Source organism: Streptomyces sp. NPDC015139, assembly GCF_043079785.1.
In the GTDB taxonomy this organism is placed as follows: Bacteria; Actinomycetota; Actinomycetes; order Streptomycetales; family Streptomycetaceae; genus Streptomyces; species Streptomyces albidocamelliae.
This window is the reverse complement of sequence record NZ_JBIBUW010000011.1, coordinates 1-115,343: the sequence shown is the minus strand read 5'-3', so window position 1 is coordinate 115,343 and position 115,343 is coordinate 1. Positions and strand designations below refer to the sequence as shown.

The 115,343-nt window shown below is 71.6% G+C and carries 95 protein-coding genes, 2 pseudogenes and 1 riboswitch (1 of these 98 running past the window's edge); of the genes and pseudogenes, 70 read left to right on the top strand and 27 right to left on the bottom strand.

Going from position 1 to position 115,343, the window contains the following annotated elements; genetic code table 11:
• From lepB to ACF08B_RS27630, 8 genes are all read left to right on the top strand, one after another.
• Positions 1-577, top strand: the 3' portion of a protein-coding gene (gene lepB, locus ACF08B_RS27665) for a signal peptidase I (RefSeq protein ID WP_392319879.1). The gene continues 206 nt to the left of window position 1, outside the view; only the last 577 of its 783 coding nucleotides appear in the window; the start codon falls outside the window, past its left edge; its stop codon occupies positions 575-577.
• Positions 567-1,088: an NUDIX hydrolase gene (locus tag ACF08B_RS27660; protein ID WP_392319878.1), complete on the top strand. Its 522-nt coding sequence runs from the start codon at positions 567-569 to the stop codon at positions 1,086-1,088. The genes lepB and ACF08B_RS27660 overlap by 11 nt, the downstream gene beginning before the upstream one ends.
• Positions 1,089-1,144: 56 nt before the next feature.
• Positions 1,145-1,453 (top strand): DUF2469 domain-containing protein, encoded by a 309-nt coding sequence (locus ACF08B_RS27655; protein WP_003965949.1) that lies wholly within the window; start codon positions 1,145-1,147, stop codon positions 1,451-1,453.
• Between the two features lie 88 nt (positions 1,454-1,541).
• Entirely contained in the window at positions 1,542-1,907 is a 366-nt protein-coding gene (locus tag ACF08B_RS27650; protein WP_392319877.1) for a YraN family protein, read from the top strand.
• 1 nt (position 1,908) lies between these two features.
• Positions 1,909-3,534, top strand: a complete 1,626-nt coding sequence (locus ACF08B_RS27645; RefSeq protein ID WP_392319876.1) for a YifB family Mg chelatase-like AAA ATPase — start codon at positions 1,909-1,911, stop codon at positions 3,532-3,534.
• Complete coding sequence (dprA, locus tag ACF08B_RS27640) at positions 3,531-4,691, top strand: DNA-processing protein DprA (RefSeq protein ID WP_392319875.1); 1,161 nt, start codon at positions 3,531-3,533, stop codon at positions 4,689-4,691. The genes ACF08B_RS27645 and dprA overlap by 4 nt, the downstream gene beginning before the upstream one ends.
• A gap of 322 nt (positions 4,692-5,013) precedes the next feature.
• Entirely contained in the window at positions 5,014-5,856 is an 843-nt protein-coding gene (whiG, locus tag ACF08B_RS27635) for an RNA polymerase sigma factor WhiG (protein WP_123436530.1), read from the top strand.
• A gap of 84 nt (positions 5,857-5,940) precedes the next feature.
• The gene (locus ACF08B_RS27630) at positions 5,941-6,498 is read left to right on the top strand and encodes a TetR/AcrR family transcriptional regulator (protein ID WP_392320037.1); all 558 of its coding nucleotides are present in this window, start codon (positions 5,941-5,943) and stop codon (positions 6,496-6,498) included.
• Between the two features lie 160 nt (positions 6,499-6,658).
• Here ACF08B_RS27630 and ACF08B_RS27625 read toward each other — a convergent pair.
• A pseudogene (locus tag ACF08B_RS27625) lies at positions 6,659-7,228 on the bottom strand (peptidoglycan DD-metalloendopeptidase family protein); the annotation flags it as partial.
• A gap of 287 nt (positions 7,229-7,515) precedes the next feature.
• Between ACF08B_RS27625 and rpsB the strand changes: the two are divergent.
• The 7 genes from rpsB (at position 7,516) to ACF08B_RS27590 (ending at position 14,057) form a co-directional block, all read left to right on the top strand.
• Positions 7,516-8,436, top strand: a complete 921-nt coding sequence (gene rpsB / locus ACF08B_RS27620) for a 30S ribosomal protein S2 (protein ID WP_392319874.1) — start codon at positions 7,516-7,518, stop codon at positions 8,434-8,436.
• A 151-nt stretch (positions 8,437-8,587) separates the two neighbouring features.
• Positions 8,588-9,424 carry a translation elongation factor Ts gene (gene tsf, locus ACF08B_RS27615; protein ID WP_093480668.1) on the top strand — a complete coding sequence of 279 codons (837 nt, stop codon included), beginning with the start codon at positions 8,588-8,590 and terminating at the stop codon, positions 9,422-9,424.
• 203 nt (positions 9,425-9,627) lie between these two features.
• Positions 9,628-10,386 (top strand): UMP kinase, encoded by a 759-nt coding sequence (gene pyrH / locus ACF08B_RS27610; protein WP_392319873.1) that lies wholly within the window; start codon positions 9,628-9,630, stop codon positions 10,384-10,386.
• 184 nt (positions 10,387-10,570) lie between these two features.
• Positions 10,571-11,128, top strand: a complete 558-nt coding sequence (gene frr / locus ACF08B_RS27605) for a ribosome recycling factor (protein ID WP_073890041.1) — start codon at positions 10,571-10,573, stop codon at positions 11,126-11,128.
• Entirely contained in the window at positions 11,128-12,261 is a 1,134-nt protein-coding gene (locus ACF08B_RS27600) for a phosphatidate cytidylyltransferase (RefSeq protein ID WP_392319872.1), read from the top strand. The genes frr and ACF08B_RS27600 overlap by 1 nt, the downstream gene beginning before the upstream one ends.
• 285 nt (positions 12,262-12,546) lie before the next feature.
• On the top strand, positions 12,547-13,779 hold the full coding sequence (locus tag ACF08B_RS27595) for a cytochrome P450 (protein ID WP_392319871.1): 1,233 nt from the start codon (positions 12,547-12,549) through the stop codon (positions 13,777-13,779).
• An 89-nt stretch (positions 13,780-13,868) separates the two neighbouring features.
• Positions 13,869-14,057, top strand: a complete 189-nt coding sequence (locus ACF08B_RS27590) for a hypothetical protein (protein ID WP_392319870.1) — start codon at positions 13,869-13,871, stop codon at positions 14,055-14,057.
• A 338-nt stretch (positions 14,058-14,395) separates the two neighbouring features.
• Here the strand turns inward: ACF08B_RS27590 and ACF08B_RS27585 are convergent, their stop codons facing one another.
• Complete coding sequence (locus tag ACF08B_RS27585) at positions 14,396-15,319, bottom strand: Ku protein (RefSeq protein ID WP_392319869.1); 924 nt, start codon at positions 15,317-15,319, stop codon at positions 14,396-14,398.
• 154 nt (positions 15,320-15,473) lie between these two features.
• Between ACF08B_RS27585 and rlmN the strand changes: the two genes are divergently transcribed.
• From rlmN to ACF08B_RS27565, 4 genes are all read left to right on the top strand, one after another.
• On the top strand, positions 15,474-16,580 hold the full coding sequence (gene rlmN / locus ACF08B_RS27580; protein WP_093697668.1) for a 23S rRNA (adenine(2503)-C(2))-methyltransferase RlmN: 1,107 nt from the start codon (positions 15,474-15,476) through the stop codon (positions 16,578-16,580).
• Between the two features lie 23 nt (positions 16,581-16,603).
• Positions 16,604-16,711, top strand: a riboswitch (TPP riboswitch).
• A gap of 82 nt (positions 16,712-16,793) precedes the next feature.
• Positions 16,794-17,867 (top strand): thiamine ABC transporter substrate binding subunit, encoded by a 1,074-nt coding sequence (locus tag ACF08B_RS27575; RefSeq protein ID WP_392319868.1) that lies wholly within the window; start codon positions 16,794-16,796, stop codon positions 17,865-17,867.
• Positions 17,868-17,905: 38 nt separating this feature from the next.
• Positions 17,906-19,507, top strand: coding sequence for an ABC transporter permease (locus ACF08B_RS27570; RefSeq protein WP_392320036.1), 1,602 nt, complete (start codon positions 17,906-17,908; stop codon positions 19,505-19,507).
• Positions 19,507-20,526, top strand: a complete 1,020-nt coding sequence (locus tag ACF08B_RS27565) for an ABC transporter ATP-binding protein (protein WP_392319867.1) — start codon at positions 19,507-19,509, stop codon at positions 20,524-20,526. Before ACF08B_RS27570 ends, ACF08B_RS27565 begins: the two co-directional genes overlap by 1 nt.
• Positions 20,527-20,636: 110 nt before the next feature.
• On the opposite strand, the gene ACF08B_RS27560 is transcribed toward ACF08B_RS27565, so the two are convergent.
• From ACF08B_RS27560 to ACF08B_RS27530, 7 genes are all read right to left on the bottom strand, one after another.
• Positions 20,637-21,326, bottom strand: coding sequence for an LAETG motif-containing sortase-dependent surface protein (locus ACF08B_RS27560; protein WP_392319866.1), 690 nt, complete (start codon positions 21,324-21,326; stop codon positions 20,637-20,639).
• 159 nt (positions 21,327-21,485) lie between these two features.
• On the bottom strand, positions 21,486-22,613 hold the full coding sequence (locus tag ACF08B_RS27555; protein WP_392319865.1) for an LOG family protein: 1,128 nt from the start codon (positions 22,611-22,613) through the stop codon (positions 21,486-21,488).
• A gap of 37 nt (positions 22,614-22,650) precedes the next feature.
• A complete protein-coding gene (locus ACF08B_RS27550; protein ID WP_093480665.1) occupies positions 22,651-23,058 on the bottom strand; it encodes a VOC family protein in 408 nt (135 codons plus the stop codon).
• A 113-nt stretch (positions 23,059-23,171) separates the two neighbouring features.
• The gene (locus tag ACF08B_RS27545; RefSeq protein WP_392319864.1) at positions 23,172-24,644 is read right to left on the bottom strand and encodes a hypothetical protein; all 1,473 of its coding nucleotides are present in this window, start codon (positions 24,642-24,644) and stop codon (positions 23,172-23,174) included.
• Positions 24,626-25,366: an ABC transporter ATP-binding protein gene (locus tag ACF08B_RS27540; RefSeq protein ID WP_093474300.1), complete on the bottom strand. Its 741-nt coding sequence runs from the start codon at positions 25,364-25,366 to the stop codon at positions 24,626-24,628. Before ACF08B_RS27540 ends, ACF08B_RS27545 begins: the two co-directional genes overlap by 19 nt.
• A gap of 199 nt (positions 25,367-25,565) precedes the next feature.
• Entirely contained in the window at positions 25,566-26,930 is a 1,365-nt protein-coding gene (locus tag ACF08B_RS27535) for an aspartate aminotransferase family protein (protein WP_392319863.1), read from the bottom strand.
• A gap of 2 nt (positions 26,931-26,932) precedes the next feature.
• Entirely contained in the window at positions 26,933-27,451 is a 519-nt protein-coding gene (locus tag ACF08B_RS27530) for an Lrp/AsnC family transcriptional regulator (protein WP_073890070.1), read from the bottom strand.
• Positions 27,452-27,656: 205 nt separating this feature from the next.
• Between ACF08B_RS27530 and ACF08B_RS27525 the strand changes: the two genes are divergently transcribed.
• The 3 genes from ACF08B_RS27525 to ACF08B_RS27515 all read left to right on the top strand — a co-directional run bounded on the left by ACF08B_RS27525 (position 27,657) and on the right by ACF08B_RS27515 (position 31,210).
• Entirely contained in the window at positions 27,657-29,096 is a 1,440-nt protein-coding gene (locus tag ACF08B_RS27525) for a gamma-aminobutyraldehyde dehydrogenase (protein ID WP_392319862.1), read from the top strand.
• 303 nt (positions 29,097-29,399) lie between these two features.
• Positions 29,400-30,593, top strand: coding sequence for a PotD/PotF family extracellular solute-binding protein (locus tag ACF08B_RS27520; RefSeq protein WP_392319861.1), 1,194 nt, complete (start codon positions 29,400-29,402; stop codon positions 30,591-30,593).
• Between the two features lie 89 nt (positions 30,594-30,682).
• Complete coding sequence (locus ACF08B_RS27515) at positions 30,683-31,210, top strand: hypothetical protein (RefSeq protein WP_392319860.1); 528 nt, start codon at positions 30,683-30,685, stop codon at positions 31,208-31,210.
• A 43-nt stretch (positions 31,211-31,253) separates the two neighbouring features.
• Here the strand turns inward: ACF08B_RS27515 and ACF08B_RS27510 are convergent, their stop codons facing one another.
• A complete protein-coding gene (locus tag ACF08B_RS27510) occupies positions 31,254-31,940 on the bottom strand; it encodes a glycerophosphodiester phosphodiesterase (protein ID WP_392319859.1) in 687 nt (228 codons plus the stop codon).
• Between the two features lie 34 nt (positions 31,941-31,974).
• Positions 31,975-33,141, bottom strand: coding sequence for an adenosine deaminase (locus tag ACF08B_RS27505; RefSeq protein ID WP_392320035.1), 1,167 nt, complete (start codon positions 33,139-33,141; stop codon positions 31,975-31,977).
• Between the two features lie 75 nt (positions 33,142-33,216).
• On the opposite strand from ACF08B_RS27505, the gene ACF08B_RS27500 reads away from it, so the two are divergent.
• Entirely contained in the window at positions 33,217-34,350 is a 1,134-nt protein-coding gene (locus tag ACF08B_RS27500; protein ID WP_392319858.1) for a DUF4190 domain-containing protein, read from the top strand.
• A 177-nt stretch (positions 34,351-34,527) separates the two neighbouring features.
• On the opposite strand, the gene ACF08B_RS27495 is transcribed toward ACF08B_RS27500, so the two are convergent.
• Complete coding sequence (locus ACF08B_RS27495) at positions 34,528-35,091, bottom strand: NADAR family protein (protein WP_392319857.1); 564 nt, start codon at positions 35,089-35,091, stop codon at positions 34,528-34,530.
• Positions 35,092-35,300: 209 nt separating this feature from the next.
• Between ACF08B_RS27495 and ACF08B_RS27490 the strand changes: the two genes are divergently transcribed.
• The 8 genes from ACF08B_RS27490 to ACF08B_RS27455 all read left to right on the top strand — a co-directional run bounded on the left by ACF08B_RS27490 (position 35,301) and on the right by ACF08B_RS27455 (position 45,036).
• Entirely contained in the window at positions 35,301-36,836 is a 1,536-nt protein-coding gene (locus tag ACF08B_RS27490) for a gamma-aminobutyraldehyde dehydrogenase (protein WP_392319856.1), read from the top strand.
• Between the two features lie 112 nt (positions 36,837-36,948).
• Positions 36,949-38,196, top strand: coding sequence for a spermidine/putrescine ABC transporter substrate-binding protein (locus ACF08B_RS27485; protein ID WP_392319855.1), 1,248 nt, complete (start codon positions 36,949-36,951; stop codon positions 38,194-38,196).
• Positions 38,193-39,359 carry an ABC transporter ATP-binding protein gene (locus ACF08B_RS27480; protein WP_093474289.1) on the top strand — a complete coding sequence of 389 codons (1,167 nt, stop codon included), beginning with the start codon at positions 38,193-38,195 and terminating at the stop codon, positions 39,357-39,359. Before ACF08B_RS27485 ends, ACF08B_RS27480 begins: the two co-directional genes overlap by 4 nt.
• Positions 39,360-39,361: 2 nt before the next feature.
• On the top strand, positions 39,362-40,291 hold the full coding sequence (locus ACF08B_RS27475) for an ABC transporter permease (protein WP_392319854.1): 930 nt from the start codon (positions 39,362-39,364) through the stop codon (positions 40,289-40,291).
• Positions 40,292-41,092, top strand: a complete 801-nt coding sequence (locus tag ACF08B_RS27470) for an ABC transporter permease (RefSeq protein ID WP_093474286.1) — start codon at positions 40,292-40,294, stop codon at positions 41,090-41,092.
• A 22-nt stretch (positions 41,093-41,114) separates the two neighbouring features.
• Positions 41,115-42,545 (top strand): NAD(P)/FAD-dependent oxidoreductase, encoded by a 1,431-nt coding sequence (locus ACF08B_RS27465; protein ID WP_392319853.1) that lies wholly within the window; start codon positions 41,115-41,117, stop codon positions 42,543-42,545.
• A 120-nt stretch (positions 42,546-42,665) separates the two neighbouring features.
• Entirely contained in the window at positions 42,666-43,124 is a 459-nt protein-coding gene (locus ACF08B_RS27460; RefSeq protein ID WP_392319852.1) for a hypothetical protein, read from the top strand.
• 85 nt (positions 43,125-43,209) lie between these two features.
• Positions 43,210-45,036: a chitinase gene (locus ACF08B_RS27455; protein WP_392319851.1), complete on the top strand. Its 1,827-nt coding sequence runs from the start codon at positions 43,210-43,212 to the stop codon at positions 45,034-45,036.
• A 52-nt stretch (positions 45,037-45,088) separates the two neighbouring features.
• Here ACF08B_RS27455 and ACF08B_RS27450 read toward each other — a convergent pair.
• Positions 45,089-45,574: pseudogene (locus tag ACF08B_RS27450) on the bottom strand (phosphatase PAP2 family protein); the annotation flags it as partial.
• Between the two features lie 487 nt (positions 45,575-46,061).
• Positions 46,062-47,396, bottom strand: a complete 1,335-nt coding sequence (gene gabT / locus ACF08B_RS27445; protein ID WP_073890100.1) for a 4-aminobutyrate--2-oxoglutarate transaminase — start codon at positions 47,394-47,396, stop codon at positions 46,062-46,064.
• A 292-nt stretch (positions 47,397-47,688) separates the two neighbouring features.
• On the opposite strand from gabT, the gene ACF08B_RS27440 reads away from it, so the two are divergent.
• From ACF08B_RS27440 to ACF08B_RS27395, 10 genes are all read left to right on the top strand, one after another.
• Positions 47,689-49,815, top strand: coding sequence for an ATP-binding protein (locus ACF08B_RS27440; protein WP_392319850.1), 2,127 nt, complete (start codon positions 47,689-47,691; stop codon positions 49,813-49,815).
• Positions 49,816-49,921: 106 nt separating this feature from the next.
• A complete protein-coding gene (locus ACF08B_RS27435) occupies positions 49,922-51,598 on the top strand; it encodes a PucR family transcriptional regulator (protein WP_392319849.1) in 1,677 nt (558 codons plus the stop codon).
• Positions 51,599-51,966: 368 nt separating this feature from the next.
• A complete protein-coding gene (locus ACF08B_RS27430) occupies positions 51,967-53,412 on the top strand; it encodes an aldehyde dehydrogenase family protein (protein ID WP_392319848.1) in 1,446 nt (481 codons plus the stop codon).
• A gap of 220 nt (positions 53,413-53,632) precedes the next feature.
• Complete coding sequence (locus tag ACF08B_RS27425; RefSeq protein ID WP_392319847.1) at positions 53,633-55,573, top strand: acyl-CoA dehydrogenase family protein; 1,941 nt, start codon at positions 53,633-53,635, stop codon at positions 55,571-55,573.
• A gap of 227 nt (positions 55,574-55,800) precedes the next feature.
• Positions 55,801-57,072 carry a 1-deoxy-D-xylulose-5-phosphate reductoisomerase gene (gene dxr / locus ACF08B_RS27420; RefSeq protein WP_392319846.1) on the top strand — a complete coding sequence of 424 codons (1,272 nt, stop codon included), beginning with the start codon at positions 55,801-55,803 and terminating at the stop codon, positions 57,070-57,072.
• Complete coding sequence (locus tag ACF08B_RS27415; RefSeq protein WP_392319845.1) at positions 57,069-58,373, top strand: M50 family metallopeptidase; 1,305 nt, start codon at positions 57,069-57,071, stop codon at positions 58,371-58,373. Before dxr ends, ACF08B_RS27415 begins: the two co-directional genes overlap by 4 nt.
• Before the next feature lie 170 nt (positions 58,374-58,543).
• Positions 58,544-59,701, top strand: a complete 1,158-nt coding sequence (gene ispG, locus ACF08B_RS27410; protein ID WP_093474271.1) for a flavodoxin-dependent (E)-4-hydroxy-3-methylbut-2-enyl-diphosphate synthase — start codon at positions 58,544-58,546, stop codon at positions 59,699-59,701.
• A gap of 263 nt (positions 59,702-59,964) precedes the next feature.
• Positions 59,965-60,813 carry a GNAT family N-acetyltransferase gene (locus ACF08B_RS27405; RefSeq protein ID WP_093474267.1) on the top strand — a complete coding sequence of 283 codons (849 nt, stop codon included), beginning with the start codon at positions 59,965-59,967 and terminating at the stop codon, positions 60,811-60,813.
• Between the two features lie 115 nt (positions 60,814-60,928).
• Positions 60,929-61,459, top strand: a complete 531-nt coding sequence (locus tag ACF08B_RS27400; protein WP_392319844.1) for a GNAT family N-acetyltransferase — start codon at positions 60,929-60,931, stop codon at positions 61,457-61,459.
• Positions 61,460-61,534: 75 nt separating this feature from the next.
• Positions 61,535-63,238, top strand: coding sequence for a proline--tRNA ligase (locus ACF08B_RS27395; protein WP_392319843.1), 1,704 nt, complete (start codon positions 61,535-61,537; stop codon positions 63,236-63,238).
• Positions 63,239-63,317: 79 nt separating this feature from the next.
• Here the strand turns inward: ACF08B_RS27395 and ACF08B_RS27390 are convergent, their stop codons facing one another.
• From ACF08B_RS27390 to ACF08B_RS27380, 3 genes are all read right to left on the bottom strand, one after another.
• Positions 63,318-64,226 (bottom strand): aminoglycoside phosphotransferase family protein, encoded by a 909-nt coding sequence (locus ACF08B_RS27390; RefSeq protein WP_392319842.1) that lies wholly within the window; start codon positions 64,224-64,226, stop codon positions 63,318-63,320.
• 63 nt (positions 64,227-64,289) lie between these two features.
• Complete coding sequence (locus tag ACF08B_RS27385; RefSeq protein ID WP_392319841.1) at positions 64,290-64,811, bottom strand: ferritin-like domain-containing protein; 522 nt, start codon at positions 64,809-64,811, stop codon at positions 64,290-64,292.
• Entirely contained in the window at positions 64,808-65,308 is a 501-nt protein-coding gene (locus ACF08B_RS27380; RefSeq protein ID WP_392319840.1) for a hypothetical protein, read from the bottom strand. The genes ACF08B_RS27385 and ACF08B_RS27380 overlap by 4 nt, the downstream gene beginning before the upstream one ends.
• Positions 65,309-65,512: 204 nt before the next feature.
• Here ACF08B_RS27380 and rimP point away from each other — a divergent pair, with 204 nt between their 5' ends.
• From rimP to ACF08B_RS27335, 9 genes are all read left to right on the top strand, one after another.
• On the top strand, positions 65,513-66,022 hold the full coding sequence (gene rimP / locus ACF08B_RS27375; RefSeq protein WP_073890125.1) for a ribosome maturation factor RimP: 510 nt from the start codon (positions 65,513-65,515) through the stop codon (positions 66,020-66,022).
• 2 nt (positions 66,023-66,024) lie between these two features.
• On the top strand, positions 66,025-67,038 hold the full coding sequence (gene nusA, locus ACF08B_RS27370) for a transcription termination factor NusA (RefSeq protein WP_093474259.1): 1,014 nt from the start codon (positions 66,025-66,027) through the stop codon (positions 67,036-67,038).
• 110 nt (positions 67,039-67,148) lie between these two features.
• The gene (locus ACF08B_RS27365) at positions 67,149-67,445 is read left to right on the top strand and encodes a YlxR family protein (RefSeq protein ID WP_392319839.1); all 297 of its coding nucleotides are present in this window, start codon (positions 67,149-67,151) and stop codon (positions 67,443-67,445) included.
• A 147-nt stretch (positions 67,446-67,592) separates the two neighbouring features.
• Positions 67,593-70,694, top strand: a complete 3,102-nt coding sequence (gene infB, locus ACF08B_RS27360) for a translation initiation factor IF-2 (protein WP_392319838.1) — start codon at positions 67,593-67,595, stop codon at positions 70,692-70,694.
• Between the two features lie 191 nt (positions 70,695-70,885).
• Positions 70,886-71,182 (top strand): DUF503 domain-containing protein, encoded by a 297-nt coding sequence (locus ACF08B_RS27355; RefSeq protein ID WP_093474255.1) that lies wholly within the window; start codon positions 70,886-70,888, stop codon positions 71,180-71,182.
• Between the two features lie 39 nt (positions 71,183-71,221).
• Positions 71,222-71,689, top strand: a complete 468-nt coding sequence (gene rbfA, locus ACF08B_RS27350) for a 30S ribosome-binding factor RbfA (RefSeq protein ID WP_073890134.1) — start codon at positions 71,222-71,224, stop codon at positions 71,687-71,689.
• Positions 71,686-72,591, top strand: coding sequence for a tRNA pseudouridine(55) synthase TruB (gene truB, locus ACF08B_RS27345; protein WP_392319837.1), 906 nt, complete (start codon positions 71,686-71,688; stop codon positions 72,589-72,591). The genes rbfA and truB overlap by 4 nt, the downstream gene beginning before the upstream one ends.
• A gap of 351 nt (positions 72,592-72,942) precedes the next feature.
• Entirely contained in the window at positions 72,943-76,587 is a 3,645-nt protein-coding gene (locus ACF08B_RS27340; RefSeq protein WP_392319836.1) for a trypsin-like peptidase domain-containing protein, read from the top strand.
• Positions 76,588-76,717: 130 nt separating this feature from the next.
• Positions 76,718-77,665: a bifunctional riboflavin kinase/FAD synthetase gene (locus ACF08B_RS27335; protein WP_073890140.1), complete on the top strand. Its 948-nt coding sequence runs from the start codon at positions 76,718-76,720 to the stop codon at positions 77,663-77,665.
• Positions 77,666-77,755: 90 nt separating this feature from the next.
• Here the strand turns inward: ACF08B_RS27335 and ACF08B_RS27330 are convergent, their stop codons facing one another.
• From ACF08B_RS27330 to eccE, 3 genes are all read right to left on the bottom strand, one after another.
• Entirely contained in the window at positions 77,756-81,013 is a 3,258-nt protein-coding gene (locus ACF08B_RS27330) for an SCO5717 family growth-regulating ATPase (protein WP_392319835.1), read from the bottom strand.
• 362 nt (positions 81,014-81,375) lie between these two features.
• Positions 81,376-82,140: a hypothetical protein gene (locus ACF08B_RS27325; protein ID WP_392319834.1), complete on the bottom strand. Its 765-nt coding sequence runs from the start codon at positions 82,138-82,140 to the stop codon at positions 81,376-81,378.
• Entirely contained in the window at positions 82,140-83,510 is a 1,371-nt protein-coding gene (gene eccE / locus ACF08B_RS27320) for a type VII secretion protein EccE (protein WP_392319833.1), read from the bottom strand. The genes ACF08B_RS27325 and eccE overlap by 1 nt, the downstream gene beginning before the upstream one ends.
• Positions 83,511-83,715: 205 nt before the next feature.
• On the opposite strand from eccE, the gene eccB reads away from it, so the two are divergent.
• The 11 genes from eccB to ACF08B_RS27265 all read left to right on the top strand — a co-directional run bounded on the left by eccB (position 83,716) and on the right by ACF08B_RS27265 (position 94,696).
• Positions 83,716-85,239 carry a type VII secretion protein EccB gene (eccB, locus tag ACF08B_RS27315; RefSeq protein WP_392319832.1) on the top strand — a complete coding sequence of 508 codons (1,524 nt, stop codon included), beginning with the start codon at positions 83,716-83,718 and terminating at the stop codon, positions 85,237-85,239.
• Positions 85,240-85,322: 83 nt separating this feature from the next.
• Positions 85,323-86,561 (top strand): type VII secretion-associated serine protease mycosin, encoded by a 1,239-nt coding sequence (gene mycP / locus ACF08B_RS27310; RefSeq protein WP_392320034.1) that lies wholly within the window; start codon positions 85,323-85,325, stop codon positions 86,559-86,561.
• On the top strand, positions 86,549-87,157 hold the full coding sequence (locus tag ACF08B_RS27305) for a hypothetical protein (protein WP_392319831.1): 609 nt from the start codon (positions 86,549-86,551) through the stop codon (positions 87,155-87,157). The genes mycP and ACF08B_RS27305 overlap by 13 nt, the downstream gene beginning before the upstream one ends.
• Entirely contained in the window at positions 87,151-88,410 is a 1,260-nt protein-coding gene (locus ACF08B_RS27300; protein ID WP_392319830.1) for a hypothetical protein, read from the top strand. The genes ACF08B_RS27305 and ACF08B_RS27300 overlap by 7 nt, the downstream gene beginning before the upstream one ends.
• The gene (locus ACF08B_RS27295; RefSeq protein ID WP_392319829.1) at positions 88,407-89,495 is read left to right on the top strand and encodes a hypothetical protein; all 1,089 of its coding nucleotides are present in this window, start codon (positions 88,407-88,409) and stop codon (positions 89,493-89,495) included. The genes ACF08B_RS27300 and ACF08B_RS27295 overlap by 4 nt, the downstream gene beginning before the upstream one ends.
• Before the next feature lie 437 nt (positions 89,496-89,932).
• The gene (locus ACF08B_RS27290) at positions 89,933-90,361 is read left to right on the top strand and encodes a hypothetical protein (RefSeq protein ID WP_093697694.1); all 429 of its coding nucleotides are present in this window, start codon (positions 89,933-89,935) and stop codon (positions 90,359-90,361) included.
• 2 nt (positions 90,362-90,363) lie between these two features.
• A complete protein-coding gene (locus ACF08B_RS27285; protein ID WP_392319828.1) occupies positions 90,364-92,166 on the top strand; it encodes a hypothetical protein in 1,803 nt (600 codons plus the stop codon).
• A 99-nt stretch (positions 92,167-92,265) separates the two neighbouring features.
• Positions 92,266-93,486, top strand: a complete 1,221-nt coding sequence (locus ACF08B_RS27280) for a S8 family serine peptidase (protein ID WP_392319827.1) — start codon at positions 92,266-92,268, stop codon at positions 93,484-93,486.
• Between the two features lie 132 nt (positions 93,487-93,618).
• A complete protein-coding gene (locus tag ACF08B_RS27275) occupies positions 93,619-93,969 on the top strand; it encodes a WXG100 family type VII secretion target (RefSeq protein WP_392319826.1) in 351 nt (116 codons plus the stop codon).
• Positions 93,970-94,043: 74 nt separating this feature from the next.
• Complete coding sequence (locus ACF08B_RS27270) at positions 94,044-94,343, top strand: WXG100 family type VII secretion target (RefSeq protein WP_073890159.1); 300 nt, start codon at positions 94,044-94,046, stop codon at positions 94,341-94,343.
• Between the two features lie 80 nt (positions 94,344-94,423).
• A complete protein-coding gene (locus ACF08B_RS27265; RefSeq protein ID WP_392319825.1) occupies positions 94,424-94,696 on the top strand; it encodes a hypothetical protein in 273 nt (90 codons plus the stop codon).
• A 16-nt stretch (positions 94,697-94,712) separates the two neighbouring features.
• Here ACF08B_RS27265 and ACF08B_RS27260 read toward each other — a convergent pair whose 3' ends face one another.
• From ACF08B_RS27260 to eccCa, 4 genes are all read right to left on the bottom strand, one after another.
• Positions 94,713-95,258, bottom strand: coding sequence for a hypothetical protein (locus ACF08B_RS27260; RefSeq protein WP_392319824.1), 546 nt, complete (start codon positions 95,256-95,258; stop codon positions 94,713-94,715).
• Positions 95,259-95,274: 16 nt separating this feature from the next.
• Positions 95,275-97,554, bottom strand: a complete 2,280-nt coding sequence (locus ACF08B_RS27255) for a hypothetical protein (protein WP_392319823.1) — start codon at positions 97,552-97,554, stop codon at positions 95,275-95,277.
• 28 nt (positions 97,555-97,582) lie between these two features.
• Positions 97,583-98,101, bottom strand: coding sequence for a hypothetical protein (locus tag ACF08B_RS27250; protein ID WP_392319822.1), 519 nt, complete (start codon positions 98,099-98,101; stop codon positions 97,583-97,585).
• 201 nt (positions 98,102-98,302) lie between these two features.
• Positions 98,303-102,277 (bottom strand): type VII secretion protein EccCa, encoded by a 3,975-nt coding sequence (gene eccCa / locus ACF08B_RS27245; protein ID WP_392319821.1) that lies wholly within the window; start codon positions 102,275-102,277, stop codon positions 98,303-98,305.
• A gap of 336 nt (positions 102,278-102,613) precedes the next feature.
• On the opposite strand from eccCa, the gene eccD reads away from it, so the two are divergent.
• Complete coding sequence (gene eccD / locus ACF08B_RS27240; RefSeq protein WP_392320033.1) at positions 102,614-104,122, top strand: type VII secretion integral membrane protein EccD; 1,509 nt, start codon at positions 102,614-102,616, stop codon at positions 104,120-104,122.
• 67 nt (positions 104,123-104,189) lie between these two features.
• Here eccD and ACF08B_RS27235 read toward each other — a convergent pair whose 3' ends face one another.
• Entirely contained in the window at positions 104,190-104,483 is a 294-nt protein-coding gene (locus ACF08B_RS27235; RefSeq protein WP_093474222.1) for a DUF397 domain-containing protein, read from the bottom strand.
• Positions 104,484-104,746: 263 nt separating this feature from the next.
• On the opposite strand from ACF08B_RS27235, the gene rpsO reads away from it, so the two are divergent.
• From rpsO to ACF08B_RS27210, 5 genes are all read left to right on the top strand, one after another.
• Positions 104,747-105,034, top strand: coding sequence for a 30S ribosomal protein S15 (gene rpsO, locus ACF08B_RS27230; RefSeq protein ID WP_033529274.1), 288 nt, complete (start codon positions 104,747-104,749; stop codon positions 105,032-105,034).
• A 342-nt stretch (positions 105,035-105,376) separates the two neighbouring features.
• A complete protein-coding gene (locus tag ACF08B_RS27225; RefSeq protein ID WP_392319820.1) occupies positions 105,377-107,596 on the top strand; it encodes a polyribonucleotide nucleotidyltransferase in 2,220 nt (739 codons plus the stop codon).
• Complete coding sequence (locus tag ACF08B_RS27220) at positions 107,593-108,972, top strand: M16 family metallopeptidase (protein WP_392319819.1); 1,380 nt, start codon at positions 107,593-107,595, stop codon at positions 108,970-108,972. The genes ACF08B_RS27225 and ACF08B_RS27220 overlap by 4 nt, the downstream gene beginning before the upstream one ends.
• A 26-nt stretch (positions 108,973-108,998) precedes the next feature.
• Positions 108,999-109,751 carry a 4-hydroxy-tetrahydrodipicolinate reductase gene (gene dapB, locus ACF08B_RS27215; protein ID WP_093474217.1) on the top strand — a complete coding sequence of 251 codons (753 nt, stop codon included), beginning with the start codon at positions 108,999-109,001 and terminating at the stop codon, positions 109,749-109,751.
• An 11-nt stretch (positions 109,752-109,762) separates the two neighbouring features.
• Positions 109,763-110,215, top strand: a complete 453-nt coding sequence (locus ACF08B_RS27210; RefSeq protein ID WP_392319818.1) for a hypothetical protein — start codon at positions 109,763-109,765, stop codon at positions 110,213-110,215.
• 70 nt (positions 110,216-110,285) lie between these two features.
• Here ACF08B_RS27210 and ACF08B_RS27205 read toward each other — a convergent pair whose 3' ends face one another.
• Positions 110,286-110,855, bottom strand: coding sequence for a hypothetical protein (locus ACF08B_RS27205; RefSeq protein ID WP_392319817.1), 570 nt, complete (start codon positions 110,853-110,855; stop codon positions 110,286-110,288).
• 90 nt (positions 110,856-110,945) lie between these two features.
• Positions 110,946-111,182, bottom strand: a complete 237-nt coding sequence (locus tag ACF08B_RS27200; RefSeq protein WP_392319816.1) for a hypothetical protein — start codon at positions 111,180-111,182, stop codon at positions 110,946-110,948.
• Between the two features lie 177 nt (positions 111,183-111,359).
• On the opposite strand from ACF08B_RS27200, the gene thyX reads away from it, so the two are divergent.
• The 3 genes from thyX (at position 111,360) to ACF08B_RS27185 (ending at position 115,065) form a co-directional block, all read left to right on the top strand.
• Positions 111,360-112,106 carry an FAD-dependent thymidylate synthase gene (thyX, locus tag ACF08B_RS27195; protein ID WP_392319815.1) on the top strand — a complete coding sequence of 249 codons (747 nt, stop codon included), beginning with the start codon at positions 111,360-111,362 and terminating at the stop codon, positions 112,104-112,106.
• A 210-nt stretch (positions 112,107-112,316) separates the two neighbouring features.
• The gene (gene dapA / locus ACF08B_RS27190; protein ID WP_073890185.1) at positions 112,317-113,216 is read left to right on the top strand and encodes a 4-hydroxy-tetrahydrodipicolinate synthase; all 900 of its coding nucleotides are present in this window, start codon (positions 112,317-112,319) and stop codon (positions 113,214-113,216) included.
• Positions 113,217-113,379: 163 nt separating this feature from the next.
• The gene (locus tag ACF08B_RS27185; protein WP_392319814.1) at positions 113,380-115,065 is read left to right on the top strand and encodes a ribonuclease J; all 1,686 of its coding nucleotides are present in this window, start codon (positions 113,380-113,382) and stop codon (positions 115,063-115,065) included.
• The last annotated feature ends 278 nt before the right edge of the window (positions 115,066-115,343 follow it).

Genomic DNA, 115,343 nt, shown 5'->3' with positions numbered 1-115,343 from the left:
CGGTGACCGGGTGCTCGCCCAGCGGGTCGACGGCGACGAGGTGCGGCGCGGTGACGTCGTCGTCTTCGAGGACAAGAGCTGGGTCACCAACGCGAAGGTGGTCAAGCGTGTCGTCGCCGTCGGCGGTGACACCGTCTCCTGCTGCACCGACGGCAAGCTGACCGTCAACGGCAAGCAGATAGACGAGCCCTACCTCCCCGAGGGCAGCCTGGCCGAGATCAAGAACATCCCGACCGTCACCGTCCCGAAGGGCCGGCTCTTCCTCCTCGGCGACGAGCGCCAGGGCTCCCTGGACTCCAGCGCCCACCTCACCGACACCGCCAAGGGAACCGTCTCCCGCGACGCCGTCTCCGCCCGCGTGGAAGCCGTCGTGTGGCCCTGGAAGGGTTCCCTGAAGAGCCCCACCGGCTTCGAGTCGCTCGGCGCCCTCTCCCGGCCCGGTCCGCTGCGCACCATCGAGCTGATGATCGTCGCCGGAGCCGTCCTGGTCCTCGGCGGCGGCGCGTACGGCCCGATCGCCAAGCGCCTGGGCCGCTCCCGCGCCCGCACCGGCCCGGAGCCCGCCGGTGCCCGCTGAGACCACGCCGGCGGCCGACTCCCGCGAGGGAGGGCTGCGCAAGGTCGCCCGGGTGGTCCTCCTCGACCCCGCGGACCGCATCCTGCTGCTGCACGGTCACGAGCCGGACGATCCGGCCGACGACTGGTGGTTCACCCCCGGCGGCGGTCTGGAGGGCACCGAGACGCGCGAGGAGGCCGCGCTGCGGGAACTCGCCGAGGAGACCGGCATCACCGATGTCGAACTCGGTCCCGTGCTGTGGCGCAGGCGGTGCTCCTTCCCCTTCGCGGGACGACGCTGGGACCAGGACGAGTGGTACTACCTGGCCCGTACGACCCAGACGGTCGGCGTGGCGACGGGGCTGACGGAGCTGGAGCGGCGCAGCGTCGCCGGAGCGCGCTGGTGGACGTGTCGGGAACTGACCCGGGCACATGAGACGGTGTATCCGACCAGACTCGCCGGGCTGCTGCAGCGGCTGCTCGACGAAGGTCCCCCGGCCAGGCCCGTGACCCTCGACACGGAAATCGTCTGAGGGCTCCCGGGACTGGCGCACAATGGGGGGATCGCACGGCTGAAGGGGAACATGCCATGAGCGCCGAGGACCTCGAGAAGTACGAGACCGAGATGGAGCTGAAGCTCTACCGGGAGTACCGAGACGTCGTCGGTCTGTTCAAATACGTGATCGAGACCGAGCGGCGCTTCTACCTCACCAACGACTACGAGATGCAGGTGCACTCGGTTCAGGGTGAGGTGTTCTTCGAGGTGTCCATGGCCGACGCCTGGGTCTGGGACATGTACCGGCCGGCACGCTTCGTCAAGCAGGTCCGCGTCCTCACGTTCAAGGACGTGAACATCGAGGAGCTGAACAAGAGCGACCTGGAGCTTCCGGGCGGGTGACGGGGTTTTCCACAACCGCTGAGCCGTCCACCAAGATCAACACGGGTGGGCCCGCTGCGTGACCGTTGGTGCCGGAGGTGGTGCCGACATGAGCAGGGCACGCAGTGCACTCGGCAAATACGGCGAGGACCTGGCCGCGCGGCGGCTGGTCCGGGCCGGGATGACGGTCCTGGAGCGCAACTGGCGCTCGGGCAGGTCCGGCGAGATCGACATCGTGGCGCGGGACGGCGAAGCGCTCGTCATCTGCGAGGTGAAGACCCGCAGGAGCGGTTCCTACGAGCATCCGATGGCCGCGGTCACCCCCCGGAAGGCCGAACGGCTCCGGGGCCTGGCCGAACGCTGGATCCACGCCCACGGCGGAGCACCGCCGGGCGGCGTCCGCATCGACCTGATCGGCGTGCTCCTGCCCCGCCGGGGCGCCCCGCTCGTCGAGCACGCCCGGGGGGTGGCCTGAGATGGGATTCGCCCGTACGTGCTCGGTGGCCCTGGTCGGAGTCGAAGGGGTCGTCGTCGAGGTCCAGGCCGACCTCGAACCCGGCGTCGCCGCCTTCACCCTGGTCGGCCTGCCGGACAAGAGCCTGACGGAGAGCCGCGACCGGGTCCGGGCGGCGGTGGTGAACTCGGGCGGCGAGTGGCCGCAGAAGAAGCTCACCGTCGGACTCAGCCCGGCGTCGGTGCCCAAGGCCGGTTCCGGCTTCGACCTGGCCGTCGCCTGCGCCGTGCTCGGCGCCGCCGAACGGATCGATCCCCGCGTCCTCGCCGACATCGTCATGATCGGCGAACTGGGCCTGGACGGCCGCGTGCGACCGGTCCGGGGCATCCTGCCGGCCGTCCTCGCCGCGGCCGACGCGGGCTACGAGCAGGTCGTCGTGCCGGAGTGCGCCGCCGCCGAGGCCTCGCTGGTCCCCGGTGTGTCGGTGCTGGGGGTGCGCAGCCTGCGCCAGCTGATCGCCGTGCTGACCGACGAGCCCGTCCCCGAGGAGCAGCCCGACGAGCAGGGGCGGCCCGACCCCCTCCTGGCCGGACTGCGCGTGCCCGGCACCGGCGCCGCCACCGGTATGCACAGCCTCGGCGCCGCACAGCACGACCACGATCACGACCTGGCCGACGTCGTGGGCCAGACCTCCGCCCGCACGGCGGTGGAGGTCGCCGCCGCCGGCGGACACCACCTGTTCCTGGAAGGCCCGCCCGGTGCGGGCAAGACCATGCTCGCCGAGCGCCTGCCCGCCGTGCTTCCCCGGCTCACCAGGGAGGAGTCGCTGGAGGTCACCGCCGTGCACTCGGTGGCCGGACTGCTGCCGCCGGGCAAGCCCCTCATCGACGTCGCCCCCTACTGCGCGCCGCACCACTCGGCGACGATGCAGTCCCTCGTCGGCGGCGGACCCGGCATCGCGCGCCCCGGGGCCGTCTCCCTCGCCCATCGCGGCGTGCTCTTCCTGGACGAGGCGCCCGAGTTCCACGGCCAGACCCTCGACGCCCTGCGGCAGCCCCTGGAGTCGGGACACGTGGTGATCGCCCGCAGCGCCGGCGTGGTCCGCTTCCCGGCGCGCTTCCTCATGGTGCTGGCCGCCAACCCGTGCCCGTGCGGACGCTTCTCGCAGCGCGACTCGCTGTGCGAGTGCCCGCCGTCGGCGATCCGCCGCTACCAGTCCAGGCTGTCCGGCCCGCTGCTGGACCGGGTGGACCTGCGGGTGGAAGTGGATCCCGTCAGCCGCGCCCAGCTCACCGTGCCCGGCGCCCGGGGCGAAGCCACCGCGACCGTCGCCGCCCGGGTGCGCCAGGCCCGTGAGCGGGCTGCCGCCCGCCTCGCCACAACCCCCTGGCGCACCAACAGCGAGGTCCCCGGCCGGGAGCTGCGCGGCCGGTACCAGGCCGTCACCGGCGCCATGGACGAGGCGGAACGCAGCCTGGAGCGGGGCGTGCTCACCGCCCGGGGGATCGACCGGGTGCTGCGTGTCGCCTGGACGGTCGCCGACCTCGTCGGACACGAACGCCCGGACGCCACCGACGTGGCGCTCGCCCTGCAACTGCGCACCGGCGTGCCCCGAGGGGTGCCGATGGCCATCGGGGCGCTGACGTGACCGCGGAAGAGGAATCCGACGGCGAGCGGCTCGGCAGGGTGTTCCTCGGCCGGGTGGCCGAGCCGGGGGACGAGACCGTCGGGCGGTGGGTGCGCGAGTTCGGCGTGCGGGCGGTGGTGCGGCGGCTCCGCAGGGGCGAGGAACCGCTGCCCGGGATGAGCGCGACACGCTGGGCCGGGCTTGTCGCGCGGGCCGGGCGGGCCGAGCCGGAGCGGGATCTCGCGAGGGCCCGGGCCGCCGGGGCGCGGTTCGTGTGCCCCGGGGACGCCGAATGGCCCGGGCAGCTCGACGACCTCGCGGACGCGCGGCCCGTCGGGCTGTGGGTGCGCGGCCGGGCCGGCCTGCGGATGTGGGCGCTCAGATCCGTCGCCGTGGTGGGGGCCCGGGCCTGCACCGAGTACGGCACCCATGCGGCGGCCACGTTCGCCGCGGGGCTGGCCGAGCGGGGGTGGGTCGTCGTGTCCGGCGGCGCCTACGGCATCGACGGTGCCGCCCACCGCGGCGCCCTCGCCGCCCGCGGAGCCACCGTCGCCGTCCTCGCCTGCGGTGTCGACCGGTCCTACCCCCGCGGCCACGCCGCGCTGATCGACAGGATCGCGGAACAGGGACTCGTCGTCGGCGAGTTGCCGCCGGGCGACCACCCGACACCGAGCCGGTTCATCCTCCGCAACCGGGTCATCGCCGCGCTGACCAGGGGAACCGTCGTCGTCGAGGCCGCCTGCCGCAGCGGGTCACTGGCCACCGCGCGGGCCGCCCAGCGGCTCGGCCGCTTCACCATGGGCGTGCCCGGCCCGGTCACCAGCGCCCTCTCGGCCGGTGTGCACGAACTGCTGCGCGGTGAGGCCGCCCTGGTCACCGACGCGGCGGAAGTGGTGGAACTCGTCGGCGACATGGGAGAGCTGGCACCGCCGCGGCGCGGCCCGGTGCTGCCGCGCGACCTGCTGGAACCGGCCGCCCGGGCCGTCCTCGCCGCCCTGCCCGGCGGCCGGGCGGCCCCCACCGACGAGATCGCGCACGGCGCGCGGACCACCAGGGACGAGGCGATCGCGAGACTGTACGAACTCCGAGCACTTGGCTACGTCGAACGACACGGCGATGGCTGGAAGTTGACACGCCAGGCGATGATCTCGCTCCGGGACGGTCACCGACCGTGTTGACCGACCAGGTTCGGCCGTCCGGGGGAATCCCCGACGCCCTTGCGTATGCGCGGAGTTGGCGACTCCGGCCGGTCACGCAGAGCGATCCCGGCGGCGGGGTCACGGGGACGGCCGAGGAGCCCCGCGCACGAGTGGTGCCCTGGTGTTCGCACACCGCGACACCTCAGTCACGCTACGCTCACGAAGGCGTCGACACAGACTGCGCCAACTCGACATCAGACCGACAGCTCACCCAGGCAGCCCACTTCACCCGAACGAACCCGTACCGGCCCACTTCTCGGCACTTCACGGCACTTCACGGCAGAACGGCACAAGGCGACGAATGCCCCAGCACACCTCCGGGTCCGACCGGGCGGCGATCCCCCCAGCCGCCCGCGACGGTGGCAGCGTGCGGCCGCCCGCTCCCTCGACGCTCGACGAACTGTGGCGGTCGTACAAGGCGACGGGGGACGACCGGCTGCGTGAGCAGCTGATCCTGCACTACTCGCCGCTGGTCAAGTACGTGGCCGGCCGGGTGAGTGTGGGGCTGCCGCCCAACGTGGAGCAGGCGGACTTCGTGTCCTCCGGCGTGTTCGGGCTGATCGACGCGATCGAGAAGTTCGACATCGACCGGGAGATCAAGTTCGAGACGTACGCGATCACCCGGATCCGCGGCGCGATGATCGACGAGCTGCGGGCGCTGGACTGGATCCCCCGTTCGGTCCGGCAGAAGGCGCGCAACGTCGAGCGTGCCTACGCCACCCTGGAGGCCCGGCTGCGCCGCACCCCGTCCGAGGGTGAGGTCGCCGACGAGCTGGGCATGGAGGTCGACGAACTCCACGCTGTTTTCAGCCAGTTGTCGCTGGCCAACGTGGTCGCCCTGGAGGAGCTGCTGCATGTCGGCGGCGAGGGCGGGGACCGGCTCAGCCTGATGGACACCCTCGAGGACACCGCCGCCGACAACCCGGTGGAGGTGGCCGAGGACCGGGAGCTGCGGCGGTTCCTCGCGCGGGCGATCAACACACTGCCCGAGCGGGAGAAGACCGTCGTCACGCTGTACTACTACGAGGGACTCACCCTCGCCGAGATCGGCAATGTGCTCGGCGTCACCGAGAGCCGGGTCAGCCAGATCCACACCAAGTCGGTGCTCCAGCTGCGGGCGAAGCTCGCGAGCTTCGGGCGCTGACTCGTCCCGGCCACGCTGCGTCGGCTCCCGTTGTCCCGGGCGCGTCCGTAAAGTGGTGCCGTGCCAAGGATTCGAGCGGCCTCCGTGGCCGAGCACCGGTCGATGCAGCGAGCCGCCCTGCTGGACGCGGCTCGGTCCCTGCTGTCCGAGGGCGGGACGGAGGCGCTGACCTTTCCCGCGCTGGCCGAGCGGACGGGGCTGGCGCGGTCGTCCGTCTACGAGTACTTCCGGTCGCGCGCGGCCGTGGTCGAGGAGCTGTGCGAGGCCGACTTCCCGCTGTGGGCGGCGGAGGTGGCCTCCGCCATGGAGCGGGTGGACTCGCCCGAGGGCAAGGTCGAGGCGTATGTTCGGCAGCAGCTGGCGCTGGTCGGGGACCGGCGCCACCGGGCGGTCGTCGCGATCTCCGCGAGCGAGCTGGACGCGGGGGCCCGCGAGAAGATCCGGGCGGCCCACGGCGGCCTGGTCGCGATGATCGTCGAGGCGCTCGGGGAGATGGGCCACGCGCAGCCCCGGCTGGCGGCGATGCTGCTCCAGGGCGTCGTGGACGCGGCGGTCCGCCGCATCGAACTCGGCGCGGCCGAGGACCCCACCGCCATCACCGACGCCGCCGTGGCCATGGCCCTGCGGGGCGTACGGGGCTGAGCGGCCGGGCGGCGACGGATTCCGCCGGCCGGCGCCGACCTGGTGCCGCCGCGCCCCCGTGCCGACCGCCGCCCCGAGTCGGTCCTGTGGCGGGCCGTGGGCGGCGGTCGGCACGGTTCCCCGCGCCACCAAAGACACTGCCGCGCCAGGGCCGGAGACCCGGCGGTGGCTGACCCGGCGGTACCGGGAGCAGCCTCGACGGCCCCCTCGCCAGCAGCCAGGGCGGCAGCAGGGAGAGCGGGTCCAGGTAGGTCTCGCCCCGCAGCAGGCCCCAGTGCACGCAGGTCGCCGGTCCGCAGTGCGAACCTCCCGCCTGGACCGCCCCCACCACCCCGCCCGCCACCACCTCGTCCCCCTTCCGCACCGCCGCGGTCACCGGCTCGTACGTGGTGCGGAGATCCGTTCCGGTCAGCTCCACGGCAACCACGCCCCGCCCGGCCACCCGGCCCGCGAAGGACACCCGGCCCGCCGCGACCGCGCGCACCGCCGAACCGGCCGGCGCCGCCAGGTCGACGCCGCGGTGGCCCGCGCCGTACACCGTCGCCGGGGGCTCCCATCCCCGCAGCACCGAGGGGCGCACGCCCACCGGCCAGGCCCGGCCCACGGCCGGCACCGGGTCCGCGGGGGCGGAAGACGGCCCCGGCACCGGGGGATCCGCCCGGGCCGAAGGGGCGAGGGCGCCCACGGCCGGGCTCAGCAGCACAACCGCCCCCATCAGGACCCATCGCATCACTCGTCGCATGCGGCCAACCGTCCCGCACGGCGCCGATCATGTCCGGAGCCTGTGGAGAACCCCCCCGCTTGTGGAGAGCGGCGTCACCCGGCGCCTTCCCGGTCCCGTACACTTCTTCTGGCGATCCGGGTCACCGGGTCGACTTCGCACGCCCCGGTACGGCACCCGGCAAGGGTTCGTACCAAGCGCCTCTCGGTCCTTCGCGGCACGGCGCATCGCGGGCGTCAGGCGCGGCCGCCGTCCGGCGGACGCGGCACAACCGAGAAATTCAAGGAGATACGGCCATGGCCGTCGTCACGATGCGGGAGCTGCTGGAGAGCGGCGTCCACTTCGGTCACCAGACCCGTCGCTGGAACCCGAAGATGAAGCGCTTCATCTTCACCGAGCGCAACGGCATCTACATCATCGACCTGCTCCAGTCGCTGTCGTACATCGACCGCGCCTACGAGTTCGTCAAGGAGACCGTCGCCCACGGCGGCACGGTCATGTTCGTCGGCACGAAGAAGCAGGCGCAGGAGGCCATCGCGGAGCAGGCCACCCGCGTCGGCATGCCCTTCGTCAACCAGCGCTGGCTGGGCGGCATGCTCACCAACTTCTCGACCGTCTACAAGCGTCTGCAGCGCCTCAAGGAGCTCGAGCAGATCGACTTCGAGGACGTCGCGGCCTCCGGTCTGACCAAGAAGGAGCTTCTCGTGCTCTCGCGCGAGAAGGCCAAGCTGGAGAAGACCCTCGGCGGTATCCGCGAGATGTCCAAGGTTCCCAGCGCCGTCTGGATCGTGGACACCAAGAAGGAGCACATCGCGGTCGGTGAGGCCCGGAAGCTCAACATCCCGGTCGTCGCGATCCTCGACACCAACTGCGACCCCGACGAGGTCGACTACAAGATCCCGGGCAACGACGACGCGATCCGCTCCGTCACCCTGCTCACCCGCGTGATCGCCGACGCCGTCGCCGAGGGTCTCATCTCCCGCTCCCGCGTCGCCACCGGCGACAAGGGCGAGAAGGCCGCCGCCGCCGAGCCGCTGGCCGAGTGGGAGCGCGACCTGCTCGAGGGCGAGAAGAAGGACGAGGCTCCGGCCGCCGAGGCTGCTCCGGCCGCTGAGGCTGCTCCGGCCGCCGAGGCCACCGAGGCCACCGAGGCTGCCCCCGCCGCCGAGGCCGCTCCGGCCGAGGGCGAGAAGGCCGCCGAGGGCGAGCAGGCCTGACGTCAGCGTTGACGGCGGGGGCGGCGACATGAAGTCCGCCCCCGCTGTTCACCCGTAGGTCGGCACCGGGTACGGGATCCGCGGCTACATGTGGATCCCCGACCGTGCGGATCTGAAGATCTCCCAGACTTCGAGAAAGACTCACAGACTCATGGCGAACTACACCGCCGCCGACGTCAAGAAGCTCCGTGAGCTCACGGGCGCCGGCATGATGGACTGCAAGAAGGCGCTGGACGAGGCCGAGGGCAACGTCGACAAGGCCGTCGAGGCGCTGCGTATCAAGGGCCAGAAGGGCGTCGCCAAGCGCGAGGGCCGCTCCGCCGAGAACGGCGCCGTGGTCTCCATCATCGCCGACGACAACTCCTCCGGCGTCCTCGTCGAGCTGAAGTGCGAGACGGACTTCGTCGCCAAGGGCGAGAAGTTCCAGGCCGTGGCCCAGGCCATCGCCGAGCACGTCGCCAAGACGAACCCGGCCGACCTCGAGGCCCTGCTCGCCTCCGAGATCGAGGCCGGCAAGACCGTCCAGGCGTTCGTGGACGAGGCCAACGCCAACCTCGGCGAGAAGATCGTCCTGGACCGCTTCGCGCAGTTCTCCGACGGCTACGTCCTGGCCTACATGCACCGCACCATGCCCGACCTGCCGCCGCAGATCGGTGTCCTGGTCGAGCTCGACAAGCCGAACGCCGAGGTCGCCAAGGGCATCGCCCAGCACATCGCCGCCTTCGCGCCGAAGTACCTCTCCAAGGAGGACGTGCCGGCCGAGGTCGTCGAGACCGAGCGCCGCGTCGCCGAGGAGACCACCCGCGCCGAGGGCAAGCCCGAGGCCGCGATCGCCAAGATCGTCGAGGGTCGTGTCAACGGCTTCTTCAAGGACGCCACGCTGCTCGGCCAGCCGTACGCGCTCGACAACAAGAAGTCGGTCCAGAAGGTTCTGGACGAGGCCGGTGTCACCCTGAAGCGCTTCTCGCGCATCAAGGTCGGCATCTGAGTCCGTACCGCGATCGACGCGCGACCCACGGAGAAATCCCGATAGGGTCGACAGCAGTCGTCCGCGCACACCGCCACACCCGGGCGTGCGGCGGACGGCAGCAGATCTGACGAGGAGGCCATTGCCGCGCATGGGAGCGAAAAGCGAACCCATCGGCAATGGCCTTCTTCGTATGTGCAACACGTGAAAGAGGCGGGATCTCCATGACCACCAAGCCCCAGAAGAGCGACGACGGCAAAGTACGCGGCCGGTTTCTGCTGAAGCTGTCCGGAGAGGCCTTCTCCGGTGGCGGGGGCCTGGGCGTCGACCCCGACGTGGTGCACAAGATCGCCCGCGAGATCGCCGCCGTCGTCCGCGACGGAGCGGAGGTCGCGGTCGTCATCGGCGGCGGCAACTTCTTCCGCGGCGCCGAACTCCAGCAGCGCGGCATGGACCGTGCGCGCTCCGACTACATGGGCATGCTCGGCACCGTGATGAACTGCCTCGCCCTCCAGGACTTCCTGGAGAAGGAGGGCATCGACAGCCGGGTGCAGACCGCCATCACCATGGGGCAGGTCGCCGAGCCGTACATCCCGCTGCGCGCCGTGCGCCACCTGGAGAAGGGCCGCGTGGTCATCTTCGGCGCCGGCATGGGCATGCCGTACTTCTCCACCGACACCACCGCCGCCCAGCGCGCCCTGGAGATCGACGCCGAGGCGCTGCTCATGGGCAAGAACGGCGTGGACGGGGTCTACGACTCCGACCCCAAGACCAACCCCGACGCCGTCAAGTTCGACGCCCTCGGCTACGGCGAGGTCATCACCCGGGACCTCAAGGTCGCCGACGCCACGGCCATCACCCTGTGCCGCGACAACAAGCTCCCGATCCTCGTGTTCGAGCTTCTTGCGGAAGGCAATATCGCCCGCGCCGTCAAGGGTGAGAAGATCGGCACGCTGGTGGGTGAGCAGGGCAGCCGGGACTGACCGGCACGACCCCGCCACCCGGGAGCGCCACCTGTCCGAGGGACGGACGGGACGCACCCTGGCCGGGGGATGGACAATGTCCTGCCGGTCGGGAACCGTGCAGGAAGAAGACGCGACGCAGCCGGCCGCCGCTCCGATCGAGGAACCGCGGCCGGGCCTTACTCAAGACACGCAGGAGCAAGTGGTGATCGAAGAGACCCTCCTCGAGGCCGAGGAGAAGATGGAGAAGGCCGTCGTGGTCGCCAAGGAGGACTTCGCCGCGATCCGCACCGGCCGTGCGCACCCGGCGATGTTCAACAAGATCGTGGCCGACTACTACGGTGCCCCGACGCCGATCAACCAGCTGGCCTCGTTCTCCGTGCCGGAGCCGCGCATGGCGGTCGTGACCCCGTTCGACAAGAGCGCGCTGCGCAACATCGAGCAGGCGATCCGCGACTCCGACCTGGGCGTCAACCCCAGCAACGACGGCAACATCATCCGAGTGGTGTTCCCCGAGCTGACCGAGGAGCGCCGCCGCGAGTACATCAAGGTCGCCAAGGGCAAGGGTGAGGACGCGAAGGTCTCCATCCGCTCCGTGCGCCGCAAGGCCAAGGACGCCATCGACAAGCTGATCAAGGACGGCGAGGTCGGCGAGGACGAGGGCCGCCGTGCGGAGAAGGAACTCGACGACCTGACGGCGAAGTACGTCGCCCAGGTGGACGAGCTCCTCAAGCACAAGGAATCGGAGCTGCTCGAAGTCTGATGAGCGACTCTTCCTGGGGGGCACCGCCGTACGCGGGGCAGGCCGGGTACTGGGGGTCCACCGACGGTGGATCTGTCCAGGGGGCCGCCCCGGCGGGTCCCACGTACGATGCGCCTGAGGCGCACCAGACTCGCCCCATGCCCATCGTGCCCGAGGTACCCGTGTTCGGCGGGGACCAGGACGACGACCGGGGGGCCGCTCGGCTGGGCGGTCCCTTGTTCCGAGACGAGACCTTCCAGGACCGGCCCGTCCCGGCCGAGACCCAGAATCCGGAGCCCATGCCCGACGCCCCGCAGCCGGCGCCAGCGCCGCAGAAGAAGAGCGCGGGCCGTGACCTGAGCGCGGCCATAGGCGTCGGCGTCGGGCTCGGTGTGGTGATCGTCGCGTCCCTGTTCGTCGTCAAGGCCGTGTTCGTCGGTGTCGTGGCGATCGCCGTCGTCGTCGGTCTGTGGGAGCTGACCAGCAGACTGCAGGAGCGCAAGGGCATCAAGGCGCCGCTTGTGCCGCTCGCGGTCGGCGGTGCGGCGATGGTGGTCGCCGGCTATGTGCGCGGTGCCGAGGGGGCGTGGGTCGCCATGGCCCTGACCGCCCTCGCGGTCCTGGTCTGGCGCATGACCGAACCACCGGAGGGCTACCTCAAGGACGTCACGGCCGGCGTCTTCGCCGCGTTCTACGTGCCGTTCCTGGCCACCTTCGTCGCGATGATGCTCACTGCCGACGACGGCCCCTGGCGGGTCCTCACCTTCCTGCTGCTGACGGTCGTCAGCGACACGGGCGCGTACGCGGTCGGCTGGCGTTTCGGCAAGCACAAGCTCGCCCCGCGCATCAGCCCCGGCAAGACCCGCGAGGGGCTGCTCGGCGCGGTGACCTTCGCCATGGTCGCGGGCGCGCTGTGCATGCAGTTCCTGATCGACGACGGCACCTGGTGGCAGGGCCTGCTGCTGGGGCTCGCGGTCGCGGCCAGTGCCACCCTGGGCGACCTGGGCGAGTCCATGATCAAGCGTGACCTGGGCATCAAGGACATGGGCACCCTGCTCCCCGGCCACGGCGGCATCATGGACCGGCTGGACTCCCTGCTGCCGACCGCGCCGGTGGTGTGGCTGCTGCTGGTCCTCTTCGTCGGTTCCGCCTGAGCTCGCAGGCGGCCGACCCGCACGTGATACGGCTTCCGGGCCCCCGTCCAGTACAGGGCGGGGGCCCGTTGTCGTGTCCGGGGCCCCGAGGCACCTGATGCGGCTGCGGGCCCCGGCGACGGTCACGGCGGTCGGCCCCCGGGGCCGTACCGGAGGGTTCCCCGGGGCGGAGCCGGCGGCACCCGGATGCCGCAGTACAAGTCGGCGGCCGGAGCCGGTGCGCGGCAGACTCCCTGGCAGGGCGGCGTGTCCGCCGCCGCAGCCCCGCCGCAGGGAGTGTGCCCGATGCCCCTCGACCCCGCTCCGGCCCCGGCCCCGCCTCCGCCGCCGGTGAGGTTCTGGCCCGTCGACGATCTGCCCGCGCTGGACCCCGACCCCTTCCTGGACGAGGTGCTGCGCGAGGAACCGGTCACCCGGATCAGGCTGCCGCACGGCGACGGGTACGCCTGGCTGGTCACCCGCTACGAGGACGTCCGCTTCGTCACCTCCGACCCGCGCTTCTCCCGGGAGGAGGTCGTCGGCCGCGACGTCACCACCATGCGCCCGGTGCCGGTGGCTTCGCAGACGGCGGGACTGCAGTACATCGACCCGCCCCGGCACAACCGGCTGCGCCGGGTCGTCGCGCGTGCGTTCACCGGCAGGAGCATGCAGCGGCTGCGGCCGCTGGCCGAGCACCGGGCCGCCGAACTGCTCGACGCGATGGAACGCGCCGGCGCACCGGCCGACCTGATGGAGCATCTGCACGGGCCGTTCCCGATCGCCGTGATCCGGGACTTCCTCGGCGTCGACGAGAAGGACTGGCACCGCTGGGCGCAGACGGGCGAGGCGCTGCTGTCGGCGGGTGTCGAGTCCAAGGAACGTGCCGCCGAGGCCGCGAAGGCCACCCGGGCCCGCATCGTCGAACTGCTCCAGCAGCGCCGCGAGGATCCCCGCGAGGACCTGGCGGGCGTGCTGGCGCAGGCCGCGGCCTCCGGCGAGATCACCGACGACGAGGCGATCTCCCTGGCCACCGCGATCCAGGTCAGCGGCGGTCACGCGGTCCGCAACAACAGCGGCTCGATGATGTACGCGCTGCTCACCCACCCCGGGCACATGGATCGGCTGCGCCGTGAGCCGGAACTGCTGCCCCGGGCCGTGGACGAACTGTTCCGCTACGTCCCCCACCGCAACGGCGTCGGCATCCCCCGGATCGCCACGGAGGACGTGGAGGTGGGCGGCCAGCTGGTCCGGGCCGGCGACGTGGTCTACAACGCGTATGTCTCCGCCAACCGGGACCCGGACGTGTTCGACGACCCCGACAGCCTGGACTTCGACCGCGAGACCGCCGCCCATCTGGCCTTCGGCCACGGCCCGCACCACTGCCTGGCCGCCATCATGGCCCGCATGGAGGCCGAGGTCATGATCGGCTCCGTACTCACCCGCTTCCCGGCGATCCGGCTGGCCGTGGCCCCCGAGGAGGTCGAGTTCCAGCGCCAGGGCCTGATCCGCGGCCCACGGACCCTGCCCGTGACCTGGTGAGGGAACCGATCGCGCACGTGCGGCGTCTGCCGGAACGAGCAAGGCTTCCGGCATGACCGCGCGGGCCTGACCGCACAGGTGGGGGAGAAATGATCGTTGTGCTGCTCGGCGTCCTGGCGCTCGTCATCGGCGGATGCGTCTGCGTGGTGTGGGCGGAACGGGGCGGGCCACGCTGGGCCCGCGTCGTGGCGAAGGTGACCCTCGTGGCCGCCGAGCTCGTCAGCACCTCCACGAAGAGCCGGAGCCGGAGCCGCAACAACAGCTCCGGCGACGACTGAGGGGCCACAGCGCGGGCGGGCCCGGGCCGCAACGCCGGGCTCGGCTCCTCGTCAGTCGAGCCGGACGAGCTCGGCGTCTCCTGCCGCCGCGGCAGCTCCGAAGAACCCCGTCGCTGGGACGGGCCGGCTGGGCTCGACCGGGGGCGCCGTTGGTACGACGGGCCGGAGCCGGTCGTACGTGGTGTCGCCCAGCGCATGCGCCGCGAGCCGGACCCGCTCGGGTCGCAGTATCTCGACACAACGAACGCGCCGGCCCAGGTGGGCAGCGGGCCCGAGCCGGTGGGCGGAGGGTACGTACCCACGATCGCGTCAGCCGGCCGGTCGGCTCCGCCGGACGACTAGGCACTGCGCGGTTTCCTGCCCGCGGCCTTCTTCGTGGTCGTCTTCTTCGCCGTGGCCTTCTTGGCCGGCTGCTTCTTGGCGGGTGCCCTCTTCTTCGGTGGGGGCAGTTCGTGGACCTCCGCCGGGCCCGCTCCCTCGCCCCGGGACCTCTTCGCCTGCTGCACGGACGCGTTCAGTGCGGCCATGAGGTCGAGCACCTGCGCCGGCTCCTCCGGTTCGGGTGCCTCCGGGAGCGGCTTGTTCCCGCGCTTGGCCTCGATGATCCGCGCGACGGCCTCCGTGTACTGGTCCTGGAACTCGGGTCCTTCGAGGGAGTCGGCGGTCATGGTGTCCATGAGCGCGAGGGCGCCCTCGATCTCCTCGTCGGTGATCTCGACCGGAGCGGGGAGCAGTTCGGTGGGGTCGCGGATCTCGTCCGGCCAGCGCATCGCGTGCAGCACGAGGACGCCGTCGCGTACCCGCAGCAGGCCCAGCCGCTCCCGGCCGCTCCACGCGTACTTCGCGACGGCGACCTTGCTGGAGCGGCTGAGGGCCTGCACCAGCAGCTTGTACGGCTTGGCGGCGACCTGGCCCGCCGGCTGGAGGTAGTACCCGTCGGAGATCCGGATCGGATCGATCGACGCGAGGGGGACGAACGCGTCGATCTCGATGGCCTTCGCCGTGGGCAGCGGCAGGTTGCTCAGGTCCTCGTCCGTGATCGGGATGACCTGCGTCCTGGTCACCTCGTAACCCTTGCCGATCTCGTCCTGCGGGACCTCGCGGTCCTCCAGCTCGCACACCTTGCGGTAGCGCACCCGGCCCATGTCCTCCAGGTGGTACTGGTGGAAGTGGATGCTGTGGTCCTCCGTGGCGCCGACCACGTTGATCGGCACGGTGACCAGGCCGAACGAGATGGCGCCTGACCAGATGGTTCGGGGCATGACCAACCTCCGCAGTCGCCCCGAGCACCGTCAGCCTATGAGCGCCCCAGCCGCACCGCACGCGGGCCTACGCCACGCCCAGCCCCCTGCTGAGGCCGGTCGAGCGAGCCACACCGCCGGGTCACCCATGTGGATCTGCGACACTGGTAACGCTATGCCTAAGCCCGGAGAACTCATCTTTGTCGCGCCGCGCGGAGCCAAGAAGCCGCCGCGGCATCTCGCCGACCTCTCGCCCGCCGAGCGCAAGGACGCGGTGGCCGAGATCGGGGAGAAGCCGTTCCGTGCCAAGCAGCTCTCGCAGCACTACTTCGCGCGGTACGCGCACGACCCCGAGCAGTGGACCGACATCCCCGCCGGGGCGCGCGGCAGGCTGCAGGAGGCGCTGTTTCCGGAGCTGATGACCGTCGTACGGCATCTGTCGACCGACCAGGGGACCACGCGCAAGACGCTGTGGCGGCTGTTCGACGGCACGCTCGTGGAGTCCGTGCTGATGCGGTACCCGGACCGGGTCACCATGTGCATCAGCTCGCAGGCCGGATGCGGGATGAACTGCCCGTTCTGCGCCACCGGCCAGGCCGGCCTCGACCGGAACCTGTCCACCGCCGAGATCGTCCACCAGATCGTGGACGGCATGCGGGCGCTGCGCGACGGCGAGGTGCCCGGCGGTCCGGCGCGGCTGTCCAACATCGTCTTCATGGGGATGGGCGAGCCGCTCGCCAACTACAAGCGGGTCGTGGGCGCCATCCGCGCGTTGACCGATCCCGCCCCGGACGGGCTCGGTCTGTCCCAGCGCGGTATCACCGTCTCCACCGTCGGGCTGGTGCCGGCCATCCACCGGTTCGCCGACGAGGGCTTCAAGTGCCGGCTCGCGATCTCCCTGCACGCCCCTGACGACGAGCTGCGCGACACCCTCGTCCCCGTGAACACGCGGTGGAAGGTGCGCGAGGTGCTGGACGCCGGGTTCGACTACGTCGAGAAGAGCGGCCGCCGGCTGTCGATCGAGTACGCGCTGATCCGTGACATCAACGACCAGGCCTGGCGCGGCGACCGGCTCGGCCGGCTGCTCAAGGGCAAGCCGGTGCACGTCAACCTGATCCCGCTCAACCCGACGCCCGGTTCCAAGTGGACCGCCTCCCGGCCGGAGGACGAGAAGGCGTTCGTCGAGGCCATCGCCGCGCACGGCGTACCCGTCACGATCCGGGACACCCGTGGCCAGGAGATCGACGGAGCCTGCGGTCAGCTCGCGGCGACCGAGCGGTAATCTGGCCACGTTCCGACAACCTCATATTCCGACAGGGGAGCGCCACAGCGCTGAGAGTGCGGCAATCGGGCCGCAGACCCTCTGAACCTCGCCCAGGTCATTCTGGGTAGGAAGTTCGGTCTTTCACTCAAGCTGTTGCGCCCTGCCCGGGCCCCCTCGCGGGACCCGGGCGGGGCCGCGTCTCTTCCTGGCCAACCCCCAGGAGGACATCCAGTGCACAACAAGACCTTCGTGGCCGTGGCGGTCGGGCTCGGCCTGATCAGCCTGTCCGCGTGCGGTTCCGGCGAGAGCAAGTCGTCCGGTGACAGCAGGACCGTGACCCTGGTCAGCCACAACTCGTGGGCCGTCTCCAAGAAGGTGCAGCGGGACTTCGAGAAGCAGTCCGGCTACAAGCTCAGGGTCCTCGAGGACGGCGACGCCGGTCAGGCGGTCAACAAGGCCATCCTGACCAAGGACCACCCGCAGGGCGACGTCTTCTTCGGCGTCGACAACACCCTGCTCTCCCGCGCCCTCGACAACGGGCTGTTCCAGCCCTACACGGCCAAGGGCCTCGACAAGGTCGGCGCGTCGTACCAGCTGGACAAGGACAAGCACCGGGTCACGCCCGTCGACTACGGCGACATCTGCGTCAACTACGACAAGGCCTGGTTCAGCAAGCACAAGCTGGCCCCGCCGCGGACCTTCGCTGACCTCGCCGAGCCCGCGTACAAGAACCTCCTCGTCACCGAGAACGCGGCCACCTCCTCGCCCGGCCTCGGCTTCCTGCTCGGCAGCGCCGCCGAGTACGGCGACCAGGGCTGGCAGGACTACTGGAAGAAGCTCAAGGCCAACGGCGTCAAGGTGGTCGACGGCTGGGAGCAGGCCTACTCCCAGGAGTTCTCCGGCTCCACCGGAGGCAGGAAGGCCGGCGGTGACCGCCCGCTCGTGGTGTCGTACGCCTCCTCGCCGCCCGCCGAGGTGATCTACGCCAAGAAGCGGCCCGGCACCGCCCCGACCGGAGTCGCCACCGGCACCTGCTTCCGGCAGATCGAGTTCGCCGGGCTGCTCGACAACGCGCGGAACACCAAGGGCGGCAAGGCGTTCATCGACTTCCTGGTCTCCAAGGAGTTCCAGGAGGACATGCCGCTGAACATGTACGTCTACCCGGTGGTGCGGGGAGCCGCGGTGCCCACCGAGTTCACCGAGTACGGCCCGGCCGCCGAGCACCCCGAGACCATGGCGCCCGGGAAGATCGCCGCCAACCGCGACCAGTGGGTCAAGTCGTGGACGTCGCTCGTACTGAGGTAGCCGTGTCCCGGCGGGGGAGCGCGGCGCGGCTCGGCCTGATGGCCCTGCCCGTCGCGTTCTTCGCGCTGTTCTTCGCCTGGCCCGTGGCCGCGATCGTCACGCGCGGGCTGAAGGCGGACGGCGCCTGGCGGTTCGGGCGGATCGTGGACGTGGTCACCCAGCCGGACATCCGGCACGTGCTGTGGTTCACCACCTGGCAGGCGCTCGCCTCCACCGCGCTCACCCTGCTGCTCGCGCTGCCCGCCGCCCATGTCTTCGCCCGCCTCGACTTCCCGGGCAAACAGCTGCTGCGGGCCGTCGTCACGGTTCCGTTCGTGCTGCCCACCGTCGTCGTCGGCAGCGCCTTCCTGGCGCTGGTCGGGCACAACGGGCTGCTGGACGAGCTGTGGGGGGTACGGCTGGACACCACGGTGTGGTCGATCCTGCTGGCCCACGTCTTCTTCAACTACGCGGTCGTCGTCCGCACGGTCGGCGGGCTCTGGTCCCAGCTCGACCCCCGCCAGGAGGAGGCCGCCCGGATGCTGGGCGCCTCACCGCTCACCGCTTGGCGCAGGGTCACCCTGCCCGCGCTCGCGCCCGCCGTGGCCGCCGCCGCCCTGATGGTGTTCCTGTTCACCTTCACCTCCTTCGGGGTCGTGCAGATCCTCGGCGGACCGGCCTTCTCCACCCTCGAAGTGGAGATCTACCGGCAGACCTCCGAGGTCTTCGACCTGTCCACGGCCGCCGTCCTCACCCTCGTCCAGTTCGCCGCGGTCGGCGCGATCCTCGCCGTGCACGCCTGGACCGTACGGCGGCGCGAGACCGCCCTGCGGCTGGTCGACCCGAGGACGACCGCCCGCCGGCCGCGCGGGTTCGGGCAGCGGGCGCTGCTCGCCGGGGTCCTCGCCACCGTCGCGGTGCTGCTGCTCCTGCCGCTCGCCGTACTCGTCCGGCGTTCCCTCGACGGCTGGGGCCTCGGCTACTACCGGGCCCTGACCGATTCCGACGGCGGTACGTTCCTGGTGGCGCCCGTGCAGGCCGTGTGGACCTCGCTCGAGTACGCCCTCGCCGCCACCGCCATCGCCGTGGTGATCGGAGGTCTCGCAGCCGCCGCGCTGGCCCGCCGGGACGCGGGACGGCTGGTACGGGGTTTCGACGCGCTGCTGATGCTGCCGCTCGGCGTGTCCGCGGTGACCGTCGGCTTCGGATTCCTGATCGCGCTCGACAAGCCGCCGCTGGATCTGCGCCAGTCCTGGATCCTGGTGCCGCTGGCCCAGGCGCTGGTGGGCGCCCCCTTCGTCGTACGGACCATGCTGCCCGTGCTGCGCGCGGTGGACGGGCGGCTGCGGGAGGCGGCGGCCGTGCTCGGCGCATCCCCCTGGCGGGCGTGGCGTGAGGTGGACCTGCCGATGGTGCGGCGGGCGCTGCTGGTCGCGGCCGGCTTCGCGTTCGCGGTGTCGCTCGGCGAGTTCGGCGCGACCGTGTTCATCGCGCGTCCCGACAACCCGACGCTCCCGGTCGCGGTGGCCCGGCTGCTGAGCCGCCCCGGAGAGCTCAACTACGGCCAGGCGATGGCCCTTTCGACGATTCTCATGGTGGTCTGCGCCGCCGCGCTGCTGGTGCTGGAGCGGCTGCGCACCGACCGGACGGGGGAGTTCTGATGCTGCTGAGCCTCGATGCCGCGACCGTGCGCTTCGGTGAGCGGGCCGTGCTCGACGCGGTCGGCCTCGACGTCGCCGAGCACGAGGTGGTGTGTGTGCTCGGGCCCAGCGGCAGTGGCAAGTCGACGCTGCTGCGGGCGGTGGCCGGGCTCCAGCCGCTGCACTCCGGGCGGGTGCTGCTGGACGGCCGCGACCGGACGCGCACGCCCGCGCACCGGCGCGGGGCCGGCCTGATGTTCCAGGACCACCAGCTCTTCCCGCAGCGGGACGTCGGCGCGAATGTGGCCTTCGGGCTGCGCATGCACGGAGTCGCCAAGGGCGAACGGGACGTCGAGGTGGGCCGGTTGCTGGAGCTGGTCGGGCTGCCGGGGGCGGCCCGGCGGGCCGTGGCCGCGCTGTCCGGCGGGGAGCAGCAGCGGGTGGCCCTCGCCCGGGCGCTCGCGCCCCGGCCCCGGATCCTCCTGCTGGACGAGCCGCTCGGCCAGCTCGACCGCTCCCTGCGGGAACGGCTGGTCGTCGAGTTGCGGGAGCTGTTCGGCCGGCTGGGGACGACCGTGCTCGCCGTCACCCACGACCAGGGCGAGGCGTTCGCGCTGGCCGACCGGGTGGTGGTGATGCGGGACGGGCGGATCGCGCAGTCCGGGACGCCCCTGGAGGTGTGGCAGCGGCCGGCCGACGCGTTCGTGGCCCGCTTCCTCGGCTTCGACAACGTGGTCCCGGCGACCGTCGTCGGCTCGGCCGCCGACAGCCCCTGGGGCAAGGTGCCGGTCCCCGACGGCTCACCGCAGGGGAACCGCACGCTCCTCGTCCGGCCCGCCGGGGTACGGCTCGTGGCGTCCGACGCCGGCCTGCCCTGCACGGTGACCGCCCGCACCTTCCGGGGCACCCATGTGGCGGTCCACCTCCAGCCCCAGGACGGGCCCCGGCTGGAGGCGGCCTGTGCGCTCCGGGACGCGCCGGAGGCCGGGGACCCGGTCGGCGTGGAGTTCGACGCCGCGGAGATCGTCGTACTCGACTGATCGGCGGGCCGCCCGGCCGGCTTCACGGCCTGGACCCGCTCGCGTCGGACAGGACCGCGGCCCGCCCCCTGGGGATAGGAGGACGGGCCGCGGTGCCGTACGGGAGGGCGTCAGCCGTTGCCGCGCGTCCCACGGCGGCGCATGCCGAAGAAGACCGCGCCACCGCCGACGACGACGAGGGCGCCCGCGACACCGGCGATCAGGCCGGTGTTGGAGTTGGCACCGGTCTCGGCGAGGTTCGAGTCACCGGCCGCCGGGGACGGCGCGTTGCTCGACGTGCCCGCCGGGGCGGAGCTCGACTCGGACTCCGACGGGGTCGGCGTCGCCGACTCGGCCGGGGTGGACTCGGACGGCGACGGCTTGGTGGGGGCCGTCGGCGTCGGAGACTTGCTCTCCTCGGTCTTGCAGGCGGTCGACTGGGTCACCAGGTCGGGCTTGATGTCCTCGTCGACGATCTTCCCGGCCTTGATGTGGACGCGGTAGGTCGCGTCGGGCTTCCAGTTCTCCGGGAAGGAGACCTGGGTCCCCTCCTTCGAACCGGTGGCTTCCTGCTCGCCCACCTTGGTCTCGACGCCGCCGTCACCCTCCAGGAAGACGGTGACGGTGGCCTTGACGCGGGAGGCGTCGGTGTCGGTGACGACGATGAGGCCCTTTTCGCCGTCGCACTTGGCTTCGGCCTTGAAGTCACGGATGTTGCACGCGAGAGCGGAGCTGGACAGACCCAGCACCACCGCGGCGGAGGCGGACGCAACACCGAGGATGCGCACGGAACGGCGTACGCTGCGGCGAGTTATGGACACGTTTGTCCTTTACAGAGCATAACTGCGGGGGGTTTACAGGGTGTTGGGGCGAAGGATGAGGTGAGGCCCCAGCACCCCCAAGAGGCTCACAGGTCTATAAGCGCTCCGTAAGCAGTGTCAATGCATATGCCGTCAACAACCGTTGGCTTTGCCGTCTTATTAACTGCCCAGACGTTTGATCGTGTCCGCGGCGTGCTCGATCCGGTCAACGAGGGCGATTCGGGACTCCATCGCACGGCCCCGCGCCAGCGCTTGCAGCAACCCCCAGGCCGGCAACTCCGTCGTCCAGTGGGCCTCGTTCACGAGCACCATCGGAGTCGGCTCCCCGCGTGACTCGTAGTAGTTCGGGGTCGCGTTGTCGAAGATCTCCTGTACGGTCCCGGCGGCGCCCGGCAGGAAGACCACACCGGCGTTGGAGCGGGCCAGGAGTCCGTCCTCGCGGGTCGCGTTGGCGAAGTACTTGGCGAGGTGCGAGGCGAAGGCGTTCGGCGGCTCGTGGCCGTAGAACCAGGTGGGGATGCCCACCGACTCCCCGCCACCGGGCCAGCGTTCGCGCACCTCGAAGGCGGCCCGCGCCCAGTCCGTGACGGACGGCCGGAACGAGGGCGCCTTGGCGAGCAGGCGAAGGGCCTCGTCGAGCATGCTGTCGGCGAAGGGGGCGGTGTACGCGCCGAGGTTGGCGGCCTCCATCGCGCCCGGTCCGCCGCCGGTGGCGACGGTGTATCCGGCGCGGGTCAGCTCGCGGCCGAGCCGGGCCGCACCGGCGTACGCGGTGGTCCCGCGTTCCATCGCGTGACCGCCCATGACGCCCACCACCCGGGCGCCGCCGACGAGGAGTTCGTCCAGGGCGTCGGAGACGGCGTCGTCGTGGACGGCGCGCAGCATGGAGGAGAAGACGTCACCGTCGGCCTTCGTCCGCTGGAACCAGGCGTAGGCCCGGGCGTCCGGCGTCGCCTCGTACCCCTCCGCCAGGGACTCGAAGAGTTCGTCGGGTGAGTAGACGAAGCCGCGGTACGGATCGAAGGGGAGGCCCGGGACGGGCGGGAAGACCAGGGCGCCGGACGACCGGACCCGGGCGGCGGCCTCGGGGCTCATCGGGCAGCCGAGGAAGACGGCGCCGGTGGCGTCGAGGCGGAGGAGGTCGGCGGTGCGGCCGGTCAGGTCGACCGCCTGTATACGGAACCGGGCGAGTGAGCCGTGCGCGGCGACCACCTCGTCGAACTCGGCGAGGGACTCTATCTCGCGGTCCGGGGCGGCGCGGTGCGGCTGGGCGGGTGTCGGGTGCACCCGCCCATGCTGGCACGGCTGTTGGGCCGGGGGAGGGTCAGCCCTGCACCGCGGCCGGGTCCATCCACACGACCTCCCAGGTGTGGCCGTCGGGGTCGTCGAAGGAGCGGCCGTACATGAAGCCGTGGTCCTGGGTCTCGCCGCTCGCCGTGCCGCCGACGGCGATGGCCCGGTCGACCAGCTCGTCGACCTTCTCGCGGCTCTCGGCGCTCAGACAGATCAGCACCTCGCTGGTCGTCGTCGCGTCGGCGATCTCCTTCTTGGTGAAGGTCGAGTAGAACGGCTTGGTGAGCAGCATCGCGACGATGGTGTCGCTGATCACCACCGAGGCCGCCTTCTCGTCGCTGAACTGCGGGTTGATCGTGTAGCCCAGCTCCGTGAAGAACTTCTTCGAGGCGTCGAGGTCGTTCACGGGCAGGTTCACGAAGATCATCTGCTGGTACATGGAGGCGTCTCCCGTCGGGGTGTTCCGGCCGCGGTGTTCGCGGTCGGTGGATAGACCGGCGGCCCGCGCCGAACTCATCGGCGGCCGGCGGCCAACTTTTCCGGCCGGGCCGGTCAGCGCGCCGCCGGGAGCGCCGCCAGGGCGGCGATCGCCATGGTGAGCGGGCCGAACAGGGCCAGCAGGGCGGCCACGCGCAGGGCGGCCGCGCCGCGCAGCATGCCGGCCGGCGCGCCGAGCCGGAGCAGCGCCGCGATGGTGTCGGCGCGGCACTGGCGGGCCTCGACGGCCGCGGTGAGCAGGGTCGCGACCGTGCAGCCGGCGACGAGGAGCGCGCCGAGGGCGGTGAGCGGGCCGAAGGAGGCCGCCGAGCCGGAGTACAGCGAGGTCATGGCGTAGCCGGCCGATGCCACCGCGCAGACCACGCCGAGGGGGCGGCCGATCCGGCCGGCCTCGGACATCAGGACACGGCCGGCGAGCAGCCGGAGCGCACCGGGACGCGCGCACTGCAGGAGCAGGCCGCAGAGGTGGGTGAGGCCGGGGGCGGCGAGGACGAAACCGACGGTCGTCAGCAGCCAGCCGAGCAGCACCGTGACGGCCTCGCCGGGCAGGGTGGCGAGGGACGGGGCGGGGCCGGACCGGCCGGCGTACGCGTGGACGGTCAGGCCGGCGGCGAGCAGGGCGATGCCCCAGGGCAGATCCGCGGGGACCTTGCCGACCGGCGCGGGGACCGTGACCGCGGGGGGCGTGACCTCGGCGCCGTCCGGGCCCGTGTCCTCGCCCGTGGGCTCGTCGTCCGCCGCGGCACCCGGCGCCGGCAGGGTGCCGTCCGGGGCGGAGACGGTGCCGTCCGCACCCACCAGCGCCGACGTCCGGCCGCGCTCGCGCGGGGTCTCCGCCGCCCGGGTGGCACGGCCGCCCGCGGAGCGCCCCTCGGCCGCGTCCGGCCCGGTGCCGGCCGCCCGTGCCCGGGTGCCGGTCCCGAACCTGCCGTACGACCCGAAGGTGTCCCTCGCCGCCGCGCGGCCGTGCGCCCCGAAGCGGCCGAGCCGCAGCGCGCCCCGGGGAGCGGGGCGGGGGTCCGTCGGGCGGAAGGCGAGGGCGACCGTGGCCGAGGCGACCGCGGGTGCCAGGGCCAGCAGGGTCAGGGCCGCCGGGACGGGGAGGGGCCGGCCGGCGGCGAGGAAGTCCGCGGCGGCGCCGTCGAGGGGCAGGCCCTTCAGGTCGCCGCGCAGATGCAGGAAGAACAGCAGCGCCAGCAGCGAGCCGACCGTGCAGGACAGGGCCGTGGTCAGCGCCGAGATCGCCATCAGACGGGCCGGGCCGAGGCCGACGGCGGAGAGCCCCGGGCGTGGCCGGGTGCCGGGGTCGGTGCGGGCCACCGCGAGGGCGAAGTACACGGTGGCGGCGAGCGGCACCGCGCACCAGGCCAGGCGCAGCGCGCCGCCCCCCGCCGCCTCGGGGCGGTCCAGGGCGTAGCCGAGGCAGGACAGGAGGAGGAAGCCGGTGCCCGCCGAGGCGGCGGCCACCAGCAGGCGGCGCAGCTGTACGGCGGGGCGGGCGGCGCGGGTCAGACGGAGAGCGAGCACGCCGCCCGGCCTTCCGTGCCGGCGGCTTCGGGCAGGTGCACGGTTCGGACGCTCCGCCCGTCCAGCAGCGCGACCGTACGGTCGGCCAGGGCGGCCGTCTCCGCGTCGTGCGTGGCCAGGACGACGGTGATGCCGTGCGAACGGGCCGCCGCGGTCAGGGTGCGCAGGACGTGGCCGCGGTCGGCGCGGTGCAGCGGTGCCGTCGGTTCGTCGGCGAAGAGGACCGTGGGGGCGGGGGCGAGCGCGCGGGCGATGGCGACGCGCTGGCGTTCGGAGTGTCGCAGCTCGTGCGGGCGGTTGCGGACCCGGTCGCCGACGTCCAGGCGCTCCAGCCACTCCAGCGCGGCCACCTTGGCCCGTCGGCGGCCGGCCCCGCGCAGCATCAGCGGAAGCGCGGCGTTCTCCCACACGTTCAGCTCGGGCACCAGGACCGGTTCGGGGTCGATCCAGCCGAAACGGTCCCGGCGCAGCCTCTCCCGGGCGATCGGGCCCAGGGTGTGCACGGGCGCGCTGTTGAACCAGACCTCGCCGCGCCGCACCGGCACCTGGCCGGACAGACAGCGCAGCAGGGTGGTCTTGCCGCTGCCGCGCGGGCCGCTGACGGCGAGGATCTCGCCCTCCCGGACGCCGAGCGAGACACCGGTGAGTCCGGGGGAGCCGTCGGGGTGGGTGAAGTGCAGGGAGCGTGCCCAGAGCACGTCGTTGTCCGGCGGGGCCTCCATGGGCGTAACACCTCGCTTCTGATCCGTTTTCCCGGTGCCCGTTCCCCCGTGCGGGGGAACGAGGGCTGGGCCGATCGGTCACTGGAACGCTAGGCAGCCCTACCAGGGAGGCCGGACAGCACACGGCCCCGGGCCGCCGTTCTCACTCGAACGGGTGGCACCGGGGCCGGTGTTGATCAGCTGATCGGACGGATCGGGATCAGAGCTTGGTCCACGCCTCCGTCAGCGTCGCGCGCAGGATCTGCTCGATCTCGTCGAAGGTCTCCTGGTTGGAGATCAGCGGCGGGGCGAGCTGGATCACCGGGTCGCCACGGTCGTCGGCACGGCAGTAGAGGCCGTTGTCGAACAGCGCCTTGGAGAGGAAGCCGTACAGGACGCGCTCGGTCTCCTCGTCGTTGAAGGACTCCTTGGTGTGCTTGTCCTTCACCAGCTCGATGCCGTAGAAGAAGCCGTTGCCGCGGACGTCGCCGACGATCGGCAGGTCGTGCAGCTTCTGCAGGGTCTGCAGGAAGGCGCCCTCGTTGTCGAGCACGTGCTGGTTGAGGCCCTCGCGCTCGAACAGGTCGAGGTTGGCGAGACCCACCGCGGCGGACACCGGGTGGCCACCGAAGGTGTAGCCGTGCAGGAAGGTGTTGTCGCCCTTGTAGAACGGCTCGGCGAGCCGGTCCGAGACGATGCACGCGCCGATCGGGGAGTAGCCCGAGGTCATGCCCTTGGCGCAGGTGATCATGTCCGGGACGTAGCCGAACTTGTCGCAGGCGAAGGTCGTGCCCAGGCGGCCGAAGGCGCAGATGACCTCGTCCGAGACCAGCAGCACGTCGTACTGGTCGCAGATCTCGCGCACGCGCTGGAAGTAGCCGGGCGGGGGCGGGAAGCAGCCGCCGGCGTTCTGCACGGGCTCCAGGAAGACCGCGGCGACGGTGTCCGGGCCCTCGAAGAGGATCTGCTGCTCGATCTGGTCGGCGGCCCAGCGGCCGAAGGCCTCCGGGTCGTCACCGAAGAGCGGCGCGCGGTAGATGTTGGTGTTCGGCACCTTGTGCGCGCCCGGCACCAGCGGCTCGAAGGGGGCCTTCAGGCCCGGCAGGCCGGTGATGGACAGGGCGCCCTGCGGGGTGCCGTGGTAGGCGACCGCGCGGGAGATGACCTTGTACTTGGTGGGCTTGCCGACCAGCTTGAAGTACTGCTTGGCGAGCTTCCAGGCGGTCTCGACCGCCTCGCCGCCGCCGGTGGTGAAGAAGACCTTGTTCAGGTCGCCCGGGGCCTCGTTCGCGAGGCGCTCGGCCAGCTCGACGGCCTTGGGGTGGGCGTAGGACCACACCGGGAAGAAGGCGAGTTCCTGGGCCTGCTTGCTGGCGGCCTCGGCGAGTTCCGTGCGGCCGTGGCCGGCCTGGACCACGAACAGGCCCGCGAGACCGTCGAGGTAGCGCTTGCCCTTGTCGTCGTAGATGTAGGTGCCCTCACCCCGGACGATGGTCGGGACGGGGGAGTTCTCGTACGAGGACATGCGGGTGAAGTGCATCCACAGGTGGTCGTACGCGGTCTTGCTGAGGTCCTTTGAACTCACGGTTATCGGGTTCCCCACATGTAGGTCTGCTTCTTGAGCTTGAGGTAGACGAAGCTCTCGGTGGAGCGCACGCCGGGCAGCGCCCGGATGCGTTTGTTGATGACGTCCAGCAGGTGGTCGTCGTCCTCGCAGACGATCTCGGCGAGGATGTCGAACGAGCCCGCGGCCATCACCACGTACTCGACTTCCGACATGCCGGTCAGCGCGTCCGCGATGGACTCGACATCGCCCTCGACGTTGACGCCGACCATCGCCTGCCTGCGGAAGCCCACGGTGAGCGGGTCCGTGACGGCGACGATCTGCATCACGCCCTGGTCCAGCAGCTTCTGGACGCGCTGGCGCACGGCCGCCTCGGACAGGCCGACCGCCTTGCCGATCGCGGCGTACGGCCGGCGGCCGTCCTCCTGGAGCTGCTGGATGATGGCGAGGGAGACGGCATCCAGCTGGGGAGTGCCGTTCCTGGACTCGCGGGACGAGTCCCTCTGGTCTGCGCTTCGACTGGCCACGACCTCACTCTGCACGACGTCTCGACAGTTTTGCAAGGCCGTGGCGATGAAATTCGTTGTTTGCGACTCCCAGTCTTGCGGATTTCGCAGAAGGAGGGCCGACGGGGGTGTTGAAAACGTGGGCCGGCGGATTAGGGTGGGGTGTCTCAGTGATCGGACAGCCGGACCGGCTGACCGCGCTGGACAGCTCGAACCCTCGAACCAGATCAGGAGGCCGGCAGTGAGCACCGAGCTGCGTCGTCTGCGCAACTACATCGACGGTGAGTTCCGGGACGCCGCCGACGGACGGACCACCGACGTGGTCAACCCCGCGACGGGCGAGGCGTACGCGACCGCGCCGCTGTCCGCACAGGCGGACGTCGACGCCGCCATGGAGGCCGCCGCCCGCGCCTTCCCGGCCTGGCGCGACACGACGCCGGCCGAGCGTCAGAAGGCCCTTCTGAAGATCGCGGACGCGTTCGAGGAGCGCGCCGAGGACTTGATCGCGGCCGAGGTGGAGAACACGGGCAAGCCGACCGGGCTGACCCGCTCCGAGGAGATCCCGCCGATGGTCGACCAGATCCGCTTCTTCGCGGGTGCGGCCCGGCTGCTGGAGGGCCGTTCGGCCGGCGAGTACATGGAGGGGATGACCTCGATCATCCGCCGTGAGCCGGTCGGCGTCTGCGCGCAGGTCGCGCCGTGGAACTACCCGATGATGATGGCCGTGTGGAAGTTCGCCCCGGCCATCGCCGCGGGCAACACCGTCGTCCTGAAGCCGTCGGACACGACCCCCGCGTCGACCGTCCTGATCGCCGACATCATCGGCTCGATCCTCCCCAAGGGCGTCTTCAACGTCGTCTGCGGCGACCGCGACACGGGCCGCGCGATGGTCGAGCACCCGACCCCGGCGATGGCCTCCATCACCGGCTCCGTCCGCGCGGGCATGTCCGTCGCCGAGTCCGCCTCCAAGGACGTCAAGCGCGTCCACCTGGAGCTGGGCGGCAAGGCCCCGGTCGTCGTGTTCGAGGACACCGACATCGCCAAGGCCGTCGAGGACATCTCGGTGGCGGGCTTCTTCAACGCCGGCCAGGACTGCACGGCCGCGACCCGCGTCCTCGTCCAGGAGTCCATCCACGACGAGTTCGTGGCCGCGCTCGCCAAGGCCGCCGGCGAGACGAAGACCGGGCAGCCGGACGACGAGGACGTGCTCTACGGCCCGCTGAACAACCCCAGCCAGCTCAAGCAGGTCACCGGCTTCATCGACCGCCTGCCGGCCCACGCCAAGGTCGAGACGGGCGGCCAGCGGGTCGGCGACAAGGGCTACTTCTACGCCCCGACCGTCGTCTCCGGCCTCAGGCAGGACGACGAGATCATCCAGAACGAGGTCTTCGGTCCGGTCATCACCGTCCAGTCCTTCTCGGACGAGGACCAGGCCGTCGAGTGGGCCAACGGCGTCGAGTACGCCCTCGCGTCCTCGGTGTGGACCAAGGACCACTCCCGCGCGATGCGCATGTCCAAGAAGCTCGACTTCGGCTGCGTGTGGATCAACACCCACATCCCGCTGGTCGCCGAGATGCCCCACGGCGGCTTCAAGAAGTCCGGCTACGGCAAGGACCTGTCGGCGTACGGCTTCGAGGACTACACGCGGATCAAGCACGTCATGACGTCGCTCGGCGAGTAGACCCGCCGCGGTTCGAGCGGAACCGCGCCGGCTCCGGCCCCCGGACGGGGCACCTCCCCGTCCGGGGGCCGCGTGTTTCCCGTCCGGGCCCGGGGGAGGGCTCTGCGGCTCGCCGGGGCGGTGTGCCGTGAGCCGGGGCTCTGCTTCTCGGCCGGCGGTCTGCCCTGCGCGGGCGCTCCGCTGCTCGCCGCGGAGCCTTGCTGCCCGGCCCCGCGCGGTGATCGACAGGGTGTCGGACAGGGCCCGTCCCGCTCGACGCTGCGTCGATTGCCCGTCCACCGAGCGGAGCGGCATGCTTCCCCGGTGCCCCAGACTTCCTCCCGTACCTCCGCGCTGTCCCGCCGTTCCCTTCTGGCCGCGCTCGGCGGTACCGCCGTGCTCGGTGCCCTGACCGGCTGCGGCGTCCCCGCCGCCTACGTCGGGCCCGGCGACCGGGCCGTGGCCGACGAGTCCGCGGCCGACAAGAAGCTGAAGTGGGCGAACTGGCCGCTGTACATCGACACGGACGACGACGACCCCAACCGGCGGCCCACCCTGGAGGCGTTCGAGAAGCGCACCGGGATCTCCGTGGACTACGTCGAGGAGATCAACGACAACGACGAGTTCTTCGGCAAGATCAGCCCCGCGCTGATGAACCACCAGTCGACCGGCCGGGACCTGATCGTCACCAGCGACTGGATGTGCGCGCGCTTCGTCCACCTGGGCTGGGTGCAGGAGATGGACCGCGCGGCCCAGCCCAACGTCGCGGCACACCTCGACCCGCTGCTGCGCGCGCCGGCCTTCGACAAGGGCCGCCGGTTCACCGTGCCGTGGCAGTCCGGCATCACCGGCATCGCCTACAACCGCCGCAAGCTCGGCCGCGAGATACGGCACGTGAAGGAACTCTGGGCGAGCGACCTCAAGGGGCGGGTGACCCTGCTGTCCGGCCTGGACGAGGCGTTCGCGCTGCTCATGCAGGGAAACGGGGTGGACATCACCCGGTGGACCGCGGACGACTTCCACCGGGTCTGCGACCAGGTGGAACGGGAGGTCCACGCAGGCCAGATCCGCCGCTTCACCGGCAACGACTACACCAAGGACCTGGTCAGCGGGGACGTGCTGGCCTGCCAGGCGTACTCCGGCGACGTCATCCAGCTCCAGGCGGACAACCCCGACATCCACTTCCTCGTGCCCGAGGAGGGCGGCGAGCTGTGGGCCGACTCCCTGATGATCCCCGACCGGGCCCGGCACAAGGCCAACGCCGAGCGCCTGATCGACTACTACTACGACCCCGCGGTCGCCGCGCGGCTCGCCGCCTGGGTCAACTACGTCTGCCCGGTTCCGGCGGCCCGCGAGATCCTGGCCGCCGACAAGGACAAGGACACGGCGGCCCTCGCCGACAACACCCTGATCTTCCCCGACTCCGAGATGCGGTCCCGCCTGGCCGTCGCCCGCGACATCACGTCCGAGGAACGGGTGGACTTCGCGAAACGGTGGAACGGGATCGTGGGGCTCTGACAGCGGAGGTCGGCTCTGCGGCGGAGGTGGGCCCAGAGGCGGGGCGATTGCGTTTTGAACGCGTTCAAATGGAGGCGTACGCTGCTGCCATGAGCGACAGAGCCGCCCTGCTCAAGGGCATTCGCGTCTGGCTGGTCATCTTCGTGGTGTGCCTCGTCCTCAGCGGGGCCACCGCCTTCCCCCTGGTGCACGAACTGCGCTGGACCGAGAGCGCCTTGCGGGCGCTGTCCGTACCCGACCTGCTGCCCGGGCTCATGGAGTGGATCTCCCGGGTGCGGGACGGGCTCGACACGGTCGACGCCGAGTACCCGTTCGTGCTGTACGGGACGGACTGGCTCGCCTTCGCCCACCTCGTCATCGCGGTCGCCTTCTACGGCCCCTACCGCGACCCGGTCCGCAACATCTGGGTGATCGAGTTCGGGATGATCGCCTGCGCCGGGATCATCCCGCTCGCCCTCGCGTGCGGACCGGTCCGGGGGATCCCCTTCTGGTGGACCCTGATCGACATGTCCTTCGGGATCCTCGGCGTCGTCCCGCTGTACGTCGTACGGAAGAAGATCAAGCGGCTGGAGGCGCTCGGCGCGCCGACGGCCCTGCCGGCTGCGGCCGTCGGCTAGATCCGTGGCCGTGCGGCGTGCGCCGCACGGCCGTACCGTCCCGTCAGCCGCCGTCGCGCAGCGCCTCCAGCGCGTCGATCCGGTTCGTGGTGATCGAGTCGACGCCCAGGTCCAGCAGGCGGCGCATGGCGCGACGGGTGTCCGGGGTCCAGACGGACAGCAGCCGGCCGCCGCGGTGGACCCGGGCCGCCAGCTCCCGGTTCACCAGGGAGAAGCGGTAGTTGAGCCAGCGCGGGCGCACCGCGTCCAGGACGGCGGCCCGTGGTGGCGCGAGGCTCGTCCAGGTCAGGGCGATCTCCGCACCGGGGTCCGCGGCACGGACGGCGAGCATCGCCTCGGCGCCCGCGCAGTAGTAGACCCGGTCCTGCGCCCCGGTCTGCCGGACCACGTCCACCACCCGGTCCGCGATCCGGCGGTCGACCCGCCCGCACAGGTCCAGCATCATCCGGCTGTCCCCGGTCGCGGCCAGCGCCTCCGCCAGCGTCGGCACACCGCCCGCCGTGAGTCCGCGCACCTCCTCGGCGGACAGCGCGAGCAGCGGCCGGTCGTGCCGCCACAGCCGCTCCAGCGTCGCGTCGTGCAGCAGCACGGGCACGCCGTCACGGGTGAGTCGTACGTCGACCTCCACCGCGTCCGCGCCCTGGTCGAGCGCGGAACGCAGCGAAGGAATCGTGTTCTCGCGGAAGCGGTAGGGGTCGCCGCGGTGGGCCACGGCGGTCACGGTCTGCATGGCCCCCATTGTGGTGGGTGCCCCGCGGCCCCGGTCAGGGGGCGAGCCAGGCCGCGGTGTACGCGTCGATCTCGGCCGCGATCCGCGCCTTGCCCTGCGCGTCGAAGAAGGACGCCTCCACGGCGTTCTTGGCGAGGCCGGCGAGGCCGCGCTCGTCCAGCTCGAGAAGGCGGGCGGCCACCGCGTACTCGTTGTTGAGGTCGGTGCCGAACATCGGCGGATCGTCCGAGTTGATCGTGACCAGCACCCCGGCCCGGGTGAACTGCTTGATCGGGTGCTCGTCGAGGGTGCGCACCGCCCGGGTCGCGATGTTGGAGGTCGGGCAGACCTCCAACGGGATGCGGTGCTCGGCGAGATGGGCGAGCAGCGCGGGATCCTGCGCGGAGCTGGTCCCGTGCCCGATGCGCTCGGCACCCAGCTCCCGCAGCGCGTCCCACACCGTCTCCGGTCCGGTCGTCTCACCGGCGTGCGGGACGGAGTGCAGGCCGGCCGCGATGGCCCGGTCGAAGTACGGCTTGAACTGCGGCCGGGGCACCCCGATCTCGGGTCCGCCGAGGCCGAACGACACCAGGCCCTCCGGGCGGATCCGGTCGTCGGTGGCGAGCCGCGCGGTCTCCTCCGCCGACTCCAGGCCGGCCTCGCCGGGAATGTCGAAGCACCAGCGCAGTACGGTCCCGAACTCGGCCTCGGCCGCCTTGCGGGCGTCCTCGATCGCGGCCATGAACGCGGTCTCCTCGATGCCGCGACGGGTGGAGGAAAAGGGGGTGATGGTCAGCTCGGCGTACCGCACCTGCTGACGGGCCAGGTCACGGGCCACCTCGTAGGTGAGCAGCCGGACGTCCTCCGGGGTGCGGATGAGGTCGACGACCGACAGGTACACCTCGATGAAGTGCGCGAAGTCGGTGAAGGTGAAGTAGTCGACCAGGGCCTCGGGATCGGTGGGCACCTTGGAGTCGGGGTGGCGTGCGGCCAGTTCCGAGACGATGCGGGGGGAGGCGGAGCCGACGTGGTGCACGTGCAGTTCGGCCTTCGGCAGTCCGGCGATGAAGGTGCGCAGATCGCGGTCGGGCGTGCCGGCGGCGGGCACGGAACTGCTGTCGGTCATGGGGTCCTCCCCGGGGCAGGCGCCTGCGGAGCGAGGTCCGTCGCGGCGCGGTGATCGGCTGATCGATGACGCGGGATCATCGTAGGCCCCGGCCAGCGACCGGCCCCGGCGGCCCGTAGCATGACGGGACGTCCAGCACGGACGGGACGTCCACCAAAGGGGTCTTCCACCATGTCCGACGAGGTGCCGCAGTCCACGCCACCGGAGCAGCCCACCGGAGCGGGGCCGGTGCCGCCTCGGGTGTCCCTGGGCAAGGAGGCCGACGCCCCGGCGCCGGTGCGGGACCCGGTCCCGGGCTCCGGCGACGTGCGGGACTCCCTTCCGCCCGCCGACCGGTCGGCCGCGCCCGAGTACGGCTCGACGGGCGCGGGACAGCCGAACTCCTTCGCGGCGGGACACCGGGGATCCGGGCCGGCCCCCGCCGTCTCCGCCCCGGCCCCCGGGTCCGTGCACGACCAGCAGACGCTCATATCGGCGCCCGGAGCGCCGGGAAACCCCGCCGGTGCCGCGCCCGCGCCCGCGCCATGGGCCACTCCGGCGGGTCCGACGGCACCCCGGGACAACCCGTACGCAGCCCCGGACAACGGGTACGCACCTCCGGCACATCCGTACGCGCCCGCGGCACATCCGTATGCGCCCGCGGCGGACCCGTACGCACCTCCGTCCGGACCCGCCGCGCCCCAGGCTGGTCCCCCTGTCTCCCCGGCCGGTCCGGCCGCGCCCCACGCCTCCGCGCCTGAGCGGAATCCGTTCGCCCCGCCGGCTCCCTCGGCCGCCGGTTCGTACCCGCCGCCCGCAGCCCCGGCGAACCCCTTCGCCCCGCCGTCCCCGGCGGCGACCGGCAACCCCTTCGCCCCGCCGGCGCCCGTCGCGCCGCACGGGGGAGCGGAAGCGGTACCTCCGCCGCCCATCGCCCCCGACGGTCCCGGACAGGTGCCGTACGGGTATCCGGGCGGGCCCGCGGGATACGGCTACCCCGGGCAGCCGCAGCCCCAGCCTCCCTACGGCGGCCCCTACCCGGCTCCGAACGGCTACGGCTGGCCCGGTATGCAGGCGCCCCCGAGCGACGGCATGGGTACGGCCTCGCTGGTGCTGGGCATCCTGGCGTCGGTCGGCTTCCTGCTCTGGCCGGTGGCCCTGGTGCTGGGTGTCCTGGCGATCATCTTCGGCGCGATCGGCCGCGGGAAGGCCAACCGGGGCGAGGCGACCAACCCGGGCGTGGCCCTGGCCGGCATCATCTGCGGAGTCGCGGGCATCGTCCTCGTCCTCGGACTGTTCGCCTTCGTCATCGCGTTCGCCATCTGAGCGGGCGACCGGGGCAGGGGCGCGCGGTCGTCACCCGAGGCGGAGTCGCGGCGGAGTCGCGGACGGAGCCGGTCCCGACGGCCGGGGCCCTGCCGCACCGGCGCCGGGCCTGAGATCGGGTTCAGCCCCGCGCCGAGCCGAGAAGGGCAGCCCCGCGCCGGGGCCCGCCCCCTCGCGTCAGGCCCCCGCGCCCGCCAGTCTCTCCCGCGCCTCCATCAGTGCGAAGCCCAGCAGGTTCGGGCCGCGCCAGCGCTCCGGGTCGAAGGCCGCCCGGTCGTCCGCGGCGAGGCCGATGCCCCATATACGGTCCACGGGACTGGCCTCCACCAGGACCCGGGCGCCGGTGCCCAGCAGGTACATACGCAGGGCGTCGTCGGCCGCGAACTTGTGCACGCTGCCCTCGACCACGATCCGGAAGCGCTCCCGCTCCCACACCGCGTCGTCGAAGCCGCGCACCAGCCGCCCGGCCTTCTTGGCCTCCGCGGGGTGCGTGGCGGCCAGCACCCGGCGCTCCGCCTCCGCGTCCCCGAACAGCCGGGCCTTGGCGGCCATCATCCAGTGCTCGGCCGTCGCGTAGTGCACGCCGTCCACCACGAACGGTGACGGCCACCACTGGCTCAGACAGCTCGCGCCGATGCTGCCGCCCGGCCGCGGCCGGTGCCCCCAGAAGTGCAGATACCTGATCCGCGCCCCCGCCCGGACCTCCCTGATCAGGGCGTCAACCCCGTCGATCTTCCCCATGCATGCGAGTCTGGCACGTACCACTGACACTCCGTCCGCCCTTTTCCTTCCCGACTCGACACCTGGTCGACAGATTCCGTCGCGTAACCAAAAGGCAACAACGGAATCACTTGTTGGAGTGCCCTTGCTCTGTCAGGATCGGCACTCAAATCGAGCTGGAGCTACGCCACCCGCCTTCCGGGACGGGGCGAACGGCGGAGGAGAGCGACATGCACAACCCGGGCAGCGTCACCCCGGAACGATTTCCCGCACAGGACCGCTTCGCCGACGGCGCGCAGTTCATCGCCGGCCGGCTGACCAAGGGCACCTCGGGCCGCACCCACACCGTGGTCGACCCGGCCACCGGCGAGGAGGTGTACACCTACGAACTGGCCGGCCCCGACGACGTCGACGCGGCCGTGGCCGCCGCACGCGCGGCCTTCCCGGGCTGGTCCGGCGCCACCCCGGGTGAGCGCTCCGACGCGCTGCACCGGTTCGCCGCCGTACTCGCCGACCGCGCCGAGGACTTCGCCCGCGCCGAGTCCCTCCAGTGCGGCAAGCCGCTGAAGCTCACCCGCGAGTTCGACGTGCCGGGGACCGTCGACAACACCGCGTTCTTCGCGGGCGCCGCCCGGCACCTGCAGGGGCAGTCAGCCGGTGAGTACTCCGGCGACCACACCTCGTACGTACGGCGCGAGGCCATCGGTGTCGTCGGGTCGATCGCGCCGTGGAACTACCCGCTGCAGATGGCCGCCTGGAAGATCCTCCCGGCGATCGCCGCGGGCAACACCATCGTGCTGAAGCCGGCCGAGCTGACGCCGCTCACCTCGCTGCTCTTCGCGCAGGCCGCGACGGACGCGGGCATCCCGGACGGGGTAGTCAACATCGTCACGGGGACCGGCAGGGAGGCCGGCGAGCACCTCGTCGGGCACCCCGACGTCGTCATGACCTCCTTCACCGGGTCCACCGCGGTCGGCAAGCGCGTCGCCGAGGTCGCCACCGCCACCGTCAAGCGGCTGCACCTGGAGCTGGGCGGCAAGGCCCCCTTCGTCGTCTTCGAAGACGCCGACCTGGAGGCCGCCGTCCACGGGGCCGTGGCCGGTGCGCTCATCAACACCGGGCAGGACTGCACGGCCGCCACGCGCGCGTACGTGCAGCGCCCGCTGTACGAGGCCTTCGTCGAGCGGACGGCCGCGCTGATGGAGACCGTACGGCTCGGGGACCCCTTCGCCCCCGGCACCGACCTCGGACCGCTCATCTCGCACGTCCAGCGGGACCGGGTCGCCGGCTTCGTGGACCGCGCGCGGGCCTACGCGCGCGTGGTGACCGGCGGCGAAGCGCCCGAGGGCGACCTCGCGGCCGGCGCCTACTACCGGCCCACCCTGATCGCCGACGCCGCGCAGGACAGCGAGATCGTCCAGTCGGAGATCTTCGGTCCTGTACTGGTCGTACTGCCTTTCGACAGTGATGATGAGGGCATCGGGCTGGCCAACGACACTCCCTACGGCCTCGCCGCCTCCGCGTGGAGCAGCAACGTCTACCGGGCGAACCGGGCCACCCGCGAGATCAAGGCCGGATGCGTCTGGATCAACGACCACATCCCGATCATCAGCGAGATGCCGCACGGCGGCTACAAGGCGTCCGGCTTCGGCAAGGACATGTCGGCGTACTCGTTCGAGGAGTACACGCAGGTCAAGCACGTAATGTTCGACAACACCGCGCAGGCCCGCAAGGACTGGCACCGCACGATCTTCGGGGACCGGTAGCAGCCGTCGCGCCCGGCGCGAGCCGGACGGCACGGACAGCGGCTGCCGCCGGGTGTGAAGACCCCGGCCCCGACCAGGCCGACCCCTCCCCTCCCGAAAGGGCACCACGAGCATGGAGCAGTACGAGCCCGACCGCCTGACCCCGGCCCAAGTGGCCGCCATGCGCCGCAGCCTGCGCAACGGCCGGGCCGCCATGACCCGCCGATCGCTGCTGCGGGTGTCCGCGGGCGGCGCGCTCGCGGCCGGCGGTATCGGAGCGCTGAGCGGCTGCGGCATCCCCGCCGCGGGCAAGACCGCGGGCGGCATGTCAGCCCAGGACCACTCGGCGCGGGAGAAGGTGGTGAACTTCTCCAACTGGACCGAGTACATCGACGTCGACGACAAGGGCAAGGGCCACCCGACGCTCGACACCTTCCGCCGGCGGACCGGCATCACGGTCAAGTACACCGAGGACATCAACGACAACAACGAGTTCTTCGGCAAGATCAAGCCGCAGCTCGCCGCGGGCCAGGACACCGGCCGGGACATCCTCGTCCTCACCGACTGGCTGGCCGCCCGGCTGATACGCCTCGGCTGGGTCCAGAAACTGGACCCGTCCAACCTGCCGCACGCCTACGCCAACCTCTCGCCCCAGTTCCGCGACGCGGACTGGGACCCCGGGCGGGCGTACTCGTACCCCTGGCAGGGCATCTCGACCGTGATCGCCTACAACAAGAAGGCGCTCGACGGCGTCGAGGTGCGGTCGGTCTCCGACCTGCTCGACAACCCGAAGCTCAAGGGACGCGTCGGCTTCCTGTCGGAGATGCGCGACTCCATGGGCATGACCCTGCTCGACATGGGCAAGGACCCGGCGAAGTTCACCGACGACGACTTCGACGCGGCGATCGCCCGTCTGCAGAAGGCCGTCGACAAGGGGCAGATCCGCCGCTTCACCGGCAACGACTACACGTCCGACCTCACCAAGGGCGACCTCGCGGCCTGTGTCGCCTGGGCGGGCGACGTGGTCCAGCTCAAGGCGGACAGCCCGGACGTGGACTTCGTGATCCCGGACAGCGGCTACATGACGTCGACCGACAACATGTGCGTCCCCAACAAGGCGCGGCACAAGACGAACGCCGAGCGGCTGATCGACTTCTACTACGAGCCCGAACAGGCCGCCGCGCTCGCCGCCTACATCAACTACGTGTCTCCGGTCGAGGGCGTGAAGCCCTACCTTGCGAAGATCGACAAGGACGCGGCGAACAATCCGCTGATCGTTCCGGACAAGGCCATGCAGGCGAAGTCCCATGCCTTCCGCTCCCTGAGCCCGAAGGAAGAGACGGCCTACGAAGAGAAGTTCGCGAAGCTCACAGGGGCGTGACGACGATGAAGACGACACCAGACAACAGCGGCGACGTCCGCCTCTCCGGTATCTCCAAGACGTACGGTGCCTTCACCGCCGTACAGCCGCTGGACCTGACCGTGCCGCAGGGCTCCTTCTTCGCCCTGCTCGGTGCCTCCGGCTGCGGCAAGACCACCACACTGCGCATGATCGCCGGCCTGGAGGAACCTTCCTCCGGGACGGTGCACCTCGGTGACCAGGACGTCACCCACCTGCCGCCGTACAAGCGGCCGGTCAACACGGTCTTCCAGTCCTACGCCCTCTTCCCGCACCTCGACATCTTCGAGAACGTCGCCTTCGGCCTGCGCCGGCGCGGCCTGAAGAGCGTGAAGAAGCAGGTGGAGGACATGCTGGAACTGGTCCAGCTCGGCGAGCAGGCGCGGAAGAAACCCCACCAGCTCTCCGGTGGCCAGCAGCAGCGCGTCGCCGTGGCACGGGCGCTGATCAACCACCCGAAGGTGCTCCTCCTCGACGAGCCCCTCGGCGCCCTCGACCTGAAGCTGCGCCGCCAGATGCAGCTGGAGCTCAAGCGCATCCAGACCGAGGTCGGCATCACCTTCGTCCACGTCACGCACGACCAGGAGGAGGCCATGACCATGGCCGACACGGTCGCCGTGATGAACGCGGGCCGCGTGGAGCAGCTCGGCGCGCCCACCGACCTGTACGAGAACCCGCAGACCACCTTCGTCGCCAACTTCCTCGGCACCTCCAACCTCATCGAGGCGGAGATCGACACGAAGAACGGCGACGACATCGTGCTCAAGGCCGGCGGCGGCAAGCTGGTGCTGCCCGAGGCGCGCTGTTCGGCGCCGACGACGGCCGGCGGCAAGGTGCTGGTCGGCATCCGCCCCGAGAAGATCGCGCTCACCCACGCCGACGACGCGGGGGAGATCCCGGCGGGCCGCAACCGCCTCACCGGCAAGATCGCCGACGCCAGCTTCATCGGCGTCTCCACGCAGTACGTGATCGACACCCCGGTCTGCGACGAGTTCGCGGTGTACGTGCAGAACGTCGAGCGCGACGGCCGTCTCCTGCCCGGCGCCGACGTCGTCCTGCACTGGAGCCCGGCCCACACCTTCGGCCTGGACGCGGCCCAGGACATCGACGCCGGCGTGGAGACCGTCGAGGAAGAGGCCGCGTAACCATGTCGACGCTCCAAGAAGCGCCCCCGCCCCTCGCGGCCGCGGAACCCGCGAAGAAGCCCGCGCGCAAGCGCGGCCGGCTCACCCCGTACTGGCTGCTGCTGCCCGGCCTGCTGTGGCTGATCGTCTTCTTCGCGCTGCCGATGATCTACCAGGCCTCCACCTCCGTGCAGACGGGCTCCCTGGAGGACGGCTACAAGGTCACCTGGCACTTCGCGACCTACTGGGACGCCCTCGCCGAGTACTGGCCGCAGTTCCTGCGCTCGGTGTTCTACGCCGCCGCCGCGACGGTCCTGTGCCTGCTGCTGGGCTACCCGCTCGCGTACCTGATCGCCTTCCGCGCCGGCCGCTGGAAGAACCTGATCATGATCCTGGTGATCGCGCCGTTCTTCACCAGCTTCCTGATCCGCACGCTGGCCTGGAAGACGATCCTCGCGGACAACGGCCCGGTCGTGCACGGCCTGAACTCGCTGCACGTCCTGGACCTCACCGACTGGATCGGCTGGACGGCCGGCGACCGCGTCCTCGCCACACCGCTGGCGGTCGTCTGCGGTCTGACGTACAACTTCCTGCCGTTCATGATCCTGCCGCTCTACACCTCGCTGGAGCGGATCGACGGGCGGCTGCACGAGGCGGCCGGCGACCTGTACGCCAAGCCGTTCACCACCTTCCGCAAGGTGACCTTCCCGCTGTCGATGCCCGGTGTGGTCTCGGGAACCCTGCTGACCTTCATTCCGGCGGCCGGCGACTACGTCAACGCCGAACTCCTCGGCTCCACCGACACCCGCATGATCGGAAACGTGATCCAGACGCAGTTCCTGCGCATCCTGGACTATCCGACGGCGGCCGCGCTCTCCTTCATCCTCATGGCCGCGATCCTGGCCATGGTCACGATCTACATTCGCCGGTCCGGGACGGAGGATCTGGTCTAAATGCCCTTCGTCAACTGGCTCAAGCGCAATCTCGTCGTCATCGCCGGGCTCTGCACACTCGCCTACCTCCTGCTGCCGAACATCGTCGTCACGGTGTTCTCCTTCAACAAGCCGAAGGGGCGCTTCAATTACGAGTGGCAGCAGTTCTCTACTGCCGCCTGGAAGGACCCGTGCGGTGTCGCCGACATGTGCGGCTCGCTCTCCCTCAGCCTCCAGATCGCCTTCTGGGCGACGGTCGGCGCCACGCTCCTCGGCACCATGATCGCCTTCGCGCTGGTCCGCTACCGCTTCCGCGCGCGCTCCGCCGTGAACTCGCTGATCTTCCTGCCGATGGCCATGCCCGAGGTCGTCATGGCGGCCTCGCTGCTCACGCTGTTCCTGAACATGGGCGCGCAGCTCGGCTTCTGGACGATCCTGATCGCGCACATCATGTTCTGCCTCAGCTTCGTCGTCGTCGCGGTCAAGGCCCGCGTGATGTCGATGGACCCGCGCCTGGAGGAGGCGGCCCGCGACCTGTACGCCGGCCCCGCGCAGACCTTCCTGCGGGTCACCCTGCCCATCGCGGCACCCGGAATCGCCGCGGGCGCGCTGCTCTCCTTCGCGCTCTCCTTCGACGATTTCATCATCACCAATTTCAACGCCGGTTCGACCGTCACGTTCCCCATGTTCGTGTGGGGTTCGGCGCAGCGCGGAACGCCCGTTCAGATCAATGTCATCGGTACGGCCATGTTCCTCCTCGCCGTACTGTTCGTCCTGACCTCGATGGTCATCAGCAACCGCCGCAACAAGCAAAAGGCATAAGCCCCTGTAGGGAGTTGAAATCATGGCCACGAGCGCCATGAGCCGTGGTGAAGACAAGTGGATCGCCTCTCTTTCCGAAGCCCAGCCGGTCCCGTACTGGCTGGAAGACCCCGGCAAGCCCCCCGCCGAGCCCGCTCTCACCGGCACCGACACCTGCGACCTGCTGGTCGTCGGCGGCGGCTACAGCGGACTGTGGACCGCGCTCAACGCCAAGGAGCGCGACCCGCAGCGCGATGTGGTGCTGCTGGAAGGCCGCGAGGTGGGCTGGGCCGCCTCCGGCCGCAACGGCGGCTTCTGCGCCGCCTCCCTGACCCACGGCCTGTCCAACGGCCTCAGCCGCTGGCCGGACGAGATCGGCAAGCTGGAGGAGCTGGGCCGCCGCAACCTCGACGAGATCGAGGCGGCGGTCGCCCGGCACGACATCGACTGCGACTTCGAGCGCACCGGTGAGATCGACGTCGCCACCGAGACCTACCAGGCCGGGGAACTGCGCGACTGGCACCGCCAGTTGACGGAGAAGGGGCTCGCCGACGGTGTCGAGTTCCTGGACACCGACGCGGTGCGCGAACAGGTGAACTCGCCCACCTTCGAGGCGGGCCTGTGGGACCGCCGCGGTGTGGCCATGCTGCACCCGGCGAAGCTGGCCTGGGGCCTGAAGCAGGCGTGCATGAGGCTCGGTGTCCGGGTCTACGAGCACACGCCCGCCCTGACCCTGAAGAGCTACGGCGCCGGCATGGCCGTCCGCACTCCGTACGGCGCCGTCCGCGCCCGCCGGGTCGCGCTCGGTACGAACATCTTCCCGAGCCTGCTGCGGCGCGTGCGCTCGTACACCGTGCCGGTCTACGACTACGCGCTGATGACGGAGCCGCTGAGCGCCGACCAACTGGCGGAGATCGGCTGGAAGAACCGGCAGGGGCTGGGCGACAGCGCCAACCAGTTCCACTACTTCCGGCTGTCCGCGGACAACCGCGTCCTGTGGGGCGGCTACGACGCGATCTACCCGTACGGCGGCCGGATGCGCGCCGAGTACGACGACCGGCCGGAGACGTACGCCAAGCTCGCGGGCCACTTCTTCACCTGCTTCCCGCAGTTGGAGGGCCTGCGCTTCACACACGCCTGGGGCGGCGCGATCGACACCTGCTCCCGTTTCTCGGCGTTCTTCGGCACCGGCCACCAGGGGAAGGTCGCGTACGCGGCCGGCTACACCGGCCTCGGTGTCGGCGCGACCCGGTTCGGTGCCGACGTGATGCTGGACCTGCTGGACGGGGAGCGCACCGAGCGGACCGAGCTGGAGATGGTGCGCAAGAAGCCGCTGCCGTTCCCGCCGGAGCCGTTCGCCTGGACGGGCATCGCCCTCACCAAGTGGTCCCTCGCCCGCGCGGACGCGCACGGCGGCCGCCGCAACCTGTGGCTGCGGACGATGGACCGGCTGGGGCTCGGTTTCGACAGCTGATCCCGTGGGGTGTGCCCCACCTCACTCGAAAGAGGGCGCGGAAGTCGCGTAATGCCCTGCGCAAAGCCTCCCTCTCTCTCCCCGACGCCACCGCGTCGCACGAGAGAGGGAGGCTTATCGATGACTGGGGCGAAGACGGCGGTCGAATGGCTGGCAGCCGTCGCACCGGACCCCGAGGCCTGCCGCTGGGAGTGGGAGCGCAACCCCCTCGGGGTCGCCCTGCTGCCCGCGGGCAAGGCCTGGGACGTACTGATCCTGCCGGGCGAGCTCGGCTATCCGACGCTGGACGTGCTCACCCGCATCCTCGACCGGCCCGGGCCGGTGCTCGTCGACTTCGGCGACAACCGGGTCGGCTTCTTCGTGCCGCCCGGCACCGCGGCCCGCTGGCTCGGCACCGGCATCCGTACCGCCGGGCCCGGCACCTGGATCGTCGTGCCGTACCCCGGCCGGGCGACCCGGGCGGTGCGCTGGCTGGTCGCGCCGGACGGTTCGGGCATGCTCACCGACCCCGCGCTGCTGGAACTGGCGATGCACGAGGCGGCGGCGGGGCTGGCCGGGGGGCGGGCGGAGGACGGGTAGCGCCCCGACCCCTTGACAAGAGGATTGGTCTGGACCAAGTTGTGGGCGCTCCACCCCCTCAACTCCCCCTCTTCCGGAGGCCCTTGTGGATCGCCCCCGACGCGCCCACGGCACCAGACGCCCCAGGTCCGTCCTCGCCCTGCTCACGGCCGCGTTGCTCGCCGTGCCCGGCATCACCGCGCTCTCGTCGGCCGCCCGAGCGGCCGACGCGGACGTGAGCCGGAACGGCGGCTTCGAATCCGGCCTGACCGGCTGGACCTGCACGGCCGGTACGACCGTCAACTCACCCGTGCACAGCGGGACTTCGGCACTGCAGGCCACCCCGGCGGGCAGCGACAACGCCCAGTGCGCCCAGACCGTGACCGTGCAGCCCGACTCCCAGTACACCCTGTCCGGCCACGTCCGCGGCTCCTACGTCTACCTCGGCGCCAACGGCACCGGCACCACCGACGTCTCCACCTGGACCCAGTCCGCCCCCGACTGGCAGAAGCTCAGCACCACCTTCCGCACCGGCGCCACGACCACGAAGGTCACCGTCTACACCCACGGCTGGTACGGCACCGGCGCCTACTACGCCGACGACATCTCCCTGATCGGCCCCGGCGGCAGCGGTACCGGACAGCCCCCCGCCCCACCCGCCGGCCTGCGCACCACCACCGTCACCTCGACCTCCGTCGGCCTGTCCTGGTCCGCCGTCACCGGCGCCACCGGCTACTCCGTCTACCGCGACGGCGCCAAGGTCCAGACGGTGACCGGCACGTCGGCCACCGTGAGCGGACTCGCGGCCGCGACGGCGTACGGCTTCCAGGTCACCGCGAGCAACGACGCGGGGGAGTCCGCCAAGTCCGCGGTCGTGACGGCGACGACCAGCCCGGGCGGCGGCGGCGGCTCCCCGGACCTGCCCGCCCACGCCCTCGTCGGCTACCTCCGCGCGAGCTTCGCCAACGGCTCCGGCTACACCCGCCTGGCCGACGTCCCCGACAGCTGGGACGTCATCGACCTGGCCTTCGGCGAACCCACCTCGGTCACCTCCGGCGACATCCGCTTCAACCGCTGCCCGGTCACCCAGTGCCCGAACGTCGAGAGCGACGCCGACTTCAAGGCGGCGATCAAGGCCAAGCAGGCGGCCGGCAAGAAGGTGCTGATCTCGATCGGCGGCCAGAACGGCCAGGTCCAGCTGACCACGACCGCGGCCCGGGACGCCTTCGTCACATCCGTGTCGAAGATCATCGACACCTACGGCCTCGACGGCCTCGACATCGACTTCGAGGGCCACTCGCTCTCCCTGAACACGGGCGACACGGACTTCCGCAACCCCACCACCCCGGTGATCGTCAACCTCGTCTCCGCGCTGAAGACCCTGAAGGCCCGCTACGGCGCGAAGTTCGTGCTGACCATGGCCCCGGAGACGTTCTTCGTGCAGAACGGCTACCAGTTCTACGGCTCCGGCAAGTGGGGCGGCCAGGACCCGCGCTGCGGGGCGTACCTCCCGGTCATCCACGCCCTGCGCGACGACCTCACCCTGCTCCACGTCCAGGACTACAACTCGGGCCCGATCATGGGCCTGGACAACCAGTACCACTCCATGGGCGGCGCCGACTTCCACATCGCCATGACCGACATGCTGCTCACCGGCTTCCCGGTGGCCGGCGACGCGGGCGACGTCTTCCCGCCGCTGCGCCCCGACCAGGTCGCCATCGGCATGCCGGCGTCGACGAACGCGGGCAACGGCCACGTCTCCCCGGCGGAGGTCACCAAGACCCTGGACTGCCTGACGAAGAGGACGAACTGCGGCTCGTACGCGACCCACGGGACGTGGCCGGCGCTGCGCGGTCTGATGACGTGGTCGGTGAACTGGGACCGCTTCGCGAACTGGGAGTTCCAGAAGAACTTCGACGCCTACTTCGGCTGACCACCAGGACCTGGGTGGTCAGCAGCACGGTGCACAGGCACCAGCTGGCCACCACGTCCAGCGGCCAGTGCCAGCCACGGCGGACCAGGCCGAACGACACCCCGAGGACCAGGAGCGCGCAGCCGGCCACCAGCGTCCGGCGGGCGGCCGGCGAGCGGAGCCAGGGGAGCAGGAGCAGGGTCGCGCCGCCGTACGCGAGCGCCGCAGTCGCCGTGTGCCCGGACGGGAAGTAGCCGACCCCCGGGGGCACCACCGGTGTCCCCGGCCGGGAAGTCCAGTCCTTGAGCGGTACGACGATCGCCGGGACCAGCGCCGTCGGCACCGCCGCCGCCAGCGGCGGCAGCCACCAGCGGGCCGCACCGGCGGCCCGGCCCCGCCAGGCCGCGTACCCGAGGGCGGCCACGAGCACGGGCAGGGCGACCTCGACGTTGCCGAGGTCGGACAGGGCGGCGGAGAACAGGTCCGGATGACGCAGGGCCCCGCTGAGGCGGGTGTCCAGGCGCAGGAGCGGGCCGTGGACCAGCACCTGCCAGGTCATCAGGGCGAAGAGGACGGCCGGGACACCGAGGAGCAGCGAGCGGCGGACTGAGGTCGACACCGGCCCAGCTTCGCAGGTCGGATCCGGCGGAGGGGCGGAAGACGGCCCTCCGTGCACAGGTCCGGGCCTGTCAGGGGGGTGGAAGGAGGTCGGCCGCCCCGGAACAGGGGGGGTGGTTCCGAGGCGGCCGACCGGACCGGAACGTCGCGCGCCCCGGGGGGTTTGGGGCGGCGACCGTCCGATCGGTGAGGAGATCCCGGCGTCAGGCGCCGGTTGTGTGCGCGAGGGCACGACCAGGTCGAAGCTGGGGAGGCCCCGCCCTGAAATCGCCCACAGTCCCCTGTGGGCGGGGTGTATCTCTCATCTGGGTAGAACCTACGGCAGGCCGGGGCGCTTGGGCAGCCGGAATCGCGTCCCGACATCCACCTCGCACACCTTCTTCACACGGCCTGCCGCAGGACCCCTTTCAGGGGTGCGGACCAGTCGCTCAGATGCGCGCGAAGGCCTGCTCGATGATGTCCAGACCCTCGTTGAGCAGGTCGTCGCCGATCACCAGCGGGGGCAGGAAGCGCAGCACGTTGCCGTAGGTGCCACAGGTGAGGACCAGCAGGCCCTCGGCGTGGCAGGCCTTGGCGAGCGCGGCGGTCGCCTCCGGGTTCGGCTCCTTCGTGGCGCGGTCCTTGACCAGCTCGATGGCGATCATCGCGCCACGGCCGCGGACGTCGCCGATGATGTCGAACTTCTCGGCCATGGCGTCGAGGCGGCCCTTCATGACCTCCTCGATGTGCTTCGCCCTGCCGTTGAGGTCGAGCTCCTTCATCGTCTCGATGGCGCCGAGCGCACCGGCGCAGGCGACCGGGTTGCCGCCGTAGGTGCCGCCCAGGCCACCGGCGTGGGCGGCGTCCATGATCTCGGCGCGGCCGGTCACGGCGGCCAGCGGCAGACCGCCGGCGATGCCCTTGGCGGTGGTGATCAGGTCCGGGACGATGCCCTCGTCCTCGCAGGCGAACCACTGGCCGGTGCGGCAGAAGCCGGACTGGATCTCGTCCGCGACGAAGACGATGCCGTTGTCGGCGGCGAACTGGCGGATCGCCGGCAGGAAGCCCTTGGCGGGCTCGATGAAGCCGCCCTCGCCGAGCACCGGCTCGATGATGATCGCGGCGACGTTGTCCGGGCCGACCTGCTTGGTGATCTGGTCGATGGCCTGCTTGGCGGCCTCGGGGCCGGCGTTCTCCGCACCGGTCGGCCAGCGGTAGCCGTAGGCGACCGGGACGCGGTAGACCTCGGGGGCGAACGGACCGAAGCCGTGCTTGTACGGCATGTTCTTGGCGGTCAGCGCCATGGTCAGGTTGGTGCGGCCGTGGTAGCCGTGGTCGAAGACGACGACGGCCTGGCGCTTGGTGTAAGCGCGGGCGATCTTGACGGCGTTCTCGACGGCCTCGGCGCCGGAGTTGAACAGCGCGGACTTCTTCTCGTGGTCACCCGGGGTGAGCTCCGCGAGGGCCTCGGCGACCTCCACGTAGCCCTCGTACGGGGTGACCATGAAACAGGTGTGGGTGAAGTCGGCCAGCTGGGCGGCGGCCCGGCGGACGACGGCCTCGGCGGACGCGCCCACGGAGGTCACGGCGATGCCGGAACCGAAGTCGATCAGGCGGTTGCCGTCGACGTCCTCGATGATCCCGCCGCCCGCGCGCGCGGTGAAGACCGGCAGCACGGAGCCCACGCCCTGCGCGACCACGGCGGTGCGGCGGGCCTGCAGTTCCTGCGACTTCGGGCCGGGGATGGCGGTGACGACGCGGCGCTCCTGCGGAAGTGCGGTCATGGGGGCTCCCTGATGATCTTGCGTACCGGGCGTTCCCGGGCGGTTCCGGGCGGTGCGTTTTCGGACGCATACCTATCTTTCTTCGCAGGCTAGGTCCGTGCATGGTGGGTGGGCATGCTCCATGTGGGCGTCTTCGGCGCGGACGGTTGTCCGCGGTGGACATACCGGGGCCGTCGGGGCCGCGACGGCCAAGTGGGGAACGTACGGCCGCGTAAGCGGTGAACTCCCCTTGCCGGGGCGTTAGATTGGCTCGCTGATGGTGGATGGAACGGCTGGTCAGGGGGCAGAACGGATGGACAGCGACGGGACACGGGACGCACGCGGCACGCATGCGAACCCGGTACCCCGCCCGACGACTCCCCCTGAGGGGGGCGGGGTACCGCCCATGCCCACGGCGCCGCCCGGCGCGCCGCCGAAACCGGACGGCTCCACCTTCCTGGCCTGGCTGCGGGCCAACCGCCCCGAGGCCGCGCCGGGCGTGTGGCGCTTCGGCCACCGCCCCCGGCCCGAGCAGGAGCCCGAGCGGATCCCGGCCCGCCAGCTGCTCAGCGGCGCCCTGATCGCCTTCCTCGTGGGCTGGCTGGTGTGGTCCCTGCTGTGGAACGGCTACCTCGGCGGCTGGTGGGTGCTGCCCCTGGAGCTGTTCACCCCGGAATCCTGGCGCCAGGGCAACGACCGGGTCGGCAACGCGATCCTCTGGTACAGCTACTACACCCTCATCGCCTTCGCCATCCTGCTGGTCGTCGGCCGGCTCGGCCGCTGGGGCGAGGTCTGGCGCCGCTACGGCCCACCCGCCTGGAGCACCGCCGGCCCCGCGGCCGAAGCACCCCCCGCGCCGGAGCAGGACCCCGCCGAGTTCCCCCACCTGCGCGCCGCCGGGGCCCACGACGCGGCCGAGCGGCTCGCCGCCGAGGCGAAGGCCGGACTCATGCGGGACGTCGACCACGCGCGGATCGACCGCGCCTGGCAGGGCGTACGGACCGGGCGGCACTCCCTCGCCACCTTCACGGGCGCCGTACTGAAGGACGGCGCCGCCGCCTGCCTGCACCCCTCCGGCGAACGCGACCTGCCCACCCGGCACGCCCGGCACGACCTGTTCACCGGGCAGGTCAGGCTCGGCACCACCGCTGACGACCCCCGCAACCCCTACCACTACCGCGGCGCCGGGCTCGGCCTCGGCACGGACCTGCTCGGCACCTCGCTGCTCGCCGTGGGCCCGGCCGGCTCCGGCAAGACAGGCGCGGTGGTACGGCCGCTCGCCGAGTCCCTGTGCCTGCACGCCCTCGCCGGCCGCGCCTCCGTCGTGGTCGTCGGCGCCGCGGGCGCCGGGCTCGGCCCGGCCGAGGCCTATGACGTCGTCGTACGCATCGGCCACCCCGAGTCGGTGTACGACCTCGATCTCTACGGCGGCACCACCGACCCCGACGAGGCCGCCGCCATACTCGCCGAGGCCCTCGTCGGCGACCTCGCCGACCCGCACCCGGGCAGCGACAGCCGCCGCTCCACCACGGTGCTCGCCCAGCTGCTCGGCCCGTTCCGCGCCGTCCACGACCGCTTCCCGTCCGTACCCGAGCTGCGCCAGCTGCTCGACGGCGCGCCCGGCCCGCTGGCCGCGCTCCGCAAGGGCCTGACCGACACCGGCCACGCTTCGCTGCTGCGGGAACTCGACGCCCGCGAACGGCAGATGGCCCACCCGGGCGATGTCGGCACGGTGCTCGCCGACCGGATCGCGCTGCTCGACCGGCCCGCCTTCGCCGCCTTCTTCGACACCTCCGGACAGTCCCGCCCGTTCTCGCTCAAGGCCCTCGACCACCCGGTCCGCGTCCGCATCGACCTGCCCCAGCGTGGTCACGCCGACGCCTCCCGGATCCTCGCCCGGCTGGTGCTCGCCCAGTTCACGGCCGCCGTGACGGCCCGGGAGGACCGGTCCCTGTTCGCCTGCCTGCTGCTCGACGACGCCTCCGGTGTCGTCACACCGGAGGCCGTGCGGGGGATTCAGCGGCTGCGCTCCGCGGGCGCCGGCGCGGTGCTCACCCTGCGCACCCTGGACGACGTGCCCCGGCCGCTGCGCGGCCCGCTGCTCGGCGCCACCGGATGCCGGATGGCGCTGTCCGGGCTCACCCCCTGGGACGGGCAGGACTTCGCCGAGGTGTGGGGCAAGGAGTGGACCGAGACCCGGGACGTCACCGACCGGCAGATCATCGCCGAGACGCCCGCCGGCAAGGCCGTGCACATGCTGCGCCGGGTCATCACCGGACAGGCACCGACGGCCCGGGCCGTCACCGTGCGGCAGGTGGAGCGGGAGCGGTGGTCGGCGTCCGAGTTGGCGCACGCGGTGCCGCCCGGCCACGCCGTGTTGTCGCTGACCAGCGTGCAGGGCGAGCACGCGCCGCCGCTGCTGGTGGACCTGCGGGCGTGAGGGCCAGCGGCCGATCGTACGGTGAGGCAGAATCGGCGTAGGCCGTTCATACGCGGCGGCCAAAAGATCACCTCGATCACCGTGTCCGGCTCACCGTGAAGGTCCCATGCCCCCGACCCTCGCCTCGCTCGTCCACCACTCCGCGCTCAAGCTGACCGTGCGCGCGGGCGAGGACCGCCTCGACGTGCCCGTCCGCTGGGCGCACGTCAGCGAGCTGGCCGACCCCGTCCCCTACATGGAGGGGGGCGAGCTGCTGTTGATCACCGCGCTCAAGCTGGACGCGGAGGATCCGGAGGCCATGCGCCGCTACGTGCGGCGACTGGTCGGCGCGGGCGTCGTCGGACTCGGCTTCGCCGTCGGCGTCAACTACGAGGACATCCCGAAGGCCCTGGTCGACGCCTGCGCCCAGGAGGGCCTGCCGCTGCTGGAGGTCCCCCGCCGCACCCCCTTCCTCGCCATCAGCAAGGCCGTGTCCGCGGCGATCGCCGCCGACCAGTACCGCGCGGTCACGGCGGGCTTCGCCGCCCAGCGCGAACTGACCAGGCAGGCCCTCAGCGCCGGCCCGGAAGGCCTCCTCACCGCCCTCGCCGTACAGGTGGACGGCTGGGCCGCCCTGTACGACGCCTCGGGCGCCGTCGTCGCCGCCGCACCGGAGTGGGCCGGCAGGCGCGCCGCCCGGCTGACCGCGGAGGTCGAACGGCTCCGGGAGCGGTCCGCGCCCGCCTCCTCCGTCGTCGGCGGCCCCGAGCACGAGGACCGGGTCGAGCTGCACTCGCTGGGAACCGGCCGCCGCCCGCGGGCCGCGCTCGCCGTCGGCACGGCCGCCGCACTCGGCACCGCCGAGCGCTACGCCGTCCACTCCGCCATCGCCCTGCTCACCCTCGTCACCGAGCGGTCCCGCTCCCTGCAGGCGGCCGAACAGCGGATCGGCACGGCGGTGCTGCGCATGCTGCTCGCCGGCGAGCCCGACCACGCCCGGGCCGTCGCCGGGGACCTGTACGGCGAGCTGCTCGACGCGCCCTTCCGGATGATCGTCGCCGAGTCGCTGCCGGGGCCGGCCTCGCGGACGCCCGTCACCACGGCCAAGCCCGTCGCCACGGCCAAGTCCGTCACCGCGGCCAAGTCCGGCGTGGCCGTGCCGGCCGCAGCCGACATGGGCGGTGATCCACTGGGCGGTCTCACGGAGACCGTGGAGTCCGCCGCCGCGCGCTCCGGCGAGGCCGTGCTGGTCGTGCCCGAGGGGGAGCGGCTGGTGGTGCTCGCCGCGGACGGGGGCCCGGCGGTGGCCGCGTGCGTGGAGTACGCGATGGCGCTCGAAGCGGCACGGGCGGTGCCCGAGCAGGCGGTCGCGGAGGAGTACGAGCTGGTCGTCGGGCTCTCCGCGCCCACCGGGCCGATCGCCGCGGCGGCGGCCTACAAACAGGCCGAGCAGGCGTTGTCGGTGGCGCGGCGGCGGGGCCGGGGGTTCGTGGAGCACGAGCAGCTGGCCGCGGGTTCCGTGCTGCCGCTGCTGGCCGACGACGCGGTGAAGGCGTTCGCCGACGGGTTGCTGCGGGCGCTGCACGAGCACGACGCGACGGGACGGGGGGACCTGGTCGCCTCGCTGCGGGCGTGGCTGTCGCGGCACGGCCAGTGGGACGCGGCCGCCGCGGATCTCGGCGTCCACCGGCACACGCTGCGCTACCGGATGCGCCGCGTTGAGGAGATCCTCGGCCGCTCCCTGGACGACCCCGACGTCCGGATGGAGCTGTGGCTCGCCCTGAAGGCGACGACGACGGAGTAGCCCGGGCAGCGGGCAGCCCGCCCGTCCGACACCTCGGCTGTCGGGCACCTCGCCCCCTGGGACACCCCGGTCCCCCGGCACCTGGCCTGTTCGCCCCCATCGGCGCGGCACCCCGCCCGCTCGGCACGCCGGTCGTCCAGCACGGCAGCCCGTCCGGCATGGCAGCCACCCGGCACCCCACGCCTCCAGCACGCCCCCGTCCAGCGCCCCACCCGTCCGGCACCCCCCACCCCCGCCGACCCCGCCATTCCGGCGTACCCTCCGTCGCGACTGCTACGACTCGGACAAGCGACCCTCGGGCGCCCCCGTCCTACCGTGGACAGCGAACCGAAAGCACACCCCCAACGCGGAAGGGCCGGGACTCGCATATGACTTCCACCCACGCCTTCTGGCTCGCCGGCCGCCAGGTCATCGGCGAGGACACCTTCGACGTCACCTCGCCGTGGGACGGCCGTCTCGTCGGCAAGGTCAGCGTGCCGAACGACGCCCAGGTCGAGGAGGCCGTGGCCGCCGCGTACGCCGTGCGGGACGAGTTCGCCGCCACCCCGGCGCACGTACGTGCCGCCGCCCTCGACCACGTCAGCAAGCGGCTGGTCGAGCGCACCGAGGAGATCGCCCAGCTGATCTCCGCCGAGAACGGCAAGCCGATCAAGTGGGCCCGGGGCGAGGTCGGCCGTGCCGTCTCCGTGTTCCGGTTCGCCGCCGAGGAGGCCCGCCGGTTCAACGGCGGCGAGGCCCAGCGCCTCGACACCGACGCCGGTGGCCAGGGCCGCCTGGCGCTCACCCGTCGCTTCCCGAAGGGCGTCGTCCTCGGCATCGCGCCGTTCAACTTCCCGCTGAACCTGTGCGCCCACAAGGTCGCCCCCGCGATCGCCGCCGGCGCGCCGATCATCCTGAAGCCGGCCCCGGCCACCCCGCTCTCCGGTCTGATCCTCGGTGACCTGCTCGCCGAGACCGAGCTGCCCGCCGGCTCCTGGTCGATCCTGCCGGTCGCCAACGACCGCATGCCCGCCCTGGTCCAGGACGAGCGCCTGCCGGTCATCTCCTTCACCGGTTCGGAGAAGGTCGGTTACGCGATCATGGACTCGGTGCCGCGCAAGCACTGCACCCTGGAGCTGGGAGGCAACGGCGCGGCCGTCGTCCTCGGCGACTTCGCGAGCGACGCCGACCTGGACTGGGCCGCGACCCGCATCGCGACCTTCTCCAACTACCAGGGCGGCCAGTCCTGCATCTCCGTGCAGCGCGTGATCGCCGACGCGTCCGTCTACGACCGGCTGCTGCCGCGCGTCGTGGCCGCCGTCGAGGCCCAGGTCACCGGTGACCCCACCGACGACAAGACCGACGTCGGCCCGCTGGTCAGCGAGGACGCCGCCAAGCGCGTCGAGGCGTGGGTCAAGGAGGCGGTCGAGGCCGGCGCCACGCTGCTCACCGGCGGCGACCGCGACGGCGCCTCCTACGCGCCGACCGTCCTCACCGACGTGCCCGCGAACGCCACCCTCGCCTGCGAGGAGGTCTTCGGACCGGTCCTCACCGTGCAGAAGGTGAACGGCGAGGCCGAGGCCTTCGCCGCGGTCAACAACTCCAAGTACGGCCTCCAGGCAGGCGTGTTCACCCGCGACGTCCAGGTCGCCTTCCGCGCCCACCGCGCCCTCGAGGTCGGTGGCGTGGTGATCGGCGACGTCCCGTCCTACCGTGCCGACCAGATGCCGTACGGCGGCGCCAAGCAGTCCGGCGTGGGCCGCGAGGGCGTGCGGTTCGCCATGGAGGACTACACCTACGAGCGCGTGCTGGTCCTCACCGGTCTCGCGCTCTGACCTGCCACGGACAGGTCGGACGGAACGGCCGCAGCCCACTGTGCGGGGGCTGCGGCCGTTCCTGTCGTGGGCCGTCGCGCCCGCGGCTCCGGGCGTGACATCGACCCGATCGGACCGCGAGGGGTGGTGGGGTGCGGCCGTTTCGGGTACCAACGATCCAGTAGCACTGGTCGGTAACGAACGGTCCCAATCGTCCCTCTCAGCGGCGAGGTGAGCCTCAATGTCCGCCACCACCACCCCACGCACCAACGTCACAGAGCGCGAGGCCCGTCAGGTGGCGGAGGCCGCCCGGCAACAGGACTGGCACAAGCCCAGCTTCGCCAAGGAGCTGTTCCTCGGGCGCTTCCGGCTCGAGCTCATCCACCCCCACCCGCTCCCCGACGACGAGTCCGTCCGGCGCGGCGAGGAGTTCCTCACCAAACTGCGCGCCTTCTGCGAGACGGGGATCGACTCCGCCCGCATCGAACGCGAGGCCCGCATCCCCGACGAGGTCGTCACCGGGCTCAAGGAGCTCGGCGCCCTCGGCATGAAGATCGACCCCAAGTACGGCGGTCTCGGCCTCACCCAGCTCTACTACAACAAGGCCCTGGCCCTCGTCGGCTCCGTGAGCCCCGCCGTCGGCGCCCTGCTCTCCGCCCATCAGTCGATCGGCGTACCGCAGCCGCTCAAGATGTTCGGCACCCAGGAGCAGAAGGACGCCTTCCTGCCGCGCTGCGCCCGCACCGACATCTCCGCGTTCCTGCTCACCGAACCGGACGTCGGCTCCGACCCGGCCCGGCTCGCCACCACCGCCGTCCCCGACGGCGACGACTACGTCCTCGACGGGGTCAAGCTGTGGACCACGAACGGGGTCGTCGCCGACCTGCTCGTGGTCATGGCGCGGGTGCCGAAGTCCGAAGGCCACAAGGGCGGCATCACCGCCTTCGTCGTCGAGGCCGGGTCCGAGGGCATCACCGTCGAGAACCGCAACGCCTTCATGGGCCTGCGCGGCATCGAGAACGGCGTCACCCGCTTCCACCAGGTCCGGGTCCCCGCCGCCAACCGCATCGGACCCGAGGGCGCCGGCCTGAAGATCGCGCTCACCACCCTCAACACCGGCCGGCTCTCGCTGCCCGCGATGTGCGCGGGGGCCGGCAAGTGGTGCCTGAAGATCGCCCGCGAGTGGGCCGCCGAGCGGGAGCAGTGGGGCAAGCCGGTCGCGCTGCACGAGGCGGTCGGCTCGAAGATCAGCTTCATCGCGGCCACCACCTTCGCCCTGGAAGCCGTACTCGACCTGTCCTCGCAGATGGCCGACGAGGACCGCAACGACATCCGCATCGAGGCCGCCCTCGCCAAGCTGTACGGCTCCGAGATGGCCTGGCTCATGGCCGACGAACTGGTCCAGATCCGCGGCGGCCGCGGCTACGAGACCGCCGAGTCGCTGCGGGAGCGGGGCGAGCGCGGCGTCCCGGCCGAGCAGATCCTGCGTGACCTGCGCATCAACCGCATCTTCGAGGGCTCGACGGAGATCATGCACCTCCTCATCGCCCGCGAGGCGGTCGACGCCCACCTGTCGGTCGCCGGTGACCTCATCGACCCCGACAAGTCCCTGTCCGACAAGGCCAGGGCGGGTGCCAACGCGGGCGTCTTCTACGCCAAGTGGCTGCCCAAACTGGTCGCCGGACCCGGACAACTGCCCACGTCGTACGGTGAGTTCAAGAACGGCGTCGACCTCTCCGGCCACCTCCGCTACGTCGAGCGCACCGCCCGCAAGCTGGCCCGCTCCACCTTCTACGCAATGTCCCGCTGGCAGGGCCGGATGGAGACCAAGCAGGGCTTCCTCGGCCGGATCGTCGACATCGGCGCCGAGCTGTTCGCGATGAGCGCGGCCTGCGTCCGGGCCGAACTGCTGCGCAGCCGGGGCGAGCACGGCCGCGAGGCCTACCAGCTCGCCGACGCCTTCTGCCGCCAGGCCCGCATCCGTGTCGAGGAACTCTTCGGCCGGCTGTGGACCAACACCGACGACCTCGACGGCAAGGTGGTCAAGGGCGTCCTCGGCGGTGCCTACGAGTGGCTCGAGGAAGGCATCGTCGACCCCTCCGGCGACGGCCCCTGGATCGCCGACGCGACCCCGGGACCCTCCGAGCGGGAGAACGCCCGCCGTCCCTTCGGCGGCCAGTAGTCCACGCCGCCCGGGTGCCGCACCCGTCCGCCGACGGGGCGGTGCGGCACCCGGGCGTGTGTGCGACGGCCCGGCCCTCATGCGAGTTCGATATCAGGGCAGAAGCCGCATACATGACGACTGTCGACGCGTTGTGCGACGGTTCACCCGGCAACGCCCGCCGCCCACACACCCACCCGAGGGACCGCGCTGTCCTGACGGCGCGCGCTTGCGGCAACAATGGGGGGATGACCGACAGTCCCGCCCGTCCGGCACCCCTCGCCGACCCGCACCTCGTCTACGACCCCCTCGCCGGGGACGGCCCCAAGGACGTGGTGATCCTCGGTTCCACCGGATCCATCGGCACCCAGGCCATCGACCTCGTGCTGCGCAACCCCGACCGCTTCCGTGTCACCGCCCTCTCCGCGAACGGCGGCCGGGTCGCCCTCCTCGCCGAGCAGGCGCGCCGGCTGCGCGTGCGGACCGTCGCGGTCGCCCGCGAGGACGCCGTACCCGCACTGCGCGAGGCGCTCGCCGCCGAGTACGGCCCCGGGGAGTCGCTGCCGGAGGTCCTCGCCGGACCGGAGGCGGCCACCCAGCTCGCCGGCTCCGCCTGCCACACCGTGCTCAACGGCATCACCGGATCCATCGGCCTCGCGCCCACGCTCGCCGCCCTGGAGGCCGGCCGCACCCTCGCGCTGGCCAACAAGGAGTCGCTGATCGTCGGCGGCCCGCTGGTCAAGGCGCTCGCCAAGCCCGGCCAGATCATCCCGGTCGACTCCGAGCATGCCGCCCTCTTCCAGTCCCTGGCCGCCGGCACCCGCGCCGACGTGCGCAAGCTGGTCGTCACCGCCTCCGGCGGCCCCTTCCGCGGCCGGACCGTGGCCGAGCTGGCGGACGTGACCGTCCAGGACGCCCTCGCGCACCCCACCTGGGCGATGGGCCCGGTGATCACGATCAACTCGGCCACCCTCGTCAACAAGGGTCTGGAAGTCATCGAGGCACATCTCCTCTACGACATTCCCTTCGACCGCATTGAGGTGGTCGTGCATCCCCAGTCGTATGTCCACTCGATGGTCGAGTTCACCGACGGATCCACGATCGCCCAGGCGACGCCCCCCGACATGCGCGGGCCCATCGCCATCGGTCTGGGCTGGCCCGAGCGCGTCCCGGACGCGGCGCCCGCCTTCGACTGGAGCAAGGCCTCCACATGGGAATTCTTCCCGCTGGACAACGAGGCCTTCCCCTCGGTGAACCTCGCCCGGCACGTGGGGCAGCTCGCGGGCACCGCTCCGGCGGTGTTCAATGCGGCCAACGAGGAGTGCGTCGAAGCCTTCCTGGGCGGCGCGCTGCCCTTCAACGGCATCATGGAGACCGTCACCCGGGTGGTCGAGGAACACGGCACCCCGGCCACGGGAACTTCACTCACCGTGTCGGACGTCCTCGAAGCGGAGACCTGGGCGCGAGCCCGGGCCCGTGAACTCACAGCCACGACGGCGACCGCGGAGGCGCGTGCATGACGACCCTGATGTTCATCCTCGGCATAGTGGTCTTCGCGGTCGGCCTGCTCGTCTCCATCGCGTGGCACGAACTGGGGCACCTGTCCACGGCCAAGCTCTTCGGCATCCGCGTCCCGCAGTACATGGTCGGTTTCGGCCCGACCGTCTGGTCGCGGAGGAAGGGCGAGACCGAGTACGGCATCAAGGCCGTCCCGCTCGGCGGCTACATCCGCATGATCGGCATGTTCCCGCCCGACGACCAGGGCCGGGTCTCCGCCCGCTCCACCTCCCCGTGGCGCGGCATGATCGAGGACGCCCGCTCGGCGGCCTTCGAGGAACTCGAGGCCGGTGACGAGACGCGCATGTTCTACACGCGCAAACCGTGGAAGCGGGTCATCGTCATGTTCGCGGGACCGTTCATGAACCTGGTCCTCGCGGTCGCCCTGTTCTTCACCGTGCTCATGGGCTTCGGCATCCAGCAGCAGACCACCACCGTCGCCTCCGTCTCGCCCTGCGTCATCTCCCAGAGCGAGAACCGCGACAGCTGCAAGAAGTCCGACCCGGCCTCTCCGGCCCAGGCCGCCGGCATGCAGAAGCGGGACCGGATCGTCTCCTTCGACGGCAGGTCCACCGAGAACTGGAACACCCTCTCGGACCTCATCCGCGACAGCGCCGGCAAGACCGTGCCGATCGTCGTCGAACGAGACGGCAAGCAGCTGACCCTGCACGCGAAGATCGCCACCAACCTGGTCGCCAAGAAGGACTCCAGCGGCACCTACGTCCAGGGCAAGTACGTCAAGGCCGGCTTCCTCGGCTTCAGCTCCGCCACCGGCGTGGTCAAGCTGGACTTCGGCGACTCCGTCACCTGGATGACCGACCGGGTCGGCGACGCCGTCGACTCCCTCGCCGCCCTGCCCGGCAAGATCCCGGCCCTGTGGGACGCCGCCTTCGGCGACGGCCCGCGCGAGCCGGACTCCCCGATGGGCATCGTCGGCGCGGCCCGCATCACCGGCGACATCGCCACCCTCGACATCCCCGCCTCCCAGCAGGTGGCGATGTTCGTGATGCTGCTCGCCGGCTTCAACCTGTCGCTGTTCCTGTTCAACATGCTCCCGCTGCTCCCGCTCGACGGCGGGCACATCGCGGGCGCGCTCTGGGAGTCCCTGCGACGCAACCTGGCCCGGGTGCTGCGCCGCCCGGACCCCGGCCCGTTCGACGTGGCCAAGCTGATGCCGGTGGCCTACGTGGTGGCCGGAATCTTCGTCTGCTTCACGATCCTCGTCCTGATCGCGGACGTCGTTAACCCGGTCAAGATCTCCTAGCCCCACGCCGTTCGGAAGCGGCCCGGGACCCCGTGGTTCCGGGCCCCTTCCATCGGGTGGGTTTGGCGGGTGGGATGTGCTCTCGCCCCGGGCGGTGACGTAATCTCGAAGCCTGGAGCCCGCCGTCCACGGGACCGGACCTTGATCCACGACTTGGGGTTGCACAGCAGATGACTGCGATTTCTCTCGGCATGCCGTCCGTTCCGACCAAGCTCGCCGAGCGCCGGAAGAGCCGGCAGATCCAGGTCGGGACCGTGGCGGTCGGCGGAGACGCGCCGGTCTCGGTCCAGTCGATGACCACGACCCGTACGTCGGACATCGGCGCCACCCTCCAGCAGATCGCCGAGCTGACGGCGTCCGGCTGCCAGATCGTCCGGGTGGCCTGCCCGACCCAGGACGACGCCGACGCCCTCGCGACCATCGCCCGCAAGTCGCAGATCCCGGTGATCGCGGACATCCACTTCCAGCCCAAGTACGTCTTCGCGGCGATCGAGGCCGGCTGCGCCGCGGTCCGCGTGAACCCGGGCAACATCAAGCAGTTCGACGACAAGGTCAGGGAGATCGCCAAGGCCGCCAAGGACCACGGCACCCCGATCCGCATCGGCGTCAACGCCGGTTCGCTGGACCGCCGCCTGCTCCAGAAGTACGGCAAGGCGACCCCGGAGGCGCTGGTCGAGAGCGCGCTGTGGGAGGCGTCCCTCTTCGAGGAGCACGACTTCCGCGACATCAAGATCTCCGTCAAGCACAACGACCCGGTCGTCATGATCGAGGCCTACCGCCAGCTCGCCGAGGCGTGCGACTACCCCCTCCACCTCGGCGTCACCGAGGCCGGTCCGGCCTTCCAGGGCACCATCAAGTCGGCCGTCGCCTTCGGCGCCCTGCTCTCCCAGGGCATCGGCGACACCATCCGCGTCTCCCTGTCGGCCCCGCCGGCCGAGGAGGTCAAGGTCGGCCTGCAGATCCTGGAGTCGCTGAACCTCAAGCAGCGCGGCCTGGAGATCGTCTCCTGCCCGTCCTGCGGCCGCGCCCAGGTCGACGTCTACAAGCTCGCCGAAGAGGTCACCGCCGGCCTGACCGGCATGGAGGTCCCGCTGCGCGTCGCCGTCATGGGCTGCGTCGTGAACGGCCCCGGCGAGGCCCGCGAGGCCGACCTCGGCGTCGCCTCCGGCAACGGCAAGGGCCAGATCTTCGTCAAGGGCGAGGTCATCAAGACCGTCCCCGAGTCCAAGATCGTGGAGACCCTCATCGAGGAGGCCATGAAGCTGGCCGAGCAGATGGAGAAGGACGGCGTGGCCTCCGGCGAGCCGTCGGTCTCGGTCGCGGACTGACCGCGCCTCCCAGCGGACTGACCGCGCCTCCCGGCGGGCCGACCGCGCCTGCCGGCGGGCCACCACTGCGTCCATGAGTCCCGTCCGCCCCGGCGGACGGGACCCGGCCACCCCTGCGCACCCGCACCGGAGAGCTCCCGCCAGCGCCGCCTGGGATCGGGCGAACGGGAGGCGGCATCGGGCGGGACACGAGGCGAAGCGCGGCACAATCGGGCGAGGTACAGTGCCGGGACCAGCAGAACCCCCAGGGTGAGGCCCCGCACGTGTTGACCCAGACCACCTCACGGGTGCTCGAACCGAGCGACCTTGACGCCGCGCTCGCCGTCCTCGACCGCGAGCCGGTGGCGAACGCCTTCGTGGCCTCCCGGGTCCAGATCGCCGGACTCGACCCGTGGCGCCTCGGCGGCGAGATGTGGGGCTGGTACGAGGACGGCATGCTCACGTCCCTGTGCTACGCGGGCGCCAACCTGGTCCCGATCTGCGCCACCCCGCGGGCCGTACGGGCCTTCGCCGACCGGGCCCGCCGGGCCGGCCGCCGCTGCTCCTCCATCGTCGGCCCCGCCGGCCCCACCGCGGAGCTGTGGCGGCTGCTGGAGCCACAGTGGGGCCCCGCCCGTGAGGTCCGCGCCCAGCAGCCGCTCATGGTCACCGACCGGATGCCCGCCGACATCGCCCCGGACCCGTACGTCCGCCGCGTCCGCAAGGACGAGATGGAGACGATCATGCCGGCGTGCGTCGCGATGTTCACCGAGGAGGTCGGCGTCTCCCCGCTGGCCGGCGACGGCGGCCTGCTGTACCAGGCCCGGGTCGCCGAACTCGTCGGCTCCGGCCGCTCCTTCGCCCGTGTCGACGACGACGGCAGGGTCGTCTTCAAGGCCGAGATCGGCGCGGCGACCTCCCAGGCGTGCCAGATCCAGGGTGTGTGGGTGGCCCCCGAGTACCGGGGGAGGGGCCTGGCGGCGCCGGGCATGGCCGCGGTCCTGCGCTACGCCCTCGCGGACGTCGCCCCGGTGGTGAGCCTGTACGTGAACGACTTCAACACCTCGGCGCGAAGGACGTACCTCAGGGTCGGCTTCCAGGAGGTCGGCGCCTTCATGAGCGTGCTGTTCTGAGACCGGCCGAGCTGCGCGGAACCGTTCCCGCGGGCCCGGCCCGCCGCGTGACCGCGGGCGCCGGTGAACGCATCGTGCCCGGCCGCCGACCCGAACGGCCCTGTACGCTCCCCGCATGGACCTCGTGATCGGCCCCCTGGACCTCGCAGCCCGCATCGACGAGGCCCTGACCGTCCAAGCCGTCGCCTTCGGGCTCGGCCCGGAGGAAGTCGCCGTACGCCGTCAGATCGTCCAGCGCCACATGCAGTACCGGGGCGCGCGGGCCCTCGGCGCGAGCGTGGGCGGCCTCCTCGTCGGATTCGTGTACGGCATGCCCAACTCCCGTACCCACTGGTGGTCCACAGTCGTGGAGCCGTACCTCCGGGCCCGGGAAAACGACGGCTGGCTCGACGACTCCTTCGTGATCACCGAGCTGCACGTGCACCCCGACCACCAGAACCGCGGTATCGGCCGGCGCCTGATCACCACCATCACGGACACCGCCGCCGAGCCCCGCTCGATCCTCTCCGCGATCGACGTCGACAGCCCCGCCCGCGGCCTGTACCACTCCCTCGGTTACGTCGACCTCGCCCGCCAGGTTCATTTCCCGAGCGCGCCGCGGCCGTACGCAGTGATGGGCGCCCCGCTGCCCCTGCGCAGGCGTTAACCGATTTCCGCCCGCGCGGCGAGCCCGGCTAACCTCCTGTGCCATCACCTAAAACCTGGCAGGAGTACGAGAACCATGGCCAACGCACCGGTCCAGCGCATGTCCAAGTTGATGGCGAAGACGCTGCGCGACGACCCGGCGGACGCCGAGGTCCTCAGCCACAAGCTGCTCGTCCGCGCCGGATACGTCCGCCGCACGGCGGCCGGCATCTGGAGCTGGCTGCCCCTCGGCAAGAAGGTCCTCGCCAACGTGGAGCGGATCGTCCGCGAGGAGATGGACGCCATCGGCGCCCAGGAGGTCTCGCTGCCCGCCCTGCTGCCGCGCGAGCCCTACGAGGCCACCGGCCGCTGGGACGAGTACGGCCAGGAGCTGTTCCGCCTGCAGGACCGCAGGGGCGGCGACTACCTCCTCGGCCCCACCCACGAGGAGATCTTCACCCTGCTGGTCAAGGACCAGTGCACGTCCTACAAGGACCTGCCGGTGATCCTCTATCAGATCCAGACCAAGTTCCGCGACGAGGCCCGGCCCCGCGCCGGCATCCTGCGCGGCCGCGAGTTCCTCATGAAGGACTCGTACTCCTTCGACCTCGACGACGAGGGCCTGGGCACGTCCTACGCCCTGCACCGCGAGGCCTACCGGCGCACCTTCGAGCGCCTCGGCCTGGACTACCGGATCGTCGCCGCCACCGCCGGCGCGATGGGCGGCTCCAAGTCCGAGGAGTTCCTGGCCCCGGCCGAGGCCGGCGAGGACACCTTCGCGGACTGCCCGAACTGCGACTTCGCGGCGAACACCGAGGCGGTCTCGTACGAGCTCAAGCCGGTGGACGGCTCGGCCGTGCCCGCGCTGGAGGAGATCCCCACCCCGGACACCCCGACCATCGAGACGCTGGCCGCCTCGCTCGGCGTCCCGGCCTCCGCCACGCTGAAGAACCTCCTGGTCAAGGTGGACGGCGAGATCGTCGCGGTCGGCGTGCCCGGCGACCGCGAGGTGGACCTGGGCAAGGTCGAGGCGCACTTCGCCCCGGCGGCCGTCGAGATGGTCACCGAGGCGGACTTCGCCGGCCGTCCCGACCTGGTCCGCGGTTACGTCGGCCCGCAGGGCCTGGGCGAGAAGGTCACGTACATCGCCGACCCCCGGGTGGCGCCCGGCACCTCCTGGATCACCGGCGCCAACAAGGACCAGACCCACGCGAAGAACGTCGTCGCCGGCCGTGACTTCGAGGTCGACGCCTACGTGGACGTCGTCGTGGTGCAGGAGGGCGACCCCTGCCCGAAGTGCGGCACCGGCCTGAAGCTGGACCGCGCCATCGAGATCGGCCACATCTTCCAGCTGGGCCGCAAGTACGCCGACGCGCTCAAGCTCGACGTCCTCGGGCAGAACGGCAAGCCGGTCCGCGTCACCATGGGCTCGTACGGCATCGGCGTCTCCCGCGCCGTCGCCGCGCTCGCCGAGCAGACCGCCGACGACAAGGGCCTGGTGTGGTCCAAGGAGGTCGCTCCGGCCGACGTGCACGTGGTCGCCGCCGGCAAGGCCCTGCAGACCGAGCTGGCGCTCGACGTCTCCGAGAAGCTGGCCGCCGCGGGCGTCCGCGTCCTGGTGGACGACCGGGCCGGGGTCTCCCCGGGTGTGAAGTTCACCGACGCGGAGCTGATCGGTGTCCCGCAGATCCTGGTGGCCGGCCGCCGCTCCGGCGAGGGCGTGCTGGAGCTGAAGGACCGCAAGACGGGTGAGCGCGAGGAACTGTCCGTCGAGGACGCCATCGCCCGCCTGACCGCGTAACGGCGCACAGGTGAGGACGCCCCCGGGAGGATCTCCCGGGGGCGTCTTCCGTGTCCACGCGCGCGGGGACGAGCGGGGCTCACAGCCAGCCGGCGAACTCCAGCAGCAGTTCGCCGTCCTTCGGGCGTCCCACCCGCAGGGCCCGGACGCCCGACTCCACCGCCCGGAACAGCGTCCAGCCCCGCAGCCGGTCCTGGTCCACCTCCAGGGACTCCGCGAGCCGCTTGATGCGGCGCCGTGTGATCGCCGGGCCGGACGGCGCGGCGATCAGGTCCTCGACCCGGTCCCGGACCAGCCGTGCCAGATCGAAGGCGCTCTCGCCGACGACCGGGTCGGGGCCCACCGCGAGCCACGGCATCCGCTCCCCGGCCAGCACCTTGCTCTGCCGGAACGTGCCGTGCAGCAGCCGGTGGTCGGGTGGCGCGCTCAGCAGTTCCTCGCGGGCCGCGAGGGCCGCGTCGACCAGCGGTGCCGTGTCGGGGGCGCCGTCGACGCCGGCGCGCATGGCCGTCGCCTGCCGCCCGGTGCGCTCGGCGACGGTCTCGAAGGCATGGCCGGACGGGGGCTCCACCCACAGCCGGCGCAGCGTCCCCGCCGCCTCCAGCAGTGCTTTCGCCTCCGGCAGCGAGCGCACCGACACATCGGGATGCAGCCGCTCCAGCAGCAGCACACCCTCCTCGGTGTCCGCCGGGTCCGGCGCCAGCAGCTGTACGGCGCCCAGGCCGCCCCAGTGCGCGAGGGCCGCCCGCTCGCTCTCGGGCCGGGCCCGCGGCGGGGCCAGCTTCAGGACGGCCGGGGTGCCGTCGGCCCGCCGGACCAGCAGCACCAGGCTGCTGCGGCCGCCCGGCACCTGGACCCGCTCGACGGTCGACCCGCGCCGGGCGACGGCCCGCTCGGCCGTCCCGGGCAGCCGCGCCAGCCAGTCGTCCCCGGCCGGTGCGCTCTCACCGAGCGCCCGCACCAGCCGCCGCGGCGCTTCGATAGCCATGCGCGAGTCGTTCCCTTCCTGTTCGGCCTGTTCGGGTGCTGCCCGGCTGTGCCGCGCGGGCGCCTACCGGGACGCCGAGGCGGAGGCCGACGGGTTCGCGCCGGCGGCACCGGGCTGCTCGGCCGAGGACCGCTCGGCGAGCCCAGGGAAGGCTACGCTCTCCCCGCTCCAGCGCACCGCCCGCACCGCTGCCTCGCGCAGCGACCCGGCCGCCGAGCCGCGCCGGGAGCCCGTCGCGGCCCGCACCAGGTCCGCGTAGACCCCGGCCAGCCGCTCCTCCAGCCGGGCCGCCAGCCGCGCGGCGGCCGCGGCGTCCGGCACCGGGAACGGCAGCGCGTACGCGGCGCTCGCGGCGACCGGCTCGCCGCCCAGGTCGCGCACCTCGCGGACCAGGGCGTCCCGGCGCGCCCGGTGGGCGTCGTAGGCGGACCGTGCCTCGGTGCGGCTGTGCTCGCCGATCCGGCCGCCGACCACGCCGTACCCGTACACCGCCGCGTGTTCGGCCGCCAACGCGGCCTGAAGCGCGGTCAGTTCGGCCTTGCCGGCGGTCTCGGCCCGCTCGGTGCCGCGGTGCTTCCCGCTCACTTCGTCCCCTTCTTCGTCAGCAGGTACGCGTGCGCGGCCCCGGCCGCGGCGACCGACGCCAGCAGCCGCGCCGGCTCTCCCGGTACGTCGAGCAGTTGCCCGGCGCGCCGGTCGGCCAGGGCGCGCTCGGCGGCGGCCAGCCCGGAAAGGGCGTCCTTCTCGTCGGCCGGGACGGTGGGAGGGGCGGCCGAGGACTTCGCCGGCGTGGGCGTCGTCTCAGTGTCCGTGAACGCCTCGACGTGCGCCGCGACCTGGGCGCGCAGCGGGCGCAGCCGGTCCGTCAGTCCCGGATGGGCGGCGAGTACGGCGTCGTAGTGCGTCAGCAGCTCCCGGCTCTCGCGCGCCGCGAGCGCGCGTGCGCGGGCGGTGGCCGACGGGCCGTCGCCGGAGTCCGCACCGGCCGAGCAGCCCGTCAGCAGGGCGGCACCGGCGGCCGTGACGAGGAGGGATCTTCTGCGCGGCCCCGAGGGGGTACGCGGCGGCGGAGGGTACGGCACAGCAGACGTCCTCGGGGAGTCGTACGAAAGGAAGAACGGCTTCGGGCGGCGCGCCCGTGATCACCGTACCCGCGCACCCCTCACGCACCACTCACCGGCACCGCCCGTACACAGGTGGACGGCAACACTCCCTGCGACCGGATACCCTTTGACCAGACACGCGACCCATCCCACAACAGCACACGCGGCCGAGGAGTCACCCGGATGAGCACCACCCAGAGCGAGAGGCTGCGAGAGCTGCTGGAACCGCTCGTCACCTCGCAGGGGCTGGATCTCGAAGAGATCGCTGTCGACTCCGTCGGACGCAAGCGGGTGCTGCGGGTGGTCGTCGACTCCGACGCCGGCGCCGATCTGGACGCCATCGCCGATGTGAGCCGCGCGCTCTCGGCGAAGCTCGACGAGACCAACGCGATGGGCGACGACGCGTACGACCTGGAGGTCGGAACCCCCGGCGCCGAGCGCCCCCTCACCGAGCGGCGGCACTACGTGCGCGCCACCGACCGGCTCGTGAAGTTCCAGCTGACCGAGGGCGGCGAGCTGGTCGCCAGGATCCTGGAGGTCGACGAGGACGGTCTCGACGTCGAGGTCCCCGGGGTCAAGGGCCGCAAGGCGACCTCCCGCAGACTCGGTTTCCCGGAGATCGCCAAGGCGCGCGTGCAGGTCGAGTTCAACCGCAAGGACAAGAAGGACATGAAGGAAGAGGAGGAGGCGTAGCCGTGGACATCGACATGAGCGCCCTGCGGGGCTTGGTTCGGGAGAAGGAGATCTCCTTCGACCTGCTGGTCGAGGCGATCGAATCGGCCCTCCTCATCGCCTACCACCGCACCGAGGGAAGCCGCCGACACGCGCGCGTGGAGCTCAACCGGGAGACCGGGCATGTGACCGTGTGGGCGAAGGAGGACCCGGAGGACCTCGAGGAGGGCCAGGAGCCCCGCGAGTTCGACGACACCCCGTCCGGTTTCGGCCGGATCGCCGCCACCACCGCCAAGCAGGTGATCCTCCAGCGGCTGCGCGACGCCGAGGACGACGCCACGCTCGGCGAGTACGCGGGCCGTGAGGGCGACATCGTCACGGGCGTGGTCCAGCAGGGCCGCGACCCGAAGAACGTGCTCGTCGACATCGGCAAGCTGGAGGCCATCCTGCCGGTGCAGGAGCAGGTGCCCGGCGAGACCTACCCGCACGGCATGCGCCTGCGCAGCTACGTCGTCCGGGTCGCCAAGGGCGTCCGCGGTCCCTCCGTGACGCTCTCGCGCACCCACCCCGCCCTGGTGAAGAAGCTCTTCGCCCTGGAGGTGCCGGAGATCGCCGACGGCTCCGTGGAGATCGCCGCGATCGCCCGTGAGGCCGGTCACCGCACGAAGATCGCCGTCCGGTCCACCCGTTCGGGCCTGAACGCCAAGGGCGCCTGCATCGGCCCCATGGGCGGCCGGGTGCGCAACGTGATGGGCGAGCTGAACGGCGAGAAGATCGACATCGTCGACTGGTCGGACGACCCGGCGGAGATGGTCGCGAACGCTCTGTCACCCGCTCGGGTGAGCAAGGTGGAGGTCGTGGACCTGGCCGCCCGTTCCGCCCGGGTGACGGTGCCGGACTACCAGCTGTCCCTGGCGATCGGCAAGGAGGGGCAGAACGCCCGCCTCGCCGCCCGCCTCACCGGCTGGCGGATCGACATCCGTCCCGACACCGAGCAGGTCGGGGAGCAGGGCCCGGCCCGGAGCCGGGAGCAGTGAGCGGCGGCGGCCGGGAATAGATCCCGGCCGCGGGCCGCTTCGATTACGACAACATCCGTTCGATCGCTGCCCCAAAGGGGTGAGGTCGGTACGGGGAGGTAGACTTAGCTGTGTCTGGCCGGACGCACGACCGAGCATGCCCTGAACGCACCTGTCTGGGGTGCCGGGAGCGGGCGGCCAAGAACGATCTCCTGCGGATCGTGAAGATCGAGGACGCGTGCGTCCCCGATCCTCGCGGTACGCTGCCCGGCCGGGGTGCGTATGTACACCCCGCCCTGGTCTGTCTCGACCAGGCGGTACGCCGCCGGGCGTTCCCGCGGGCACTGCGCGTCCCGGGAGCGCTCGACACAAAGGCGTTGCGCCAATACGTCGAGCGGACAACAGTTGCCGAGCAGGCGACGACGTAAGACGTGTCGTACGGAACCCCCCGTGCGGCCTGGTACCTCGCGAGTCGAAAGCAGGTCGAGATTGCGATGAGCACTCGATGAGTACGCGATGAGTACGCCCATGAACTAGCGACGGTCCGGCTTCAACCCGGACCTCAAAGGAGCGAAGTGGCTAAGGTCCGGGTCTACGAACTCGCCAAGGAGTTCGGTGTCGAGAGCAAGGTCGTCATGGCCAAGCTCCAGGAACTCGGTGAATTCGTCCGTTCGGCGTCTTCGACCATCGAAGCGCCGGTTGTACGCAAGCTGACCGACGCCTTCCAGGGCGGTGGCAACGGCAAGTCCGCCGGCAAGCCCGCCCCCCGTAAGGCTTCCCCCAAGCCCGCCGCGCCCGCCCCGGCGCAGGCGGCCCGTCCGGCTGCCCCGCGGCCGGCGGCTCCCAAGCCCCCGACGGCCCCGGCTGCCCAGCAGCCGGCCGCGCCCGCGGCCCCGTCGGCGCCCGCGCCGGCCGCCTCGGGTCCGCGTCCGGTCCCGGGTCCGAAGCCCGCGCCGCGTCCGGCCCCGGCCGCCCCGGAGTTCACCGCTCCGCCGGCCGCTCCGGCGCCGCAGGCTCCGGCCGCGCAGACCCCGCAGGCTCCGGCCGCGCAGGCTCCGGCCGCGCAGGGACCGCGTCCCGGCGCCCGTCCGGGTGCCCCGAAGCCCGGTGGCCGTCCGGCTCCCGGTCAGGGGCAGGGTCAGGCGGCCCGTCCGGGCCAGGGTGGTCCGCGTGGTGGTGGCCAGGCGCGCTCCGGCGCCCGTCCGGCCGGCCCGCGTCCGGGCAACAACCCCTTCACGTCCGGTGGCAACGCCGGCATGGCGCGCCCGCAGGCGCCCCGTCCGCAGGGCGGCCCGCGTCCGGGCGGCCCCGGTGCCCCCGGCGCCGGTCCCCGTCCGCAGGCTCCCGGCCAGCAGGGCGGCGGTCCGCGTCCGCAGGCTCCGGGCGGTTCCCGTCCGTCGCCGTCCGGCATGCCCCGCCCGCAGGGCGGTCCGCGTCCCGGCCCGGCCGGTCCGCGCCCGAACCCCGGCATGATGCCGCAGCGTCCGGCTGCCGGCCCGCGTCCCGGCGGCGGTGGCCCCGGTGGCCGTGGTCCCGGTGGCGGCGGTCGTCCCGGTGGCGGCGGCGGTCGTCCGGGTGGCGGCGGCTTCGCCGGCCGTCCCGGTGGCGGTGGCGGCGGCTTCGCCGGTCGTCCCGGTGGTCCCGGTGGCGGTGGCGGCGGCTTCGCCGGCCGTCCCGGTGGTCCCGGTGGTGGCGGCGGTGGTCGTCCCGGCTTCGGTGGCCGTCCGGGTGGTCCCGGTGGCCGCGGTGGCACGCAGGGTGCCTTCGGCCGTCCCGGTGGTCCCGCGCGTCGCGGTCGCAAGTCGAAGCGGCAGAGGCGCCAGGAGTACGAGGCCATGCAGGCCCCGAGCGTCGGCGGCGTGATGCTGCCGCGCGGCAACGGCGAGGCCATCCGCCTCTCCCGCGGCGCGTCGCTCACGGACTTCGCGGAGAAGATCAACGCCAACCCGGCGTCGCTCGTCGCGGTCATGATGAACCTCGGCGAGATGGTCACGGCCACGCAGTCGGTCTCCGACGAGACGCTGCAGCTCCTCGCCGACGAGATGAACTACACGGTTCAGATCGTCAGCCCCGAGGAGGAGGACCGCGAGCTGCTCGAGTCCTTCGACATCGAGTTCGGCGAGGACGAGGGCGACGAGGAGGACCTGGTGGTCCGCCCGCCGGTCGTCACCGTCATGGGTCACGTCGACCACGGTAAGACCCGACTGCTCGACGCCATCCGCAAGACGAACGTCATCGCGGGCGAGGCCGGCGGCATCACCCAGCACATCGGTGCCTACCAGGTCTCCACCGAGGTCAACGAAGAAGAGCGCAAGATCACCTTCATCGACACCCCGGGTCACGAGGCGTTCACCGCCATGCGTGCCCGTGGTGCGAAGTCGACCGACATCGCGATCCTGGTCGTCGCGGCCAACGACGGCGTCATGCCGCAGACGGTCGAGGCGCTGAACCACGCCAAGGCGGCCGACGTGCCGATCGTGGTCGCGGTCAACAAGATCGACGTCGAGGGTGCCGACCCGACCAAGGTGCGCGGTCAGCTGACCGAGTACGGCCTGGTGGCCGAGGAGTACGGCGGCGACACCATGTTCGTCGACATCTCCGCCAAGCAGGGTCTGCACATCGACTCGCTGCTGGAGGCCGTGGTCCTCACGGCGGACGCCTCGCTCGACCTGCGGGCCAACCCGGCCCAGGACGCGCAGGGCATCTCCATCGAGTCCCGTCTCGACCGCGGCCGCGGTGCCGTGGCGACGGTCCTCGTGCAGCGAGGCACCCTGCGGGTCGGCGACACGATGGTGGTGGGCGACGCCTACGGCCGCGTGCGCGCCATGCTCGACGACAACGGCAACAACGTCGCCGAAGCCGGCCCGTCGACGCCGGTCCAGGTCCTGGGCCTGACCAACGTCCCGGGTGCGGGTGACAACTTCCTGGTGGTGGACGAGGACCGTACGGCCCGTCAGATCGCCGAGAAGCGTGCCGCCCGTGAGCGCAACGCCGCGTTCGCCAAGCGCACGCGCCGCGTGTCGCTGGAGGACCTGGACAAGGTGCTCAAGGCCGGCGAGGTCCAGCAGCTGAACCTGATCATCAAGGGTGACGCTTCCGGTTCGGTCGAGGCCCTCGAGTCCTCGCTGCTCCAGCTGGACGTCGGCGAAGAGGTCGACATCCGCGTCCTGCACCGTGGTGTCGGTGCGGTCACGGAGTCCGACATCGACCTGGCGATGGGCTCCGACGCCATCGTGATCGGCTTCAACGTCCGTGCGGCCGGCCGCGCGGCGCAGATGGCCGAGCGCGAGGGTGTGGACGTCCGGTACTACTCGGTCATCTACCAGGCGATCGAGGAGATCGAGGCGGCCCTCAAGGGCATGCTCAAGCCGGAGTACGAAGAGGTCGAGCTCGGTACGGCGGAGATCCGCGAGGTCTTCAAGTCGTCCAAGCTGGGCAACATCGCCGGTGTCCTCATCCGCTCCGGCGAGGTCAAGCGCAACACCAAGGCGCGCCTCGTCCGCGACGGCAAGGTCATCGCCGAGAACCTCAACATCGAGGGTCTGCGTCGCTTCAAGGACGACGTCACCGAGATCCGCGAAGGCTACGAGGGTGGTATCAACCTCGGAAACTTCAACGACATCAAGGTCGACGACGTCATCGCGACGTACGAGATGCGGGAGAAGCCGCGGGCGTAACGCCTGCGGTGTGTGCCGGCCGACGGGACCTCGGTCCCGTCGGCCGGTGCGCCGTTTGCGGCTCGTACGCGCGGTCCACGGAGCGTAATATCCGTCGATCGCGTGGGCCGCTTCGTTGTACGGTTCTTGATGTCCCCGGCCACACGGTCCCGGGGCCATCGATCCCGTACCGGCGGGTGAACCGGTCACACATGTACGTGGGGACCCTGTCCTTCGACCTCCTCCTCGGCGACGTGCACTCGCTGAAGGAGAAGCGCTCCGTCGTCCGCCCGATCGTCGCCGAACTCCAGCGGAAGTACGCGGTGAGTGCGGCCGAGGTGGACCACGCGGACCTACACCGGCGGACGATCATCGGCCTCGCCGTGGTCTCCGGCGACGCGGCGCACCTCACCGACGTGCTGGACCGGTGTGAGCGGCTGGTCGCCGCCCGCCCCGAGGTGGAGCTGCTGTCCGTACGACGGCGCTTCCACGGCGACGACGACGACTGACCAAGAACACGAGCAAGAGAAAGAACGGGAGACGGACCAGTGGCCGACAACGCGCGGGCGAAAAGGCTGGCGGACCTCATCCGGGAGGTGGTGGCCCAGAAGCTGCAGCGCGGGATCAAGGACCCGCGGCTCGGCTCGCACGTCACCATCACGGACACCCGGGTCACGGGTGACCTCCGGGAGGCGACCGTCTTCTACACGGTCTACGGGGACGAAGAGGAGCGGAAGGCCGCTGCCGCGGGCCTGGAGAGCGCCAAGGGCATCCTGCGCTCCGAGGTCGGCCGCGCCGCCGGGGTGAAGTTCACGCCGACGCTCGCCTTCGTCGCGGACGCCCTGCCGGACACCGCACGGACCATCGAGGACCTCCTCGACAAGGCGCGGCAGTCCGACGAGAAGGTCCGCGAGGCCTCCGCGGGCGCGGCGTACGCGGGCGGTGCCGACCCGTACCGCAAGCCGGCCGACGAGACGGCCGACCCGACCGAGACGGACGGCGACGCCGCGGAATGACCCAGAAGCACACCACGCCCGACGGCCTCGTCATCGTCGACAAGCCGTCGGGCTTCACTTCGCACGACGTGGTCGCCAAGATGCGCGGGATCGCCAGGACCCGCCGCGTCGGCCACGCCGGCACCCTCGACCCGATGGCGACCGGCGTCCTGGTCCTCGGTGTCGAACGCGCCACCAAACTCCTCGGCCACCTCGCGCTGACCGAGAAGGAGTACCTGGGCACCATCCGCCTGGGCCAGAACACCGTCACCGACGACGCCGAGGGCGAGATCACCTCCTCCGCCGACGCGTTCAGGGTGACCCGGGACGCCATCGACAGCGGTGTCGCCAAGCTGACCGGCGCCATCATGCAGGTGCCGTCCAAGGTCAGCGCCATCAAGATCAACGGGGTGCGGTCGTACAAGCGGGCCCGTGACGGCGAGGACTTCGACATCCCCGCCCGGCCGGTGACCGTCTCCTCCTTCGCGGTGTACGACGTCCGGGACGCCGTCGCCGAGGACGGCACCCAGGTCCTGGACCTGGTCGTGTCCGTGGTCTGCTCCTCCGGCACCTACATCCGCGCCCTCGCCCGTGACCTCGGCGCGGACCTGGGCGTCGGCGGCCACCTCACCGCGCTGCGCCGGACGCGGGTCGGACCGTACAAGATCGACGCGGCGAAGACGCTGGACCGGCTCCAGGAGGAGCTGACCGTCATGCCGATCGCCGACGCCGCCTCCGCCGCCTTCCCGCGCTGGGAGGTCGACGCCAAGCGGGCCGGGCTGCTGCTGAACGGCGTCCGGCTGGAACTGCCCGGCGAGTACGCGGGCGGCGGCCCCGTCGCCGTGTTCGATCCCGAGGGCCGGCTGCTCGCCCTCGTCGAGGAGCACAAGGGCAAGGCGAAGAGCCTGGCCGTCTTCGGCTGACGGCCGCCTCTCCGGCCGACGGCCCCGGCCGCTCGGGCCGGCCGCCGGCCGTCCCCGGCGGGGTCCCCTCCGGTCCGCGCCCGCCCATCGCACCGCCCGCCACGGGCACCGCCCCGGGCCGTCGCCCGTGGAGCGGCGGCCGGGGTAGCCCCTGCCGCCGCTCCACGGTCCCCCCTCGTTCCCCCCTCCCTAGGGATATCCAGCGACTCACTCCTATTCACCCGTCCGGGCAGGCGCTCGGAGTGAACGGGGGGAGCGGAAGGGGGCGCGTTCCCCGCGCGATCTGTCCCGCCGATCACCGCGCGCCTACCGTCTTGAACAGGGCACGTGTACGGGCGGGGAGGTACGGCCATGACGGGACGGGGCCCGCGCACCGGAGGCGGGCGCCGGACGACGGCGGACGGTACGCGGCGGACGACGGCGGACGAGACGCGGACGAACGCGGCGGGGGACACACGACGGGCGGCGGCGGACGGCGCACGCGACACCGCCTGCCCCGACGACACCGTCCTCGTCCGGATCCGCGACCTCGCCGGCCGGCCACGCGGCGTCGGCTTCCTCGCCGACCACGAGGGCACCCTGCTCACCAGTCACGAGGCCGTCGACGGGCTGCCCCGGCTCGTGCTCCACGCGGCGGGCGACCGCACCTGCGTGGTCGACGCCGACGCCGTCGTCCCGCTGCCCCACCTGGACCTGGCCCTGGTGCGCACCGAGGGCCTGGGCGTGCCCCCGCTGCCCCTCACCGTGCGCGAGCGCATCGACGCCGGCACCTACGTGCGCATCCCCGCGGGCTGCTGGCGCGAGGCCCGGGTACTGGCCGCCACCCAGGTCACGTACACCGCCACCGACCGCTTCCACCTCCTCGAGGACGCCCTGGAACTGGCCATCGGCACGGCCGGGCGGGACGCGCTCCGGCTCGGTGGCGGGGCGGCCGGGGGACCCGTGCTCGACGCCCGTACCGGCGCGGTCCTCGGCGTCCTCGGCACCGCCCTGCGGAGCGACCGGAGCGACGCGGGCTTCGCGGTGCCCCTGCGGCCCGCCGACGGCCCCCTGGCCGATCTCCTCGCCCGCAACGCGGCCACCGTCCCGGCCTACGGCAGCGACCTGAACCCGGCCGGAATGCTGGAGCTGACCGCCACCTCGGTGGCCCAGGACGGCCCCCACCGCGCCGCGGCCGGCACGGTGCCACCCGTCGAACGAGCCGGCGTCACGGACGACTTGGCCGCCTTCACCGACGGCGACCGGAGCGTGCTCGGCCTCGTCGGCGCACCCGGCAGCGGCCGTACGACGGAACTCGCGGCCCTCGCCGCCCGGCGTGCCCGGGGCGAGCGGCCCGAGCCCACGCTGTGGCTGCGCGGCGCCGACCTGGAGGCCACCGACGACTCCGTGGCCGACGCGGCCCGCCGCACGCTGGAGCGCGCCGCCCGCATCGTCGCCGCCTCCCGCTCCGCCCGCCCCGACGACCTCGGCGACCTCACCCCCGAACACCTGGCCCGCTTCGCCGCCCGCGCCGGCCGCCCCCTGCTGCTCCTCCTCGACGGCCCCGAGGAGATGCCCCCCGTCCTCGCCCACCGGCTGCCGCAGTGGACCGGGAGGACCGCGGACTGGCTGCGGGAGACCGGGGCACGGCTGGTCGTCGCCTGCCGGGAGGAGTACTGGGAGCACGCCGGCACCGAGTTCCCCGCCGACCTGCTGCACCTCCCGCACCGCCGCCCCGGCCCGCCCCCGGCGCCGAGCGGCCCCGCCGGCCACATGAGCCCGCCGCAGGCACCGGCCGACCCGGCAGCCCCCGGCCCCGCTCCGGACGAGGCGGGCGACACCGCCGGCCGCGACGCCCCGCTTCCGCCCTGCGTGCGGCTCGCCGAGCTCACCGACGACGAGGCCCGCCTGGCCCGGGCCCGCTACGGCATCCCCGACGGCGTGCTCGGCGAGCGCGACGCCCGGCACCCGCTCACCCTGCGCCTGCTGTCCGAGGTCCGCGCCGCCGTCCCGGACGCCCCGGCCGCCGCCGTCCCGGCCGGACGGCACGAGGTGTTCGCCGCCCACCTCGACCTCATGTGCCTGCGCGTCGCGGTCCGCCTCGCCGCCGAGAGCGGCCTGCGCGGCACGGCCGTACGACGGCTCGCCGCCCGGGTCGCCGGGCAGGTGCACGAGGCCGCCCGGCGCAGCCTCGGCCCCGGGCAGGGCGAACTGGACCGCGCCTCCTTCGAGGCCGTGTTCCCCTGGGGCCCCGCGCCCGCCCGGCTCGGCGGCGGCACCGGCTGGGCCTCCGCCGTCCTCACCGAGGGCCTCCTCGTCCCGGCCGGCGGCGGATACCGCTTCGCCCACGAGGAACTGGCCGACTGGATCCAGGGCACGCACCTCGATCTCGACGAGGCCCTGCACGCCCTGGTCCACCGGCCCCGCCGCGCGGAGGAGGACGGCACCGTCCCCGTACCGCGTCATCGCGTCGGCCCGGTCGTGCAGGCCCTGCTGCTCCTCGCCCAGCAGCACGGCACCGAACAACTCGCGCACCGACTGACGGAGTTGGCCGACGCCCTGGACCGGGACCCGGAGTCCTGGTGGGCCGCACGGCTGCTGGCGCACACCCTGCTCCAGATGCCCGACGCGACGCCGTACACCGGGGTGCTGCGCGCGCTCGCCGACCGTGTCGTCGCCATGCGCCGCGAACAGCGCCCCGTTCCCGCCGAGTTCGGCCCCGACTTCTGGGCCGCCGTACCGGTCCCCGACACCGAGCGGCTCGATCTGCTGCGCCGCCTGGTGCTGGCGGACCAGGCATCGCCCGAGCCCGGCGCCCGCTACCTGGACGCCGTGTCCCGGCTGCTCGCCGATCGTCCCACCGTCGTACAGCGGCAGTTGACGCACTGGTTCGACGACGAGCGGCCGCTGCCCGCGACGCCCGACGCGACCGTGGCCACCGCCGCGCAGGCGCTGCTGCACACCCACCGGCACGGCGCCCTGGACGAGCTCACCGAGGTACTGGTGTCGTGCGCGCACCGGCGCGCCGACGAACTGCTCGCCACCCTCGCCGAGGACGAGCCCTCCGCCCTCTGCCGGGCCGTGGACCGCTGGGCGCACGACGAGCGCCCGGCCCGCCGGGTCGCGGCGGTCGCGTTCGGGCTGCGCGCGGCCCCGCACGTCCACTCCGAGGCGGACCGCGAGCTGCTGCGCTACGCCGCGCTCGCCCTGCTCGCCCGGCCCGCCGACTGCACCCTGCACGGCGGTGCCCTCGCCCTCCTGGTCCGCGACCCGCGCACCCGCGACCGACATCTGACGGCGGCCCTGCGGCACTTCGCCGAGGGCGACCCACGGGTCCCGCCGAGCGCCCTGGTGCCCGCGCTGGCCACCCATCCCGAGCCGGTCCTGGAGGCCTTCGGAGCCCGGTTGCGCGGCCCCGACGCGGGAGAGGCCCTGCGGGCGCTCGCCGACGTCTCCACCCCCGCCCTGGCCCGCCGTACGGCCGTCCTGGTCCGGGAGGCGGTACGGCTGCGACCGGACACCGCCGGACCCTTCGCCGCCTACGTCGACCGCCGTCTGGCACACGGACCCACCGCCCGCCCGGTCCTGCTGCCCCTCGTCACCGGCCTGCTGGACGGCGGCCCCGAGCAGGTCCGGGCCGCCCTCGCCACCGTCCTCGCCGCCGTCGGCACCCCGGCGTGCCGTCCGCTGCGCCGCGAACTCCTGGAGTTCCTGTTCGCCCACGAGCGGGAGCCGTCGGTCCTGGACGCCGTCCTGCACGCGGCGGCCGAGCACGTGGACGGCCACGAGGAGGAGGCCCGCGGACTCGTCCACCGCACCGGACTGCTCCTCGTGCGCACCCCCGAAGGTGCCACCCATTTCGACCGGCGCCTGGTCGACCTCGGCCGGCACGTGCCCGGATTCGCCGCACTGATGGCTCGCTGGCTGGCGGACGCCCCGGACGACTGGGCCGCCGTGGTCGGCCCGAGCACCCGGCGCATGCTCGAAAACCTGGCAGGTGTCCGTGTACCTGCCTGAGTCGCCGCCCCGAACGTGCGCCCCGTCACAGCCCACCGGCCGATGCGGGCCCGGGGCGCTCGGCATGGCACCCTTAGACCTGCACAAGAGGTCAAGGTAGACACGGACACGGGTTCGAGGAGCGGTCACAGTGCAGCGCTGGCGTGGCTTGGAGGACATCCCCCAGGACTGGGGGCGCAGCGTCGTCACCATCGGTTCCTACGACGGCGTCCACCGCGGCCACCAGCTGATCATCAAGCACGCCGTCGACCGGGCCCGCGAGCTGGGCGTCCCGGCCGTCGTGGTCACCTTCGACCCGCACCCCAGCGAGGTCGTCCGGCCCGGCAGCCACCCGCCGCTGCTCGCCGCGCACCACCGCCGCGCCGAACTGATGGCGGACCTGGGTGTGGACGCGGTGCTGATCCTGCCCTTCACCACCGAGTTCTCGAAGCTGTCGCCGGCCGAGTTCGTCGTGAAGGTCCTGGTGGACAAGCTGCACGCGAAGGCGGTCGTGGAGGGCCCGAACTTCCGCTTCGGCCACAAGGCGGCCGGCAACGTCGACTTCCTCGTCGAGCAGGGCAAGATCTACGACTTCGAGGTCGAGGTCGTCGACCTGTACGTCAGCGGCGAGGCCGGCGGCGGCCAGCCGTTCTCCTCCACCCTGACCCGCCGCCTGGTCGCCGAGGGCGACGTCGAGGGCGCCCGCGAGATCCTGGGCCGCCCGCACCGCGTGGAGGGCGTGGTCGTACGCGGCGCCCAGCGCGGCCGTGAACTGGGCTTCCCGACCGCCAACGTCGAGACCCTGCCGCACACCGCGATCCCCGCCGACGGCGTCTACGCCGGCTATCTGCACGTCGAGGGCGAGGCCATGCCGGCCGCGATCTCCGTGGGCACGAACCCGCAGTTCGACGGCACCGAGCGCACGGTGGAGGCGTACGCGATCGACCGCGTCGGCCTCGACCTGTACGGCCTGCACGTCGGCGTCGACTTCCTCGCCTACGTGCGCGGCCAGGCGAAGTTCGCGTCCCTGGAGGCCCTTCTGGAGCAGATGGCCGCGGACGTGAAGCGGTGCCGGGAGATCGTGGCGGCGGAGGAGTAGGCGCCGCACGTCCCGCCGACCGCGGGACACGGACACGACACGAGAGGGCGGCCGGTGCTCAGCACCGGCCGCCCTCTCGTGTCGTGTGTCCTACTGCTGCGGCGGCTGGGCCTGCGGAGGCTGCTGTGCCTGGGGCGGCTGTGCCCCTGGCTGTGCTGCCTGCTGCTGCGGGTGGCCGGGCTGCGGCGGGTAGGGCTGCCCCTGCGGCTGCTCGCCCTGCACCGGCGGGTACGGGCCCTGCGGTGCCTGCGGGTACGGCTGGCCCGGGGCGGCCTGCGGGTACGGCTGTCCGGGCGCGGCCTGCGGGTACGGCTGGGGGTAGGGCTGGCCCTGCTGCGGGGGGTACGGCTGCTGCCCCGGCTGCGGCTGACCGGGCTGCGGCGGGTACGGCTGCTGGCCCTGCTGCGGGGGATACGGCTGCTGGCCCTGCGCGTACGGCTGGCCCGGCAGCGGCTGGCCCGGCATGGGCGGCGCGGCCACCGGCGGCGGGTTGCCGTCGCTGGTCCACAGCCCGTGCGCCTGCTGGTGCCGTACGAAGTCCTCGGCGACCAGCGCCGCGAGGTTGAAGTACGCCTCCCGCGTCCGTGGCCGCATCATGTCGAGGTCGACCTCGGCACCGGCGGACAGGTGCTCGTCGAACGGCACCACCACGACCGCGCGGGTCCGCGTCTCGAAGTGCGACACGATGTCCTCGACCTTGATCATCTTGCCGGTCTCACGGACCCCGGAGATCACGGTGAGGGACCGGGACACCAGGTCCGCGTACCCGTGCGCGGACAGCCAGTCCAGCGTCGTACTGGCGCTGCTCGCCCCGTCGACGGACGGGGTGGAGATGATGATCAGCTGGTCGGCGAGGTCGAGCACCCCGCGCATGGCGCTGTACAGCAGGCCCGTGCCCGAGTCGGTGAGGATCACCGGGTACTGCCGGCCCAGCACGTCGATCGCGCGCCGGTAGTCCTCGTCGTTGAACGTGGTCGAGACGGCCGGGTCCACGTCGTTGGCGATGATCTCCAGACCGGAGGGCGCCTGCGAGGTGAACCGGCGGATGTCCATGTACGAGTTCAGGTAGGGGATCGCCTGGACGAGGTCACGGATGGTGGCCCCGGTCTCCCGGCGCACCCGCCGCCCGAGCGTGCCGGCGTCCGGGTTCGCGTCGATGGCGAGGATCTTGTCCTGCCGCTCGGTGGCGAGGGTGGCGCCCAGTGCGGTGGTGGTCGTCGTCTTTCCGACGCCGCCCTTGAGGCTGATGACCGCTATCCGGTAGCAGGAGAGCACCGGCGTGCGGATCAGCTCCAGTTTGCGCTGCCGCTCGGCCTCCTCCTTCTTGCCGCCCAGCTTGAACCGGGAGGAAGCCGCCGCGGGCCGGCCGCTGCGCGCCTTCTGCCGCTTGTTGTTGAGCAGCCGGTCCGCGGACAGCTCCACGGCGGCGTTGTAACCCAGCGGGGCGGCACCGGGGTTGGTGGGCTGACGCTGGTCGTGCTGCACGGGCTGCGGCCACGCGGCTCCGGTACGCGGGTCGACCGGGGCGTGCGGGGGCTGCGGCTGCGCCTGGGCGGGCTCCGGGTTCTGGGGGTGCCCGGGGTGCTGCGGGAAGCCGTAACCGCCGGGCTGCGCGTGCGGGTCGGTGACGCCGGGCTGCGGGAAGCCGTAACCGGCCGCCGGGGTGGGTCCGTTGGGGGCGACCTGCGGCGGCTGGGCCTGCGGGAAGCCGTACCCACCCGGCGCGGGCTGCGGCTCGGGCGTACCGGGCTGCGCGGTGGCCGCCGGCTGCGGTGCCGGGGGCTGCGGGAAACCGTAACCACCCGGTGCGGGCTGGGCGTCGGGCTGCGGGAAGCCGTAGCCGCCGGGCGGGGTGGGGCCCGTCGGGGCCGGCTGGGGTCCGGCCTGCGCCGCGGTCGGCGGGACGGGCGCGCCGGGCTGGTGGGCCGGGGCGGGCTGGTTCTGCTGGTTCCAGGCGGCGGGCGCGGGCTGCGGGGGCTGCGGCTGGAACGGCGGCTGCTGGCCGGGCACGCCGACGGGACCCTGCGCGGCCGCGGGGTGCGGCTGCCCGGGAGGCGGGCCGGGCTGCTGCGGCGCGGGCTGTGCGGGCCACTGAGCCGCCGGGGCCGGGGCGGCGGGCTGGTACGAGGGCGGCAGCGGAGGCATGCCGTCCTGCGGCGCCGGCGGGGGAGTCCAGGCGGCCCGGGGCTCCGGTGCGGCGGGGCTCGGGGCGGCTGCCGTGGGGCTCGTGGCCGCAGGGGTGTGCGGAGCCGCGACGGCGTCCTCGGCGGCGGAGGGGGCGGCCTGGGCCGCGTCGGCGCCCGCCGCCGGGGCGGGGCCGGCGGGGGCCGGGGCGGGGTTCGCGTCGGGGTTCGCGTCGGGCGCCTCGGCCGTCGGGGTGCCGCCGCTCTCCGGGGCCGCCGGCTGGGCCTGGGCGCTCGGCGCCGGGGCGTCCGGTGACACACCGTCGGTCCGCACGCCGTCCCCGTCCGCCGCTGCCGCCGGAGAACCGGCCGTGTCGTCGGCTCCGGAGGCGGTCCCGGGGGCGGTCACGACGTGGGCCGGGGCGAGCCCGAACTCCTCGTCGTCCTTGCCGGACTTGCCGGAATCGGCCTGCGCGTCCTCGGCCGTCGCGTCCGCGCCGCCTCGCGCCTCACCGTCGTCCGCGTCGTCCTGCGCGCCTTCGTGGGCCGTGACCGCGCCGGAAGGCTCGTCCGTGGCGTCGGCCGTGGCGTCCGTCTCCGGACCGTCGGCACCGGCCGCGCTCACCGCCGACGCGATGTCACCCGGGGGCTGCTCCGGGGTGGGCTCGGCGGGCCGCGCGGGGGAGGTCTCCTCCGCCGCGGCCCGCTCCGCGATCTCCCGCTTCAGGGCGGAGGCGGAGATCCGCATGGTCGCACCGCTGACGAGGTCGCCGTTGTCGCCGTCCTCCGCGTCCGAGGTGAAGGACGAGACGGCCGGAGCGGCCGGGGCCTCGGACTGCACGGCCGGCGGCTGCGGAGCGGCAGGGGCAGGCCCGGGCGGCGGTGCGGCGGGGCCCTGCGGTGCGGCGGGGGCCGGCTCGGACCCCCAGGCCGGCTGGAAGCCGCTGCCGGGCGGCAGGTCCGGAATCTCCACCGGCGGACCGACCGGCGGCGGAGGCGCGGCCGGGGTGGCGGCCGCGGGAGGCGGGGTGGGAGCGCCCGCGGGAGGCGGCACCGGCGCCGACGGCGACGTGCCGGACGCACCCGACGCGTTCTGCGTGTACCAGGCGGGCGGCGCGTAGTCGATCGTGAACTCGCCCGTCATCTCGATGCCGGACTCCGCGTCGGTCTGGTCGTCGTCGGGTGTCGCCCAGCCCCCGCGGATCCCGTCCCGATCGCTGTTCACAGTTCCTCCTGGTGTGGTCGAGCACCCTCATGCCATGCCTGGGGGGCGACCGTTCCTGTCGTACGATTCGCCGGGCTTCCCGCCGGGGCCACTGGACCCCGGCTGCCGCGGAGCGCGCGACCCCCGGCTCGCGGGAGCGCGCGACGTGCCCTGCCCCAGCCTAATCACCAAAACCGCGGGGCAGGCAGGCCCCGCCACCCCTTCGTGGCCGTCCGACGCGTCACATCGGGCCGGACACCGACACGAGACACGCGTACGTACACCGAAACGTGACGAAGACGCCTGCCGGCAGGGCCTCTTAACCAGGCGATCCATGCGATTACTCGGCAATGCCGGTGAAAACGGACCAAGTTGGGCGACGGTCAGTCCATCCGGCGCGCCACGCCCAGCAGTCCGGTCTCCGCGTCCGTCGCCCGGGTCACCACGTACTGCCGGTCCCGCTCCGTGCACCACAGCGTCACCCCGTCCGGCAGCGTGGGCAGCGTCTCCAGCTCCGGCCGCGGCAGCCCCATCACCCGGCCGATCTCCGCCGCCTCGTCCGGCGACACCCGCTGCACACCCACCAGCCGCGCCTGACGCATCAACCGCGGTGCCACCGGGCTCAGATAGGGCAGCAGCGTCAGCACGGACTGCCACGGCGCGGACACCACACGGCCGCGCGGTGGCCGCATGCCGCAGTCCCGGACCACGAGCACGGGCGTACCCGCCGAGGCGCCCTGCGGGGGCACGCGGCCGACGTCGTACACCGCGAGGCCGTTCTGCCCGCCGCCCATGGCGTGCACCATCGGCATCCAGGCCTGCGCCCGCCCCGTCTCCACGGCCACCCGCGCGCCCGTGGCCGCCGCGCGCAACGCCATGACCTGAGCGGTCCACAGGCCGCCGATGAGCACGATGTCGTACGGCGTCGGACGGTTCACACCGAGCACGGCCGGCTGGCCCTCGGCGTTGTCGCCGACCACCACACCGTCGTCGCCGATGGGCAGGGACAGCGCGTCGGCCTGCTCGACGGGCAGGGCGTGCCGCGGGTGGCGGGGGCCCAGCAGGCCGAAGCCGGTGCGCAGCCGCTCGCCGAGGCCCGGCACCGACGGGGTCGTGCCCGCCGGGGTGGGAGAGGTCGTCATGGCCATCAGCGGGCACCTCCGAGCGGCAGGGTCGCCAGTACGCCGGGGAGTTGTTCACGGTCCAGCCGGGCGAGCCCGGTCCTGGCCTGCCGCGCCGTACGCTCCAGCTCGCGCCGCGCGTCGGTCAGCTCCTGGTTGCTGCGGCCGGTGATCCGCAGATGACCGGTGACGGTCACGTCCTGCTGCGCGCCCTTGGCCAGCGTCATGCTGAACGTCGTGGCCAGCGCGGGCACCGCGGTCAGCTGGGCCACCAGCTGCGCCAGCGAGCCACCGGCGCCGCCCAGTTGGGGCCAGCGGCGCACCCAGTAGGTGGTGTGCCTGCGGTTGTCGCAGCGCCAGCTGCGGCTGGACTCCTCGGTGCGCCGCTGCGCCGCCTCGCCCCGGCCGACCTGGGCCGCCTGGGCGGTCACCATCGGGTTGGCGCAGGCGGAGGTGGCGATGGCCGCCGTCAGCTCCTCCTCGGTGAGCACGTTCGCCCGGAACCCGGCGCCGGTCAGCCGGCTCGACAGATGCTCGGCCGAACGCGCCAGGCACTTCTGCGCGCCCGTCAGGCCGCCGCCGCGCGCGGCCACCGCCTCCGGGCACAGCTCGGGGTCGAGCTTCAGCGCTATCCACGTGATGCGGACCGCGGGGGAACCGGTCTGAGCCTGCAGCGGCGCGTAGTTGCTGACCACCACCGACTGCTGGGGGAGGTGCAGCGCGGGCGCGGGCTGCGTGTGCACGACGATCTGCGCCGACTCCAGCCGGATCCCGTCGACTTCGAGGACGTCCCGGACGAGGGCCAGCGGCAGCGGTCTGCGGCTGCGCTCCGCCCGCAGCGCGTCGGCGTCCGACTCCACCTGGAGCACCGCCGTCAGGAAGCCGCCGTCGCCCACCATGCCCACCGGCCGCTGGTCGCGGTCCTCGCCGCGGCTGTAGCTGTAGGTGCGCAGGGTCGGGTCGCACTCCACGGCGGGCGCGAGCCCGGAGTCGGTGCCGGCCGGCAGCGGTGTGCTCGCGGCCCGCCTCCTGCGGGCCCGCAGCGCCAGCAGGGTGCCGAGCCACTCCGGCAGGGAGCGCCCCCGGCGCCGTACGACCGCGAGCACCACGAGCAGCGCGGCGACCACGGCGGCGGCGACCATCGCGACCATGTTCACGAGCCATCCGCACACCACGAGCGCGGCCGCGATCTCCAGCAGCACCAGCCGCTGCAGCGCGAACGAACCGCCGCGCCCCGAACGGGACTCCGGGTGCGGGGTGAAAGTGCCCTGGTAGGACGCGGACGCGGGCCGTGTGTCCGGCTGGGTCGAGGAAGAGCGGCGGCCACCCTGCCGGCGCGTGCCACCCGAGCGTGACCCCGATTGCGATCGCGACCGGGTCCGCGTTGCGGAAGCCATCACTCCAAAACCCCCGAACTCTCCCGAAAACCCTTGTGCTCCGGTCCCTTCAAGCCCTGAGCACCCTACCCGTGCCACAAGCACGTCCGCGCAACAGGCATAGTAGGGGCCGGGTCTGACAGTCGAGGCACCAGAGGCAACGAGGGCGGGGGACGGATCTTCACAGGTCCCCCACGGCTCCGCAACGGGGAGAGAGCGGACACAGATGGCATCACGGCGGGACGAACTCAACGCCTACACCTTCGCGAAGCGCCGCACGCTCGCGTCATTCCTCCAGCCCTCCCCGTCGGGCACCGAGGAGGGTGCCCCGAAACCGCTGGGTGCGCTCGTGCCCGGTCTCGTCGTCGGCGCCGTGGTCCTCGCGGTGTTCGGCGCCGTCGGCATGTTCAGCCCGACGGCGCCCAAGGGCTGGGACACACCCGAGGAACACGTCATCGTCGCCAGCAAGTCCACCACCCGGTACGTCGTGCTGAAGACCGGCAAGCAGACGCAGCTGCACCCCGTCCTCAACATGGCCTCGGCGAAACTCCTCCTGGATCCCGACAAGGCCGACGTCATCACCGTCGACGAGAAGGTCCTCGACAGCGGCAAGCCCCCGCACGGCGCCACCATCGGCATCCCCTACGCCCCCGACCGCCTGCCCTCCTCCGACGAGGCGGAGGCCGCCAAGCGGTGGGCGGTCTGCGAGCGCCCCGGCGACGGCGGACGGGCCATCCAGAAGGCGGCGTTCGTCCTCGCGCAGAAGGAGTGGTCCAGGACCGAGGGCCGCGACAGGCTCACCCGCGGCGACCTGATGTACGTCGTCGGCCCGGACGGGAAGAGCCAGTACGTCGTCGACGCGCGCGGCACGGCGTACAAGATCGCCGACCCCACCGACAAGGAACTGCTCAAGGCCCTCGACACCCAGGGCCGTTCCCCGCAGCGCGTCTCCCAGGACTGGCTCGACACCCTGCACCAGGGCACCCCCGTCTCGATCCCCAGGATCGACGGCACGCCCGGCGCGAAGGCAGGCAGCGGCAGCCTGCTGGGCGAGTACGACAAGGTCGGCGAGGTCGTGAAGGCGTACGACGGGCAGACCCTCCAGTACTACGTCGTGCTGCCGGGCAAGGTGGCCCGCATCTCCGAGTTCACGGCCACCCTCCTGCTGGGCAGCGGCCAGCTGGTCGGCGTCGGCCAGGCCGGTGAGGCGCAGAAGGTCAGCCCCGGCGCCGTCGGCGAGAGCACCACGTTCCAGGCGGACAAGAACTGGCCGACGTACAAGCCGAAGACGGTGAACGACGGCTCCAGCACCACCAGCGGCCGCAACACCGTCTGCAACGTGCTGCGTTCGGTAGGCGCCAAGGGCGTCAAGACGCTGTCCACCTGGGTGGGCACGGACTTCCCCGCCCAGCTGCCCACCGGCTCCTCCAGCGCGTACGTCACCCCCGGCTCCGGCCAGCTCTACCGGCAGTTCCAGGGCACCGAGACCGGCGCCGGCGGTGTCTTCCTGGTCACCGACACGGGCCTGCGCTACGCCCTGCAGTCCAACAGCGACAGCGCCGCGGACGACCAGGGCATCGGCACCTCCGCCAAGAAGCGCAAGGAGGAGCTGAGCGAGGCACGGATCGCCCAGACCCACCTCGGCTACGAGAAGGTGAAGCCCACGCCCGTGCCCCTGGAGTGGTCCAGGTTCCTGCCGACGGGCCCGCGCCTGTCGGAGTCGGCGGCACGCCAGCCGCAGGGCTCCTAGCGACGGGCGGAGGAGACGCACACATGCTGAAGACACACACGCCCGCGGCCGGGGCACCGGGACTCACCGGCCGGATCCTGGCCATGGCCGGCGCCGTCGTCCTCACCGCGACGACCACGGTGGTCGCCCTCCCCGCGGCCCCGGCCAGGGCGGACGACGGCCAGTGCACGTTCCCGTCCAAGCCCTACGCGGGCCGCCCCTGGGCGCTCCAGCGCGTCAACCTGGACGAGCTGTGGGCGCAGTCCACCGGCAAGAACGTCCAGGTCGCCGTGATCGACACCGGCGTGGACATCAAGAACCCGCAGCTCACCAAGGCCGTGGACGCCTCCAAGGGCAAGAACCTGCTGCCCGCGAAGAACTCCAAGGGCGAGAAGATCGAACGCGGCAACAACTCGGGCACCACGGACACCGTCGGGCACGGCACCCGAGTGGCGGGCATCATCGCGGCCCGCCCGGCGAAGGGCACCGGCTTCGTCGGCCTCGCCCCGAACGCCACGATCATCCCGATCAAGCAGAACGACGCCGAGGGCGACGGCACGGCGAACACCCTGGCCACAGCGATCAGAGACGCGGTCCGGGCGGGCGCGGACGTCATCAACATCTCCCAGGACACCGCCAACGCGCTCGACCCCAAGGACTCGGTCCTCAAGGACGCGGTCGACTTCGCGATCGGCCAGAAGGTCGTGATCGTGGCCTCGGCCGGCAACGACGGTCTCGGCGGCAACGTCAAGGTCACGTACCCGGCGTCCTACCCGGGCGTCCTCGCGGTGGCGGCGTCCGACCGCAACAACGAGCGCGCGCCCTTCTCGCAGTCCGGTGACTTCGTGGGCGTCGCCGCACCCGGCGTCGACATGATCTCCACGGTGCCCGGCAACGGCCACTGCTCGGACAACGGCACGAGCTTCTCCGCCCCGTACGTGGCGGGCGTGGCCGCCCTGTTGAAGTCCAAGTACCCCCACTGGACGGCCCGGCAGGTCGTCGCCCAGATCGAACAGACCGCGGAACGCTCCATCCCCGGCAAGGACATGCGGGTCGGATGGGGCGTCGTCGATCCGGTGCGGGCGCTGACGGCCGTGGATCCGGCGCACCCCGTCGAGTCCCCGGCACCCGAGGACGGTGTCGCCAGGGGCGAGGCCCCGTCGGTTGCTCCGCTGCACTTCGGCGAGACCGCGGAGGAGCGGAACACCAGGCTCGCGACGTACGCCGTCGTGGGCGGCCTGGTCCTGGTGGCGGGACTGGGCGGCACGGCCGTGGCCGTCCGGGACGCGCGGCGCAGGCGCGGGCGGGTGCGGGTGCCGGAGGCCGGTACGTGGACGCGCTGACCGGGCTGAACGTCCTGGGCCTCGTCCTGTCCGCCGTGCTCCTCGCCATGGCCTGCGTGAAGGCCGACCGGGTACGCGGCTGGCGCGCGAGCATCAACCCGTCGGCCCCGCAGACACCCGACGCCGCCTTCGTCGTCGCCCGCGTCGTCCTCGTGACCCTGGCCGGCCTCGGCGTCTACACGGCCGTCCAGGGCTTCGGCGTCTCCGACGACTCGTCGTGGAACGACAGTGAGCTGACGAACGCCGTGCACCGGGCCACGGACGAACTGGACGGCTACCGGTTCCAGACGGACGAGTCGGGCAGCCCCCTCCACTTCGACGACTACGCGTCGCTGATCGAGGACAAGGTGGTCCGCAACGCGGGCGGCGACGCCCCCGAGACCGGCGTGACCGTCACCCCGGCCGCCGGCGACACGGCCGCGGGCGGCTCCTTCACGGTCACCGCGGACGGCACGGGGGACGCGTTCTGCACGCGGGTCGAGCGCACCCGCTCCATGAAGGACGACTACACCCCGCCGGGCATCACCGGCGGCGAGGGGACGCTCACCTACCTGGGGTACCGGCTCGCCGTGACGGTCAAGGAGGGCGCGTGCTGACCTCCGTCAGGAAGGCGACGGCACGCATCCCGAGGAAACTGCGCCTGCCCCTGGCGGGAGGCGTGGCCCTCACCCTGGCCGCGACCGGCCTGACCCTGGCCCTGCCCGACGGGGGCGGCCATCTCACCGCCAACCGCGCGCAGTTGAGACGAGCCTGCGGCGGCCTGCTGCCGTACGGCGAACTGGCCGAACGGGTTCCGGACGCTGTGCCGGGGAGGGTCGACCAGTACGGCACCCTGCTGCACGCCGGCGAGGAGAGCCGCTCCCTGCTGAACTGCACCCTGGACTGGCCGGGCCACGGAGGTGTGCACGTCGAGGCGGCGACACTCGTCAACCACCTCCCGTACGAGCTGAAGACCGAGGACCTCCTCGCACCCGGACACGAGGCCCCCGGCGTCACCGGCCGCGACAGCGACGACGAGGGCGAGCTCTGGGTCGTCGCCGAGTGCCCCGAGGGCCTGACCGGTCGGGCGCGCCCGTCGACGCAGATGTACGTCTCCGTGGGAATGGACAAGGCGTCCGTACGCACCCGGTTCCGCATCGCGGTCGAGGTCGCGGCCGGTGTCGCCGAACGGGCGGACTGCGGCTCGGCGTCCGCGCTCCGGACCCCCGCCCGGGTGATCGACACGTACGAGGAACACGACGCCGACGGGGGTCCGGTCGACTCGGGCGACTACGGCTCCGTACGCGTCGAGGAGCCGGGCCGGGACATCGGGAAATGCCGGTGGATGACCGCCAGGAGCCGCGCCGGATCGGCACCCCTGCGGGGCACCTGGACCGCGACCGGCGACCTCCAGCGGTCCCGCCTGCTGAGCGTCTGCCAGGCCCAGCGCTGGAACGACGACAAGAGCGCCTACACCGACCCGCAGCCCGCCCCGCCGGAGCCGGTCACCGCCGACGCCACCAGCTGGGCGGGCGACCTGGGCCGCAGCGCGTACCGCGACTACGAGCGCGACGGCGAGTACCCCGGCTTCGACGACCGGCCGGACACCCTCACCGACACGGACGCCACGCTCGCCCTCTGGGCCCGTTCGCGGTGCGCGGCCGGTCCGACGTACCACCGCGTCTCGGTGCGCCCGGACCTGGACGGAGCGGTGGACGGCGCCTATCGCCTCAGCCGAGCCCAGCGCGCACAACTGTCAGCGTGCGTGCACCAGTTGATGAAGAGCTATCTGTCCGCGCCGGAGGGATGGCCGAAGGCGCAGCACTGCCATGACACCGAACTGCTGGGCGAGGTGGAGCAGTGGACGTGAGACGCAGACGGATCATCCGCAACACGGCACTCGGGTCGGCGGCACTGCTCGCACTCGGCGGCGGTCTCTGGCTGTACGGCGAGAACGACCGCGCGGTGGCGCGCGCCTGCGGGGGAATGCTCCCCCTCGCCGACGTGCGCGCGGTGCTGGGGAACGGTCACCTGGAGGTGAACAGCAGATCCGGCAACGGGATCGACACCTGCCAGGTGAACGCGGAGGCCGACGGCGGCAGCGCGAAGGTGAGCATCGTCGACACCGGGCGCATCGGCGCGAACGGCTGGCTCTCCGTCCCCCTCGCCGGCGGCTCCGCCGGGGACACGCTGCCGGTGCCGGTCGGACAGGGCTGGTCCGGCCTCTTCGCCGCGGACTCCGACGACGGCGGAGCGACGACCACGCTCACCCTGCGGTGCGGCAGGGGCAGCAGACCGGGGCCGGCGGGCAAACCGGTCAGGGGCCTGACGGTGACGGTCGAGACGGACCTCGGCAGAACACTGGACGACCCCGCCAACCGCCCGGCCCACCTGCGTATCGCCACGGGCACGGCGAAGAAGGCGGCCGACGCGTACGGCTGCGTCACCCGCCCGGGCCGGACTCCGCTCCGCACGGTCGGACTCCCGGTCTCGGAGGAGGAGTTCGAGCCCCTGTCCACGGCGACCGGCACCTGCGCCGGCATCCCCCGGACCACCGGTGTGACCACGGCCCGCGAGACGACACGCGCCGGAGCCCCCTGGGAGTCCTGCTCCCTGGGGGACGACGGCCTGGGCCGTCACCGCTACTTGCTGCAGGCCTACTTCGGGCCGTACGCCCAGCGCCTCAAGGCCGGCTACGCGGAGGAGCACTACACCTCCGACCCCACCCCGGCCGACGCCCCCAAGGGCCGGCTGCGTCAGGACGGCTCCTACTGGGGATCCGCGTCGTGCCCGGCCGACGGGTCCGAGCGGGCGGTGTTCGTGGTCCGCCGTGACGGTCCGGGGGACGGGGCGCGGGTGCCCGAGGCCGAGCGCGCGTACGCGAGGAAGGCACTGCGGGCCTTCGCGGAACACTCGGCACGGGGACGGGGCTGCGGTACGCCGGTGACACCCTGACGAGCGAACATCACGCGTCGGCAGGTGCCCGTCAGCCGAGCGGTGTGCCCTCAATCTTCAGTGTCCAACTCGCGCACTCAAGCCCAGTGTTGCAGGGGACCGACCTTCGGGCTGGTGTGGAGGTTCGATGGAGATCCCGCGCCGGGGAGCAGGCGTCCGAGCGGAACCGGGTTCGTGGAGTACCGCCGGGCCGTCGGCACTTGGCGGGCCGTCACATGTGTGTGTTCACTGCGAACCGGCAAGTCGGGCAAACCATGGCACCGGAGCCGGTCTCGTAACCGAGTTAACACACATGCTTGGTTGGACCGGTTGGGCAGGTTGACTAGAGTGGTAAACGCGTTGTCAGGCGCGGCTCGCTTTGCGATCGTACGGCGAGCGAGTAACGCCCCTCGACCCGGTCGGGTCGATGGGTGTACGGGGAAACGGGGAGGAGCGTCGTGCTTCCGGAAGACATGGTCGGGGGCGTGTCGGCGGCGAACCTGGAGGCCAGCGGTGACGCGCTGAAGAAGTTCGTCAAGCGGGTCGACGGGGTCCTGCAGAATCTTGAGAAGTCGCCAGGTGCTCCGACGCGGCTTCACGATCAGTCGATCAGGCAGGGTGCTCTCAGCAGCACGGGCGGAAGCTTCCACGAGGCCGACGCCCTGCACAGGACGTTCAACGCGGTCCACGAGAGGCTCACCAACCTCTCCAAGACGCTGCACCTGCAGATCGAGGCGTTGGGTATCGCGGTCCTCGGGGCCAAGGGGACCTTCGACAACCTCGAAGAGGACCAGCGGCGGCGGTTCTGGGCGATCCAGGCGGAGATCCGTCAGATCGATGGCGCGAAGGGGACCAAGCGCGATGACCAGGACGACTGGGTGATGTGACGATGACCGACAAGCACAAGGAAGACCTGGATCGGGTCTCCGGCCAGAACACCTTCACGGACCTCGCTCGTGGTGCTGGGGAGCATCCTCATGGCGGTGGCTTCCTCAGGGAATTCATAGACGGCACCATTCGCGGCGTGGCGAAGGGCACTCCGTACAAGGAGGCCCTGGTCAGTCGTACGGAATTCGACGACTACGACCTGAATGCGATGCTCGACCTCGTCGACAAGACGAATCCCGAGGACCTGGAATCTTCCGGTCGCGCCCTCTGGGACGCGCGCGATGCCATCAAGGTGGCGGCCGACGAGCTCAGGGGGCAGTTCGAGACCGTCCCGTGGGTCGGAAAAGCGGGCGACGACTTCCGCACGTGGGGCACCGGTCTCGTGTCGAGCAGCTACGACCTGAGTAGCTTCGCGGGTGGAGCGGGCGACCAGATCACCGCTGCCGCTGTCGGACTGTCATCCGTCCGGAAGGCGATGCCGGCTCGTGACACGCAGGCGAGCCGGAAGCGCCCCGAACACTTCACAGAGGCCGAGAAGGCAGCGAACAAAGAGGATTACACCGCTGCCGTGAAGGTGGAGAAGGACCGCCAAGAGGCGATCAACCAGATGAACCGGTTGGCGTCCTACTACGCGGTGTCCAAGGAGCAGTTGCAGGTCTTGGACAGCAAGGCTCCCACGTTCAAGGACGTGCCGGAGATGGGAGTGCCCAGGCCGGCCGTGTACGCGCACGACCCTGGTGCCGCTGCCGGTCGGTCCGTGGCGGACGACTCCGCGGGGGCGTCCTCCGCTTCGGTCGGGACGCATCACACGACGATCGCGCCGACGGGGCACGGAAGCGTGCAGGACACCGGTAACACTCCGGCGCCCACACACCAGGTGCCCGGCCATGTGCCGCCGCACGTAGACGAGCCTGTCGGCACGCACATCGACAGCACCGGCACGCTGCCCCCGCCCACGACGACCGCACCCGGGCCCACCCACACCCCTCCGGTCACGGGCACGCCGCCCACGAGCGGCGGCCAGCCCAACGTGTTCCCGGGCCCTGTCGGGACCCCGCTTCCCGGCGGCCGCACCACGGGGCGGCCCCTGAACGGCACGGGTGGATACCGCACCCCGCCGTCCGCGCAGGGCCGCGCGGGTACGTCCAACCTGGGCAACCCCGGTTCCGGCCGCGCCACGGGCCAGGGGCCCGCGAACCAGATGGGCCGCGCCACGTCGACCGGCCAGTCCGCCGCGAGGGGCGCCACGTCCGGGTCGAAGTCCACGCCCATGGGCCGAGGCATCTCCGGCGGTACGCCGCGAGCCGGTGGCACGGCCGCGTCGCGCACGGGCGGCGGGCCGTCCACCGGGGCGGGCCGGTCCAACGGAGTCGTCGGCGGCCGACCCACGAACACGGGCGGTGCGTCGTCCAAGAGCGGGGCCAGGATCCCTCGCGGCACGGTCGTCGGCGGTGAGCAGGCAGCCAACTCGCGCTCCGCGAACGGACGAGTCGGGCAGCGGGGCGTCTTCGGAGCGTCCGAGGCAGCAGGGCGACCCGGCTCGAACACCACCGGTGCCCGCGGCCGTACGGGAACGTCCGAGTCCGTCACCGGCAGGCCTACCGGGCGGAACTCCTCTGCCGGAGCCGAGCGCAACGGCATGACGCGTGGCGGTTCCGGCCTCGTGCGCGGACCCGGGCGTGACGGCAAGGCCAGGGAGGAGAAGGACGCGGAGGGAACTGCGCGTCCCGACTACCTGGTCGAGGACGAAGAGACACATCTGCCCAACAAGCCCCGGCGTGATGTACCGCCGGTGGTCGACTGAGCGCGAGCGAGGACAGCGAAAACGATGAAGTCAGGGACCAGCCGACGAGCCGGGCGGGCCACGTTCCACGGACCGCGCGGTGGCAGACGAGTACGTGCTGTGACCGCGGTCGTCGGCGCCCTGGCTGCCGTCACGGTCGGACTCGCTCCGCATGCCGCCGCCTACGACGAACAGTCGAAGCAGTGGTACCTCGGTCCGATGGAGACCGAGCAGATGTGGAAGGTGAGCACGGGCAAGGGCGTCAAGGTCGCTGTCATCGACACTGGCGTGAACCCCAATACGCCGTCCTTGAAGGGGCAGGTCCTGGCAGACGAAGTACCCAAGTCGGTTGGTTACAAGGCCACGGACGACTACGCAGGCCACGGAACCAGCATGGCCGAACTCATCGCTGGTACAGGTGCCGGCGGAGGCCTGAAGGGTCTTGCGCCAGGCGCGAAGATCGTTCCGTACCGAGTGGAACTCGAAGGCCTCAAGGGGGAGTCCGAGAAGGAGAAGACCCCCGAGCCCGCTGAAGCGCTCAGGGCGGCGGCCGACACGGACGCGAAGATCATCAGCATGTCCTTCGGCGGTATGACCACTGACGAGGACGAGGCGGCGGTCAAGTACGCAGCGTCCAAGGGTAAGTTGTTGATCGCGGCGGTGGGTAATAACGCCGGTGAGGGACAGAGCGGCATCATCGACTACCCGGCTGCCTTTCCTTATGTCATCGGAGTGTCGGCGGCCAACCCGTCCGGAAAGGTCTCAAAGTTCTCGTCCTACGGCAACTACGTAGACCTCACTGCTCCCGGTGAGGGGTTTCCCGGTTGGTGTGACGCTTCCTTTCGCTCATACTGCGACAACCGTCATGGCACGAGTCCGGCGGCCGCACTCACTTCAGCCGCTGCGGCCCTCATCTGGTCGGCTCATCCCGATTGGAACGTGAACCAGGTGGTGCGCTCGCTGATCGACACTGCCGGTCGAAAGGACCCAAGCAAGGGGCCGAGCAAGTACATCGGCTACGGGATGATTCGACCTCGTCTGGTCCTCAAAAACCCGCACTACAACCCCGGCCCGGCAAACGTCGACCCCCTCGCAAAGGACAACGGCGGAAACCTCCTCGCCAAGTCCGGCACAAAGCCCTCACCCTCCCCTTCCGCCAGTGCATCAACCGCGTCACAAGCCCCCGAAAAGACTTCTGGCGGGGCGACTTCGGCGGCAGGATCGAGCGCGGAGCCGTCGAACGACAGCAACACCCTCTGGATCGCGCTCGGTGCCGCCGCCGCGGTCATCGTGATCGGCGGTGCGGGTGTGGCCGTCATGCGGGCACGACGTGCCAGGTGACGTCGTCAGCCGTCTGTAACCCTGCGACCTTCGGAGCGGGCGTGCAGTACGCGCTCATCGCCGCAGCGCACTGAGCAGCGGTGAGCCGAGACAGTTGGACGAAAGAGACACACAGAGAAAGGGCGGGCTGACATGGCCGGCAACAAGCAGAAGCTCGAAGACGCACAAGTAGTCCACCTCGAGAAGCAGATGGTCGAGAAGTACGAGGGCATCCAGAAGCGGGTGCACGGGCTGCAGGGCGTCATCGACGGCCTCGAGGGCCAGTGGCACGGTATCGGCCGCGCCGCGTTCGACCGCAAGCAGTACGAGATCAACGAGTCGCTGCGCAACATCGGCAACATCCTCGGTGACGTCATCGAGGCGATGACCGCGACCCGCAACATCAAGGACAGCAAGGAAGACGAGGTGCGCGCGGCGGTCGCCAAGATCGACCTGCAGGACGGCGCTCCCACCGTTCCCTCGTCTGCCCTCAACTCCTACTGAGTCGAGCGAGACACCGCATTCCGCCGGGCAGCCGGCATCCACAGCCACACAGCAGTGAGACGAGGTAGAGACGCATGGCCAACAACGCTGACGGTCTGTCAGTCACTTATGACGGGCTCGACGTCGCCGCGACCAAGATCGGTAACGAGGCGAGCCAGCTCGAGCAGGACCTGCAGGAGCTGCGCAGGCTGGTCGTGAGCAGCCTTCAGTACTGGGAGGGCCAGGCCCAGGACACCTTCAACGAGAAGCTGGGCCGCTGGGACAAGGAGGCGAACGACATCCACCAGGCGCTGACCGGCATCGGTCACGTCGTCGCCCAGTCCGGCGGTACGTACATGGAAGGCGACAAGAAGGCCGCCAGCTACTTCCGGTAGGCCGGGGCTCGTAGAAGCAACTCCAGGGTGGGCGCGCGCGGGAGGCGCCCACCCTGTCGTCGGCCCAGACGCTTGCCGGCATGTTCCCCGAACGCCGCGACACCGGCGACGGCGGCAAGAAGTGGACCTCCCGCAGTGATGCCAGTGGCGACAGCGGGATTCTTCTCCAGGGCACCGGGGTGTGGATGATCGACCACGCCTACAGGACCCACGTGAACGCCGTCGACGTGGAGACCGGCGACGGAGGCTTCACCTACCAACTGCCCGACGCCGAACACCATGGGATCGCGGTCGGCGGCAACAGGGCGTTCGTCAGGAACGACGCCCTGCTCTGCGCGCTGCCGGTCTTCTGAGCCGGGAGACCGGGGCTCAGGCGCACTGCTTCGACGCGGACACCGAGTCGGTGAACTCGGTGATGACCTTCTCCATGGCCGCGGCACCGGCCGTCCCGTGCTCCTCGCGGACCATCGCGAAGACGACGTGACCGTCCTTGCCCCGCTTCCCGCAGTCGATACGCCCGACCGCCTGCGCGTCGGTGACGACGTACCGCGTGTTCTCCTTCTCGACGCTGCCGGACTTGATGCCGTAGGTGCCGTAGGCGACGTCGCTGAGCGTGGTGCCCGACTTCCACTGCTCGACGATGCTGGTGACGGCGACCTGCCCGTCCACCACGAGCCGGCAGCGGGCGAAGCCGGCGGGGCCGCTCCTCACGGACGAGATCTTCTTCCCCGCGGGGAGGAGCGGCTCCAACGCGGAGGAGGACACGGCGGTCCCGCACAGCGAGGAGGGAGTGGCGTACTCCCGCTTCGCCGGTGAGTCTCCCGACGAGCATGCGGTCACGGCCGGGCCGATGGCCAGGACGGCCAGGAGGCCGACGACGCGGCGGAGCGGGAAACGGGAGCGGGACTGCGGCATCGGTTTCGGGTCCTCGTCAGGAGATTTCGGTTTCAAGGTCGTCGGCCATGCGCCGTCCGTCGGTCGAAGCGTCGTTGAAGCCGTCCTGGGTGCCGTACCGGGCCCACTCGCCCACCTGGTCCGCGTACGAGACGTGGTGGGCCTTGGCCGCCTCGGTGGCCGCCTTCTGGGCCAGCGCGATGTTGCGCTCGCGGCTGTCCTCCCAGAGCTGGGCGGAGGTGAGCCCGCTGTCCTCCAGCTTGCTGCCCTCCACGTCCTGGAACAGCTCGCCCAGGACGACACTGCTGACAGTGCCGGCGGCACCACCGGCGACAGCACCCACGGCCGGGGTCGCGATGAAACTCGTCCCCACGCCGATGCCGGTGCCTACGACGCCGTTCGCCACGTTCTGCCACTGCGAGACGGCATGGTTGTAGGCGTCGTCCGCTTCCTTCGCGGGGCCCAGCACGGCCTCCTGCCGGCCGATCGCCAGACAGCCCCCGACCTCCGCCGACCGCCGGGAGATCTCCGTGATGGTGTTCTCCATGTTCTGCCCGTACCGGTGGTCCGCGGGCAGGTCCGGATTCATGTGGTAGTCCATGAGGTTCGCCATGTAGGCCTTCTGGCCGACCTCCACGGCGGAGTAGCCCTCGGGGTTCTGCCCCACGGCGATGAGGAAGCGGGACACGTCGGCGTGGTCCATCGCCGCCGACGACCCCGCGACGGGGAACAGCTTCTCGATCTGCTTCCAGTCGGCCGAGTCCGGATCCGGCTTGACGTCGGTGGACGCGCGGTTGATGTCCGGAAGGTACTCCGACGCCATCTGCCCGATGCTGTCGGACATGTAGCTGTGCTCGGTCAGGCGGTCCGGGTCGTCGCTGATCGACGCGACCACGCTCGCCATGAGCTTGGCCTGCTGGGCGTTGTGCGCGGGGGTGTCCGCCGTAGGCAGCTCGCCCGCCGGATGCCCGGTCGTGGCCGCCTCGATGGCCATCGCCAGGTTGTTCTGCCCGGGGTGGATGTCCTCGCCCTTGAGGTCGGTCTCCTTGGGCCACTCCCGGTCCTCGAAGAGGTACGAGAAGTTGGAGACGGCCTCCTTGTGGTCCCCGCCCTTGGGCAGGTACTCCTCGTTCAGGAAGTCCGTGGCCGCGTCCGGGCTGCTGGACAGCGCCTTCAGATAGCCGGTCAGCGGGTCGTCGCCGCTGTCGTCGCCCATACGGTTGAGCCACGGGTCCACGCCCATGTGCTGCCAGGCCAGGTTGGCGTGCTCGCCGTTGCCGGTGAGCCTGCGTTCGGTGGCCATCAGGGAAGTGCCGTAGCTCTTGAGGAACTGGTCGTCGTAGTCGCCCGCGCGCATGAGGTTGCTCATGACCTGGAAGCCCATGGGCCCCATCTGACCGCCGACCGGATCGTCGCCGATGGAGATCATCCGGCCCTTCCACTGGGTCATGGCGGCCGAGTCGCTGTGCGAGGCGGTGGCGAGCGTCATACCGAGGCTGCGCTGGAGGTCGTCGTACTGGTCGACCCGGGCCTGGCCCAACTGCGCCGCCTTGTGCGGGTCGTTGATGCCCGCCCAGAACTCGAGCGTCTTGTCCGGCCCGAGATCGGTGGCGAACCTCTCCGCGAACAGCGGGTCGTCGGCGTACTTCTTCAGCCCGGCGCTGAGCCTGTCGAACTCCTCGGGCGTCAGCTTCTCCGGGTTCTTCTTGGCGAGCGCGGCCATCGCGTCCGCCTCCTCGACGGCGGCCTCGGCCGTGTCGCGGTCCTTGTAGGTCGCGTCCGAGAAGCCGTACTCGGTCTGGTCCACGACGGCGGTGAGCACCGTCTTCGCCGAGTTGTCGCTCTTGGTGGCCGCGGTGAGGATCTTCTCGACCTCGTTCTTCAGCGCGGTGACGTCCTGCTCGTCGTGCTCCGGCGGCGTGTACCCGGCCGCGGCACGGTCGGGGTGGACGTTCATGGTCACGGTGAACGAGCCGTCGCCGGTGTCCATCACCGTCAGGTTCTTCTTCAGCCCGCGGTCCAGCGCTTCGTTGAGCTGCTTCTGGTAGCCCTTCAGCTCCCCGGCGGTGTCGCTCAGGATGTTGTGTATGGTCTGCGCCTGCGTGTGGGCGTCCTGGAACTCACCGGCCGTCTTGCCGATGAACTCCTTGGTCACCTGACTGTTCTCGCCGGCCCAGTCGGCCTTGTTCGCGGCCTGGTGCAGACCCTTCTCGGCGTCCTCCGCCAGGTCCTTCAGGTTGCGGACTATGTGTCCGAAGTCCTCGACGGCATCGTCGAGCTGCTTGAAATTGGCGAAGCGCAGAGCGTCGAGATCCATGAGTCGGGGCCCCCGTCAGGCGTGGTGATCAGTTCTTCTTCGGCGATTCCGACGAGCCGTAGACCGGGTTGTGCTTCCCGGGCCCGCCGACACGCTCGTCGAAGCCGTCGTCGAGAGTGTCGATGCTGCTCATCTGCCGCTGGATGTACGCGTCGTCGCCCGCGTGGATCTTCTTCGTGACCTGCATGTGGTTGGAGATCTGGGCACAGGCGTCCAGCAGGGAGTTGAGCTGGGAGTCCCATTTGATCGACACGTGCGACAGACCGGCTCCGAGTGCGAAACCCTGCTTCGTCAGGTCGCCCGCCGCCGCGTCCACGCTGGTGTTCGACAGCCGGGCCTTGTCCCACAGATGGTTGTACAGGGTGTGGGCCTGGCCACCGATCTTCGTCAGATCGTGCTGGGTGACCTTGAGGTCACCCGTCTGGTTGGGAGCCGCGGCGGAGCCCCCCGGGTCGGACGGCAGCTGATTGAGCCGCATGTGCGTCGTCCCACCCTGCTGGCGCGTCAGCGCGTCCGACTTGAGCTGCTCCCACTCGTCCCATGCCATGGGTGATCCATCCTCCGCGCAGTGCCTGCTCTGTGATCGCCGTTCACTACGGATCGTCCAGTTCCGGACAACGTAGCAACATGGATGAACGGGCCGCAGCGCCCGTCCCCAGCACGTGCAAAAACTCCACTTCAGCCCCCCAGCCCGCACTCGACGGGCCGGGGGTGACGGGCACCGGGGCGGCGCCCGGGCCGTCCTCGGTCAGTGCGTGCCGTCCGGCACCGCCCCCACCTGCACCATCGGCTTCCCCCGCTTCCGGGACACGAACACGCCCCGGCCCGCCGGCATCGGGCGGGGGCGGACGCCGCCCAGCAGGTCGCCCTCGGCCGGGTCGCCCGCGAGGACCACGCCCTGCGCGCCGAGTTCCTTGATGCGCTGCATGAAGGCCTCGTAGCCGGCGCGGCCGGCGCCCGCCGTGGAGCGGGCGATGATGAAGCGCACACCGACGTCGCGGGCGAACGGCAGCAGTTCCGTCAGAGCCGCCAGCGGGTTGCCGCTCGACGTGGACACGAGGTCGTAGTCGTCGATGACGACGTACACCGTGGGGCCCCGCCACCAGCTGCGGTCGCGCAGCTGCTCCGGCGTCACGTCCGCGGTCGGCGTGCGGCGCTGCATCAGGTCCGCCAGCGCGTCCATGTGGTGCTGCATCTGGTTCGACATCGGGATGTACTCCGCCAGGTGGGACGGCGGGGTCACGCCCAGCAGCGAACGGCGGTTGTCGACGACGAACAGCTTGCAGGCGTTGCCGTCGTAGCGCTCGGTGAGCCGCTTGATGAGCAGCCGCAGCAGGTTCGACTTGCCGGACTCGCTCTCACCGAACACCAGGAAGAACGGGTCCTGCTCGAAGTCCACGAACACCGGCTCGAGGTTGTCCTCGTCGAGGGCGAAGGAGACGCCCCGGTTCGGGAAGCGGTCGCCCGGGGGAAGCTGGGCCGCCGGGAACTCGCGGGGCAGCAGCCGTACCTCCGGTGCGCCCGGCTCCTGCCAGTGGCGGGTGACCTCCGCCGCGAGAGCGGTCGTCGCCTCCGCGAGGTCCGTGTCGGAGGAGAGGCCGTCGATGCGCGGGACCGCCGCCATGAAGTGCTGCTTCTGCGGGGTCTGGCCGCGCCCGGGGACACCCGTGGGCACGTTCGCCGCGACCTTGCGGTCGATCTCGGAGTCCATGGGGTCGCCCAGCCGCAGCTCCAGGCGGTTCATCAGGTGGTCCTTGAGGTTCGCCCGGACCTCCATGGCACGCGACGCCGTGAGGATCACGTGGATGCCGTAGCCGAGGCCGCGCGCGGCGATGTCCAGGACCAGCGGCTCCAACGCCTCGTAGTCGGTGCGGAAGTTGCCCCAGCCGTCGATGACCAGGAAGACGTCGCCCCAGGGCTGGTCGGCCACCGAGATGTCGCCCCGCCCGCGGCGGGAGCGGAACTCCGCGATGGAGGAGATGCCCGCGGAGCGGAAGTACTCCTCGCGGCGGGTCATGACGCCGTACACCTCCGCCGTCGTACGCCGGACCTTCTCCGGGTCCAGACGCGAGGCGACACCGCCCACGTGCGGCAGGCCGGCCACCGCGGCCAGACCGCCGCCACCGAAGTCCAGCCCGTAGAACTGGACCTCGTGCGGGGTGTGGGTGAGCGCGAAGGACGCGATCAGCGAGCGCAGCAGCGTCGACTTGCCGGACTGCGGACCGCCGATGATCTGCATGTGGCCCGCCGCGCCGCCGAAGTCGACCCACAGCGGGTCGCGCCGCTGCTCGTACGGCTTGTCGACGAGGCCGACCGGGACGACCAGCCGGCCCGCGCCCTCGTAGCCCGGCTGCGTCATACCGCGGCCGGCGACCGGCGCCAGCCCCGGCAGCAGCCCGTCGAGCGACGGCGGGCTGTCCAGCGGAGGCAGCCACACCTGGTGGGCGGCCGGGCCCTGCGCCTCCAGGCGCCGCACGATCACGTCGAGCACGGTGTCGGCGAGCGCGTCGTCCTGCCGCTCGTCCGGCTCCTCCCGGCGCTGCTGGGGGATCGGCACGTACCGCACCGGGACGTCGGCCGCCGTGAACAGCACCGGCCGGCGGTCGACGGGCAGCGGACCGCCGAACGCCGCGGCCGCCTGCGAACTCGTGCGGTACACACCGGAGACGTACGCCGCCTTGAACCGGACCATTTCGTCCGTGCCGAACTTCAGGAAGCCGGAACCCGGGACGTTCGGCAGCTCGTAGGCGTCCGGGACGCCGAGCGCGGCACGCGACTCCGCCGCGGAGAACGTCCGCAGACCGATGCGGTACGACAGATACGTCTCCAGACCGCGCAGCCGGCCCTCCTCCAGGCGCTGCGAGGCCAGCAGCAGGTGCACGCCCAGCGACCGGCCGATGCGGCCGATCTGCACGAACATCTCGATGAAGTCCGGCTTCGCGGTGAGCAGTTCGCTGAACTCGTCGATGACCAGGACCAGGGACGGGATCGGCTGCAGCGGGGCGCCCGCCGCGCGCGCCTTCTCGTAGTCGTGGATGTTCGCGTAGTTGCCCGCGTCGCGGAGCATCTCCTGGCGGCGGTTGAGCTCACCGCGGATCGAGTCGCCCATGCGGTCGACCAGGGTGAGGTCGTCCGCCAGGTTGGTGATCACGGCCGCGACGTGCGGCATCTGGGCCATGCCGGCGAACGTGGCACCGCCCTTGAAGTCGGCGAGGACGAAGTTCAGCGTCTCGGAGGAATGGGTCACGGCGAGGCCGAGGACCAGCGTGCGCAGCAGCTCCGACTTGCCGGAACCGGTCGCGCCGACACACAGGCCGTGCGGGCCCATGCCCTCCTGGGCCGCCTCCTTGAGGTCGAGCATCACGGGCCGGCCGTCCTCGCCGAGACCGATCGGCACGCGCAGCCGCTCCGACTGCGAGCGCGGCCGCCACGTCCGCTTCGGGTCGACGGAGGCCGCGTCGCCCAGATTCAGCAGGTCCGTGAACTCCAGGTTGGCGAGCAGCGGTTCGTCGTCGTCCCCGCCCGACGCCACGCGCAGCGGCGCCAGCTGACGCGCGAGGGCCTCCGCGGCCTCGTACGACAGGACGTCCGGCGTCCCCTCGTAGACCATGCCGTGCCCCGACTCCAGGCGCAGCTCGGCGGGCGTCACGACGACGGAGAGGTCGCCGCGGCCGGCGCTGAGGTCACCGGGCACGACCTCCAGGACGGTCACGCCCTGCAGACCCTCGGGGTTGGCCAGCAGCGACGACGGCGGCAGGGAGATGCCGTCGAGTACGACCACCAGATGCGGCTGCTCGGGGACCGGGGGACCGCCGGGGTGGAAACGCGGGCGGCCCTCCAGGCGGGAGGCGAGGCGGTCCTCCAGCTCGGCGGGGTCGGTGGTGATCAGGCGCATGCTGCCGGCGCCGTCGGCGAGGCCCGGGGCCTGCACGTGCGGCAGCCACTTGACCCACTCCCACTCGGGCGCCGACTCGCGTCCGGTGACGACGGCGAACACCAGGTCCTCGGGGGAGTGCAGGGAGGCGAGGGAACCGGCGACGGCACGGGCGGTGCCCCGCACGGTGGCCGGCTCACCGCTGATCGTCACGTGGTAGAAGGCGCGCAGCGAGACCGCCATCGGCAGGTCGTCGAGGGTGCTGTGGGTGGCCACGAAGCGCTGCATGGCGCCGGCGGTCAGCGGCTCCAGCTCGTCGACCGGCGCGGTCTGCGGCGGGATCAGGGCGGTTGCCAGGGCCTGCGGGCCGAGGCCCACCCGGACCTGCCCGAAGTCCTCGTCTCCGGTGCGCCGTTCCCACACCCGGCTGCCCTCGGCGACCAGCGCCCACAGTTGCTCCGGCGAAGGGTGCAGGTAGTACTGGGCGTCGCGCTGGGACATCGCGGTGTCCAGGGCGGCGCGCCGGGTCTGCGACAGGTAACGCAGGTAGTCACGGCGCATGTCGGCCATCTGCCCCTGGTTTCCCCGGCGGTAGCGGATGAGCATCGAGATGCCCATCGCGATCGTCGAGGCCACCATCACCATGCCCATGATCTTCATGAAGGGCTGGGCCTGCGGGTTGAAGAAGAACACCACGGACCCGCCCATGCCGAGCATGGGCAGGAGCTGCATCAGCGCGCCTTCCTGCTGTCCGCGCGGAAGTTCCGGCGGAGCCTGCAGGATCACCTCGTCCGTGGGCACTTCCTTCGGCAGTGCCCGTGGCGGGCGCTTGACGACGATGTGGCTCACTACGCACCAATTCCCTTGCCGGACCGAGATGTTTCGTCCGCCGCCCCGTGTCAGGCGGACGTGGACCGCGAAGCGCGATCCTACTGACAACCACCGGCAACGCCGGGCGGTAGGGTGCCGTGAGATGCGTGAGCAGTTGCGAATCGTTCCGGGAAAACCCGGGCATTTGGCAACGGTTCGAAGCAGGTGCCACCCCGCGAACCCCGGATGCGGCCGCCCGGTCGGCCGGCGGAGCGCGGGGCGCCGCACAACCTGCACAGGATCTTTACGGGCGGAAGGGTGCGTGGCGGCACCGGGAGCCGCCCCACAACCGACGAGGGGGAACAGCAGGTGAGCATGACGGCCTCCGCGCCGGCCGGCGCGACCGGTGGACCGGGCTCCGGAGCCCCTTCCGGGGCGGGCATGGGGTTCGGCTTCTGCCGGGTCACCATCGTGGCGCCCGACAGCCGCATCGACGTGGCCCTGCCCGACGACGTACCCGTCGCCGACCTGTATCCGGAGATCCTGCGCCTCTCGCAGCAGAGCCCCGCCGAGGGCGCGCCGGTCGGCTACCACCTCGTCCGGCGTGACGGCACCGTCCTCGACGGCGCCCGGTCCTTCACGGCCCAGCGCATCCTCGACGGCGAGCTGCTGACCCTGCGCCCGTTCGCCGAGTCGCTGCCCCCCGCCGTCCTCGACGACGTCTCCGAGGCGGTGGCCGCCGCCGTCACCCGCGACCGCACCCTGTGGGGCGGCGACCTCACCCGCGCCGCGGGTCTCGTCGCGGGCGGCGTCCTGCCCGTGCTCCTCGCGTTCGTCGCCTGGAGCTCGCAGGTCCACCACGACATGTACAGCCTCCAGGGCATCATCGCGGGCGTCACCGGCATCCTGCTGGTCACCATGGCCTGCGTACGCGCGCGTGTGTACGACGACCGGGGCTCCGCGGTCGCCCTGGGGCTCGGCGCCCTGCCCAACGTCGGCGTGGCCGGTTCGGGGCTGCTGCCGCTCTCCACCGGCGAGGGCATCGGACGGCTGCAGTTCCTGCTCGCCTGCACGGCGGTCCTGGTCGCCGCCCTGGTACTCACCCTGGTCTCACCGGGCGGCGACGGCCCCTTCGTGGCGTTCGTCTTCGCCTCCGCCATCGGCCTGATCACCAGCTTCATCGCGATCCTCACCGAACTGCGGCCCATCGAGACGGCCGCGATCTGCGCCCCGCTGTCGGTCGTGGCGCTGGCCTTCCTGCCCGGCCTGTCCATGCGGTTCGCGCGACTGCCCATCGGCTTCGAACCGCCGAACCCCTCGCGCGCCGGCTACGACAGCGGTGAGCCCGCCGCGCAGGAGCCCGTGGACGCCGAGCGGGTGGCCGCGCAGGCCCGGCGCGGCCACGAACTCCTCGTCGGCCTGGTCGGCGGCTGCGCCCTCGTCGCCGTGGGCGCGTCGATCGTCCTCGGCTTCTCCAGCAACGCCTGGGCCCAGCTCCTGGCCCTGGCCACGGGAGTCGCGATGCTGATGCGCGCGCACCTGTTCCGCTACACCGCCCAGGTCGGCGCCACCCTCGCCGCGGGTTTCGCCGCGATCGTCTTCCTCGGCCTCGGGCTCGCCCTGAACCCGCCTCGCGGCTACCTGATCGACGCCCTCCAGGGCCACGCCACCGACCTCGACATCCGCAGCGTCTGGCTCGCCGCGGCGGTCGGCGCGGCCACGGTCCTGGTCACCGCGATCGGCCTCGTCACCCCGCGCCGCGGTGTCACCCCCTTCTGGGGCCGCTTCCTGGAGATCGCCGAGAGCTTCGTCCTGCTCACGCTGATCCCCCTCGCCCTCGCCGTCTTCGACGTGTACGCCCGGGCGCGGGCGATGACCAGCTGACGCCCGCGGAACAGCGGAACACGGGAGGGGGCGGCACGCGTGCGTGCCGCCCCCTCCCGTGTTCACGTCACTGCGCCGCGAGGCCCCCGTTGCGCTCCGTCGGCTCCAGGTCGAACTCCCCGTCCCGCGCGCCCAGGACGAACGCCCGCCACTCCGCCTCGGTGTACCGCAGCACGGTCCCGGGGTCGAGGGAGGAGCGCATCGCCACCGCACCACCGGGCAGGTACGCGATCTCGACCCGCTCCTCGTGCTCCTCGGTGCCCGGCGCGCCCTGCCACTCGACGCCCGAGATGTCGAGCGCGTAGAGCTCGTCGCGCTCCCGCTCCTTGCGCGCCTTGATCTCCGCTTCCGTCTCCGTCATCCTGCAGCGATCCCCTTCCGGGTGCGTACGGTCCCGGCGCTCACCCTAGTGGCGGTCCGTGCGCCACCAGGGCGGTTCCGGGACGGGGGAAAGCGGACCGCCGTCCCCTGGTACCCTGAGTGACGGCCGTTCGTGTACGCACCCCCGAAACCGTCCAGGTTCTGGAGGCCGCGCCCGGCGGACCCCGCCTTCCGAGTAACGGAAGTTCCCTCGAGATGTAGACCGGGGGCACTCGGTGGCCATTCACACCATGAGGAGTACGCGTGTCGCTCGACGCCGCTACGAAGAAGCAGATCATCTCCGAGTTCGGTACCAAGGAGGGTGACACCGGCTCCCCCGAGGTCCAGGTCGCGATGCTCTCCCGTCGGATCTCCGACCTGACGGAGCACCTGAAGACCCACAAGCACGACCACCACTCCCGCCGTGGCCTGCTGATCCTCGTCGGTCAGCGCCGTCGCCTGCTGCAGTACCTGGCGAAGAAGGACATCCAGCGCTTCCGTACGCTGGTCGACCGCCTCGGCATCCGCCGTGGTGCGGCGGGCGCCAAGTAGTACGCCGTGGAGGGAGCGGTTCCCGGGAAGCTCGGGGACCGCTCCCTTTGCCGTATGCGGGGCCGGTTCACGCGAACGGGACCTCCGTCGTACGAACGGAAACGTGCGGAGTGTCACTCACGCTTTGTAGTGTGGTAGCACAACGCCTTACGGACGACACAGCACGACAATGAACAAGGAGACGCGCACCTCGCCGCCGCCGGTCCTCGGTAGTGGCCCCCGGGGGGAAGTGAGCCCCGGGTGCTTCGATCGAAGACCGGCCCGCACAGCCCGGCGCGCTTCTCCGCAACCGTCCCCCTGCCACACGGGCAGCCAAGGGACGAAGACGAGGAGAAAACGCTAGTGGAGAACGAGACCCACTACGCCGAGGCCGTCATCGACAATGGCGCCTTCGGCACCCGCACCATCCGCTTCGAGACGGGCCGCCTGGCCAAGCAGGCCGCCGGTTCCGCCGTGGCGTACCTGGACGACGACACCATGGTGCTGTCGGCCACCACCGCCTCCAAGAACCCCAAGGACCAGCTCGACTTCTTCCCCCTCACGGTGGACGTCGAGGAGCGGATGTACGCCGCCGGCAAGATCCCCGGCAGCTTCTTCCGCCGTGAGGGCCGGCCGAGCGAGGACGCGATCCTCACCTGCCGCCTGATCGACCGCCCGCTGCGCCCGTCCTTCAAGAAGGGCCTGCGCAACGAGATCCAGGTCGTCGCCACGATCATGGCGCTCAACCCCGACCACCTGTACGACGTCGTCGCGATCAACGCCGCGTCCGCGTCCACGCAGCTGGCCGGCCTGCCCTTCTCCGGCCCGATCGGCGGCGTCCGCGTCGCGCTGATCCGTGGCCAGTGGGTCGCGTTCCCGACGCACACCGAGCTCGAGGACGCGGTCTTCGACATGGTGGTCGCCGGCCGCGTCCTGGAGGACGGCGACGTCGCGATCATGATGGTCGAGGCCGAGGCCACCGACAAGACCATCCAGCTGGTCCAGGGCGGTGCCGAGGCGCCGACCGAGGAGGTCGTCGCCGCCGGTCTGGAAGCCGCGAAGCCCTTCATCAAGGTGCTCTGCCGCGCCCAGGCCGACCTCGCCGCCAAGGCCGCGAAGCCGACCGGCGAGTTCCCGATCTTCCTCGACTACCAGGACGACGTCCTGGAGGCGCTCTCCGCCGCCGTCCGCCCGGAGCTCGCCTCCGCGCTGACCATCGCCGGCAAGCAGGAGCGCGAGGCCGAGCTGGACCGCGTCAAGGCGCTCGCCGCCGAGAAGCTCCTGCCGGAGTTCGAGGGCCGCGAGAAGGAGATCTCCGCCGCGTACCGCTCGCTCACCAAGCAGCTGGTCCGTGAGCGCGTGATCAAGGAGAAGAAGCGCATCGACGGCCGCGGTGTCACCGACATCCGCACCCTGGCCGCCGAGGTCGAGGCCATCCCGCGCGTGCACGGCTCCGCGGTGTTCGAGCGTGGCGAGACCCAGATCCTGGGCGTCACCACCCTCAACATGCTCCGCATGGAGCAGCAGCTGGACACCCTTTCCCCGGTGACCCGCAAGCGCTACATGCACAACTACAACTTCCCGCCGTACTCCACCGGCGAGACCGGCCGCGTCGGCTCCCCCAAGCGCCGCGAGATCGGCCACGGCGCCCTCGCCGAGCGCGCCCTCGTGCCGGTCCTGCCGACGCGCGAGGAGTTCCCGTACGCGATCCGCCAGGTCTCCGAGGCGCTGAGCTCCAACGGCTCGACGTCCATGGGCTCGGTGTGCGCCTCCACCATGTCGCTGCTGAACGCCGGTGTGCCGCTGAAGGCCCCCGTCGCCGGTATCGCCATGGGCCTCATCTCCCAGGAGATCGAGGGCGAGACGCACTACGTCACCCTCACCGACATCCTCGGTGCGGAGGACGCCTTCGGCGACATGGACTTCAAGGTCGCCGGCACCAAGGAGTTCGTGACCGCCCTCCAGCTCGACACCAAGCTGGACGGCATCCCGGCCTCCGTCCTGGCCGCCGCCCTGAAGCAGGCCCGTGACGCCCGCCTCCACATCCTCGACGTGATGATGGAAGCGATCGACACGCCGGACGAGATGTCCCCGAACGCCCCGCGGATCATCACCGTCAAGATCCCGGTGGACAAGATCGGTGAGGTCATCGGCCCCAAGGGCAAGATGATCAACCAGATCCAGGAGGACACCGGCGCCGAGATCACGATCGAGGACGACGGCACCATCTACATCGGTGCCGCCGACGGCCCGGCCGCCGAGGCCGCCCGCGCCACGATCAACGGCATCGCCAACCCGACGATGCCCGAGGTCGGCGAGCGCTACCTGGGTACGGTCGTGAAGACGACCACCTTCGGTGCGTTCGTCTCCCTGCTGCCCGGCAAGGACGGTCTGCTGCACATCTCGCAGATCCGCAAGCTCGCCGGCGGCAAGCGCGTGGAGAACGTCGAGGACGTCCTCGGTGTGGGCCAGAAGGTCCAGGTCGAGATCGCCGAGATCGACTCCCGCGGCAAGCTCTCCCTCATCCCCGTGATCGAGGGCGAGGAAGGCGACGACACCGCGAAGGACGACGCCGACCAGTGACGTCCCGTAGCTCCAGGACGACGGCCCGCACCTCTTCGGAGGCGCGGGCCGTCGCCCGTACCCAAACACTCGTCAAGGGCACGGGCGGCATCGGCACGGTCCGCAAGACCACCCTCCCGGGCGGGCTGCGCATCGTCACCGAGACCCTGCCCTCGGTCCGCTCGGCGACCTTCGGCATCTGGGCGCACGTCGGCTCCCGGGACGAGACCCCCGCCCTGAACGGCGCCACGCACTACCTGGAGCACCTGCTCTTCAAGGGCACCTCCAAGCGCAGCGCGCTGGACATCTCCGCCGCCCTCGACGCGGTCGGCGGCGAGATGAACGCGTTCACGGCGAAGGAGTACACGTGCTACTACGCGCGCGTGCTCGACACTGACCTGCCGCTCGCCATAGACGTCGTCTGCGACATGCTGACGGACTCGCTCATCCTCGAGGAGGACGTCAACGTCGAGCGCGGCGCGATCCTCGAAGAGATCGCGATGACCGAGGACGACCCGGGCGACTGCGTGCACGACCTGTTCGCGCACACCATGTTCGGCGACAACGCCCTCGGCCGCCCGGTCCTCGGCACGGTCGACACGGTCAACGCCCTCACCGCGGACCGCATCCGCCGCTTCTACAAGAAGCACTACGACCCGACCCACCTCGTGGTCGCCTGCGCCGGCAACGTCGACCACGGCAAGGTCGTACGTCAGGTCCGCGCCGCGTTCGAGAAGTCGGGTGCCCTGAAGAACGCGGACGCCCAGCCGATCGCCCCCCGCGACGGCCGCCGTACCATCCGCGCCACCGGCAAGGTCGAACTGCTCGGCCGCAAGACCGAGCAGGCGCACGTCGTCCTCGGCATGCCCGGTCTCGCCCGCACCGACGACCGCCGCTGGGCCATGGGCGTGCTGAACACCGCCCTCGGCGGCGGTATGTCCTCCCGCCTGTTCCAGGAGGTCCGGGAGAAGCGCGGCCTCGCCTACAGCGTGTACTCGTACACCTCGGGCTTCGCCGACTGCGGCCTGTTCGGCGTGTACGCCGGCTGCCGGCCGAGCCAGGTCCACGACGTGCTGAAGATCTGCCGGGACGAACTCGACCACGTCGCGCAGAACGGCCTCTCCGACGACGAGATCGGCCGCGCCATCGGCCAGCTCCGGGGCTCCACCGTCCTGGGCCTGGAGGACACCGGCGCGCTGATGAACCGTATCGGCAAGAGCGAGCTGTGCTGGGGCGAGCAGATGTCCGTCGACGACATGCTGAGCCGGATAGCCGCGGTCACCCCGGACGAGGTCCGGTCGGTCGCCCGCGACATCCTGGGGCAGCGTCCGTCGCTGTCCGTCATCGGCCCGCTGAAGGACAAGCAGGCCTCCCGGCTGCACGACGCGGTCGCCTGATTCACCACCGGTAAGGAAGCAGGAACATGAGCAAGCTGCGCGTGGCGGTCCTCGGTGCCAAGGGCCGGATCGGATCCGAGGCGGTCAAGGCGATCGAGGCCGCCGAGGACCTGGAACTGGTCGGCGCCCTCGGACGCGGCGACAAGCTGGAGACGCTGGCGGAGGCCGGCGCCCAGGTCGCCGTCGAACTCACCACCCCCGCCTCCGTCATGGGCAACCTCGACTTCTGCGTGCGCCACGGCATCCACGCGGTCGTCGGTACGACGGGCTGGACCGAGGACCGCCTCACGCAGCTGAAGGGCTGGCTCGCCCAGTCCCCGCAGACCGGTGTGCTCATCGCGCCGAACTTCTCCATCGGCGCCGTCCTGACGATGAAGTTCGCGCAGATCGCCGCGCCGTACTTCGAGTCGGTCGAGGTCGTCGAACTGCACCACCCGAACAAGGTGGACGCCCCCTCCGGCACCGCCACGCGCACCGCGCAGCTCATCGCCGAGGCGCGCCGGGCGGCCGGCACCGCCCCGGCGCCGGACGCCACGGTCACCGCACTGGACGGCGCCCGCGGCGCCTCCGTCGACGGCGTCCCGGTGCACGCGGTCCGCCTGCGCGGCCTGCTGGCCCACCAGGAGGTGCTGCTCGGCGGCGAGGGCGAGACCCTCACCGTCCGCCACGACTCCCTGCACCACAGCAGCTTCATGCCGGGCATCCTGCTCGGCGCACGCCGTGTGGTGACCACTCCGGGCCTGACCTTCGGCCTGGAGAACTTCCTGGACCTGAGCTGACACCCACTCCCATGCGCGCGAAGATCACTTACCTCGTCACGGCCGCCGTCCTCGTCTTCTACTTCGTCCTGGTCGGCAGCCGCGGCGTGATGCTCATCCAGTCCGGCACGCTCCTCACCGTCACCTTCGGGGTGGCCGTGCTGATCCTGCCGGTCATCGGCCTGTGGTTCCTGTGGAAGAACACCCAGTTCGTCCGCCGGGCCAACCAGCTCGCCGCCGAACTCGAGGCCGAGGGCGGCCTGCCCGTCGACGAACTCAAACGCACCGCGAGCGGCCGTATCGACCGCGACTCGGCCGACGAGGTCTTCGCCAGGCGCAAGGCCGAGACCGAGGCGTCCCCCGACGACTGGCGCTCCTGGTTCCGCCTCGCCGTCGCCTACCACGACGCCCGCGACACCCCCCGCGCCCGCAAGGCGATGCAACGGGCGATCGCCCTCCACGCGGGCCGGACCGTGCAGGTTTAGCCGCGACCGTCGGCGCCGGCAGTCCCTTCCGCCGGGGAGCCGACGGCGTTCCCGTACCTGGGTAAACGATTCAGCCGCGCCGGTACTCCGCCGCCCACGCCTCCACCGTGTCCGCGGCCCGGTCGAAGGCCGTCGGGCGGCCCAGGAAGTCCAGGGTGTGCGTGGTCGTCAGGGGCGCCGTGTCGTCGGACCGGCGGTCCTTGCGGACGAGCGCCAGCGCCTGCCCCTGCACCGTCCGCGGCAGCCCCAGCCAGCGCACCGGCTGCTGCACCGTACGCACCGAGACGACCCGCGCCCACGGCACGGTCCGCGTCATCAGGAAGCCGACCTGGCGCAGCCCGTGCCCGCTGACCCACACCCCCATGCGCAGCAGCCGCAGGGAGCCGGCGATGACGGCCAGGCCCGTGACGAGGACCCCCGCCGAGGAGGAGAGGCCGTCGGAGGAGAACGCATTCGTCAGGGCGATGAGCACGGCCGCGAACAGCACGAACGAGGCGAGCAGCAACCCCAGCGCGGCCGCGCCCACACGCCACGGGCCGGGCCGGTAGGGGCGCCGCCAGCGCTCCGGGTCGTCGTGGGGCAGCGCGCTCTCGGATGCCGTCTCGAAGCTGCGCTCGGCCGTCAGAAAGGGCAGGGGCACGGCTGGTCCTCACTCGCTCCTCGCGTGGGCTGTGCCCGGTGAGGCTATCCGGCCGGGTTCCCGCTCACCAGCCTTGAGCGTCCGGAAGAGTCAGTGCCCCTGTGACGCCTGGGACTGCTGAACCGGCTTGCCGACCGGCGTCGACAGCGCGGGCATGGCGAGCACCAGCGCGCCGATCAGCCCGGCGACCAGGGTCAGGCCCAGCAGCCAGCGCCCGGCCACCTCGCCGAAGGAGGCCCGCCCACGGGGCGGGGGAGTGACATTGCTGCGGAACCTGTCTGCCTCGGCCAGGAAGGCGAAGGGTACGGGCTCACGCCGACGGAACATGGTGGTTCCCTCTCCTTTCGGGTTTTCGCATCGAACGTGCGGTCCTCGCCGATACAGACGCTCGAAGGACACAAAAGGTGCCCATGTCCGAAAAATTAGTCGCTGTGACTTCTGGGGCGAGGTACTGCACCAGGCCCCGGCGGGTGCCCCGTAAGGTGGGCGCGAACCACAGAAGTGATGGGAAGGACCCCAACCCCCGTGACCACCGAGTCGCTCACGTTCCGCAGTGACGTCACCGTCGAGCTGGTGAAGTCCAGCGCGTCGGACGCCGACGTCCTGTTCGCCGCCCGCGTCTCCACCGCCGGCGAGCAGTCCCTGGACGAGCTGAAGAAGGACCCCGAGCGCTCCAAGGGCCTGATCAACTACCTGATGCGCGACCGGCACGGCAGCCCGTTCGAGCACAACTCGATGACCTTCTTCATCAGCGCCCCGATCTTCGTCTTCCGCGAGTTCATGCGGCACCGGGTCGGCTGGTCGTACAACGAGGAGTCCGGCCGCTACCGCGAGCTGGAGCCCGTCTTCTACGTCCCCGACGCCTCCCGCAAGCTCGTCCAGGAGGGCCGCCCGGGCAAGTACGTCTTCGTCGAGGGCACCCCCGCCCAGTACGAGGCGGTCAGCGGCACCCTGCGCGACGCCTACGAGCAGGCGTACGCGGCCTACCAGAAGATGCTCGCCGAGGGCGTCGCCCGCGAGGTCGCCCGCGCGGCGCTCCCCGTCGGCCTCTTCTCGTCGATGTACGCCACCTGCAACGCCCGCTCGCTGATGCACTTCCTCGGCCTGCGCACCCAGCACGAGCTGGCCAAGGTGCCGTCCTTCCCGCAGCGGGAGATCGAGATGGTCGGCGAGAAGATGGAGGCGGAGTGGGCGAAGCTCATGCCGCTGACCTACGCCGCCTTCAATACGAACGGGCGTGTGGCCCCGTAACGAAGCCCTGTTCCGCACCCGAAACGGATGTACGGATCAGCCTCGTGAGGTGTCCGTATTGCGGCATTTAGAGAAGTTCATCTAGCCTGATCAAACGGACCCGGCACTGCTTGAACCCCCGAGCAGGCAGTGCCGGGCTCCTTATTTGTCCTGACTTTCCCGGCACCCCGAGGGCAGACCACGCGTTGAGCACCGAGTAGCGTGTAACCCATGGCTCCGACCTCCACTCCGCAGACCCCCTTCGGGCGGGTCCTCACCGCCATGGTCACGCCCTTCACGGCGGACGGCGCACTCGACCTCGACGGCGCGCAGCGGCTCGCCGCCCACCTGGTGGACGCAGGCAACGACGGCCTGATCATCAACGGCACCACCGGCGAGTCCCCCACCACCAGCGACGCGGAGAAAGCGGACCTCGTACGAGCCGTCCTGGAGGCCGTCGGCGACCGCGCCCACGTGGTGGCCGGTGTCGGCACCAACGACACCCGCCACAGCATCGAGCTGGCGCGCGAGGCGGAGCGCATCGGAGCCCACGGCCTCCTGGTCGTCACGCCGTACTACAACAAGCCCCCGCAGGAGGGCCTGTACCGGCACTTCACCACCGTCGCCGACGCCACCGGCCTGCCGGTGATGCTGTACGACATCCCGGGCCGCAGCGGCGTCCCGATCAACACCGAGACGCTCGTCCGCCTCGCCGAGCACCCCCGGATCGTCGCCAACAAGGACGCCAAGGGCGACCTCGGCCGCGCCGGCTGGGCCATCGCCCAGTCCGGCCTCGCCTGGTACTCCGGCGACGACATGCTGAACCTGCCGCTGCTCTCCGTGGGCGCGGTCGGCTTCGTCTCGGTCGTCGGCCACGTCGTCACCCCGGACCTGCGCGCCCTCGTCGAGGCGTACACCTCGGGCGACGTCGTCAAGGCCACCGAGATCCACCAGAAGCTCCTCCCGGTCTACACCGGCATGTTCCGCACGCAGGGCGTCATGACGACGAAGGCCGCGCTCGCCCTCCAGGGCCTGCCGGCCGGACCCCTGCGGGCGCCCATGGTCGAGTGCTCGCCCGAGGAGATCGCACAGCTCAAGATCGATCTTGCCGCCGGCGGGGTACAGCTCTGACAACAGACTTCGCACCGCGCGGGCCCCACAGGCTTCACAACTGAAGAACAACTGCATACGCGGGACACGGTGCCCGCACCCCACAACGACAACTGCTTCTGCACGAACGTCATGCGCGCCACGTGCCGTACCGGTACGTGGCGCGCGTGGTGAGGAGAGTCTTTTGAGTCATCCGCATCCCGAACTCGGTTCCCCGCCGCCGCTCCCCGAAGGCGGCCTCCGGGTCACCCCGCTCGGCGGTCTCGGCGAGATCGGCCGAAACATGACGGTCTTCGAGTACGGGGGCCGCCTGCTGATCGTCGACTGCGGAGTGCTCTTCCCGGAGGAGGAGCAGCCCGGAATCGACCTGATCCTGCCGGACTTCTCGTCCATCCGGGACCGCCTCGACGACATCGAGGGCATCGTGCTCACGCACGGCCACGAGGACCACATCGGTGGCGTTCCCTTCCTGCTCCGCGAGAAGCCGGACATCCCGCTGATCGGCTCCAAGCTGACCCTCGCCCTGATCGAGGCCAAGCTCCAGGAGCACCGGATCCGCCCGTACACGCTCGAGGTGGCGGAGGGGAACCGCGAACGCGTCGGCCCCTTCGACTGCGAGTTCGTCGCCGTCAACCACTCCATCCCGGACGCGCTCGCGGTCGCCATCCGCACGCCGGCCGGCATGGTGGTCCACACCGGCGACTTCAAGATGGACCAGCTCCCGCTGGACAACCGGCTCACCGACCTCCACGCCTTCGCGCGACTGAGCGAGGAGGGCATCGACCTCCTGCTCGCCGACTCGACGAACGCGGAGGTGCCGGGCTTCGTCCCGCCCGAGCGCGACATCTCCAACGTCCTGCGGCAGGTCTTCGCCGGCGCCCGCAAGCGGATCATCGTGGCGAGCTTCGCCAGCCACGTCCACCGCATCCAGCAGATCCTGGACGCCGCCCACGAGTACGGCCGCCGGGTCGCCTTCGTCGGCCGCTCCATGGTCCGCAACATGGGCATCGCCCGGGACCTCGGCTATCTGAAGGTCCCGCCGGGTCTGGTGGTCGACGTCAAGACGCTCGACGACCTGCCCGACCACCAGGTGGTCCTGGTCTGCACGGGTTCCCAGGGCGAGCCGATGGCGGCCCTGTCCCGCATGGCCAACCGGGACCACCAGATCCGCATCGTCGACGGCGACACGGTCATCCTGGCGTCCTCGCTGATCCCCGGTAACGAGAACGCGGTCTACCGGGTGATCAACGGTCTGACTCGCTGGGGCGCCAACGTCGTCCACAAGGGCAACGCCAAGGTGCACGTCTCCGGGCACGCGTCCGCGGGCGAGCTGCTGTACTTCTACAACATCTGCCGCCCGAAGAACCTGATGCCCGTCCACGGCGAATGGCGCCACCTGCGCGCCAACGCGGAGCTGGGCGCGCTCACGGGTGTCCCGCACGACCGGATCGTCATCGCCGAGGACGGCGTGGCGGTGGACCTGATCGAGGGCAAGGCCAAGATCTCCGGGAAGGTCCAGGCCGGCTACGTCTACGTGGACGGCCTCTCGGTCGGCGACGTCGGTGAGCCGGCCCTCAAGGACCGCAAGATCCTCGGGGACGAGGGCATCATCTCGGTCTTCGTGGTCGTCGACTCCTCGACCGGCAAGATCACCGGAGGCCCGCACGTGCAGGCCCGGGGCTCCGGCATCGAGGACGCGGCCTTCGCCGACGTCCTGCCGAAGATCACCGAGGTCCTGGAGCGCTCGGCGCAGGACGGTGTCGTGGAGCCCCACCAGCTCCAGCAACTGATCCGCCGCACCCTCGGCAAGTGGGTCTCGGACACCTACCGCCGCAGGCCGATGATCCTGCCTGTGGTGGTCGAGGTCTGACGGTCCTACGACCGCTCGTCCGCGTGAACCTGGAGCGGGGCCCTCGATTTGCATCGGGGCGCCCCGCTCCAGTACGTTTACGGCTCTGCCCGACCGGGAACCCCAGCACTTCATGCGCTGGACACAGGTGCCCGGAGGGGGTGGGAAAACCGGCTCAGAACTTCTGATAAAGTCGGAACCGCTGGAAAGGGAAACGCGAAAGCGAGAACCTGGAAAGCACCGAGGAAATCGGATCGGAAAGATCTGATAGAGTCGGAAACACCGAAGGGAAGCCCGGA

Bases quoted from the DNA above. Each gene is read 5' to 3' on its own strand.
- ACF08B_RS27655 (WP_003965949.1), top strand. From the start codon at position 1,145: ATGAGCGCCGAGGACCTCGAGAAGTACGAGACCGAGATGGAGCTGAAG.
- ACF08B_RS27650 (WP_392319877.1), top strand. From the start codon at position 1,542: ATGAGCAGGGCACGCAGTGCACTCGGCAAATACGGCGAGGACCTGGCC.
- ACF08B_RS27645 (WP_392319876.1), top strand. From the start codon at position 1,909: ATGGGATTCGCCCGTACGTGCTCGGTGGCCCTGGTCGGAGTCGAAGGG.
- whiG (WP_123436530.1), top strand. From the start codon at position 5,014: ATGCCCCAGCACACCTCCGGGTCCGACCGGGCGGCGATCCCCCCAGCC.
- rpsB (WP_392319874.1), top strand. From the start codon at position 7,516: ATGGCCGTCGTCACGATGCGGGAGCTGCTGGAGAGCGGCGTCCACTTC.
- tsf (WP_093480668.1), top strand. From the start codon at position 8,588: ATGGCGAACTACACCGCCGCCGACGTCAAGAAGCTCCGTGAGCTCACG.
- pyrH (WP_392319873.1), top strand. From the start codon at position 9,628: ATGACCACCAAGCCCCAGAAGAGCGACGACGGCAAAGTACGCGGCCGG.
- ACF08B_RS27600 (WP_392319872.1), top strand. From the start codon at position 11,128: ATGAGCGACTCTTCCTGGGGGGCACCGCCGTACGCGGGGCAGGCCGGG.
- ACF08B_RS27595 (WP_392319871.1), top strand. From the start codon at position 12,547: ATGCCCCTCGACCCCGCTCCGGCCCCGGCCCCGCCTCCGCCGCCGGTG.
- ACF08B_RS27590 (WP_392319870.1), top strand. From the start codon at position 13,869: ATGATCGTTGTGCTGCTCGGCGTCCTGGCGCTCGTCATCGGCGGATGC.
- ACF08B_RS27585 (WP_392319869.1), bottom strand. From the start codon at position 15,319: ATGCCCCGAACCATCTGGTCAGGCGCCATCTCGTTCGGCCTGGTCACC.
- rlmN (WP_093697668.1), top strand. From the start codon at position 15,474: ATGCCTAAGCCCGGAGAACTCATCTTTGTCGCGCCGCGCGGAGCCAAG.
- ACF08B_RS27570 (WP_392320036.1), top strand. From the start codon at position 17,906: ATGGCCCTGCCCGTCGCGTTCTTCGCGCTGTTCTTCGCCTGGCCCGTG.
- ACF08B_RS27565 (WP_392319867.1), top strand. From the start codon at position 19,507: ATGCTGCTGAGCCTCGATGCCGCGACCGTGCGCTTCGGTGAGCGGGCC.
- ACF08B_RS27550 (WP_093480665.1), bottom strand. From the start codon at position 23,058: ATGTACCAGCAGATGATCTTCGTGAACCTGCCCGTGAACGACCTCGAC.
- ACF08B_RS27540 (WP_093474300.1), bottom strand. From the start codon at position 25,366: ATGGAGGCCCCGCCGGACAACGACGTGCTCTGGGCACGCTCCCTGCAC.
- ACF08B_RS27515 (WP_392319860.1), top strand. From the start codon at position 30,683: ATGAGCGACAGAGCCGCCCTGCTCAAGGGCATTCGCGTCTGGCTGGTC.
- ACF08B_RS27510 (WP_392319859.1), bottom strand. From the start codon at position 31,940: ATGCAGACCGTGACCGCCGTGGCCCACCGCGGCGACCCCTACCGCTTC.
- ACF08B_RS27500 (WP_392319858.1), top strand. From the start codon at position 33,217: ATGTCCGACGAGGTGCCGCAGTCCACGCCACCGGAGCAGCCCACCGGA.
- ACF08B_RS27495 (WP_392319857.1), bottom strand. From the start codon at position 35,091: ATGGGGAAGATCGACGGGGTTGACGCCCTGATCAGGGAGGTCCGGGCG.
- ACF08B_RS27490 (WP_392319856.1), top strand. From the start codon at position 35,301: ATGCACAACCCGGGCAGCGTCACCCCGGAACGATTTCCCGCACAGGAC.
- ACF08B_RS27485 (WP_392319855.1), top strand. From the start codon at position 36,949: ATGGAGCAGTACGAGCCCGACCGCCTGACCCCGGCCCAAGTGGCCGCC.
- ACF08B_RS27475 (WP_392319854.1), top strand. From the start codon at position 39,362: ATGTCGACGCTCCAAGAAGCGCCCCCGCCCCTCGCGGCCGCGGAACCC.
- ACF08B_RS27470 (WP_093474286.1), top strand. From the start codon at position 40,292: ATGCCCTTCGTCAACTGGCTCAAGCGCAATCTCGTCGTCATCGCCGGG.
- ACF08B_RS27465 (WP_392319853.1), top strand. From the start codon at position 41,115: ATGGCCACGAGCGCCATGAGCCGTGGTGAAGACAAGTGGATCGCCTCT.
- ACF08B_RS27460 (WP_392319852.1), top strand. From the start codon at position 42,666: ATGACTGGGGCGAAGACGGCGGTCGAATGGCTGGCAGCCGTCGCACCG.
- gabT (WP_073890100.1), bottom strand. From the start codon at position 47,396: ATGACCGCACTTCCGCAGGAGCGCCGCGTCGTCACCGCCATCCCCGGC.
- ACF08B_RS27440 (WP_392319850.1), top strand. From the start codon at position 47,689: ATGGACAGCGACGGGACACGGGACGCACGCGGCACGCATGCGAACCCG.
- ACF08B_RS27435 (WP_392319849.1), top strand. From the start codon at position 49,922: ATGCCCCCGACCCTCGCCTCGCTCGTCCACCACTCCGCGCTCAAGCTG.
- ACF08B_RS27430 (WP_392319848.1), top strand. From the start codon at position 51,967: ATGACTTCCACCCACGCCTTCTGGCTCGCCGGCCGCCAGGTCATCGGC.
- ACF08B_RS27425 (WP_392319847.1), top strand. From the start codon at position 53,633: ATGTCCGCCACCACCACCCCACGCACCAACGTCACAGAGCGCGAGGCC.
- dxr (WP_392319846.1), top strand. From the start codon at position 55,801: ATGACCGACAGTCCCGCCCGTCCGGCACCCCTCGCCGACCCGCACCTC.
- ACF08B_RS27415 (WP_392319845.1), top strand. From the start codon at position 57,069: ATGACGACCCTGATGTTCATCCTCGGCATAGTGGTCTTCGCGGTCGGC.
- ispG (WP_093474271.1), top strand. From the start codon at position 58,544: ATGACTGCGATTTCTCTCGGCATGCCGTCCGTTCCGACCAAGCTCGCC.
- ACF08B_RS27400 (WP_392319844.1), top strand. From the start codon at position 60,929: ATGGACCTCGTGATCGGCCCCCTGGACCTCGCAGCCCGCATCGACGAG.
- ACF08B_RS27395 (WP_392319843.1), top strand. From the start codon at position 61,535: ATGGCCAACGCACCGGTCCAGCGCATGTCCAAGTTGATGGCGAAGACG.
- ACF08B_RS27390 (WP_392319842.1), bottom strand. From the start codon at position 64,226: ATGGCTATCGAAGCGCCGCGGCGGCTGGTGCGGGCGCTCGGTGAGAGC.
- rimP (WP_073890125.1), top strand. From the start codon at position 65,513: ATGAGCACCACCCAGAGCGAGAGGCTGCGAGAGCTGCTGGAACCGCTC.
- ACF08B_RS27355 (WP_093474255.1), top strand. From the start codon at position 70,886: ATGTACGTGGGGACCCTGTCCTTCGACCTCCTCCTCGGCGACGTGCAC.
- truB (WP_392319837.1), top strand. From the start codon at position 71,686: ATGACCCAGAAGCACACCACGCCCGACGGCCTCGTCATCGTCGACAAG.
- ACF08B_RS27340 (WP_392319836.1), top strand. From the start codon at position 72,943: ATGACGGGACGGGGCCCGCGCACCGGAGGCGGGCGCCGGACGACGGCG.
- ACF08B_RS27325 (WP_392319834.1), bottom strand. From the start codon at position 82,140: ATGGCCATGACGACCTCTCCCACCCCGGCGGGCACGACCCCGTCGGTG.
- eccE (WP_392319833.1), bottom strand. From the start codon at position 83,510: ATGGCTTCCGCAACGCGGACCCGGTCGCGATCGCAATCGGGGTCACGC.
- eccB (WP_392319832.1), top strand. From the start codon at position 83,716: ATGGCATCACGGCGGGACGAACTCAACGCCTACACCTTCGCGAAGCGC.
- mycP (WP_392320034.1), top strand. From the start codon at position 85,323: ATGGCCGGCGCCGTCGTCCTCACCGCGACGACCACGGTGGTCGCCCTC.
- ACF08B_RS27285 (WP_392319828.1), top strand. From the start codon at position 90,364: ATGACCGACAAGCACAAGGAAGACCTGGATCGGGTCTCCGGCCAGAAC.
- ACF08B_RS27275 (WP_392319826.1), top strand. From the start codon at position 93,619: ATGGCCGGCAACAAGCAGAAGCTCGAAGACGCACAAGTAGTCCACCTC.
- ACF08B_RS27270 (WP_073890159.1), top strand. From the start codon at position 94,044: ATGGCCAACAACGCTGACGGTCTGTCAGTCACTTATGACGGGCTCGAC.
- ACF08B_RS27265 (WP_392319825.1), top strand. From the start codon at position 94,424: ATGTTCCCCGAACGCCGCGACACCGGCGACGGCGGCAAGAAGTGGACC.
- ACF08B_RS27260 (WP_392319824.1), bottom strand. From the start codon at position 95,258: ATGCCGCAGTCCCGCTCCCGTTTCCCGCTCCGCCGCGTCGTCGGCCTC.
- ACF08B_RS27255 (WP_392319823.1), bottom strand. From the start codon at position 97,554: ATGGATCTCGACGCTCTGCGCTTCGCCAATTTCAAGCAGCTCGACGAT.
- ACF08B_RS27250 (WP_392319822.1), bottom strand. From the start codon at position 98,101: ATGGCATGGGACGAGTGGGAGCAGCTCAAGTCGGACGCGCTGACGCGC.
- eccD (WP_392320033.1), top strand. From the start codon at position 102,614: ATGACGGCCTCCGCGCCGGCCGGCGCGACCGGTGGACCGGGCTCCGGA.
- ACF08B_RS27235 (WP_093474222.1), bottom strand. From the start codon at position 104,483: ATGACGGAGACGGAAGCGGAGATCAAGGCGCGCAAGGAGCGGGAGCGC.
- dapB (WP_093474217.1), top strand. From the start codon at position 108,999: ATGAGCAAGCTGCGCGTGGCGGTCCTCGGTGCCAAGGGCCGGATCGGA.
- ACF08B_RS27210 (WP_392319818.1), top strand. From the start codon at position 109,763: ATGCGCGCGAAGATCACTTACCTCGTCACGGCCGCCGTCCTCGTCTTC.
- ACF08B_RS27200 (WP_392319816.1), bottom strand. From the start codon at position 111,182: ATGTTCCGTCGGCGTGAGCCCGTACCCTTCGCCTTCCTGGCCGAGGCA.
- thyX (WP_392319815.1), top strand. From the start codon at position 111,360: ATGGGAAGGACCCCAACCCCCGTGACCACCGAGTCGCTCACGTTCCGC.
- dapA (WP_073890185.1), top strand. From the start codon at position 112,317: ATGGCTCCGACCTCCACTCCGCAGACCCCCTTCGGGCGGGTCCTCACC.